Source organism: Dyadobacter sp. Leaf189, from assembly GCF_001424405.1.
Taxonomy (GTDB): Bacteria; Bacteroidota; Bacteroidia; order Cytophagales; family Spirosomataceae; genus Dyadobacter.
This window is the reverse complement of sequence record NZ_LMPS01000009.1, coordinates 115,343-217,954: the sequence shown is the minus strand read 5'-3', so window position 1 is coordinate 217,954 and position 102,612 is coordinate 115,343. Positions and strand designations below refer to the sequence as shown.

86 protein-coding genes, 1 tRNA gene and 1 riboswitch are annotated in these 102,612 nt (G+C 46.2%); of the genes, 38 read left to right on the top strand and 49 right to left on the bottom strand.

Annotated elements, in window-relative coordinates; all coding sequences use genetic code 11:
• Positions 1–142 precede the first annotated feature (142 nt).
• On the bottom strand, positions 143–385 hold the full coding sequence (locus ASG33_RS25315; RefSeq protein ID WP_056292306.1) for a hypothetical protein: 243 nt from the start codon (positions 383–385) through the stop codon (positions 143–145).
• Between the two features lie 165 nt (positions 386–550).
• Between ASG33_RS25315 and ASG33_RS25310 the strand changes: the two genes are divergently transcribed.
• The 12 genes from ASG33_RS25310 to ASG33_RS25255 all read left to right on the top strand — a co-directional run bounded on the left by ASG33_RS25310 (position 551) and on the right by ASG33_RS25255 (position 18,002).
• Complete coding sequence (locus ASG33_RS25310) at positions 551–853, top strand: hypothetical protein (protein WP_056292305.1); 303 nt, start codon at positions 551–553, stop codon at positions 851–853.
• 97 nt (positions 854–950) lie between these two features.
• The gene (locus tag ASG33_RS25305; protein ID WP_056292301.1) at positions 951–2,171 is read left to right on the top strand and encodes a Tm-1-like ATP-binding domain-containing protein; all 1,221 of its coding nucleotides are present in this window, start codon (positions 951–953) and stop codon (positions 2,169–2,171) included.
• A gap of 41 nt (positions 2,172–2,212) precedes the next feature.
• Positions 2,213–3,073: a phosphoenolpyruvate hydrolase family protein gene (locus ASG33_RS25300; RefSeq protein ID WP_056292298.1), complete on the top strand. Its 861-nt coding sequence runs from the start codon at positions 2,213–2,215 to the stop codon at positions 3,071–3,073.
• 135 nt (positions 3,074–3,208) lie between these two features.
• The gene (locus tag ASG33_RS25295) at positions 3,209–3,829 is read left to right on the top strand and encodes an RNA polymerase sigma factor (RefSeq protein ID WP_056292295.1); all 621 of its coding nucleotides are present in this window, start codon (positions 3,209–3,211) and stop codon (positions 3,827–3,829) included.
• Between the two features lie 91 nt (positions 3,830–3,920).
• On the top strand, positions 3,921–5,036 hold the full coding sequence (locus ASG33_RS25290) for a FecR family protein (RefSeq protein WP_056292293.1): 1,116 nt from the start codon (positions 3,921–3,923) through the stop codon (positions 5,034–5,036).
• Between the two features lie 259 nt (positions 5,037–5,295).
• Positions 5,296–8,754 (top strand): TonB-dependent receptor, encoded by a 3,459-nt coding sequence (locus ASG33_RS25285; RefSeq protein ID WP_229238860.1) that lies wholly within the window; start codon positions 5,296–5,298, stop codon positions 8,752–8,754.
• Positions 8,755–8,770: 16 nt separating this feature from the next.
• Positions 8,771–10,678 (top strand): RagB/SusD family nutrient uptake outer membrane protein, encoded by a 1,908-nt coding sequence (locus ASG33_RS25280; RefSeq protein WP_056292287.1) that lies wholly within the window; start codon positions 8,771–8,773, stop codon positions 10,676–10,678.
• A 21-nt stretch (positions 10,679–10,699) separates the two neighbouring features.
• The gene (locus ASG33_RS25275) at positions 10,700–11,401 is read left to right on the top strand and encodes a DUF3823 domain-containing protein (RefSeq protein WP_056292286.1); all 702 of its coding nucleotides are present in this window, start codon (positions 10,700–10,702) and stop codon (positions 11,399–11,401) included.
• A gap of 134 nt (positions 11,402–11,535) precedes the next feature.
• Positions 11,536–15,063 (top strand): PVC-type heme-binding CxxCH protein, encoded by a 3,528-nt coding sequence (locus ASG33_RS25270; RefSeq protein WP_056292283.1) that lies wholly within the window; start codon positions 11,536–11,538, stop codon positions 15,061–15,063.
• A gap of 34 nt (positions 15,064–15,097) precedes the next feature.
• Positions 15,098–15,877 (top strand): ThuA domain-containing protein, encoded by a 780-nt coding sequence (locus ASG33_RS25265; protein WP_056292279.1) that lies wholly within the window; start codon positions 15,098–15,100, stop codon positions 15,875–15,877.
• Positions 15,878–16,023: 146 nt separating this feature from the next.
• A complete protein-coding gene (locus ASG33_RS25260; RefSeq protein WP_056292276.1) occupies positions 16,024–17,142 on the top strand; it encodes a Gfo/Idh/MocA family protein in 1,119 nt (372 codons plus the stop codon).
• Between the two features lie 11 nt (positions 17,143–17,153).
• The gene (locus ASG33_RS25255; RefSeq protein ID WP_056292273.1) at positions 17,154–18,002 is read left to right on the top strand and encodes a sugar phosphate isomerase/epimerase; all 849 of its coding nucleotides are present in this window, start codon (positions 17,154–17,156) and stop codon (positions 18,000–18,002) included.
• 122 nt (positions 18,003–18,124) lie between these two features.
• Here the strand turns inward: ASG33_RS25255 and ASG33_RS25250 are convergent, their stop codons facing one another.
• The 9 genes from ASG33_RS25250 to ASG33_RS25210 all read right to left on the bottom strand — a co-directional run bounded on the left by ASG33_RS25250 (position 18,125) and on the right by ASG33_RS25210 (position 29,633).
• The gene (locus ASG33_RS25250) at positions 18,125–19,585 is read right to left on the bottom strand and encodes an MOP flippase family protein (RefSeq protein WP_056292271.1); all 1,461 of its coding nucleotides are present in this window, start codon (positions 19,583–19,585) and stop codon (positions 18,125–18,127) included.
• 9 nt (positions 19,586–19,594) lie between these two features.
• A complete protein-coding gene (locus tag ASG33_RS25245; RefSeq protein WP_082489404.1) occupies positions 19,595–20,761 on the bottom strand; it encodes a TDP-N-acetylfucosamine:lipid II N-acetylfucosaminyltransferase in 1,167 nt (388 codons plus the stop codon).
• Complete coding sequence (gene rffA / locus ASG33_RS25240) at positions 20,758–21,894, bottom strand: dTDP-4-amino-4,6-dideoxygalactose transaminase (RefSeq protein ID WP_056292265.1); 1,137 nt, start codon at positions 21,892–21,894, stop codon at positions 20,758–20,760. The genes ASG33_RS25245 and rffA overlap by 4 nt, the downstream gene beginning before the upstream one ends.
• 207 nt (positions 21,895–22,101) lie before the next feature.
• On the bottom strand, positions 22,102–22,542 hold the full coding sequence (locus tag ASG33_RS25235) for a GNAT family N-acetyltransferase (protein WP_056292260.1): 441 nt from the start codon (positions 22,540–22,542) through the stop codon (positions 22,102–22,104).
• A gap of 192 nt (positions 22,543–22,734) precedes the next feature.
• Positions 22,735–22,808 (bottom strand) — tRNA-Pro (locus tag ASG33_RS25230).
• Positions 22,809–22,928: 120 nt separating this feature from the next.
• A complete protein-coding gene (locus ASG33_RS25225; protein WP_056292257.1) occupies positions 22,929–26,360 on the bottom strand; it encodes an efflux RND transporter permease subunit in 3,432 nt (1,143 codons plus the stop codon).
• A gap of 105 nt (positions 26,361–26,465) precedes the next feature.
• Complete coding sequence (locus ASG33_RS25220) at positions 26,466–27,599, bottom strand: efflux RND transporter periplasmic adaptor subunit (RefSeq protein WP_056292356.1); 1,134 nt, start codon at positions 27,597–27,599, stop codon at positions 26,466–26,468.
• A gap of 50 nt (positions 27,600–27,649) precedes the next feature.
• On the bottom strand, positions 27,650–29,017 hold the full coding sequence (locus ASG33_RS25215) for a TolC family protein (RefSeq protein ID WP_056292254.1): 1,368 nt from the start codon (positions 29,015–29,017) through the stop codon (positions 27,650–27,652).
• Positions 29,007–29,633, bottom strand: a complete 627-nt coding sequence (locus tag ASG33_RS25210) for a TetR/AcrR family transcriptional regulator (protein ID WP_157474967.1) — start codon at positions 29,631–29,633, stop codon at positions 29,007–29,009. The genes ASG33_RS25215 and ASG33_RS25210 overlap by 11 nt, the downstream gene beginning before the upstream one ends.
• A gap of 542 nt (positions 29,634–30,175) precedes the next feature.
• Here ASG33_RS25210 and ASG33_RS25205 point away from each other — a divergent pair.
• Together ASG33_RS25205 and ASG33_RS26180 are read left to right on the top strand one after the other, a co-directional pair.
• Positions 30,176–31,675 (top strand): arginine decarboxylase, encoded by a 1,500-nt coding sequence (locus tag ASG33_RS25205; protein ID WP_056292250.1) that lies wholly within the window; start codon positions 30,176–30,178, stop codon positions 31,673–31,675.
• Positions 31,676–31,786: 111 nt separating this feature from the next.
• Entirely contained in the window at positions 31,787–31,915 is a 129-nt protein-coding gene (locus tag ASG33_RS26180) for a hypothetical protein (protein WP_255356560.1), read from the top strand.
• Here the strand turns inward: ASG33_RS26180 and ASG33_RS25200 are convergent.
• The 4 genes from ASG33_RS25200 to ASG33_RS25185 all read right to left on the bottom strand — a co-directional run bounded on the left by ASG33_RS25200 (position 31,912) and on the right by ASG33_RS25185 (position 36,703).
• Positions 31,912–32,442 carry an HAD-IIIA family hydrolase gene (locus tag ASG33_RS25200; RefSeq protein ID WP_056292247.1) on the bottom strand — a complete coding sequence of 177 codons (531 nt, stop codon included), beginning with the start codon at positions 32,440–32,442 and terminating at the stop codon, positions 31,912–31,914. The two genes, ASG33_RS26180 and ASG33_RS25200, sit on opposite strands and share 4 nt — an antisense overlap.
• Positions 32,442–33,470 carry a uroporphyrinogen decarboxylase gene (hemE, locus tag ASG33_RS25195; protein WP_056292244.1) on the bottom strand — a complete coding sequence of 343 codons (1,029 nt, stop codon included), beginning with the start codon at positions 33,468–33,470 and terminating at the stop codon, positions 32,442–32,444. The genes ASG33_RS25200 and hemE overlap by 1 nt, the downstream gene beginning before the upstream one ends.
• Before the next feature lie 27 nt (positions 33,471–33,497).
• Entirely contained in the window at positions 33,498–35,948 is a 2,451-nt protein-coding gene (locus tag ASG33_RS25190; RefSeq protein WP_056292241.1) for a TonB-dependent receptor, read from the bottom strand.
• A gap of 76 nt (positions 35,949–36,024) precedes the next feature.
• Positions 36,025–36,119: riboswitch (TPP riboswitch) on the bottom strand.
• A 350-nt stretch (positions 36,120–36,469) separates the two neighbouring features.
• Positions 36,470–36,703 carry a hypothetical protein gene (locus ASG33_RS25185; RefSeq protein WP_056292238.1) on the bottom strand — a complete coding sequence of 78 codons (234 nt, stop codon included), beginning with the start codon at positions 36,701–36,703 and terminating at the stop codon, positions 36,470–36,472.
• A gap of 115 nt (positions 36,704–36,818) precedes the next feature.
• Here ASG33_RS25185 and rocD point away from each other — a divergent pair, with 115 nt between their 5' ends.
• The 10 genes from rocD to ASG33_RS25135 all read left to right on the top strand — a co-directional run bounded on the left by rocD (position 36,819) and on the right by ASG33_RS25135 (position 49,365).
• Entirely contained in the window at positions 36,819–38,084 is a 1,266-nt protein-coding gene (rocD, locus tag ASG33_RS25180) for an ornithine--oxo-acid transaminase (RefSeq protein ID WP_056292235.1), read from the top strand.
• Positions 38,081–39,472, top strand: coding sequence for a S41 family peptidase (locus ASG33_RS25175; protein WP_056292232.1), 1,392 nt, complete (start codon positions 38,081–38,083; stop codon positions 39,470–39,472). The genes rocD and ASG33_RS25175 overlap by 4 nt, the downstream gene beginning before the upstream one ends.
• A 66-nt stretch (positions 39,473–39,538) precedes the next feature.
• Positions 39,539–39,793, top strand: a complete 255-nt coding sequence (locus ASG33_RS25170) for a GlsB/YeaQ/YmgE family stress response membrane protein (protein WP_056292229.1) — start codon at positions 39,539–39,541, stop codon at positions 39,791–39,793.
• Positions 39,794–39,902: 109 nt separating this feature from the next.
• The gene (locus tag ASG33_RS25165) at positions 39,903–41,420 is read left to right on the top strand and encodes a GH3 auxin-responsive promoter family protein (protein ID WP_056292226.1); all 1,518 of its coding nucleotides are present in this window, start codon (positions 39,903–39,905) and stop codon (positions 41,418–41,420) included.
• Between the two features lie 204 nt (positions 41,421–41,624).
• Positions 41,625–44,723: an SbcC/MukB-like Walker B domain-containing protein gene (locus ASG33_RS25160; protein WP_056292223.1), complete on the top strand. Its 3,099-nt coding sequence runs from the start codon at positions 41,625–41,627 to the stop codon at positions 44,721–44,723.
• A 44-nt stretch (positions 44,724–44,767) separates the two neighbouring features.
• Positions 44,768–45,967: a hypothetical protein gene (locus ASG33_RS25155; RefSeq protein WP_056292220.1), complete on the top strand. Its 1,200-nt coding sequence runs from the start codon at positions 44,768–44,770 to the stop codon at positions 45,965–45,967.
• A gap of 236 nt (positions 45,968–46,203) precedes the next feature.
• Positions 46,204–46,590 carry an FdtA/QdtA family cupin domain-containing protein gene (locus ASG33_RS25150; RefSeq protein ID WP_056292217.1) on the top strand — a complete coding sequence of 129 codons (387 nt, stop codon included), beginning with the start codon at positions 46,204–46,206 and terminating at the stop codon, positions 46,588–46,590.
• Complete coding sequence (locus ASG33_RS25145) at positions 46,587–47,684, top strand: DegT/DnrJ/EryC1/StrS aminotransferase family protein (RefSeq protein WP_056292214.1); 1,098 nt, start codon at positions 46,587–46,589, stop codon at positions 47,682–47,684. The genes ASG33_RS25150 and ASG33_RS25145 overlap by 4 nt, the downstream gene beginning before the upstream one ends.
• A complete protein-coding gene (locus ASG33_RS25140; protein ID WP_056292211.1) occupies positions 47,681–48,601 on the top strand; it encodes a glycosyltransferase family 2 protein in 921 nt (306 codons plus the stop codon). Before ASG33_RS25145 ends, ASG33_RS25140 begins: the two co-directional genes overlap by 4 nt.
• Positions 48,598–49,365, top strand: a complete 768-nt coding sequence (locus tag ASG33_RS25135; protein ID WP_056292208.1) for a bifunctional 2-polyprenyl-6-hydroxyphenol methylase/3-demethylubiquinol 3-O-methyltransferase UbiG — start codon at positions 48,598–48,600, stop codon at positions 49,363–49,365. Before ASG33_RS25140 ends, ASG33_RS25135 begins: the two co-directional genes overlap by 4 nt.
• Before the next feature lie 2 nt (positions 49,366–49,367).
• Here the strand turns inward: ASG33_RS25135 and ASG33_RS25130 are convergent, their stop codons facing one another.
• The gene (locus tag ASG33_RS25130; RefSeq protein ID WP_056292205.1) at positions 49,368–50,246 is read right to left on the bottom strand and encodes a PIG-L family deacetylase; all 879 of its coding nucleotides are present in this window, start codon (positions 50,244–50,246) and stop codon (positions 49,368–49,370) included.
• A 112-nt stretch (positions 50,247–50,358) separates the two neighbouring features.
• Between ASG33_RS25130 and ASG33_RS25125 the strand changes: the two genes are divergently transcribed.
• Positions 50,359–51,153 (top strand): SDR family NAD(P)-dependent oxidoreductase, encoded by a 795-nt coding sequence (locus ASG33_RS25125; protein WP_056292202.1) that lies wholly within the window; start codon positions 50,359–50,361, stop codon positions 51,151–51,153.
• On the opposite strand, the gene ASG33_RS25120 is transcribed toward ASG33_RS25125, so the two are convergent.
• From ASG33_RS25120 to ASG33_RS25060, 13 genes are all read right to left on the bottom strand, one after another.
• Positions 51,146–52,540 (bottom strand): sodium:solute symporter family protein, encoded by a 1,395-nt coding sequence (locus ASG33_RS25120; protein WP_056292199.1) that lies wholly within the window; start codon positions 52,538–52,540, stop codon positions 51,146–51,148. The genes ASG33_RS25125 and ASG33_RS25120 overlap by 8 nt on opposite strands.
• Entirely contained in the window at positions 52,540–53,523 is a 984-nt protein-coding gene (locus ASG33_RS25115) for a hypothetical protein (RefSeq protein WP_056292192.1), read from the bottom strand. Before ASG33_RS25115 ends, ASG33_RS25120 begins: the two co-directional genes overlap by 1 nt.
• A 37-nt stretch (positions 53,524–53,560) precedes the next feature.
• Positions 53,561–54,970 (bottom strand): MBOAT family protein, encoded by a 1,410-nt coding sequence (locus ASG33_RS25110; protein ID WP_056292188.1) that lies wholly within the window; start codon positions 54,968–54,970, stop codon positions 53,561–53,563.
• Positions 54,971–54,977: 7 nt separating this feature from the next.
• On the bottom strand, positions 54,978–56,171 hold the full coding sequence (locus ASG33_RS25105) for a cytochrome P450 (protein ID WP_082489403.1): 1,194 nt from the start codon (positions 56,169–56,171) through the stop codon (positions 54,978–54,980).
• Between the two features lie 50 nt (positions 56,172–56,221).
• Complete coding sequence (locus ASG33_RS25100; RefSeq protein WP_056292185.1) at positions 56,222–56,470, bottom strand: acyl carrier protein; 249 nt, start codon at positions 56,468–56,470, stop codon at positions 56,222–56,224.
• A gap of 17 nt (positions 56,471–56,487) precedes the next feature.
• Positions 56,488–58,131 (bottom strand): fatty acyl-AMP ligase, encoded by a 1,644-nt coding sequence (locus tag ASG33_RS25095; RefSeq protein ID WP_056292181.1) that lies wholly within the window; start codon positions 58,129–58,131, stop codon positions 56,488–56,490.
• A 77-nt stretch (positions 58,132–58,208) separates the two neighbouring features.
• The gene (locus ASG33_RS25865) at positions 58,209–58,508 is read right to left on the bottom strand and encodes a hypothetical protein (protein ID WP_157474964.1); all 300 of its coding nucleotides are present in this window, start codon (positions 58,506–58,508) and stop codon (positions 58,209–58,211) included.
• A gap of 212 nt (positions 58,509–58,720) precedes the next feature.
• Positions 58,721–59,020, bottom strand: coding sequence for a Dabb family protein (locus ASG33_RS25090; RefSeq protein WP_056292172.1), 300 nt, complete (start codon positions 59,018–59,020; stop codon positions 58,721–58,723).
• 26 nt (positions 59,021–59,046) lie between these two features.
• Positions 59,047–60,138, bottom strand: coding sequence for a cell wall metabolism sensor histidine kinase WalK (locus ASG33_RS25085; protein ID WP_056292168.1), 1,092 nt, complete (start codon positions 60,136–60,138; stop codon positions 59,047–59,049).
• Between the two features lie 235 nt (positions 60,139–60,373).
• Positions 60,374–61,648, bottom strand: a complete 1,275-nt coding sequence (locus ASG33_RS25080; RefSeq protein WP_056292163.1) for a Glu/Leu/Phe/Val dehydrogenase — start codon at positions 61,646–61,648, stop codon at positions 60,374–60,376.
• Positions 61,649–61,917: 269 nt separating this feature from the next.
• Entirely contained in the window at positions 61,918–63,594 is a 1,677-nt protein-coding gene (locus ASG33_RS25075; protein WP_157474961.1) for a hypothetical protein, read from the bottom strand.
• A gap of 186 nt (positions 63,595–63,780) precedes the next feature.
• Positions 63,781–64,497: a LytTR family DNA-binding domain-containing protein gene (locus ASG33_RS25065; protein ID WP_056292353.1), complete on the bottom strand. Its 717-nt coding sequence runs from the start codon at positions 64,495–64,497 to the stop codon at positions 63,781–63,783.
• Between the two features lies 1 nt (position 64,498).
• On the bottom strand, positions 64,499–65,539 hold the full coding sequence (locus ASG33_RS25060) for a sensor histidine kinase (RefSeq protein WP_056292153.1): 1,041 nt from the start codon (positions 65,537–65,539) through the stop codon (positions 64,499–64,501).
• A 235-nt stretch (positions 65,540–65,774) separates the two neighbouring features.
• On the opposite strand from ASG33_RS25060, the gene ASG33_RS25055 reads away from it, so the two are divergent.
• Entirely contained in the window at positions 65,775–68,219 is a 2,445-nt protein-coding gene (locus tag ASG33_RS25055) for an outer membrane beta-barrel family protein (protein ID WP_056292149.1), read from the top strand.
• A gap of 136 nt (positions 68,220–68,355) precedes the next feature.
• Positions 68,356–69,045 (top strand): hypothetical protein, encoded by a 690-nt coding sequence (locus ASG33_RS25050; RefSeq protein ID WP_056292146.1) that lies wholly within the window; start codon positions 68,356–68,358, stop codon positions 69,043–69,045.
• A gap of 446 nt (positions 69,046–69,491) precedes the next feature.
• Here the strand turns inward: ASG33_RS25050 and typA are convergent, their stop codons facing one another.
• The 3 genes from typA to ASG33_RS25030 form a co-directional block, all read right to left on the bottom strand.
• Positions 69,492–71,306, bottom strand: a complete 1,815-nt coding sequence (gene typA / locus ASG33_RS25040) for a translational GTPase TypA (protein ID WP_056292139.1) — start codon at positions 71,304–71,306, stop codon at positions 69,492–69,494.
• Between the two features lie 211 nt (positions 71,307–71,517).
• On the bottom strand, positions 71,518–71,787 hold the full coding sequence (locus ASG33_RS25035) for a DUF2442 domain-containing protein (protein ID WP_056292136.1): 270 nt from the start codon (positions 71,785–71,787) through the stop codon (positions 71,518–71,520).
• A 1-nt stretch (position 71,788) separates the two neighbouring features.
• Complete coding sequence (locus ASG33_RS25030; protein WP_056292351.1) at positions 71,789–72,052, bottom strand: DUF4160 domain-containing protein; 264 nt, start codon at positions 72,050–72,052, stop codon at positions 71,789–71,791.
• A gap of 123 nt (positions 72,053–72,175) precedes the next feature.
• On the opposite strand from ASG33_RS25030, the gene ASG33_RS25025 reads away from it, so the two are divergent.
• On the top strand, positions 72,176–73,768 hold the full coding sequence (locus tag ASG33_RS25025) for a M28 family peptidase (protein ID WP_056292348.1): 1,593 nt from the start codon (positions 72,176–72,178) through the stop codon (positions 73,766–73,768).
• 8 nt (positions 73,769–73,776) lie between these two features.
• Positions 73,777–74,736 carry a TraB/GumN family protein gene (locus tag ASG33_RS25020; RefSeq protein WP_229238858.1) on the top strand — a complete coding sequence of 320 codons (960 nt, stop codon included), beginning with the start codon at positions 73,777–73,779 and terminating at the stop codon, positions 74,734–74,736.
• A gap of 7 nt (positions 74,737–74,743) precedes the next feature.
• Here ASG33_RS25020 and ASG33_RS25015 read toward each other — a convergent pair whose 3' ends face one another.
• On the bottom strand, positions 74,744–76,201 hold the full coding sequence (locus ASG33_RS25015; protein ID WP_056292132.1) for an NADH-quinone oxidoreductase subunit N: 1,458 nt from the start codon (positions 76,199–76,201) through the stop codon (positions 74,744–74,746).
• 103 nt (positions 76,202–76,304) lie between these two features.
• Here ASG33_RS25015 and ASG33_RS25010 point away from each other — a divergent pair, with 103 nt between their 5' ends.
• Positions 76,305–76,967, top strand: coding sequence for a hypothetical protein (locus ASG33_RS25010; RefSeq protein WP_056292129.1), 663 nt, complete (start codon positions 76,305–76,307; stop codon positions 76,965–76,967).
• A 3-nt stretch (positions 76,968–76,970) separates the two neighbouring features.
• Here ASG33_RS25010 and ASG33_RS25005 read toward each other — a convergent pair whose 3' ends face one another.
• The 6 genes from ASG33_RS25005 to ASG33_RS24980 all read right to left on the bottom strand — a co-directional run bounded on the left by ASG33_RS25005 (position 76,971) and on the right by ASG33_RS24980 (position 82,715).
• The gene (locus ASG33_RS25005; protein ID WP_056292126.1) at positions 76,971–78,212 is read right to left on the bottom strand and encodes an alkaline phosphatase family protein; all 1,242 of its coding nucleotides are present in this window, start codon (positions 78,210–78,212) and stop codon (positions 76,971–76,973) included.
• Positions 78,213–78,295: 83 nt separating this feature from the next.
• The gene (locus ASG33_RS25000) at positions 78,296–78,796 is read right to left on the bottom strand and encodes a hypothetical protein (RefSeq protein ID WP_056292123.1); all 501 of its coding nucleotides are present in this window, start codon (positions 78,794–78,796) and stop codon (positions 78,296–78,298) included.
• Between the two features lie 2 nt (positions 78,797–78,798).
• The gene (gene ffh, locus ASG33_RS24995) at positions 78,799–80,121 is read right to left on the bottom strand and encodes a signal recognition particle protein (protein ID WP_031528253.1); all 1,323 of its coding nucleotides are present in this window, start codon (positions 80,119–80,121) and stop codon (positions 78,799–78,801) included.
• A gap of 120 nt (positions 80,122–80,241) precedes the next feature.
• Positions 80,242–80,577: a DUF6787 family protein gene (locus ASG33_RS24990; RefSeq protein WP_056292120.1), complete on the bottom strand. Its 336-nt coding sequence runs from the start codon at positions 80,575–80,577 to the stop codon at positions 80,242–80,244.
• 183 nt (positions 80,578–80,760) lie between these two features.
• Positions 80,761–81,882 (bottom strand): cytochrome-c peroxidase, encoded by a 1,122-nt coding sequence (locus ASG33_RS24985; protein ID WP_056292113.1) that lies wholly within the window; start codon positions 81,880–81,882, stop codon positions 80,761–80,763.
• 20 nt (positions 81,883–81,902) lie between these two features.
• Positions 81,903–82,715: an MbnP family protein gene (locus tag ASG33_RS24980; RefSeq protein WP_229238857.1), complete on the bottom strand. Its 813-nt coding sequence runs from the start codon at positions 82,713–82,715 to the stop codon at positions 81,903–81,905.
• A 271-nt stretch (positions 82,716–82,986) separates the two neighbouring features.
• Between ASG33_RS24980 and ASG33_RS24975 the strand changes: the two genes are divergently transcribed.
• Together ASG33_RS24975 and ASG33_RS24970 are read left to right on the top strand one after the other, a co-directional pair.
• Positions 82,987–83,667, top strand: a complete 681-nt coding sequence (locus ASG33_RS24975; RefSeq protein WP_056292109.1) for a MotA/TolQ/ExbB proton channel family protein — start codon at positions 82,987–82,989, stop codon at positions 83,665–83,667.
• 15 nt (positions 83,668–83,682) lie between these two features.
• A complete protein-coding gene (locus ASG33_RS24970; protein WP_056292104.1) occupies positions 83,683–84,075 on the top strand; it encodes a biopolymer transporter ExbD in 393 nt (130 codons plus the stop codon).
• Positions 84,076–84,249: 174 nt separating this feature from the next.
• Here ASG33_RS24970 and ASG33_RS24965 read toward each other — a convergent pair whose 3' ends face one another.
• The 9 genes from ASG33_RS24965 to ASG33_RS24925 all read right to left on the bottom strand — a co-directional run bounded on the left by ASG33_RS24965 (position 84,250) and on the right by ASG33_RS24925 (position 95,880).
• The gene (locus ASG33_RS24965; protein ID WP_056292339.1) at positions 84,250–85,275 is read right to left on the bottom strand and encodes a Gfo/Idh/MocA family protein; all 1,026 of its coding nucleotides are present in this window, start codon (positions 85,273–85,275) and stop codon (positions 84,250–84,252) included.
• Positions 85,276–85,349: 74 nt separating this feature from the next.
• On the bottom strand, positions 85,350–87,191 hold the full coding sequence (locus ASG33_RS24960; RefSeq protein WP_056292101.1) for a M56 family metallopeptidase: 1,842 nt from the start codon (positions 87,189–87,191) through the stop codon (positions 85,350–85,352).
• A gap of 10 nt (positions 87,192–87,201) precedes the next feature.
• Positions 87,202–88,941, bottom strand: coding sequence for a M56 family metallopeptidase (locus ASG33_RS24955; RefSeq protein WP_056292098.1), 1,740 nt, complete (start codon positions 88,939–88,941; stop codon positions 87,202–87,204).
• Between the two features lie 14 nt (positions 88,942–88,955).
• Positions 88,956–89,330, bottom strand: coding sequence for a BlaI/MecI/CopY family transcriptional regulator (locus ASG33_RS24950; RefSeq protein WP_031528244.1), 375 nt, complete (start codon positions 89,328–89,330; stop codon positions 88,956–88,958).
• 154 nt (positions 89,331–89,484) lie between these two features.
• Positions 89,485–91,476, bottom strand: a complete 1,992-nt coding sequence (locus tag ASG33_RS24945; RefSeq protein ID WP_056292095.1) for a response regulator — start codon at positions 91,474–91,476, stop codon at positions 89,485–89,487.
• Positions 91,477–91,503: 27 nt separating this feature from the next.
• A complete protein-coding gene (locus tag ASG33_RS24940) occupies positions 91,504–91,911 on the bottom strand; it encodes a response regulator (protein WP_229238855.1) in 408 nt (135 codons plus the stop codon).
• Between the two features lie 37 nt (positions 91,912–91,948).
• Positions 91,949–93,301, bottom strand: a complete 1,353-nt coding sequence (locus ASG33_RS24935) for an ATP-binding protein (RefSeq protein WP_056292089.1) — start codon at positions 93,299–93,301, stop codon at positions 91,949–91,951.
• Complete coding sequence (locus ASG33_RS24930) at positions 93,301–94,425, bottom strand: FIST signal transduction protein (protein WP_056292087.1); 1,125 nt, start codon at positions 94,423–94,425, stop codon at positions 93,301–93,303. Before ASG33_RS24930 ends, ASG33_RS24935 begins: the two co-directional genes overlap by 1 nt.
• 108 nt (positions 94,426–94,533) lie before the next feature.
• Positions 94,534–95,880 carry a deoxyguanosinetriphosphate triphosphohydrolase gene (locus ASG33_RS24925; protein WP_056292084.1) on the bottom strand — a complete coding sequence of 449 codons (1,347 nt, stop codon included), beginning with the start codon at positions 95,878–95,880 and terminating at the stop codon, positions 94,534–94,536.
• A 161-nt stretch (positions 95,881–96,041) separates the two neighbouring features.
• Here ASG33_RS24925 and ASG33_RS24920 point away from each other — a divergent pair, with 161 nt between their 5' ends.
• From ASG33_RS24920 to ASG33_RS24895, 6 genes are all read left to right on the top strand, one after another.
• Positions 96,042–97,112 carry a DUF3500 domain-containing protein gene (locus ASG33_RS24920; RefSeq protein ID WP_229238853.1) on the top strand — a complete coding sequence of 357 codons (1,071 nt, stop codon included), beginning with the start codon at positions 96,042–96,044 and terminating at the stop codon, positions 97,110–97,112.
• 82 nt (positions 97,113–97,194) lie between these two features.
• A complete protein-coding gene (locus ASG33_RS24915) occupies positions 97,195–97,434 on the top strand; it encodes a hypothetical protein (RefSeq protein WP_056292082.1) in 240 nt (79 codons plus the stop codon).
• Positions 97,419–97,718: a type II toxin-antitoxin system RelE/ParE family toxin gene (locus ASG33_RS24910; protein WP_056292080.1), complete on the top strand. Its 300-nt coding sequence runs from the start codon at positions 97,419–97,421 to the stop codon at positions 97,716–97,718. The genes ASG33_RS24915 and ASG33_RS24910 overlap by 16 nt, the downstream gene beginning before the upstream one ends.
• A gap of 11 nt (positions 97,719–97,729) precedes the next feature.
• Positions 97,730–98,395 (top strand): pseudouridine synthase, encoded by a 666-nt coding sequence (locus ASG33_RS24905; RefSeq protein ID WP_056292077.1) that lies wholly within the window; start codon positions 97,730–97,732, stop codon positions 98,393–98,395.
• A gap of 57 nt (positions 98,396–98,452) precedes the next feature.
• Positions 98,453–98,821 carry a YccF domain-containing protein gene (locus ASG33_RS24900; RefSeq protein WP_056292073.1) on the top strand — a complete coding sequence of 123 codons (369 nt, stop codon included), beginning with the start codon at positions 98,453–98,455 and terminating at the stop codon, positions 98,819–98,821.
• 19 nt (positions 98,822–98,840) lie between these two features.
• Positions 98,841–99,833 (top strand): NAD(P)H-quinone oxidoreductase, encoded by a 993-nt coding sequence (locus ASG33_RS24895; protein WP_056292070.1) that lies wholly within the window; start codon positions 98,841–98,843, stop codon positions 99,831–99,833.
• Here ASG33_RS24895 and ASG33_RS24890 read toward each other — a convergent pair whose 3' ends face one another.
• Both ASG33_RS24890 and ASG33_RS24885 read right to left on the bottom strand, forming a co-directional pair.
• Positions 99,834–100,592, bottom strand: coding sequence for an alpha/beta fold hydrolase (locus tag ASG33_RS24890; protein WP_056292069.1), 759 nt, complete (start codon positions 100,590–100,592; stop codon positions 99,834–99,836).
• 52 nt (positions 100,593–100,644) lie between these two features.
• A complete protein-coding gene (locus ASG33_RS24885) occupies positions 100,645–102,597 on the bottom strand; it encodes a TonB-dependent siderophore receptor (protein WP_056292066.1) in 1,953 nt (650 codons plus the stop codon).
• Positions 102,598–102,612 lie beyond the last annotated feature (15 nt).

Here is a 102,612-nt window from a genome sequence, read left to right as displayed (position 1 = left end):
AGCCTTTTAGCTTTTGATGAAGGATATCGACCGATAATTTTCTGCCCGAATAATTCAAACGAAAGAGGGTGCCACGGTTTTAAATTGAGACACCCTCTTTTTGTTTAAATCATAGTGTGTTTGATTCAAATGCATGATGTCATTAATCAGTTGGCGATGCCAGTTCCAGATCGTCTTGCCAAAAGGGTTGCGTTACCACCGTTTTGTTTTCATTCACCCACGTACACCACACTTTTCCGCTATAAGCCCGCCTGGCAACCGGAGTTGAATGACTTCCGTTTGCATGTTGTACCGTTTCCACGATCTGATATTCATCTACCCGCATTACCCTCGATCCATTCTTTTCTTTCACCCAATCGCCTTTAACAAAATTTAGCGTCACCATCAGTAGTTCTTTTTATAACGTAGTACGAGCCAGCTTCAAATCTCGTGCCATACGGGATATCAATTTTTCTAGCGATAAGTGTGAATAAACCTAGTTTGACTGTTATGTGTAGAACTATTTCAATATTCGTCACATTGCCGTAAACCGATCAAATCTACCTCACTCATGAAAAATCGTAAACGCGCTGTTATGTCGCTTAACAACGACACATTTAAGCATTACCTCCTGCTTCGCTATGTTAACAACTCCACAGATCCTAAATGGAAGCAGCTCACATTTGTCTCGCAGGACAACATCAGTGCCGAAGTATGGCTGCAATTATACAACTACGCAAAGGCGGATGTAGAAAGCCATGGCGGACACCTGACCGGCTACGAAGTGGTGAATGAACGCATTGTAAAACACGACGGTATCAGCACAGACTACTGGCCTGCAAACTGGATGTGGGTAATTTCAAAGCACAGCTGATGAAAGAGAAATTTTTACGATAATTTTAAAGGGCGGACTCGGTTCCGCCCTTTCTTTGTTTTAGCACAGGTTTATCTGCCGGAACCAGCAACATTTCATGACTGACAAATCCATCTTAATTATCGGTTGCTTCGACACCAAGGGTGAAGCTTTTTCTTACCTCAGAGAATGCATTATAAATCTGGGTGAAACGGTGATAACAATTGATACCGGAGTGCTTGCTGCATTGCCCGCTTTTCCGGTAGATTTTACAGCCGCCCAGGTCGTTGCCGAAGCAGGAGCAACCATTGAAGCGCTGCGTACAAGGCGCGACAGGGGTTATGCAATGGATGTAATGGGCCGGGGCGCAGCACGCGTCGTGCGCCAATTGGTTGAAAGTGGCCGGATCAAAGGTGCAATCGGAATGGGCGGCGGCGGCGGCACTTACATTACCCTGTCAGCCATGCAGGAAATCCCGCTCGGAATTCCCAAGTTGTGCCTCAGTACGCTGGCAACAAAAGACCTTACAAGGCAGATTGGTCATAAAGATATTACGCTGATGCCGTCCATTGTTGATGTGGCAGGCTTGAACAGCATACTCCGGCTGCTGATTACCCAGGCTGCGGGCGCTATCTGCGCCATGGCAGCTTCGGCGCAACTGGCCGGGGTGAGTGCGAGGGGAAGTATCGCGGTGAGCATGTTTGGGAACACAACGCCGTGCGTAGACCAATGTACGGCGCTGCTTCGGGAGAAAGGATATGAAGTTCTTGCTTTTCATGCCAATGGAGTGGGGGGAAAAGCAATGGAAGCTTTGATCCGGGAAGGCTGTTTTGAAGCGGTGCTCGACATTACTACTACCGAGCTGGCAGATAACCTCTGTGACGGAATATGCAGCGCAGGTCCTGCTCGTCTTACTGCTGCCAGTGAGCTGGGTATCCCGCAGATTGTAGTTCCGGGTTGCCTCGATATGGTTAATTTCGCACATTTGGATTCTGTTCCTGAAAAGTATCAGGACAGAAAGCTGTACAGCTGGGCGCCTGATGTAACGTTAATGCGGACCAATGCGAAAGAAAACGCACTGCTGGGGAAAGAAATCGCTGAGAAGATCAATGCAGCCGGCGGTCCGGTGCAGTTTGTATTTCCATTGCAAGGTATCTCGCAGGTAGATAGCGGAGGAGGCATTTTCCATGACCCGGAAGCAGATCTTGCCCTGCTTGAATCAGTGGAAAAACACATCGGCTCGAAAGAACAAATTATACAATGCGATATGCACATCAATGATGCGGCATTTGCCGAAGTATTGGTAACCCGGCTTTTGGCGCTGCTCAACCAGAAATAGCATACATACCGATTTTCATTTTTATAACTCATTATTATACTATGCCAAATCCGTGGACAGGTAAGGGAAATCCTTACACCAAACAGGAGGTCAACGAGCGCCTGCGGGCTACTGTCAACCAGAAAAAAGCCATTATCGCTGCCGGTGCCGGTACCGGGATCAGTGCGAAGTTTATTGAAAAAGGAGGTGCCGATCTGATCATTATCTATAACTCGGGCCGGTTCAGAATGGCAGGGCACGGCTCTACCGCCGGGTTAATGGCGTATGGTGATGCCAATGCAGTGGCAATGGAGATTGGCGAGTTTGAAGTACTGCCGGTAGTAGAGGAAGTGCCTGTCATTTGCGGCGTGCACGGTTCTGATCCGCGACGGAGAATGTGGCACCATTTGCTGAAAGTAAAGGAAATGGGATTTTCAGGTGTAAATAACTTTCCCACTCACTCGATTGTAGACGGGCATTTCAGGCAAGTGCTGGAAGAAACGGGAATGGGTTTCGAGAAAGAAGTCGAAATGATCCGGCTTGCTACCAAAATGGATCTTTTCTCCATTGTCTACGTAGCCAAGCCCGAAGAAGCCCGGCAAATGGCTGAGGCCGGCGCAGACGCGATTATCGCACACGTGGGGACAACCGTAGGAGGGTCGATTGGTGTGGTCAATGCATCAGTTTCAATGGACCAGGCTGTGGAAGCAACACAGGCGATCATGGAAGCGGGCAAAGAAGTAAACCCTGATTTGTTCTTTCTTGCCCACGGCGGACCGGTTAATACGCCCGAGGATGTGAGGGTAATCTTAGAGAAAACAGATGTCCACGGTTTCGTAGGTGCGTCGTCGCTGGAAAGAATGGGCGTGGAGCAGTCACTTACCGACCTGACGCGCAATTTTAAATCACTTACCCTGCGGTAAACAGCCTTAAACAGGCAGTCCGGAAGCAGTATTTTAAATGCAAGCTTCCGGATTTTATTTATGTAAATAGATTGATATTAAATAGTATTTATAGTATAATTTCGTTGCCTTAAACTTTGTCTAAAAAAGAACACGTTGGTCACAGAGGATACTTTTGGCAGGTGGGAAACCGAGCAGCAGCTCTGGCTCGCGCTCAGGCAAGGGGATGAGCAGGCGTTTACGTTTATCTTCGAAAAGTATCACCGTACACTTTATAACTACGGCTGCAAGCTGACCACGCACACTGCCGTAACCGAAGATGCTATTCAGGATATCTTTATTGATATCTGGCGTTTGAGGGCTAACCTCACAGAGCACATTTCTTCGATTAAATTTTATCTATACCGGACATTGCGCCGGCGCATTCACCAGACGCTCGACAAGTACCCCGCCACCGAAGAGATCACCGACCTCAGTGAGCCGGATATCATGCCGCTTTCATTCTCGGATTCCCAAACGTTACTGATCGAATCCGAATCCAACCTGATCCGTGCGCAGCGAATCCGGGAACTGCTCGCATTGCTCCCCGAGCGACAGCTGGAAGCGATAACACTCCGCTATTTCGACGAATTCAGCATTGAAGAAATCGGGCAGATTATGGGTGTAAATGAAAAGTCGGTCCGCAATTTTCTTTATAAAGCCCTCACTGCTTTCAGGCAGACGCAGAATTTTATCATCAACTTCCTCCTGATTATCTGCGCATTGCCCATTTTTTAAAATTTTTTGTAAAAATAATCTCATTTCAAAGAGGTCAAATCCGCACATCTCCGCTCTTTGTATTTGGAGGGCATTCAGCCTCTTTACCCAAATGAAATACACTCCTTATTCTCTGACGGACCTGATCAGGCACGATGCGTTCATTGCCTGGGTTTTGAATCCCGATGCAGAGAGCGATGCGTACTGGAAAGGCTTTCTGGAACAATATCCTGAAAAGACGAAAACTGTCGAATCAGCGAGGGAGTATATTTATTTGCTGGCAGAGGACACAGGCAGAAACAGGCCAACAGAGGCGCAGAGCAGCAAAATGTGGAAGGTAGTGGAAGACAGCATGTACGTGGAGGAACCTGTTGCAGCCGAAGAGGAAAAGCCCGTAGTGCACGCCTGGCGCTGGCTTAGGGTAGCAGCCTCGGTGGCATTGATCTGCGGGATAGGCGCAATGAGCTTCTGGTATTTCCTTCGACCAGGCGAAATGATTTCCCTGAGACAAAAAGTTGCGCCTGCTGGTAAAGGATCAATCGAGGTAGTTAATGCATCGGCGGCAAAACGCATTGTGTTACTGCCCGACGGTAGTTCCGTAGTGCTGGATCCGGGCTCGCAGCTCAGCTATCAGAAAATGCAAACCGGCCAGAAAAGGGAAGTTACCTTAGTTGGAAAAGGCTTTTTTGAAATTGTTAAAGATCCCGGAAAACCATTCCTGGTGTACTCACGGGGAATTGTGACGAAAGTATTAGGTACCAGTTTCAGTGTAGATGCGAGAGAAAAAACGGGTCAGGTGAAAGTGGAAGTGAAAACGGGGAAGGTTACCGTTTTTCCGGTAAGTACCGGCGCTACGGAAATGGAAGTAAGCAATGCAGAAAAGAAGGGTTTTATTCTTTATCCCGACCAGCGCATTGCATTGACAGCCGGCAGCGGAAAGGTGCTTAAACCTGTGGAAGCCAGCATCAGGGAGCTTGATCAGCAGGATATCTCGTCACAGCTTTTTGTTTTTGACGAAACCCCGGTGACCGAAGTTTTCAAGGCGCTGGAAGCAGCTTATAATGTGAAGATCATTTATAATGTCGATGCGCTGGAAAAATGTCCGCTAACTGCCACTTTGGTCGGACAACCTTTCAGCAAGAAATTGGCTGTGATATGCAATGCCATTGACGCTACTTACGAGATCAATGGGGATCAGGTCAGGATCACGGGCAATGGGTGCAAATAGCAAAATTAAATGAGTATTGCCGGAGTCAGTAAGTCCTATCACTCAAACCTAACATACAAATGACATAGAGCCATACTGTCGAAAAAAAATCAGCCATGCTGCCACATGACTGATTCGGATTCCCGAAAGTAACGCTAATTACTCGCAGCCACAGCAAGTGGCCGCCCGGGAAGATATTGTTGAATAAATCGCCTTAACCAACAAATCAATCAAAAATATGGAAAAAGTTCGACGAACCGATGACCTGCTCATAACTCTTATGCGTATAACCGTCTTGCAATGTTTTCTGGTGTGCCTGTTTGCCGGAGTGTCGTGGGCAGTTGACGGCAGGGCACAGTCGGCTCTCACCCAGAAGGTAACTCTTGATATTCAGAATCAGGATGTTAAAAAAGTTTTAAAAGAGCTCGAAAAGCAAACAAACATCAAGTTTGTATTCAGTTCCAGGCTGATCCAATCTGACAGGAAAGCGACCATTAAGGTAACCAACACGCAATTGGCTTCGGTGCTCGACCAGCTGCTGAAACCGCTGCAGCTTAGCTATAAGGTAAGTGAAGATCTGATTGTGATCAAGCCTGACAAGACGCCAGTGAAGGTATCTGACGTGGTGCAGCCCGAGGTAGTCCCGGACGTGGCACAAGCGGTGGATCGCACCCTTCGCGGGACAGTTAAAGATGAAGCCGGCGTTGCATTACCCGGTGTCAGCATTGTTTTAAAAGGTACACAAACGGGAACCTCTTCCGACGAAAAAGGCGCATTCTCACTTACTGTTCCGAATGGAGAAGCCACGCTGATCTTTTCGTTTGTAGGCTTTCTGTCGCGTGAAATCATTGTTAATGAGGGACAAACGGAAGTGGATGTGGCCCTGAAAGTAGATGATAAAGCACTGGAAGAAGTAGTTGTGGTAGGTTATGGTACCCAAAAGAAAGAATCACTTACCGGCGCTATTTCCACTGTGACGAGTAAGGATATCGAGCGTGTACATGGTGGTTCCACGGTAAGCTCGGGCCTGGCAGGTAAAATTCCGGGCGTTACATTCCGTATGCCCGACGGCCGTCCAGGCGCAAGTGCTAACGTGCAGATCCGGAATATGGGTAACCCGCTGTTTGTAATTGATGGTATACAGCAGGATGCTGGTCAGTTCAACAACATTTCTCCCAACGATATAGAAAGCATTTCGGTGCTGAAAGATGCTTCTGCGGCTATTTATGGTGTTCGTGCGGCAAATGGCGTTGTGGTGGTAACAACCAAACGTGGAAAGAACGGGACTAAAAATACCGTCAATATTGACGCATACACAGGCTGGCAAAATTGGTCGCGCTTCCCGAATGTGGTTAACGATTCGTACCAATGGATGCTCGGCCGGGCAGAGGCGGAAATGAACCAATACGGTAAGACGTCCATTACACCTGCCGAACTCGAAAAATACAAAGCTGGTACGGAGCCTGGTTACCAGACATTTAACTGGAAGGATTTTATCATTAAAAAGAATGCGCCGCTCTATTCATTGAACATGAACATGACCGGCGGTTCCGACAGGATCAGCTACTACATTTCTGCGACGCATTTGAAACAGTTTGCTGTTTTAGGACGAGAGTTTACATTTAAAAGAACCAACATTCAGAGTAATGTAGATGCGAAAATTACAGATCGGCTGAAACTGGGTGTGCAGATCAACGGTCGCATTGAAAACCGTGATCAGCCTGGTATCCCGGGTGGCGATGATTACTGGCTGCCCCGCTTTGCGATCCTGAGAAACCGTCCTTTCGAGCGGCCTTACGCCAACGATAATCCTAATTATCTGAATGATATCAAACACAATGAGACCAACTGGGCTTACAATAACAAAAAGTTGGGAGGTTACTGGACGGAGTACTGGCGTGTTTTGCAAACCAACTTTACGGGAGAGTACACCATTCCGGGCATTAAAGGACTGGTAGCGAAAGGAATGTACTCCTACTACATCGCCGACCGTGTGATGAACGGGCACGAGTATACCTACGAAGCCTACACCTACAATCCAACCGAAGATACCTACACCGTGACCGGCGGAAGTACAAACCCGTGGAGAGAGCGTGGTACCAGGAAGGTGATGCGGAATGTGTATCAGGGTCAGTTGAATTACAACAACACTTTTGGCAAACATACCGTAGGCGCAACTTTCGTGGCGGAGCGGCAGGAAGAGCAGGTACAGGATCAATGGGTACATGCAGTTCCCAAAACCAATGTGCTTCCTCTGATCTACTTCCCGACCATGGATACCTACAATGATTCGGAATCGGAGCTTGCGCGTATAGGGTATATCGGTAGAGTAAATTATGATTATGGCGGTAAGTATTATCTTGAACTTTCTGCCCGCCGCGACGCTTCATGGAAGTTTGCTCCGGATCGCCGGGTTGGTACATTCCCGTCTGCTTCTGTGGGTTGGAGAATTACCGAAGAGAAATTTATCAAGGACCTGCTGGGCTCGCGGAGCATTCTGGATGATCTTAAATTCAGGGCTTCTTACGGTATTCTGGGAGATGATAATATCCTCTTTAACAATGATCCGAACAACCCTCTAAGTCCCTATGCTTACCTGCCCGGCTACAACTACAACCAGGGAAATGTGATCCTGAGCGGCAATGCGGTTGTTACATCCAGGGATAAAGGTCAGATCATCAACAATATTTCGTGGTTTAAAAGCAAGATCACGGACATTGGGGCAGACTTCTCTTTACTGGGCACGAAAGTGACTGGTTCGGTGGATTATTTTTACAGACTGCGCACAGGTCTGCTCGGACGTAAGTACGACCTGCTCGTGCCAAGCGAGCTAGGGTATGCGCTGCCGGAAGAAAATGTAAACAGTGACTCGCAGCAAGGCTGGGAAGGTGCATTGACATACAATGGAAAATCTGGGGATATTAATTACTCGATTGGTGGTAATGTATCATTTTCAAGGACCAAGTTTGTGTCTTCTTACAAGCCGATCTTCAACAATGCACAGGATCAGTACCGTGCTTCGCGGGAGAATCGCTACGACAACATTTTCTGGGGTTATGAAACGGTTGGCCAGTTCCAGTCGCAGCAGCAGATCTCTGAATATCCGGTTAATATCGACGGACAGGGAAACCGCACTTTGCTTCCGGGAGATTTGATTTACAAGGATATAAATGGGGATAATGTGATCAATAACCTCGACGAAAGGCCGATTGGTTACACTACAAATGGCCAGCCTAACATCAACTTTGGTCTGAACCTGTCGGTAAGCTGGAAAGGATTTACGCTTGCAGCTGACTTTTCCGGGGGCGGAATGTACACCTGGAACCAGAACTGGGAACAACGCTGGGCTTATCAGAATGACGGCGCCCTCAACAGTATCTTCCTTGACAGGTGGCACCGCAAAGATCCTTTCGATCTGAACAGTGAATGGATCCCGGGCAAATATCCTGCATTGCGCTACAACGACGGCTCGCACAGCAACAACAATAAGAACTCCACTTTCTGGGTGCATAATGTGAAATACATCCGTGCGCGCACACTGGAACTGGGGTACTCGCTGCCGAAATCGGTTTTGGAAAAGCTCAAAATGCAAAGAGCCCGCTTCTATATCAATGGATATAACCTGTTTTCAATCGATAACCTGAAAGAGTTCGGTATAGACCCGGAAGTGGCTGACGAAAACGGACTTCAATATCCGCAAGCCAAGTTTGTGAATGTGGGTATCAATCTTTCAATCTAAAAACCGTCAGATTCAAATGAAAAGGAGATTTTATACTTTACTGATCGCTGTTTTAATGCTGGGCTGGAGTTGCGACGACGACGCATTCCTCAACCGCCCACCCACCAATATCCTGACTGACGAACAAATCTGGAACAGTGAAGAGCAGATACTCTCGGTGCTGGGGGATTTGTACAACCGTTATGTCGATATTTCAACTTTCAAAACGATCAACGATATCCCCGGCTGGATGACAGTGGGCGACTTCAATGAGGCATTCTGGTCGGAAGCAGGACGCTACAATGCTTTTCAGAACTCGGGCTGGGATGTTCGTTCCTGGGGCGCCTGGGATTATGGTTACATCAGGGAAATGAATTTGTTTATTCAAAAATGCGGCGCTTCCGAAAAGCTGGACGCAGGGGTAAAAGCCCGCTTTCTGGCAGAAGCGAGGTTTCTGCGTGCATCATATTATTTTGAGCTGGTGAAAAGAATGGGCGGTGTTCCATTGATTTTGGAACCGCTTACCTACGATTTCAGCGGCGATCCGACTTACCTGCAACGCCCACGTGCCAAAGAATCCGAGATCTATGATTTTGTAATCGCAGAGGCAGAAGCGATTAAGGGAGACTTGCCTTCAAATGCAGGTGAAAAATCGCGCGCTACCAAAGGCGCAGCACTTGCAATGGAGGCGCGCGCCGCATTGTATGCCGCTTCTATCGCCAAATACGGCGTGAATACACCTTCTGTGATGCTGTCAGGCGGCGAAGTTGGTATCCCTGCTTCCATGTCACAAGGTTATTATACCAAAGCGCTGGCAGCGGCAAAGGAAATCATAACCGGCTCGGCAGGTACTTATGCACTTTATACCAAAAAACCTGATCTGTCTGAAAACTTCGCGAGCATATTTTATGATAAGGCGAATAATCCGGAGGTGATTTTTGTGGAGGATTACAAGCTGCAAAGTGGCAAGGTGCATTACTTTACAGGCTGGAACCAGCCGAGGTATGGTGCCGAGGAAGAGGAAGGCGGCCGTATTAATCCTTCCCTGAATTTTGTTGAGGCTTTTGAGAAACTCGACAATACTTTTGCCCCAATCCCTACCACCAATGCAACAGGCGCACCTATTTACTACGATAACCAGGTAGATATCTTCGCAGGAAGAGATGCGCGTCTTGCCGGGACTGTAATGCTGCCCGGCACTACCTTCAAAGGAAGAGCCGTGGATATCTGGGCTGGTTTTCAGTTAGGGAATGGAACCATCGTAAGCGGCGACGACCGCGGTGCACAAAAAACATTGCCCGGCAAAACAGTACCCGAGCAGGTAGTCGGTTTTGACGGACCTATCGACGGTTTTGAATTCACTGCACAAACAGGTTTTTACCTGCGCAAATACCTAGATCCGGTTGTAGGTTCAGGTCAGCGCGGGGTTAACAGTGAGGTTTGGCTGGTAAGATACCGTTTCGCAGAAGTGCTTTTGAATGCAGCTGAGGCAGCATTTGAGCTAGGACAACCCGCAGTTGCAGCCGAGTACATGAATATGGTACGCGCACGTGCCGGGCTGGTCACGCCATTGAAATCTTCCGAGATCAATTTCGACCGCATTGTACATGAAAGACGCGTAGAGCTGGCTTTTGAAGGACATTATCTCTACGATATGAAAAGATGGCGCATTGCGCACCTGATCATGGACGGAAACGCGATTGCGCCTGCAGAACTTTCCAAGGATCTTGGCAAAGCTACCAAGCGCAATACCCAGCCTTACGGACTCTGGCCTTACAAAATCTACAATCCCGGCTCGCCTACGAATGGAAAATGGATTTACAAAGTAACTCGTTTGAGCCGCGTAACTGGTGCAGACAGGTTCCAGCTCGGGAATTATTATTCCTACATCAGCGACGATGTGATCAACAACAATCCGAAGATCGTCCGTAACCCTAATCATTAAGGCATTTTAAAATATCAGATCATGAAAGTAACAGTTCAGCTTCTAGCTATATTATTACTCGGACTGGGGGTAATGTCTTGTGACAAAGATAATTTCACGGCACCCAAGTCTACCTTATCCGGTCGCATTGTATATAATGGCGAACCCATTGGCGTGGAATTCAATCAGGTCCGGATGCAGCTCTGGCAGCCTGGCTTCGGTAAGCTCGCTCCCATCGACGCACCCATTGACCAGGAAGGCCGCTTCTCGGCGCTGCTTTTTAATGGAAACTATAAACTCGTTTTCCCTGCCGGCCGCGGCCCATTCCGGACCATTCAGCAGGATGCTGCGAAAAAGGATACGGTCTATGTTACGGTGAATGGAAACCAGACACTTGACGTGGAAGTGCAGCCTTACTTTATGATCCGCAATCCGTCCTTCAATGGAGGCGAAGGCAAAGTTTCAGCTTCATTAAAGCTGGAACAAATTGTAACCGGTGCGAATGCAAAAGCAGTAGAACAGGTGTCTTTGTATGTTAATAAAACAAACTTTGTTTCGCGGGCAACCAATATTGGCACAACCGATCTTGCATCTGCGAACATTAAAGACCTGAACAATATCACTATGTCGGTGAATGTACCGGCGCTTGTACCTGCTCAGGGTTATGTATTTGCAAGGATTGGTGTGAAAATCAAGGATGTGGAAGATATGATCTTCTCGCCCGTTCAAAAAATCGATTTATAGTCCTTTTCATGCAGGTCTGACTCGGTCACGCTGGCCGCGCCACGCTGGCCGCGCCACGCTGGCCGCGCCAGACCTGCATGACTTATTTCCCAAACCCGCGAGGGACAAGGGCCAAAACCCTGAATTCTTATCTGATGAAGAAAAACATTCTGATTACTATTGCCGCAATTATCATTGTATCCTGCGCCCGGAACCCTTCCGGAAACACAGGCAGCAATGCAGGTTCCGGATCGGCGCGACGTGCTGAGGTATTGTTCCTGGGACACAACAGCAAACACCACGATTCGGGTAAGTACGCGCCCTGGCTGGCGATCAAGCTGTTCAGGAGCGGGATCAATATGACCTATACCGCCGATCTCAGCGATATCACTGCCGAAAATCTTTCCAAATACGATGGTTTGATCATTTACGCAAACCATGATTCACTTCCTCCTGCCCAGGAAAGCGCTATGAAAGCTTTTGTTGAAAGCGGCAAAGGTTTAATCCCATTGCATTCAGCAACAGGCTGTTTCAGGAATTCGCAATGGTATATCAAAACAGTGGGCGGACAGTTTGCCTCACATAAGGTAGGTACTTTCAAAAACACCATTTTAAAACCCGAACATCCGGTAATAAAGGGTATTACGGACTTCGAGACCTGGGATGAAACCTATGTACACAAGAATCTGAACCCCGATAAAACAGTGTTGGCTGAAAGGGTTGAAGGCGATCACCACGAACCTTATACCTGGGTCAGAAATGAAGGAAAAGGCCGGGTATTTTATACCGCTTATGGGCACGAAGACAGTACCTGGACCAATCGTGGTTTTTTAGACCTGGTCAGAAACGGCGTACTCTGGGCGGTGGGGGACAATGTTCAAAAAAGCATTGCCGCATTGAAACTCCCTGACCCGGATATTTATGACGCCGACACGATCGCACATTATACCAAAAGACACGTAGTGCCCAAAATGCAGGAATCACTGCCGCCTGCCGAGTCGAACAAACTGACGCAGGTACCTGTTGGTTTTGAAATACAGCTTTTTGCCGCAGAACCTGACATTACCAATCCGATCGCGATGGCGTGGGACGAGCGTGGGAGATTGTGGGTGGTAGAGTCTGTGGATTATCCGAACACATTTAAGGAAACTGACGGAGCCGCCAATGACCGGATCAAGATCTGTGAGGATACAGACGGCGACGGTAAGGCAGACAAGTTTACTGTTTTCGCAGATAAGCTCAATATTCCCACCAGTATGGTCTTTTCAAATGGCGGAATCATCGTTTCCATGGCGCCTGATTTTGTTTTCCTGAAAGATACCAATGGAGATGATAAGGCCGATGTACGCGAGGTAATTATGACTGGCTGGGGAAAAAACGATACCCACGCCGGTCCGTCCAATCTGCAATATGGTTTTGACAACAAGATCTGGGGCGTAAACGGGTACTCGGGTTTTAAAGGTAATATCAATGGAAAAGCCTATAATTTCTCGCAGGGTGTTTACCATTTCAAACCCGACGGGAAAGACTTTGCATACCTTGGCAGTAGCAGCAACAACACCTGGGGGCTGGGGGTAACAGAAGACAACAACGTCTTTTTGTCAACCGCGAACAATACGCACAGCGCCTATTATTCCATGGCGGCCAAATACCTGCAGCGTTCCGTTGAAAGTGAGGAGCCGGGTATCCAGTCGGTACAGAAAATAGACGGGCATTATGATGCGCATTCGATGACGCCGAACCTGCGTCAGGTGGATGTGGTAGGGGGATATACTTCTGCTGCCGGTCACCATTTTTACACAGCGCGCGCATTTCCAAAAGAATACTGGAACCGCATTGCATTCGTAGCTGAACCTACGATCAGGCTGGTCCACAAAGCTATTATTGAAAAGGACGGCGCTGGTTTCAAGGAGAAAGACGGCTGGAATTTCATGGCCAGCTCCGATGAATGGTTTGGCCCGGTGCACGCCGAGGTTGGTCCGGACGGGGCTGTCTGGGTTTCGGACTGGTACAACTTCATTATCCAGCACAATGTATTCGTACCTGCGCAGTCGCCGGCGGAATTTATTATCCCATTCAAAGAGCAGCCGCACGGACAGGGTAATGCATTCAGCAGCCCGATGCGCGACCTCAATCACGGGCGCATTTACCGGGTTGTTTATAAAAACGGAAAGAAAGCTGCGCCGCTGAAACTCTCCAAAGACGATCTGCCAGGTTTGGTTGCGGCTTTGGAAAACGATAATATGTTCTGGAGAATGACAGCACAGCGACTGCTGGTTGAGTCAGGCAAGCGGTCGGTAGTACCTGATCTGTACAAAATTATTGAGAATCAGAAAGTGGACGAAATCGGATTGAACAGTCCGGCTGTACATGCATTGTGGACTTTGCACGGCCTGGGTGTAATGGACGGATCTGATCTGAAAAGTCTGGAAGTGGTGAATAAAGCACTTTCACATCCTGCGCCAGGTGTTCGCAAGGCAGCTGCGTCGGTACTTCCGAAGAACGAGCAGAGTTTTGAGCAATTACAAAAGCTGATGAAAGATCCTGATCTGAACACAAGATTGGCGGTTTTTATTGCTTTGATAGAAATGCCTGCTTCCGACAAAATCGGTGCTGCTGTTTACCAGGCTTCACTGGATGCGGAAAATGCAAAGGATAAGTGGTTATCAAAAGCATTACTGGCCGCGGGTATCCAGCACGAAAATGGCTTTATGGCTGCTTCGGCCGGGCAAACCGGTAAGTCTGCACTGGCGGACCAGATTGCGAGCGCATTAAAGAAAGAGGTTTATGTTTTGGGCAGAAGAGGAAGTCTTCAATTCCCGCCGGATGTAACCGGAAAGGAAATTACCATTAAGGCGAGTGTGGCGAAAGGAAAAGACCGCGCTTTGCAGGGATTTATCGCGGGACAGGGCGGCAAGGAAGGCGGATATGCACTTTATATTCAGGATGGAAAGCTGATTATGGCTGTAAAGCAGCATGGCATGTTATCCAAAGCTGTCACAAAGGAACCGCTTCCGGAGAAGTTTGATGTGGAAGCGGGCTTGAAAAAGGATGGGAAGATCTTCATTAACATTGACGGGAAACCTGCTGCCGAAGGAAAGGCGCACATGCTTTTTGCAATGCCGCTTGAAAATACGGTAAGAACAGGCGAGGATATGGAAGGGGAGAATAACATCGGCGAGTACGAGGGTAAGTTTGGCTTTGCAGGCAATTTTCAGAAAGCCAGCCTGGAATTCAACAAACCGGAAGAAGGAAAGTCAGAAGTCGCTGTTACTGAGACCAAGTCAGCCGGCACAAAGTCTGGCGCTACGGTCATTGAGATGAAAGTAGAGAAGGAGATCATGCAGTTTGACAAAAAGCTGATTAATGTAAAAGCCGGCCAGAAAGTGGTCATTAACCTTGAAAACCCCGACGGAATGCAGCACAATCTGTTGATCATCAAGCCGGGAACTTTGCAGAAAGTTGGAAAGGCGGCAGACGAAATGTTGCGTGATCCGCAGGCGGCTGAAAAGCAGTATGTGCCCAAAATTCCGGAGGTACTGCATTCAACCCGGCTCGTGAGCTCCGGTGAGACAGTTACTCTTGAATTTACCGTTCCAAATGAGCCTGGCGATTATCCCTATGTATGTACATTTCCGGGACACTGGCGCGGGATGAACGGAATTCTCCGGGTTACCAGATAACAAACAAGCATTTTGTAAACTTCAAATACGATTTATGTTCAGATCCATTCAAAAACTGGTGCTGCTGCTCGTCGCGGTTGTATTGTCAACAGGATATTTATTAGCAGAAAATGGAGGTTTGCCGCCTAAAAAGACCATCCGGGTTTTGATGGTCGGTGGCGGCTCCTCTCACGATTTTGACCGCTGGTACAAACAGGAAGATGTAGCTACCCTGGAAAAAGGCGGACTGGCGAAAGTGACTTACACCAGCGATCCTGCCAGTATTTTGTCGCAGCTTCCGGAAACGGATGTGCTGTTTTTGGCAAACAACCAGCCCATTGCCGATGAAGCTACCAGAAAAGCCATTTTCGCTTTTGCTGATGCTGGAAAAGGCATGATCCTGGCGCATCCTGCGATTTGGTACAACTGGAAAGACTGGCCTGAATACAATGCAAAACTGGTGGGCGGAGGTTCGCGCGGTCATGATAAGTACGGACCTTTCGATGTTACGATCACAAACAAAAAACATCCATTAACGAAAGGTATCCCGGCTACTTTCCATCTTGACGACGAGCTGTACTACTTCAAAACGGACCCGGCTGCAACTCCGATTGAGATACTGGCAACAGGGAAAGCAACCACTTCCGAGAATACCTATCCCAGTTTGTTCATCGTCAAATATCCAAAAGGCAGAATTGTAGGGATTGCATTGGGCCACGACGCAGCATCACACACCATCGAACCCTACAAAACCATGATCCGCAATGCCGTGCAATGGGCAGCCGGCGGCTCGGCGGGTGCGGGTGCGGGGGCGGGGGCTTCTTCCGTCGATTGAAATCGACGGAAATGGATGTGCATTGACCGCAGGTCAATGCAGAAATATGGCGAGGCGCAAAGCGCCGCTCCAATCCATTACCCCGGGCTTAAGCCCGGGGAATTCAGATAGAGATTTAGAATTTTTGAAAATTAATTTAGCATAGCATGAGTCAGAAACAGATCACAGTAGTTATTGTCGGAATGGGTTTTGGGAAGGAATTTATCCCTATTTACCAAAGTCATCCAAATATCAAAGCTGTCGGAATATGTACACGCAGCAAAGAGACGCGGGATGAACTGGCAGCGAAGTTCAACCTCGATAGCAACCTGGTATTTGAGCATTTCGAAGATGTTCCGAAGCGGGACGATGTAGATGCAATCCATATCGTAACACCAGTTCCTGAGCATGCACGCATGACGCTGGCTTCGCTCAATGCAGGAAAACATACAGCCTGCACAATCCCGATGGCCATGACGAAAGAGGACTGCGAAGCGATCGTAGCTGCTAAAAGGAAAGCCAAAAAAGTATATATGATGATGGAAACGGCGCTTTATACGCGTGAGTTTTTATATGGATTGAAACTGGCGGAGAGTGGCGATCTTGGACGTATTCAGTTTGTGCGCGGCTCGCACATTCAGGATATGAGCATGGAAGGCTGGGGTGAATACTGGAAAGGGTATCCCCCGATGCTGAATGGAACGCACGCCATTTCGCCATTATTAAAGATCAACAATACGATTGCTGAAACAGTAGTTTGCCACGGATCAGGCCGGCTTTCGGAAGACCTGGCGAGCAGATACGGATCTCCGTTTGCTGTTGAAACTGCCACTTTTACACTCAAAAATTCAGATGTTGTTGCAGAAGCGACGAGGTCACTTTTTGACGTGGTGCGCCAGTATCGCGAGAGTTACGATGTGTATGGCACTAAAATGTCCTTTGAATGGGAGCAGCTGCAGGATGAAAGCCATGTGATTTTTGATGGAGGCGAAAATGCAAAACGCATTGACGTACCCGACACTGACGAGCTTTTGATTGAACCGATCAAACATTTTACAAAGCGTGAAAAAATTGACGATCCGAATCACGTATCGTTTTTGCAGGGAGCGGGTCACGGGGGCTCACACCCGCATTTGGTACAGGAGTTTGTAGCCGCGATCATCGAAGAGCGCGATTCAGCTGTGGATGCGGCATTGGCTGCTAACTACACCTGCGCAGGAATATGCGCGCATGAGTCTGCAATGAATGGGGGTATCCGAGTGGATGTGCCAAGTTTTGAAGAATAAAATCAACTGAAATGCTTTTTGGCGCAAGTACATTTATCTGGTTCTCACCGTTTTACACGGCCAATATTCCTCTTTTTGAAAAGGTAAAAGGCTTTGGCTATGACATTGTTGAAATAGCTGTTGAAGACAAAACGCTTATTGACTGGAAGCTGGTGAAGCAAGCCTGCAGGGATCTTGATCTTAAAATCACGATCAGCGGCGCATTCGGACCGGAACGCGACATTTCAAGCACTGATCCTGCCAATCGAAAGATCGGGCGGGATTACATTACCGATTGCATTCGGATTGCTGCGGAGATGGAGAGCCCGGTTTTTGGCGGACCGCTTTATTCGGCCGTAGGGAAAACCAGGATTGTTTCCGAAGAACAAAAACGGCAGGAACGCGCCTGGTGCATTGAAACGCTGCACGAAGTAAGCGATATCGCCAAATCAGAAGGCGTGACGCTTGGACTCGAACCTTTGAACCGGTTTGAAACCGATATGGTCAATACGGTTGATCAGGCGCTCTCCATTGTTCGCGAAGTGTCGCATTCAAGTCTCAAAATCGTTCTGGATACCTTTCATTCCAACATCGAAGAAAAGGATATTCCCGCTTCAATACGGAAGATAGGAAAGGAGTTGCTTTGCCACGTGCAAGGCAACGAAAGTGACCGCGGAACACCTGGAACCGGGCATCTTGAATGGGAAGGTATCAGAGACGCATTGAAGGAAATCGGGTACGAAGGTGCTGTGGTAATAGAAACTTTCGGCCAACCTTCCAAAGAACTGGCCCGGGCAGCCTGCATCTGGCGCCCACTCGCAAACAGCGCCGACGAACTGGCGGAGGAAGGGTTGCGGTTTTATAAGGAGCTTTTTATGTAGGACTGGAATTCGCTTGCCAGCTTGGATGGCGTAGTACATCCAAGCAACTCGTTTTTGCATGCAGGCTCCGCATTTGAAGCCATTAAAATGAGAGTGGGCAACAAAAGTATGATCAGATCATTTTACGGGCCAGCTTTTCTATTGTTATTAAAATACAACATCAGGGATGCTCTTTCCTGCTTGTTTGTAGCCAGCATTCCAAGGATAGCATACACAGCTCCGAGTATTGCCAGCCCTATGCCCAGTGCAAGATAATTATTGGTCATGGATGGGGAAAGAAAATAGGCCACAACGGAACTGATTGCAGCAAGCAAGATAGGCTTGCCAATACTTCCGAAATATTCCAGAAACTTAGCCTTACAGAGGGGATATACAAATAAGCCCCACGCAGGAAGCATTACTGCAACCTTAAATAAGGTAAGTCCCCACGCAACACCTTCTAAACCCCAAAAACTGCCCATCCAAATACAAAGCGGCATAAACAGCAGCATACCCAGATTCCAGTAGAAACCCCAGTCAGCCCGACCTCTTGCCAGTAACAATGCCCCAACAGGATTGCCGATGCTGTTACAAAGAGCTGTTATGGCAAGAATTCTGAGAAAAGGTATCGATTCAGTCCAGGCCTCCCCAAAGAATAGGATAATCAGAGGCTTGGCAAAGATTATCATTGCTGCATAAACAGGTGCATTGGCATAAGTGAGTAAACGAAGGATCTGAAGATAAGCGCGTTTTAGCTTTTCGATATCATCCTGCATTTTTGCGAGAACGGGAAATGCGACCTTGGTCACAATCGGATTAATGATTTGATATGGTTTAAATGCAAGTGTCTTGGCAATGTTGTAGACTCCAAGAGCTTCCATGCCGAGGAGTTTTCCGATCAGGAGTGTGTCGAATTGAGAGTTAAAATAATTAACGGTTTTCTCACCCATTTGGAAGAGCCCAAATGAAAAGAAGCCTCCATCTTTTAAACTGTGCCAGTCAAAATCGAATTTTGGCTTAAAAACCTTCAAGCCATAGATTACAAGCAGCAAGGTAGATACCGACGCCTGGATAAAATTGGCGTACACGAGTGCATAAATGCCATAGTGCCAAAATGCCAGCAGAACAGACACCAAAAAGCCGCTTGTTTTTCCAATTACATCTCTGATGGACAACGATTTGAAGTTAAGCTCTTTTACCAGGAGAGTTTCGAATTGCTGACCAAAAGGGACAATCAGATAAGTAGCGGACGTCCACCGGATAATGCTCACAAGTTCAGGAGCCCGATAAAAATCAGCAATGAAAGGGGAGGAGATAAATAGTGTAATGTAAATGGATATACCCGAAAGGATATTAAGCCAGAACAAGGTGTTTAATTGGGCTTTCGTGACATCTTTTTTGTGAATAATTGCATTTGAAATTCCCATATCCATAAATATCTGGGAAAGTCCGATCACAAAAATGGCGATCGCCATCAAACCAAAATCTGCCTTGTCAATAAATCTCGACAGGATGACAATTTGTAACAGCTGCATCAGGGAAGTAGCGACGGCCGACAAAGACGTCCATTTTGCCGCTCCAAATGCTTTTTGTTTCAGTGACATGAAAAATTGTTATTCATAAATATTCCTGACCAGATTCGCATAATCCTGCGCTACTTTTTCAGCTGAGAATGCTTCCGTCAGGATTGCTCTGTTTGTGCTAATTTGTTTTTCAGTCAGCGGGCTCAGCCCGTAATTCTGAAAATCATGCTGTAGATCAAATACATGAACACCAATTCTTTTGAAAAACTGGAAGGCAGGATTCACTCCGGCCATATAAATGCGTGCCCCAAGCCATAGCATGGCAATGATGTTACCCATTGCCTGCTGTCTGTAATGGTAGAAGATACCAACGCCGCAGGTCAACAGTATCTCGACATACTCCTGCAAAGGCATAAAGCCTAGCAGCGGAAATGAGCGTGGGCCCCACACTTGTTCAGCACTTTTTGTTACCGCCTCTTTGTAGCTGCCGCCCTCCCCGTAGGAAAGGGGAATGTAAACCTTTGTTTCATTTTCCAAAGGCACTTTTTCGAAAAACTGAATAACATCCAAATGGTTAGACTCCGTGGAATTTGAATTGCCAATCAGTATGTTTTTCCCAACAATTCTCTTGTCCATAAAAGCTTGACCGACATATTGATTCAGATCAAAAAAGGCTGCGTTGAAGAATTTACATTTGGTATCGGGATATCTTTCTTTAAATAGCTCATAATCTTCCCGGATGTAGGTTACAAAATAGTCCACTTCCTTTTGTGTCGACTCCAGTAAGTTCAGGACATTCTTTTTCCCTCGGGCAGTGTAGAAAAGAAATCGGAGTGGTTTGTATTTTTTTATAGTCCAGAGAAGGCCTAACCGGGGCTTTTCCTTAGCTAAATAAGACAGGGTTTTCGGTGCGTATAATCCCGGCTGGATTCTCGGCATTTGATAGATATCGTAGCCCCAGACAATCCAGTAAATCTTAATTCTTTGTTGCAGTTGTGAAATAGCAGACGCTGTGAGCGCGCTTATGGAATGAGCTATGATGCCCCGGATTGCCGGCATAGCAGTAACATGATCATTTAAATTATCGTGTTCATAAAAATATTCACAGGTAAGCTCTGGCTGACTGATATGCCGAAAAATCCCTCTGTCTTTATCGGCTTTGAACACGAGATATTTATTATTGCCCGGATTTACTTTTTCAAAATTGTTGATGGTGTTATCACAAAATTTTTCGTCGTGCATTAAGTGTAGTATCATGCCGAAAAACGGTTGTGGTAGAATCCCAGTATCACGTCAGTAATTTTGAATATCTGTTCCGTTTCCAATTCATAGAATAGCGGCAGTCGAACCAGGCAATCTGCATAGCGGTCAGTTTCCGGAAGATCTCTCCCGTCATGTTTTTCCGAGTAAAATGTCGATTTGTGCAAAGATAAATAATGGAAAACAGACAGAATTCCATTGTCTCTCAGTAACTGGATCAAACTGGTTCTTTCGTCGATTGAGTTGCAGACCAGGTAAAACATATGCGCATTGTTGACTGCGTATTCAGGAAAGTAGGGTAGCTGCACCCCGTAAACTGAAAGTGGTCTCAGCTCTTTTTCGTAAAGATTCCAGATTTCCTTTCGTTTGCCCTGAATATCTTCCAGGTGTTCAAGCTGTGCAAACAGAAACGCTGCTATGATATCTGATGGTAAAAATGATGAGCCAATATCAACCCATGAGTATTTATCTACTTCTCCCCTGAAAAACTGCGACCGGTTTGTCCCTTTTTCCCGTATAATTTCCGCACGTTCTGTCATGCCGGAGTCATTGATCGCTAGCATTCCGCCTTCTCCGGAAATGATATTCTTTGTTTCATGAAATGAAAATCCGGCGAGGTGACCTATTGAACCAAGAGGTTTGCCATTAAAGTAAGAGTCGATGGCCTGAGCAGCGTCCTCTACAACAAAAAGACCGTATTTTGCTGCCAGGTCCATTATTCCAGCCATATCACAGGCAATTCCCGCATAATGGACAGGGATGATCACCTTTGTTTTCTTGGTAATCAGTGCTTCGATTTGTGACACGTCCATGTTGGGGTGATCGGGCAGGCAGTCTACAAAAACAATTTTGGCGCCTCTCAATACGAAAGCATTAACAGTAGAGACAAATGTGTATGAAGGCGCGATCACCTCATCACCTGGCTCGATATTCACCAGGATCGCGGCCATTTCCAGCGCGTCGGTACACGATGTTGTCAAAAGCGATTTCTGGAAGCCATAACGCTCTTCAAAGAAGGAATGACATTTTTTTGTAAAGATCCCGTCTCCGGAAATTTTGCCGGACAGCACAGCCTGATAAAGATAGTGGGCTTCTTTTCCTGTAAGATATGGTTTGTTAAATGGAATCATAATGATATGGACTTAAACCCGATAGGGTATTTCCTTTTAAATGGTGATTTGTTGAATTCACTTGCCTGGCAATAACGAAAGTGAGATGGCAACTATATACTTACGTCCAAATGGACGAAGGGTATGCCGACACAACATGGAAGATTCTCCGAAGAGCGCATAAATGTCAGAATTGTTCCGTTCGTCAGCATAAGTCCTACTTAAAACTCACAAATATCTTGACATTCCAAAATGAGTTTCCTTGAAATGAAGCTTATTATAAAACGGGACCGTTTCTTCATAGCAATCGAGAATTACTTTGTAGCATCCGGCCGTTTCGCAGTAACTGACAAGATGTGATATCAACAGCTCTCCGAACCCTTTTCGCCGATATTGGTGATCTACAACGATATCTTCAATATGGCCCGACCTTCCGCCCCGGATTTTATATTCAATGATTACACTCCCGTAGCAGGCGATCTTGTCGTCGGCAATTCCCACCACTCCGTAAATATTAGGATGTGCGGAAAAGTTGTTCCAGCTGTCTTCTAAATCAATTGCATCCACGCCGCCAGGAAATTCAGATAATTGTTCGAGTAGCAAACAAACGGAGTAGGTGTCTTCCTTGGTAATGGGACGAAAGACTAATTTGGGCGGGTCAAAGAGCATTATTAAGTGTGTTTAGTATCTAAATATTGCAATACAAGGCTGAAATCTATGATTTTGTCGGCAGAAGTCCAACTGTAACCACTTGAAATAGTCAGATTCAGATCTTCTGGCTCGTATTGCCAACAAAAACTCAATGAGCTGGTGTCAATTCACTCTAAAACCAAAAAAGCCCGGTCTTTCGACCAGGCCTTGTCGGGATGACAAGATTCGAACTTGCGACCCCTAGCACCCCATGCTAGTGCGCTACCGGGCTGCGCTACATCCCGAGATTACTTACTGAGTAACTCAGTTCCCGAACTCTTTGGGGTTGCAAATCTAGGAATTTTTGGAATACTGCCTATTCCAATTTGAAGAAAATTGAAACAGGCAGCATTTTTTTAAAATTTCTAAATCGTCTCATTCTGCCAGTTCGGGTTCACCACTTCCGGCTTCTCTTTTCTGAACCACTTTTCCCGTACTCTTTCATTGACATAATACATACAGGGTACAAGGATCAGTGTCAGTACCGTTGAGAATGTAAGACCGAAAATGATCGTCCACGCCAGGATGTTCCAGAAGATTGAGCTCGGTCCGCCGATAACCAGGTCGGGTTCCAGGTTGCGGAACAGACCAACAAAGTCGACCGTAATGCCCAATGCGAGCGGCACAAGCCCTAATACAGCGGCCGAAGCAGTAAGTAGTACCGGAGTCAGGCGGATTGCGCCACCCTCAATAATTGCTTCGCGCATCGGGTAACCCCTGCCACGCAGCTCTTCGATAAACTCGATCAGAAGGATACCATTTTTTACCACAATACCTGCCAATGCGATGATACCCACACCGGACATGATCACGGAGAAGTCTTTGTTGAAAATCACAAAACCCAGCAATACCCCAATCAGTGAAAGAACAATCGTGAAGAAGATAATGAATGGTTTGACAACCGAGTTAAACTGCGTCGCAAGGATCAGGTAAATGAGCAAGATCGCCGCCCCGAATGCAGTTCCAAGGAAAGCCATAGATTCAGCTTGCTCTTCCTGCTCTCCTCCCATTTTAATCGTATATCCGTTTGGTACCTCCATATCTTCGATAAGCGTCTGGATCTGCGCAACGATTTCATTGGCATTATACCCCGGCAAAACATCGGAGCCCAGGGTTACGATCCGCCGCTGGTCCTGGCGGTTGATCTGGCTGAACGTAGTCGAGTAGTGGATATTGGCAACCGAGGTAATCGGAACCTGACGCAATGCACCTCCCATATTCATATCCCGGTAAACCACATTCAGACTGAGCAGCTTCTCAATTTGTTCCCGATCGTCTTTGTTCAACCTTACCATGATTGGATATTCATCTTTATCGTCACGGAATTTCGAAACTTCCAGACCGAACAATGCGGTACGTACTGCCAGGGCGATCTGCTGCGAGCTGATACCTTCGCGCTGCGCTTTTTCACGATCGATATCAATTACAATTTCAGGCTTGTTGGTTACCAGGTCAGAACGGAGCTGGTCAATTCCTTCAATTCCCGATTGCTGAACGCGCTGCATCACGCTTTTTTCGAGTTTTTGCAGTTCGTCAAATTCATCTCCTGAAATTTCAATGGAGATCGGCTTACCGGTTGGCGGTCCTACTGCTTCCCGTTCCACCGAAATTTCGGCGCCCGGGATACCTGTAACTGCCTCACGGATTTTGCGAAGAATAGCTTCGGAAGATCTTCCGCCACGCTCGGTTCCGTAAACAAATGCAACGGTCACTTTCGATTTATGCGGCGTCGCAGCACGATCGGGGTTGTACGGATCACCGGCATTTTTACCAACGTTGGCAATGACCGAGTTAACCATATCCATTGCTTTCTCTTTCTCCAAAACATCAAAAACACGTTTTTCAATGATTTTGGTAACAGAGTCGGTTACCCGGGCGTCTGTTCCGATCGGCATTTTGTTATATACATATACATAATCCGGATCGCCGCTTGGGAAGAACAATACCTTAGGCTGCGCTATACCGGTGATGATGAATGTAGCCACCAGCATGACCAGCATCGTAACAATCGCAATGACAGGCCGCCAGCCGTGCAGCAGCCAGTCAATGAATTTGCGGTAATTGTTTTTCAATGCAGGTAGCAAACGGTCCTGGAATGGAACAAGCACTCTTGGTGTCAGAATGTAGTGGTTGAACATCCATAGCACCAGGATGAACACCAGGAAGTTACCAAGCCCGCGGTCAATGACGTAACCTATCGCTGCGGCTACTGCCAGAATGATCACAGGCCTGCGAATGGCTTTGAAGCTGGTATCGTGTGCCTCTTTCTCATCATCGTGGCGGCCCATGAATGATACCGCGAATACCGGGTTCATCACGTAAGCGACAAAAAGCGATGCGCCTAGCGTGATAATCAGCGTGAGCGGCATGAATTTCATGAATTCCCCGACTATACCTGTCCAGAAAAGCAGCGGGAAGAATGGCGCAATCGTAGTCAGCGTACCTGAAAGAACCGGGATAAATACCTCGCCTGCAGCCGCCTTCACAGCCTGCTGGATCGTCCAGTCTTTATGTTGATTAAAAAGGCGGTGCGTATTTTCAATTACCACAATTGCATCATCCACCACCAGACCGATCCCCAGCAAAAACGCGAACAGTACGATCGTGTTCAATGTAAATTCGGTACCTACCATCGGGCCGATAATCGGCATCATTACGAATGCAACGAGTGCGGAAAGCGGCACTGACAAGCCGACGAAAATCGCGTCGCGCACACCCATAAAGAACATCAAAACCATTACCACGAAAATAAACCCGAGTACAACGGTGTTGATCAGATCGTGCAGGTCAGCTCTTGTCTGAATGGACTGGTCAGCAGTAATATTGATATCCAATCCCTGCGGGAAGCGGTTTTCCTTATAGTCTGCGATTGTCGCTTCAATTTTGTCCGCTGCGTCCACCAGGTTTTCTCCTGACCGTTTGATCACGTTCAATGTAATTACAGACTTGTTGGCCAAACGTGCGAAATCCTGCTGTTCTTCAAAATCATCTTTCACATCGGCAACATCGCCCAGTCGGATCGTCGCGCCAGTTGCGGTACGAATGCGGATATTTGCCATATCGGCAACATTGGTGTACTCGCCTTTTACACGCAAAGTTCTTCTTACACCGTCAACATTCAGCTCACCGCCTGAAACGTTGATGTTTTCACCCTGAACAGCAGTTTGAATGTCGTAAAAGGTAAGTCCGGTTGACTTCATCCGGTCCAGGTTTACATTGATCTGAATCTCGCGGTTCAATGCGCCGAGGATATCCACGCGGGTAATTTCAGGCAGTGCTTCAATGCCATCTTGCAAATCTTCTGCGTATTGTTTAAGTTGTTTCAGCGAGTAGTTACCTGCAATGTTCACGTTCATGATCGGGAACTCTGAGAAGTTCACATCCTGAGCTGTGGGGCCTGAGTCGAGGTTTTGGGGTAAGTCGGTCTTCGCCTTATCCACCGCATCGCGGACTCTTTGCAAGGCAACTTCAACCGCAACATCCGGGGTAAATTCCACCAGGATTACGGATACGTCCTGCAATGCGTTGGACTTGATCTTTTTAACCCCGCTCAGCGATTTCAGCTGCTTTTCAATGGGTTTGTTGATCGTGTTTTCGATATCCGCAGGTGCAGTACCGAAGTAGACGGTGTTGATATAGATCTGGGGGATCTTGATATCCGGGAATTGTTCTTTGGGCAGGTTATTATAAACCATAAACCCGGCCAACGTAATAATGAACGTAAAGATGTAGATCGTAGTCCTGTTCTCTACGCACCAGTTGGTGAACCCAAGGGTTTTATATTCGCTAAATTTCATGTGATCAATTTTGAATGACTCAATGACTGAATGAGTGAATGACTGAATTGTGCACTTAATGACAATCCCTGACTACAAATGACCTAACGGCCGTCATTCTGCATTTTAGTAACTAATCGGCTGTCCGTCGGAAACCTCCTGGTAGCCCAATGTAATCAGCTGATCACCTGCGGAAAGTCCTGACAGGATTTCGATTTTCCCATTGTAGCTCAAACCGGTTTTAACCTCACGTGCTTTGGCAATCTTCTTGTTGCCCTCAGTTACCGCTACATACACAACGTTACCTTTTTCTGTGCTTTGCACGAAGTTCTGGTCAACCGCCAATGCATTTTTGCTGGTAGCATCGTTGATCTGTACATTGGCCATCATATTGGGTTTGATGCTTTTGTCAGAAGGCAGGTTTGCTTCGATCGTAAATGTTCTGGAAAGCGGGTCCACAGCAGTGCTCACAAATGAAACCTTGGCTTTGTATTCTTTATCCAGATCAGGAAATTTCACGATCACCTCGTCGCCTTTTTTTACACTGGCCGCGTAGGTATCAGATACTTTGGCAGATACTTTCAGGTTGCTCAGGTTAACAATGCGAACCACGCCCATTCCCGGAGAAGCCATTTCGCCAACCTTTACATTCACCATATCTACCACACCCGCCATTGGCGATACGATGTTGGTTTGTGACAGCTGTGCATTCAGCGTGCTCATTCTCCTTTCAAGGGATTCCTTGTTATTCTTCGCCTGCAGGTATTGCAGTTCGGTACCTATTTTTTGGTCCCAAAGGTTTCTTTGCTTTTCATAAAGCGTGTTGGCAAGGCTCAGTTGGGTTTTCAGCTCTTCCACCGATTCAAGCAGCAGGCTGTTGTCAACCTTGCCGATAATGCTTCCTGCTTTCACAAAATCGCCTTCTTTTACGTACATCGCAGTCACTGCGCCGCCCGATTTCGGGGTTACCATTACATTGTTTTTTGCATCAACAGTACCCTGCAGCTCTACGTAGTGACGGAAAGTTTCAGGCGTCAATGTGTCAATGGATACCGGCTTCACTTTTGGCTCTGCCGCTTTTTTCGGATCCAGTTTCGTGATCTCGCTTTCAAGCGCTTTGATCTTTTTCTCGTTCTCAACCTGCTCTGCTTTCAGCTTCGCAAGCTCTTCTTTCTTACCTTCCAGGCCTTCTTTCTTTTCGCCCCCGCATGCTGCCAGCAGGATTGTCATGGCTGTTATTAATAGAATATTTTTTTTCATGATATAGGTAAATAGCAGTTTCAAATTTTGTTTCGGTGTTAATGTGATGCTCATTTCTCTGTATAAAGTTCTCCTTTGGCTCTGCTCAGATCAACTTTGGCGATCATCAGATCGTAGAGTGCTGTGAAGTAATTGGTCTGCGCTTCTTTCAGCGAAGATTCTGCATTGATTACCTCTATATTTGAGCCTACGCCTTCTTTGTATTTGATTTTGGAAACGCGCACAATTTCCTCTGCAAGTGTCAGGTTGCGCTTCTGCGTTTCGAGCGTTGCAAATGCATTCTTGATGTTGATCCCCGCCTGGTTGTTTTCGAGATCAATCGATTGTTTCAGCAAAGTCTGGCTGTTCTTAACCTTGTCAATCGCGATCTTTTTCTGGTTGATCTGGTATCTTTTGGAAAAACCGTCGAAAATCGGGACGTTAAGGTTTACGGTTAACACCATATTGTTGAACCAGTTGCGGGAAAATAAATGTGCAAACTTGTCGTAACCCGCATTATATCCATAACCGAGCGAAGCCGACAAGCTTGGAAGGTACCCGCTGCGGACATTGCGCAGGTCGAGGCCGGCTAACTTTTCCTGAGTACTTAACAGCGAGTATTCAATGCGGTTTTCATAACTCAGGTCAGAACCCACAGTCGCTGTCCTGAGCGAGTCCACATTCACTGCATTGATATCATCTGTCAGGTTGATCGGCTCGTTGGCAGGCATTCCCATCTGGTATTTCAGGAGTGCGTAGCTGAGCTCGATAAGGTTCTGAACTTTCTGACGTTCGGTTTGCAGGTTGTTGATCTGCACTTCCAGCCTGTTTACATCCAGAAGCTCAACAAAGCCGCTTGCATTCATCGCCTTGGTTTCACGCATCAATGAATCAACACGCGAAATATTCAGGTCAAGCAGCTTCGCGCGCTCTTCGGCAACCTGCGCTGAGTAGTAAGCTTTTGTAACTGCTTCCGCTACCTGCACTTTCGACGAAGTCGTCGATTTCTGCGCCAGCTCGCGATAAGTTGCTGCTGCTTTCAGACCAATAAAGTAGGAACCGTTAAAAATGAGCTGGTTCAAATTGGCAGAGGCCGAACCTTGCCAGGGGATACCAAACTCAACCGCAGCCGGCGGCGCGTCGGCAGGAGCAGTGGGATCGAATGCATTTGCCGGAAGGAAAAACCTGGGGATAATAATGTTGTTTGTCACCGACACGGCCGCACTTACCTGAGGCAAACCTGCTGCCCTGATTTCACCAATGCGGGCTTCTGCGGAAGTCGCATCCAGTTGTGCATTCTTAATATTCAGGTTGTGCTTGATCGCATAGTCGACGGCCTGTTCGAGCGAGTAGCCGCCGTCTTGTGCGCGTATGGAGGCGAAACTTAGCAAAACGGCCAGCAGTGCGAGACTGCCACGTATTGTAATGTTATTTTTCATGGATGTTAATTTCAAGTGCTGATTTATCTTTTATGGTGTTGTAAAATTCAAATCCTTTTTCGGATAAAACCCCCCTCAGAAAGTGCAGCAGAAACTGCATCTGGATCTGCATCATATCGAATTTCCGGGGCGGGAAAATGGTCGGGTCGAAACCCATCACAACCTGTTCGACGCGCAACAATGCGAGGATATCCACGTCGATTTCCGGTCGGTACAATCCCAGCTCGATCCCTTTGAGCAGATTGTCGCGGAGGCTTTTGATGATATATTCATGTTTGTATGTTTGAAATAGGCCCCATGCATCAGGATAATACTTTTTAAGGTCGTACAGGAAGGTCGGGTTCATGTTCGCCATGGTCTCGCGCATTTGTACAGAAGAATAAATCAACTGTTCGATAGGATTTTCGGCCCGCTCATCGAGCTTTTCCAGCTCGCATTGCTGGGAGTTGAGCTCTTCCTGTATTACAAGGGCCAAAATCGCTTCCTTGTCCGAATAATGCTGGTAAATGGTCCTTTTCGAAATCCCCAGGTCTCTGGCAATATCATCCATTGTGACGCTCTTGATCCCATAGCGCCAGAACAGATTTAATGCTGATTTTATAATTCGATCTTTCACGGTTCAAATTTGAAATATTCGAATGATAAAAACTAAGGAAACTCCGGGTATTTTTAAAGTTTTCTAATTTTTTGCCTGATAATAGCCGGTTTTCCTGGAACAAGTTGCTCAACGATCTCCGCAATGCATCTGAAATCAGCTATTTAGCCAGTCTTCTTTTTTTTTAAGTGTTAAAAAACCTGGGCAACCTCCTGCACTCACGTTTTTGCCGGTGAAATCTTAACAATAATTTATTTGTACTATTTAAATAAATTCTATTGCGGATTGCGACAAGCCGGTGTAACTACGTGTGAAGGTTTGATCCTGTTTTGATCTTTCAACAGACTAAAAATAGGCACAGCAATGCAGCAGGATCAATTGAAAAATAATCAAGCGGGGTATTTGAAGGATGAACCGATTGAATCGACCGATAAATAGGTGAAGAAATGAATGATTTCAGCCCGTTCAATGTTTGCATATGAGATATATTCTGGCCAAATTTCGGGTCTTTTTGTTCCTTTTTTACTTACAATTCATTCATTACAACCGCGACAAAGCAAATAATGAAAAGCAGCTACATTGATCTTATTGAGCAGACGTTCGAGTTTCCGACCATGGAGTTCAACGTTGATAATAACGAATTGCTGTTCAACAATGTACCTCTGATGGATATCATCAGGGAGCACGGTACGCCTCTTAAAATAAATTATTTACCTAAAATCGGGGAGCATATCGAAAATGCGAATATGTTTTTCCGGAATGCTTTCAAGCGGCACAATTACAAAGGAACTTACACCTACTGCTATTGTACCAAGTCTTCACATTTCAGTTTTGTACTGGAAGAGGCTTTGAAACACAACATTCACATAGAAACTTCATCCGCTTTTGATATTCCCATTATCCGGGAATTGTACCGCCGCGGAAAGGTTACTAAAAGTACCTATATTCTCGCTAACGGTTACAAGCTACCGCGCTACACGCAGTATCTGAGCGAGCTTATCAATGAAGGCTTCAATGTGATCCCTATTCTGGATAACCTCAAAGAAATCGAATCTTATGAGCAGCAGGTTACTGCGGATGTTGTGAATTTCGGAATGCGCATTGCTACGGATGAAGAGCCAAATTTTGCATTCTATACTTCGCGTCTGGGTATCCGTTACCACGATGTGCAGCAGCTATATAAAGAGAAGATCGAGCCAAACCCACGGTTTAAGCTCAAAATGCTGCACTTCTTTATCAACACAGGTATCAAGGATAGTGCATACTACTGGAGTGAGCTTACCCGGTTTATGTTCAAATACTGCGAAATGCAGAAAATCTGCCCTGAGCTTGATTCTATCGATATCGGCGGCGGGTTACCTATTCAGACTTCCCTGCAATCCAACTACGATTATCAGCAGATGATCGACGAGATCATTGAAAACATCCAGTGGATCTGCAACAAGAACAACGTTCCCGTTCCGCATATATTTACGGAATTCGGAAGCTATACAGTAGGCGAGAGTGGCGCGGTGATTTATGAAATCATCGACAAAAAGCTGCAAAACGATAAAGAGCTTTGGTACATGATCAATGGATCATTCATCACTCAGCTACCAGATTCGTGGGGTATGAACCAGAAGTATATCATGCTCCCGATCAACAACTGGGACAGTCCGTACCAGAAGGTGAACCTCGGCGGACTGACTTGTGACTCGCAGGATTTCTACAACAGTGAAATGCACAGCGCCGATCTGTACATGCCGATTTTTGAAGAAGAAACCGAAAAACAATACATCGGATTTTTCCATACCGGCGCTTACCAGGAATCTCTGGGAGGCTACGGCGGAATCCAGCACTGCCTGATCCCGGCGCCAAAACACGTTTTGGTGGATAAGGATGAAGACGGCAAGATTACAACGCGTGTTTTCGCAGAAGAACAAAACAGCGATTCAATGCTTCGGATTCTGGGCTTTAAAGAAGAGCCTTTTACGAGCCAGATCAATAATAATGATGGCAAGGAAGATGCACCGGCAGCGCTGGCCGAAGTAGTAGAGGAAGAATTGGTTGAAACAAAAATTTAACCGCTTAATATAAAGTTCTTTGGATGGTTTCGTTATTAGTCAGATAGTAACGCTCGTTCAAAGAACTTTTTTTATATTTTTACGGTGACAAAATCTTATACGAACAGAAAAATGAAGAAGATACTGGTACTTTTCGCTATTTGCGGAACATTGGCAGCTTCTGCCTGCACCAAGCATGCTTGCCCGGCTTACGGCTCAATCCAGAAAGCGCCGCAAGCTGCTCCGATAGTAAAAGCCTAGTTTCCGGCTTTCAATATGATTTTGGCTGCTTCTAATAAATTAACAGCCGCATAATCACCCTCCGATCTTTCATTTTCAGGAACAATGTGAATTGTTCTCACTCCCGCATTTTTTCCAGCCTGCATATCCCTGTCACGGTCACCGATCATCCAGGATTGTTCAGGGTCAATGTTGTACTTACCAATTGCCTTTTCCAGCATCAGCGAGCCCGGCTTTCTCGATAGTGAAGCGCCGGAATATTGTGGGTGATAGGGAGAAAAGTACAGATCGTCCAGTACATTTCCGGAAGCCTGCTGCATCGCTTCGTGAATCGCATATACATGTTCAGGTCCGTACAGCCCTTTTGCGATTCCGGCCTGGTTTGTCACAACAATCAGCAGATAACCCGCATTTTTCAGCAGGTTCAAAGCTTCCGGTACACCTTCCGGAATCACCAGCTTGTCGAGATTGTACATATAGTCCGGACAATCTTCATTGAGCACGCCGTCTCGGTCAAGGAAAACGCATTTGGTTTTTGGTACTGTCATTACAGGCTTGAGTATTCTTTAACGGATTCAATGAAGCATCTTACCTTATCAGGATCAGTATCGGGATAAACGCCGTGGCCTAGGTTGGCAATGTATCTCTGTGTGCCAAACTGTTCCAGCATTTTCTTCACCTCAATCCTGATCTGATCGTACGAAGCATATAATACGCAGGGATCCAGATTTCCTTGCAGCGTTTTGTTCGGGATCAGTTCACGCGATTCACGGATATCCATATTCCAGTCGAGCCCCACCACATCGCAGCTCAGTTCGCTGATCTCTTTTCTTGCAAAGAATGCACCTTTGGCAAAAACAGTAACTGGTACTTCGTTAATCGCGTCGCAAATCTGCTTGATATAGGGAAGTGAGAAAATGCGGTACTGCTCGGGCGAAAGAATGCCCGCCCAGGAATCAAATAGCTGCACGAGATTGGCACCTGCTGCAACCTGCGCTTTCAGGTAAGCAATGGTGCTGTCTGTTATTTTTTGCAGTAAAGCGTGAGAGAATTCAGGATCTGCGTATAAATGCTTTTTGGCGACAGAAAACGTTTTGGAGCCTTTTCCTTCTGTCATATAACAGAAAATCGTAAATGGTGCTCCTGCGAAACCTATCAACGGAACCCGATTTTCCAGTCCCTGCTTGGTGATTTTGATAGCATCCAACACATATTTCAGATCTGTTTCAGGCTCGGCGATATGCAGCTTTGCAAGATCCTGCATGGAATGCACGGTTGCCGGGAAAACCGGTCCGCGCTGCTCGGCCATTTCATAAGGCAGCCCCATTGCTTCGGGGATTACGAGAATATCTGAAAATATAATAGCCGCATCGACGCCGAGTAAATCAACAGGTTGCAATGTTACTTCGGCTGCCAGTTCGGGTGTAGTAGCAAGCTTGATGAAGCTGCCGGCTTTTTCTCTAACCGCCCTGTATTCAGCCAAAATCCGGCCAGCCTGGCGCATCATCCAAACCGGCGTCCGCTCCGTTTTCTCGCCCCGCGCCGCACGGATTAAAAGGTCATTTTTGAGTTCCATGCGGCAAAGGTAGCCAGAAAGTCGAAATCAAAACCTAAAATTGACCCCTATCAGAAAGTTTCTGCCGGCTTGCGGGAAGTAGAAATTTTCTTGTGTTAATGCGCCTCCGGCGATGTAGCCGTAAGTATATCCATTGGATTCATATTGTTCAGCCAGGATGTTGTTGACCAGTAGGTTGAACGCAATTTCATTCGCCCATTTCGGTTTGATCGTCCAAGACAAACGCACATCATTCGTAAAATAGGCATCCAGTCTCCGGCTTTCTGTGGAGGTATTGTCGAGATATTGCTTCCCTACATACTTCGTCAGTAATGCAAGCTCCACGTTTTTGTAGATTGAATAAGTCAACTGACTTCCGGCAATTACATTGGGTGAGAAAGAAATGTCAGACTTTCCATGATTTACGGTTTGGTAGCCTCCATTATCATAATCAACCACATACTCGGTGAAATTATCGATTTTGTTCCGGCTGAAAGTTGCATTTACATTCCATTTCAAAAAGCGGTTGAAAGCCACTGCGCCTTCCAGCTCTATTCCTGTACGATAACTTTTGGGAACATTCACGCGGATTGAATTGCCAACGTCATTGATCTGCCCGGTGAGTACCAGCTGATTTTTGTAATGCATTAAATAATAATTCGCCGCAAAAGCCCATTTTCCCTGCTGTGTCCGGAAACCCGCTTCTACATTCTGCAGACTTTCATTTTTCGGAAATAAAACGGCGGTTGTGTTGGTAAGATCGTCCCGGTTTGGCTCGCGGTTACCAATACTGTAAGAGGCATAAACACTGCTCTGGTCTGCAATCTGGTAAGTAAGTCCTGCTTTTGGGTTGAAGAAAGAATACGATTGATCAACTGCTAATTGAACCTGGTCATTGTCTGTTCCATGAATGGCGTGACTTACAGTTCTGAATTGCAGATCTGCAAATGCATTGAGCTTGTCGGTAAACTGGTAGTACAGTTTTCCATAAACATTAAAATCTTTTTTGATTCCCTGACTGTAATAATACCGATGTTCATTTTCGATATTTCCCGCATTTCTCGCCCAGATAATCTGTCCGTAATGGTCACCATCGTATTTATTCCAGCCACCGCCGATGCTGGCAGTCAGCTTTTTGAAACTGTTATAATCCAGTGAAAAGGTAGTTCCGTAAAAGTAATTGTCAAGCCAGCGTCTGCGGATCAGATCGGTGCTTTCCAGCGTGTCCGGGCCGATTACTACATTGGGCAAGTTATAGTTCGCGTAATCATCGCCTTTCCGGTACTGTTCGTAATATCCCAAACCTCTTACCAGAAATGCATTCAGGTTGAAGTTCCATTTGTCGCTCAGGTTATGCGAGGAAACGATCTGATAATGGTCCTGGCGGTAGTTATCTACTTCGTTTTTGTAAGTATAAGAATTGTAGGTACGGTTGTCGGAATTAAGGAGGTTTTGCGCATCTGCTTCGTCCAACCCGTTTCTTTCGATATAGCCTAAGATTCCCTCGCGATCTCCGCGCAACTTAGCTTCCGGTACCCCGTTCCACGACTGGTAAGTCCGCTCTTTTCCCGAAAATACATTCACGCGTACAAAACTTTTCTTGCCAAAATAACCACCTGACAAATAATAGGAATGCAGCTCTGAAGCAGCGCGATCCACAAAACCGTCCGACGAAACACGGGAAAGCCGCGCGTCAAATGTGAATTTATCTTTGATCAAGCCGGTACCCACTTTCAATGTGTTTTTGAAAGTATTGAAAGATCCGTAAGCGTTGTTCAGCTCGGCATAAGCTTCTTTACGCAACGCATTGGTGTTGATATTGACGGTTGCACCAAAAGAAGCGGCTCCATTAGTAGAGGTACCTACGCCACGCTGGATCTGAATGCTGCTTACCGACGAGGCAAAGTCGGGCATATTCACCCAAAAAACGCCCTGGCTTTCGGCATCATTATAAGGTATTCCGTTGACGGTCACATTAATGCGCGTTGCATCAGAGCCGCGGATCCTGATTCCGGTGTAACCCACACCTGCGCCCGCGTCGCTTGTACTTACCAGCGAAGGAGTGAAGTTGAGCAATACCGGCAAGTCTTGTCCAAGATTTTGCTTATCGATAGCCGCGGCGCTCACATTCGTAAATGCCATGGCGCTTTTTTCATTCACGCGGGTTGCATTGATCACTACCTCATCGGCCTGGTAAGTGCTGCGGACCAGCTTGACTTCCAGCTGATTTTGTCCCGTTAACTGGATTTGAATACTTTGGTAGCCAATGTAAGAGACTTCGATCTGGCCGACGTTCTCCGAGATGTTGCGGAGGGAGAAGTTTCCGTTCTGGTCGGAGTTGGTACCTCTTATATCGGAAGCGACGATGGTCGCTCCGGGGAGCGGCTTGCCGTCTTCGGCGTCGGTAACGCGACCGGTAATAGTGCGTTGTGCAAAGATATTGGCACAAAAAGCCACGCTGAAAATCAGCATAAGCAGATAGGTAGTAACGTTTCGCATTGCGAGATAAATAGTTACAACAGGCAGGGGCCACCTATCTTGGTTTAAAACAATAAATGAAACTTAGAAGCAATGGATTATTCCAGCTTTCTCTTCCTACGCCGGCATTACCCGGATCAGGTTTATGGGTATGATCTCAGCCCGTCAGGTAGGGCACCCCTTTGAGATTATGGTTGCAAAAGTACTGAGTGAAGTTGACGTTTCAAGCGAAAACAGTGCTATTCTTTTCTGGATTCCAGTCTATCGAGATTCAGACTTGTATGAAAAATAGCGAAAGCGACGACGCTTTTTTTTTACTTCGTCAATCCTAAAATGTATGTTAAAGGGAAAGATTGGTATCCGAGCCACACGGGCATTTTTATATCGAATTTCATATAAGTAGGGATTGCTACCTATAAATTCGAGTTTTCTTTTGACCAAGTGTGTGAATCGCCTGCCCAAGCCGGGTTGCTGTTTATCATACCATTGTGCAGCTTCCCTGATATCACGCCGGGCAGAGCGTGGAATCTGAATTCTGTACATTAAAGATCCTTTTCAATCTCTCTCATGGCTTCTTCCAAATCCAGCGAATCTTCCAGTCCGGCATCAAATGCTTCCATTCTATTCAGGACGATCTTTTTTTGCCAGTCAGGAATTTGATATGCTCCTGCACTTTCAATGTCAGAAGGTTCGGACTTGAGGGAGTTCCATTCCTGTACGGGAATAAATATGCAAGTCAGGATGTTTTGATAATCTGGATTATAGTGCGCTTTCATGATCTTTGATTTTGTTATCTTTTACAAATATAAGATTATAAGGCTTACTGTAAAATCACTGATTCCCTCAATGCTTTTCTCTATTTTTACGTAAGATAGAAAAGACAATATAACGATGGAAAAAATCTCAGACTATACAGACACGATCAGCAGCTCACAGCAGGCAATAGAGCTCGAATACCGCTATGGCGCTCATAACTACAAACCAATGCCTGTCGTGCTGGAAAGAGGATCAGGCGTGCATGTCTGGGATGTGGAAGGCAGACAGTACCTCGATTTTCTCTCTGCGTATAGTGCCGTCAGCCAGGGGCATTGCCATTCGCATATCATCAATGCATTGATCTCGCAGGCACAGAAACTGACCCTTACTTCGCGTGCATTTTACAACGACCGTCTGGGAGAATGTGAAAAGTACCTGTGCGAGTACTTTGGGTATGATAAGGTTTTAATGATGAATTCGGGCGTGGAAGGCGGCGAAACCGCATTGAAACTTACCCGGAAATGGGCATATAAAGTAAAAGGAATCGAGCCTGGAAAAGCCAAAACAGTTTATGCTTCGGGTAACTTCTGGGGGAGGACACTGGCCGCTATTTCATCTTCAACCGATCCTTCCAGCACCGATGATTACGGGCCGTTTTTGCCGGGTTATGAAATCATTCCTTACGATGATCTGGATGCATTGGAATCTATTTTCAAAAGCGATCCTAATGTAGCCGGTTTTATGGTTGAGCCGATCCAGGGAGAAGCCGGCGTGGTAGTACCAAAAGCAGGTTATCTGAAAGGAGTGCGTGATTTGTGTACCCAATACAATGTGCTTTTCATAGCTGACGAAGTGCAAACCGGCATCGGGCGAACAGGGAAGCGACTTGCCTGTGACTGGGAAGGTGTAAAACCGGATATACTGGTTCTGGGAAAAGCGCTTTCAGGTGGTGTAATGCCGGTTTCAGCTGCATTTGCCGACGATGAAATTATGCTCACGATCGCGCCAGGCGAGCACGGCTCTACTTACGGCGGTAACCCGCTGGCTTGTGCTGTGACCATCGCTGCCATGGAAGTGGTAGAAAATGAAAACCTGGCTGAAAATGCGGACAGAATGGGTTCTCTTTTCAGAAGAAGAATGCAGGATTTACAACAACAATGTTCTCTGATTGAAAGCGTTAGAGGAAAGGGGCTTTTGAATGCGATCGTAATCCGCGACAGCGAAGAAGGTACTACCGGAATGGAACTTTGTTATAAAATGATGGAGAAAGGACTGCTCTGCAAACCTACCCACGGCAACAAAATTCGTTTTGCACCTCCGCTGGTGATCAATGAAGAACAAATGAACCAGGCTTGTGACATTATCAAAGAAGTTTTCCTCGCATTTAACAACGCATTATGAAAACTAAATACCTCCTGATCCTCCTGCTCACAGGTGCACTTTTTAATGGTTGTCGTGAAAAAAACGTTGATCCTGCTACGGAAACGCAGACTAACGAATGGATTTACGCCAATATGAAGTACTGGTATTACTGGAACGACCACATTACCGCTTCACCGGATTATACAAAAAAGCCGGACGATTTTTTCGAATCCTTATTGTACAGGTTTGATGCAAATGCGCGGCCTGACGGGGATCGTTTTTCGTGGATACAGGAAAGTGCAGATGAATTGCAGGCTTCGCTGGCAGGAGAATCCAAAACGACCGGAATGGAGTACAAGCTGGTGTATTTTCCAAGTGGCTCCACCAATGTAATCGGGATTGTATTGTACGTAATCCCCGATTCACCGGCCGACAAAGCCGGATTCGTGCGGGGGGATATTTTCAATAGTGTAAATGATCAGAAACTGACCGGGAGCAATTACAGTCAGCTACTGAATACCGAGGATAAAAAGACATTCAAACTGGCAAAAATTAATGGTACTGCACTGGAAGAAACAACGACCAGCAGGGAGCTTGCACCGATTGTTTTGCAGGAAGATCCCGTCTTTTTTGATACAATATTCACGTACGGGCCCAACAAAATAGGGTATGTAGTTTACCATCAGTTTATCCCGCAGCCTTACAAGACAAGCAACGGACAGTACGATAAAAAGCTGGATAATATCTTCACAACCTTTCAGCGGAATAATGTAAATGCATTGGTAGTCGATCTGAGGTATAATCCGGGTGGTTATGTCAGTTCTGCAACCAACCTGGCCAGTTTGATCGTGAAAGGTAGTTCGAATGACATTTTTTACTATAAAGAATACAACGATGAGGTGACGGAGACCAACCGTAAGAAGTTTGGCGACAGCTATTTTTACGATAAGTTTATTACCAAAACACAAAACATCGGCGGCAACCTGAACAATCTCGTATTCCTGGTTTCATCGCGTTCTGCTTCCGCCAGTGAGTTGCTGATCAACGGGTTAAAGCCTTACATGGATGTTACCCTTGTTGGTACCCGAACAGTCGGTAAAAACGTAGGCTCGGTGACATTGACGGGAGAGGATAAAGGTATTAAATGGGGCTTACAGCCGATTGTTTCCAAATCGCTGAACAGAGATAAAAAATCGGATTACCACACAGGCTTCGTTCCTGATATCCCCGCCAGCGAGGGCAATATCCTCTATCGCTACGGAGATCCGCGTGACCCTTTGCTTGGGGAAGCTTTGTTCAAAATCACAGGAAGCCGGGTAGTACGTCAGGGACGTGGCGTTCATACTTTACAGGAAGAAGAAAGTCAGGAAATTACTTCCTCGGTTGCAAAGAAAGCGGGCGGCAGCAATATGTTTTATGATAAATGATTCTGGTAGGGCATAGTTTTTGAGAATAGGGATGTAATCACATTCATCTAATCTAAACTAAGCATTATGGGAGTTTTAACGTGGATTATCGTCGGACTGGTTGCCGGTGCTATTGCAAAGGCACTTCACCCGGGAAAAGATCCGGGCGGTTTTATTGTTACCATATTGATTGGTATCGCAGGTGCCGTGATCGGGGGCTGGATTTCATCTATGCTGGGTTACGGGACTGTTGACGGATTTAATTTTGGAAGCCTTTTCATTGCCATCTTAGGTGCAATTCTGCTTCTTTTTATCTACCGGAAATTTAGCTCCAGATCATAAAATTCTTCGGAACAGAATGGTGGGAAACAGCTTCAAAAACTGTTCTCCCACCATTTTTTATTGTTATTTTTACGGTCTTGCATCTGGCACTTCAAACTGAGTAAATACAATGAAGCTGGTTAACGATATGACTGTCTGGTTCTTAAAGCGCCGCTTTGAGAGAATAGAGCAGTTTAGGAAATATCCCATTGAGACTCAGCAACGCATCTTTTCGGAGTTGATTGAAACCGCGCGATATACGGAGTGGGGAAGCAGGTTCAATTACAGTCAGATCAAAACAGTCAGGGAATTTCAGGAACAGGTGCCGGTATCTACTTACGAGGACCTTTATCCCTATATCGAGCGCGTACTCAAAGGCGAGCCGAATGTCATGTGGCCTTCACAGATCGAATGGTTTTCAAAATCGTCTGGTACCACCAATGCGAGAAGCAAATACCTCCCGGTATCACCGGAAGCGCTGGAAGAATGCCATTATGAGGGAGGGAAAGATATGATGACACTGCTCATCAACAACCGCCCGGATACGCGTGTTTTCGACGGTAAAGGTTTATCGATCGGCGGTACGCTGCACGCCAATCCATTCGATGACTATACCCAGGTCGGCGACGTTTCGGCGGTGATTATGCAAAATCTGCCTTCATGGGCAGAATTTATGCGTACTCCGCCGCTGGAAGTGGCATTGATGGATCATTGGGAAAACAAACTCGAAAAAATGGCTTCCATTTGCTCGCAGGAAAATGTGACGAGCATTCTTGGCGTACCTACCTGGACCATCGTGCTGCTGGATCAGATCCTTGAACTGACCGGCAAGAAGAATATGCTCGAAGTGTGGCCCGATTTTGAAGTTTTTGTACACGGCGCAGTCTCGTTCGAGCCTTATCGCGAGCTTTTTATGACTAAATACTTCCCGTCGGACCAGGTTTTATATCTTGAAACTTACAGTGCATCGGAAGGTTTTTTCGCTATCCAGGATGATGTGAATAGGGTAGGAGAAATGCTGCTGATGCTTGATTACGGTATTTTCTACGAATTCGTACCAGTTGAGGAAGTTGGTAAAAAGCATCCGAGAGCACTATTGCTCGACGAAGTGGAAGTAGGAAAGAATTATGCAATGGTGATCTCGACCAATGCAGGATTGTGGCGCTATTTGATTGGAGATACCGTCAAATTTACTTCCGTTTATCCGTTCCGGCTAAAAGTAAGCGGGCGTACCAAGCATTTTATCAATGCATTTGGAGAAGAAGTGATTGTTGAAAATGCAGATCATGCGATCAAAGTAGCGGCTCAGAAGTCGGATTGCCTGGTGGCGAACTATACCGCCGGCCCGGTGTATATGGGCGACGGTTCGCGCGGTAGCCACGAGTGGGTGATCGAATTCACCAAAGCGCCGGAAGATGAACAACTTTTCAGTGAGGCACTGGACAATGCATTGCGCGAAGTCAACTCCGATTATGATGCTAAAAGATACAAGGATATGGCGCTGCTGCCGCCTCTGATCCACTTCGTACCCGCAGGTACCTTCTACGCCTGGATGGGCAAGCGCCAGAAACTCGGCGGCCAGAACAAAGTGCCGAGATTAAGTAACACGAGGGAGTATTTGGATGACTTGCTGGAAGGGATTGGCTAGGCTGTCGGCTGTCGGCTATCGGCACTCGGCTATTGAGTTGTTTTTGACATCCGATGTCTGAATGCAAATGTATTTTGTTGACTGCCCCGCTTCAAATAAAAAAGCCGAAAGCTGACTGCCGAAAGCCGAAGTTTTCATTAACAAACATTTATATTTTAATAAAAAAAGCCGACGGCCGACAGCTGATGGCCGAAAGCCCCGAAAATGATCCCCAAATACCTTAAACTCAAAGGACTTTATTCTTACCAGAGCGAGCAGGAGATTGATTTCGATCCTTTGACCGATTCTTCCTTGTTCGGCATTTTTGGTGCGGTTGGTAGCGGTAAATCTTCCATCCTGGAAGCTATAACTTATGCATTGTACGGAGATACCGAGCGGCTCAACAAGTCGGGGGACGACCGGACTTACAATATGATGAACCTGCGTTCGGACGAGCTGCTGATTGATTTTGAATGCATTGCAGGGAAGAAAGGCGATCGTTACAGATTCACAGTCCGTGGAAAAAGAAATACGAAAAACTTTAAGGAAGTAAAGACTTTTGAAAGAAGGGCCTATATCTGGTCGGATGAAAACTGGGTACCATTGCCCGAAAATGAGTCCGCTGAGGATATAATAGGTCTGAGTTACGACAACTTCCGGCGCACGATCATCATTCCGCAGGGGCGTTTTCAGGAGTTTATCGAACTGCGGGACGCGGAGCGCACGCGGATGATGAAGGAGCTCTTTCAACTCGAAAAGTATGACCTGAGCCGGAACGTGGGTTCGCTGAGCAAGCAGAATGATATCGCATTGTCGAACCTGGACGGGCAGCTTACCGGGCTGGGGGAAGTAACTCAGGAAATGATCACAGAAGAGCAAAAAAAGCGTGAGCTGGTGCGGGAGGAAATCAGGAGGGTAAGCGCGGAATTATTGCTTCAAACCGAATTGGAAAGTCTTTTTCAAAGGTTGAAAGCGTCAGCTGAAAAGATTGATTTACTTCAGAAACAGAAAGCAGAACTCGAATTGCAAGCTCCGGGAATGCAGCTCCGGGAAGAAGCAATGCGCATTTACGAAATCTGCTCCCTCCATTTCAAATCGCTTTTTGACCAAAAAAGAAAGCTGACAGCAGATACTGAGCGCGACGAAAAGCAGTTTCTGAACAACCAGCTGAGAAGCGAAGCACTTGCTGTACTGATAAAAAAACAGAAGCAGACACTTAGTGAGCTGAAACCGCGCTACGAAACGCGGGAGGAACTGCTCGATACCGCCGAAGAGCTTGAAAAAGTAATCCGCATTCTGGAAAACGAAGCAGCAGTCGAGAAACGGAAGGAGGCACTTACGCGGGGAGAAGACCAGCTGAAAAGCAGGGAGAAATCCATTGAGCAGCTCAGGGATAAGATTGCGCAAAGCGAGCGCGAGAACGAGGTGCGGAAGGTACAGATTGCAGATATTCAGGAGTTAAGTCAGGTGAAGTCCTGGTTTGTGTCTGCGCAAAATCTGGCAGAAAACAGACAGGCTATCAAGAAAGAGGCCGACGATCTGAAGACGGAAATTGAAGCGCAGCAGGCTACCCTGAAAGCGCAAATGGAGCATGTAAGAACCGCATTCATCCCGGGCTTGCCGATTGAGACAAATATAGATGTGTTCCGGAATGCAGTTCAGGAATATTCGAACAATAACGAAGAAAGCAGGAAAGTACTTTCTGTCAAGCTGCTGAAAATTAATACCCAGCTTGCATTGCAGCAGTATGCAGGCGCTTTGGAGGATGGAGAACCTTGCCCCCTTTGCGGCTCGGCGCACCACCCCATGGTACTGCATGCCGATCAGTCGCTCCATGCAGACATTGAAGCGGTGGACAAAAGTACCAGGCAGCTGGAAGCAAATGACCGTGCGATCCGGAAGGTGCAGTTAACAGTCGAAAGGCTGTTTAATCAGATAGACCAGCTTGAAAAGCAAAAGTTATCCATTCGTGAACGCTGGCTGCTGGCGAAGAAAAAGACAGAGGAACACGACGCGCTTTTTGTTTGGGTAAAATTTGATAAGAATGATCGGGAGAGCTTCGAAAAGCATTTTGAAACCGTAACCCAAAGCCAGCAAGTTATCCGTGAAGCAGAAGCAGCTATTAAAAAGCTCGCATTGCAGCTTGAAACAGAAATTCAGGAGAAAAGCGAGAAAGTAGAAAAGCCGCTTCAAGCCTTGCGAGACGAGATTATCAGGCTGGAAAACACGATTTTGACATTATCCGAGCAGCTTGAAAAGGTGAAGCTGGCAGATTTTAAGACGCAGCCTGAATCAGCAATAGTTGAAAAGATAAATGCATTAAAGTCGGGTTACAAGGAAGTTACCACGCTATTTGAACAAACCGAAAAGCAGCTGGACGCACTTGAAACCGAGAACAATGTACTTGCCGGCAGTCAGGCGACTTTACAATCTGCATTGGATAGCTATCGAAATGATCTCAGAGAGACTCAGCAAAACATTGATTTACAGCTGGCCCGCTATGAATTTGATTCGGAGTTGCAGGTTGAAACCATATTGAAGAACCCGCTCCACATTGATGCTGAGCGAAAGGCGATCGAAACTTTCAGGTTTGCCCTGGAAAGCACCAGCCGCGATTTGCAGCAGCTTTTGCAGGAAAATACCGGTCAGCAATACAATAAAGAACAGCACGAAGCCGCGGTTCTTGCTAAACAAACATTAACCGCCAACCTGAATGCGCATCAAAAGGAAGAAGGCGGTCTCGACAGGTTGGTCAGGAAAATGGAAGAAGATCTGGCCAGAAAGCAGGTGCTGGAAAAGGAAAAGGCACGATTGAAGCTTAGAAAAGAACATTTGGATGATCTTGCAAAGCTCTTTCGTTCCAGCGGATTTGTGGACTATGCTTCCAGTATTTACCTGAAAAATCTGATACAAGCTGCCAATACGCGCTTTCACCAGATGACGCACCAGCAGCTGCATTTGGAACTCGGTGAAGGAAACAGCTTCTGGATCAGGGATTTATTGAATGGCGGACATTTGCGGCTGCTGAAAACGCTTTCCGGCGGACAGAAATTTCAGGCTGCACTCTCACTTGCGCTCGCACTGGCCGACCATATTCATATCCGGAATGAATCAACGCACAACTTTTTCTTTCTGGACGAAGGTTTCGGCTCACTCGACAAGAATGCATTGCAAACCGTTTTTGAGACCTTAAAGTCGCTTCGCAAGGAAAACCGCATTGTCGGCATCATCAGCCACGTGGAGGATTTGCAGCAGGAAATCCAGACTTATCTGAGGATCATTGAAAGTGAGGAGGGCAGCCGGATCGAGGCTAGTTGGAAGTGAGATTTCAATCAACGTATCTTTGAGCCGGTATACATTTAGCCTCAATGCTTTTAGAGAACTTCTACAAGTCGTTTTTTGCGTCGATTGAATTACGGCTATCGGGTAGTAGCTGGTTGTGGAAAGTCACATTTGCCTCTGTCGCATTGGCGCTGTTCCTGGCATTTCCGCCTTATACACTCCTGATTGATCATTTTCGTGACGGCGGGACCAAGCTCGACGCCTGGGTTTTTATCCACAACCAGGCGCAGGACCTGCTGCACCCGAAGGATATGGACTACGATGTGAGGCGCGAAAACATGATTTTCCGCTGGACTCTGCCACTGCTGTCGTTTCTGACAAACGGTAATATCCTCATCATACTGGTCATTCAGGCGGTACTCGGGGTTTTGTTCCTGAAAAGGATCGGAGACTATATCTACTCGGTTTGTGCAGACAAGGCACTTACCGCACTTTCCATTCTCGCCATCGCAAACACGTTCGTGAGTGTCTGGGCATTTGCCGATGTACACGGTTACGGCGACGGACTTGCCTATTTCTTCCTCCTTGCTGCATTGCTGAGCCGGAATCCTCTTGTCATTTTCATGAGTCTTCAGGCGGCATTCTTTACCGACGAGCGCGCAGTGGTGGCAGGCGGGTACCTGCTGCTCTTCTGGATGGTAATCCAGGCGTATCAATTGAATGATTTCAGCTTCTCCGGTCTTTTACGACGCGTATTTACAGGACAGAGTCTGGTTATGTGGGTTTCGTGGGCTGTGTATTTTGCGATCCGGTTTTATGTGCAGGCCGAATATTTCCCTAATCACAGCTACTCCACGATCGGCACGCCCGTGCTGTTTGCCAATGCACACAGGAATGGACTGGGCAGTAGTATTTGGGCTACTTTCGAAGGTACCTGGCTGATTATGCTGGCTGCATTGCTTGCATTGTGGCTGACGCGGCGCTACTGGCTGATCGCCGCATTGACGATCGGCATTGCAGTGCTTGTGGCTACCGGCATTTACGTACACGATCTGGACAGGGCATTGGCTTACGGATTTCCATTCGTGCTGCTGTCCTTTTTCATCCTGCATCAGACAGCTTCTGTACGCTCGCTGCGGGTGATTTTGTTCTTTGCGGCAGTTGTCTGTGTCACTCATCCTCAGGTGTTTTACATGGGTTACAACAGGATTCTTTGGCTGGAACCACTTCCTGTTAAAGTTTTAATGTACTTAGATCATGTGTTCGGCTGGAATTTTTTCAGGTAACCTTTCGTCTATTTTATTTTTGTAAATGTTTGATTAATAATTTGTTAAGAGTGTCCGATCTTTCACTATTTGTAACTTGAAACCAAATAGTTATAAAATAATCCATAAAGGCCGCTCGCTCACCGTCTTTTTTATGTCGGGAATATTTGTGTATTTTCAAGGGAGCATGAGCTTCGGTCCTGGTTTCAGCTATACAACTCAAATGGCGCAAGCCGCTTCCTAACAGGGTATTATATATGCCGCTATTAATTACTTTAGATACTTTCAATACCGATTCGGGTAATCTGACCGTGTTCGAGAAGATTATTCCCGGAACAATAAAGCGCGTGTTCTATATCTATGGTACAGGGGACTCGTCGCGTGGCGGGCACCGGCACCATAAAACCTGGAATGCATTGATCTGCATTCACGGAAGCTGCCGGGTGTATTCCAATAACGGCGAAACGGAGGAATATTTCACACTGGATAATCCTGCATCCTGCCTGATCCTGGAACCCCGCGACTGGCATACCATGGACACCTTTTCTGCTGATGCGATTCTGCTGGTACTTTCCAATGAGTATTACGACAAGGCGGATTATATCGACGAACCTTACGTTCTGAAACAGCTGCTCACGCAATGATCCCTTTCCTGGACTTAAACCTGGTCAATGCGCCGTATTTGAAGACAATTGAAGAAGCTTCCTTGCGCGTGATCAGGTCTGGCTGGTATATCCTGGGTAACGAACTCAAAGCATTTGAAGAAGCTTTCGCCGGCTATTGTGAAGCACAGCATTGTGTGGGCGTGGCGAATGGGCTGGATGCAATTACCCTGATTTTAAAAGCCTTGGATTTTCCACCTGGAAGTGAGGTGATCGTGCCTGCCAATACTTACATCGCGTCGGTACTGCCACTCAGTTATCTTCACCTGAAACCCGTTTTCGTAGAGCCCGACCGGAATACGATGTTGCTCGATCCTGCTTTGATAGAAGCGGCAATTACCTCGGAAACCAGGGCGATCATCACAGTTGATCTATACGGAAGAAGCTGTGAAATGGACCAGATTATGCAGCTGGCCGCGAAACATAATCTGAAAGTGATCACCGATGCCGCCCAGGCGCACGGCACTTATTATCAGCATAAAAAAACGGGCGGAATAGCGCATGCAACTGCATTCAGCTTTTATCCGACCAAGAATCTGGGTGCATTGGGCGACGCAGGCGCGGTGGTCACATCGGACGCGGAACTTGCTGAAAAGATCAGGTACTTGCGCAATTACGGCTCTTTGCAGCGCTATAAAAATGATTACCAGGGTGTCAACAGCAGGCTGGACGAAATACAGGCTGCGATCCTCAATGTGAAACTGCCTTATCTCGATGCAGAAAACACAACAAGGCGCCAGATTGCCAAAAGGTACCTCGAAGAGATCAATCTGGAAGCACTTACCCTGCCACCAGCCGACCGCATTCAGGAAGATTCCTGGCATTTGTTTGTCGTGCGGCATCCGCAGCGCGAGGAGTTGATTTCATATCTGGACTCAAAAAATATACAGACCAACGTTCATTATCCTTTACCGATCCACAAGCAGCAGGCTTATGCATCTTTGAACGACCTTAGTTTTCCCATTACCGAGCAAATTCATCGCGAGGTAGTCAGTCTGCCGCTTAATCCCGTTCTGAAAGAGGACGAGGTCACTTACATCATCGAAACCGTCAATCAATTCACTTTTCATTCATGAAATTGTCTGTTATTATTCCAGTGTACAACAGCGAGAAGACCCTGAGACCGCTGGTGGAAAAATTACAACAGGCACTATCTGATATCACTTTTGAAATTGTTTTGGTAAATGATTGCAGCCGCGACAATTCAGAGGCGGTCTGTTTGCAAATTGCTGATGCATTTACCAATGTGCGTTTCATTTCGCTTCGTCGTAATTACGGTGAATTCAATGCAGTAATGTGCGGTCTCAACTGGGCTTACGGTGAATATTGCGTCATGATCGACGACGACTTTCAGAACCCGCCGGAAGAAATCCTGAGATTGATAGAGGTAGCGGAAAACGGACGGCACGATGTCGTTTATACCTATTATTCCAAAAAACAACACTCCGTAAGCCGAAACCTGGGAAGCAGGTTTGTGAACTGGCTGACAAGCTACCTGCTCAACAAACCCAAGGATCTCTACCTGTCAAGCTTCAAGCTGATCCGGAGAGAAGTGGTGCGGGAAATCATCAAATACCAGGGACCCTATCCTTACATTGACGGGCTGATTTTCAGGATCACCAGAAACATTGGTACGGTACAAGTAGCGCATTTGAAGCGGGAGGAAGGAGTTTCCAATTACAATTGGCAGAAGCTGATTTCGCTTTTTCTGAATATCCTTTTCTGCTATTCTTCCCTGCCCATCCGCCTCTTTATGCCGATCGGAGTCGGGTTATTTGCATTAGGGTTCTTCCTTTTGTTATTTCTGACCATTCAATGGCTGATCGGGCCGGACCCGAAAGGCTGGCAGGTAGTAACCGCTACTTTCATCTTCATTGGCGGGATACAATGCACGCTGCTGAGTGTTTTGGGTGAATATATTGGTAAAAGTTTTATGGCACAAAGTGGCCAGCCGCAGTATGTGATCAAGTATAACAGCGAGGAGCCCGTATGATCGACAACCGCCTGGAATATCAGCGCATGTATGAAGTGGAAAGGCAGCTATGGTGGTATCAGAGCTTGCATGGGCGTGTTTTAAGTCAGGTTCAGAAGCATTTCGGGCAAAATAATAAATCAGTTCAAATACTTGATGCGGCTTGTGGTACCGGCGGACTGCTGTCCTTTTTGCAGGAAAATGGCTATCATAACCTAACCGGCTTTGACTACTCGCAACACGCGATCGACTTTGCAGGCGAGCGAAAGCTGAACGTCACTTTCGGCGATTTGCGCAATGTGCATTTGTTTCAGCCAGGCGAAATATTCGATGTGATATGCTGCAACGATGCGCTTTACTTTCTTACGGATGAAGAGATTGTCAATGCATTACAGCATTTCAACTCACGGCTGCGTGCTAATGGACTTTTATTAATCAATATCCACGCATTTGAGGCTTTCTCGGGCATTCACGATCTCGCAGTAGGAAGCCAGCGCAGATTTACGATTGCTGATTTTGACAAATACAGCAAAGCAGCGGGATTGAAAATTGCACATAATACCTACTGGCCTTTCCTGCTGTCGCTTCCCATTCTGGCAGTCCGCCAGTGGCAGAAGTACCAGATCAAATCGAAGGCAATCAATGTTGATGAAGTTGATTCCGACGTGAAATACCCCGGTAACTTCATTAATTCCGTCCTCAGAACAGTTACTAAAACCGAATCTGCATTGCTGCAGAAGGCTCCATTTGGCAGTTCCTTATTTATGGTAATGCAGAGCAGATAACGCTACTTTTTGGAATATCCTGCATTGTTGATTGCTTCAAAAAAGGCTTTTGTTTTTGAAATGCCTGCTTCTCCATTCAGCGAGAAATACCAGAATGTTTCCAGGTCGCCGCGGTGCATTGCCTGGTTCATATCGCCGCTCTGAGATTTGTGCGCCGCTTTCACCCAGTCAGCCACTATCATGTAGCTGTGTTTGTTATCCTCTCCAAAACCTGCCGACCTATCAAATTCAAACACAGGCGCATCGGAAGCAATATTAGTCTCGGGATAACCGGCCAGTCCTGAAAACTTGAAAGTGTATCCTTTGTTCTGCGCTTGTCCGCCCAGCACAACAGGCTTTTTTGCACCTTTAAATCGCTGAACTGCACGAATGGCACTGATGGATGCTGTTTTGTGGTGCGCGTGCTGCCCTTCGTGCGGGACCAGACAGAAAACAAAATCGTAGTTACCCTGAGCCAGAATCTGGTCGAGCTTCTTTTCAATGTACCTGATATCCCAGTTTTTACCTTCCAGATAAGGTTTTTCATTCAGGTTGTAGTAATCATCTCGCTGGTCAAAGAAGAAGAAATTGCCAATTCCCAGGATCTCTCCCGAAGCCATGATTTCCTTTTTTCGTATCAAAGGCAGATGTTTTCTCCCTGTTGTCGAATCAACCATATTTAATCCGTAATAACTCGAAGCCACAAGTCCGTTATAGCCGCCGGAAGCGTCGGTAATCAATGCAAGATCAGCAGAACCTTTCAGCTCGCGGGTGGTTTTGAAAACAGTTACCGGAAACATTGTTTCATCGTCGGGGTGGGCGGTAACGATCAAAATCCTGGGTCCCTGCGCGAAGGAAACGGTTTGGCAGAGCAAAAATGCAAAGAGATAAAGTGTTCTCATGCGTGGATGTTTTTAGGGTATAGCTTGTTATCCAATCGACTCCTTATATGAGCAGCCAAGTCAAAAAGGCGCTGGTCAGGAGTGAATTTTCTTTGAATAATATCAAAAAATTATGGATTTACAACTTAATGGGAAAACGGCGTTTGTAAGTGGTTCAACGCAGGGAATAGGATTGGCGATTGCCCGCAGTCTGGCGCAGGAAGGCGCCAGTGTGATTCTTAATGGAAGATCGGAAGGTAAAGTAAATGAAGCTGTTGCAAAGTTGCAGCAGGCAATTCCCGGCGCGGCTATCTCCGGCATTGCCGCTGATTTTTCCAAAGCAGAAGAAGTAAAAGGTTTGCTGGAAAAACTACCTGAAATTGACATCCTCGTGAATAATGCAGGGATTTTTGAACCAAAACCATTTACCGATATCACGGATGAAGAATGGTTCAAGTTTTTTGAAGTCAATGTAATGAGCGGCGTAAGACTCTCGCGCTATTTCCTGCCTAAAATGCTGGCCAAAAACTGGGGCCGTATCATTTTTATTTCGAGCGAATCGGCGGTGAATATCCCGGAAGAAATGATCCATTACGGAACCACAAAAACGGCGCAGCTGGGTGTAAGCCGCGGGCTCGCTGAGCTGACAAAAGGCACGGACGTGACTGTAAACACCGTCATGCCAGGACCAACGAAATCCGAAGGTGTAGCCGATTTTGTAAAGCAGCTTGGCGCAGCTAATAATCAGTCATTTGAGGAGGCGGAGAAAGATTTCTTTAAAACAGCCCGACCTACTTCTTTGCTGCAAAGGTTTGCGTCCGTTGAGGAGATTGCCAATCTCGTTACCTATGTAGCGAGCCCGCTTTCGTCCGGCACCAACGGGTCCGCGCTGAAAGTAGACGGCGGCGTGGCCAAGTTCATTATTTAGTACGCAGGCGAAGCTGATCCGGGTATAGTCTTTCCAGGATTATACCCAGGATCATTCCCAGCAAACTGGCGAGCAACCCGTATATCAACGCGGGATATTCGGTGCCCGCAAACTCACAGGCGATCCAGACGATCAATCCTGCCACCATTGCCAGCAGACAACCTATTTCGTTGGTGGCTTTCCAGTATACGCCCGCAGCCAGCGGAACAAACAGGCAAACCAGGCTAAAAGCAGAAGATTCAGCCACAAGCTCGAAGATACTTTCGCGGGTAACTGCCAGTACAATGCAAATGGAAGTGATCACGACAATACCCACGCGGATAATCCTCAGGAGCTTCTTGTCCGTAAGTTCCGGTCTGAAAAACTTGAAAATATTTTCTCCCAACACCACTGCCGGCGCCATGATCGCGCTGCTGGTCGTACTCAGGATAGCTGAGACCAATGCGCCAAAAAACACGATCTGCAAAGGAAGTCCCATGTGTTTCATGACCATTTTGGGGATTACCAGCTGATCATTTATATCGCCTCCGGGATAAAGATAGTTGCCGCATAAGCCGATAAACAGGGGGATTAATGCGACTGTGATGTACATAAACGAGGAAAGCAATGTAGCCTGCACCGAAATTTTTGCTGTTTTTGCGGACATAACCCTCTGAAATACATCTTGCTGAGGAATAGAACCCAGGCCGATCGTGATCCAGGCAGCGAAGTACTCGACGTAACCTTTGAAAGTAAACTGGGGATAAAACCGGAAAAAGTCCTCAGGAACTGCATTGATCAGCGGTCGAAAGCCGCCTACTTCCTGATAAAGCACCACTGCGACTGCGATCAGACCGAATATGATCATGATCGTTTGGAAGAAATCTGTGATGGACACGGACCACATTCCGCCCCAGATCGTATAAACGATCACGACGAAAGAGCTGCCGATAATGCAGGTGGTGAGAGGCCAGCCCAGCACTACATTCAGCACAAATCCCATTGCGAGCAACTGCGCGGCAATCCAGCTGAAATAGGAAGGAATGATCAAAACAGCAGACAACAGTTCAGCTTTCCGGCCGTAGCGGATTTTAAAAAAATCACAGAACGTGATAATGTTCATTTCATAGAATTTGCGGGCAAAGAACAGTCCGACCAGCAACAGGCAAAGTGCTGCGCCAAAGGGGTCTTCTATCACGCCGAGCAAACCGTGTTTCACAAATTCATTTGGCGCGCCCATGATTGTTTCGGAGCCAAACCAGGTGGCAAAAGTAGCGGAAGCCGCCAGGACCAGCGGGAGCCGCCTGCCTGCCAGTACAAAGTCCTGCGTGGTAGAAATGCGCCGCGAAGCCCAGAGGCCAATGCCGAGGTTCGCGAGCAGATAGGCAAGAATGGCGAAAACAAGCATCAGATATTATCGGTCAAAGGGTGTGATCTCTTTGAAAATTCCTCTTGCAGAAATCGCGTGTATATTTTCGCTCCCTGCTGGTTTAGATGATGTGCGTCAAAGGAATTACCTGGATCAAAAAGTGCTTCAAACCGCGAATCAGCGGGCAAACGGATCAGGTTATGCTCGGGAATATAGGGAGCTACCTGCGAAAGAATGAGGAATTCGGTATGCAAAAGGTTATTAGGAAAGCAAAACGTGATCTTCTTTTTACGTTTGCTTGCGCTCAGAATGAGGCCGTTAATCTGGTCAATGTAATACTGATTGGCTTCTTTGGTTTGCCTCGCCGCCATCATTTGCGCAGTCGATTTTTTGCTTCTGTGGATATATGCAGTCTGGTTAGTACCTCCCAGGTTGACGGGCTGGTGACCGTCGGGCCGCAACCATGGAGTGCCTTCGATCGGATCTGACGAGGTACGCATTGCTTTTTTTGCCAAAACAATCTGGGGCGCAATCGAAAGCATTTGATACAACGATGTATTTAGCCCGGCCAGGAAGCTTTCTATTTTATCCGAAACTTCGATAGTGGAACAGCCGGCCATAACCTTTGTCCTGAATACAAAATCGGGGAGAACACGGGTTGGACTTAAAAGTATGGTGTTGTAATCCAGGGCACTTAACTCTATAAAGATGTTTCTTACAGCGGTATCTCTTTCAATGATCCGCTCAGCGATATTGAACGCCTGGGAAGCAGGCAGGTTGAAAAGACCCATGTTGTAGGTTCGCGTTTCATTTCGGTTCAGGGAGTCAAATAACCGGGAATCCAATGCATACAGAGTCCGGCTGGTACCAATGAAAACGGCATTGGGATTGAACTTGCGGTACATTTCTTCTCTGACAGCGAGATCCCTTCTCGGATCGGGGGTGAATGGAATAGTGATTAAAACCACAATGAGTTTGATTCCAATAATTACCAGCAGCCATTTGATAATTGTACTAACCATTTTGCCCCGATATTTTGATCACGTTTTGCACTGCGAATCAGAATTGAATATAGTAAAAATTGGCTACGTAGGGTCTTCCAAATATTAGGATGATTTGGGTAAGTAAAAGCAGAGAAACCCTTCGTCTTGCAGTGGTTCTTTTCATTAAGTACGACGCGATGTCTTCTTTCTCGCCCATCTGATAATTGAAATAATCCATAATCAGAAATAAACTGAGGGTAAGCAGGAAAGCAGGACTTATCAGCGACATGGTACCGGAAGAAAACCCGAACATGCTTCCGTACAAACGCAACCCGGCACTTAGCTCCGCAGCGCGGAACCAGCCCATGATCAACGTGCCGGTTAATAGCCTGACAATGATGCGCCAGACATTGTGCGACGAAGAGCCGAGCTGAAATCCAAGCTTTGAATAAAACTTCTGCCAGAAATGTTTCGTCCGCATCTCGAAGTTAATGTAAGCCCATTGCAGCGCACCCCATATCACAAATGACCAGCTCGGCCCGTGCCACAAACCGGTGATAATAAAGGTTAACAGGCGGTTTAATTCCAGTCTTGCCGGGTTAGTAACGCCTTTGCTGATATTAAAAAAGACATAATCGCGAAACCAGGATGTCACAGAGATGTTCCAGAGATTCCAGGATTCGGTGCGGGAAGGGGTGAAGTAATAGCGATTGGCGAAATTCTTGCTTAGCCGAATCCCGAGCATCCTGGCAGAGCCCATTGCTATGTCGCAATAGCCGGAAAAATCGCAGTATAGCTGCACTGAAAACAACAGAATGGCGAGCATTACTGAGAAGCCGGTGAAATTTTCAGGCTTCGCGAAAACGGGATCAGTCAGTTCAGCTAGTCTCGCAGCCAGTACGATTTTCTTGAATAAACCCCAGACAATAAAGTAAATACCTGCTTTGATATTGTCGGGCTGGTAGCTGACCGGATTTCGGAGTTGCGGCAGCAATTGCCGCGCACGTTCCAGGGGGCCGGCCAGTATCGTCGGAAAAAAGCCCAGATACAATGCGAGGTAACCCCAGTGTTGCTCCGGTTTGATGTATCTCCTCTGAATATCAGTCAAATAACCGATGATCAGAAAAGTGTAGTAGGAGATGCCAATAGGCGCAAGCCAGTTGAGGGCAACCGCAGAATAAGAATTACTAACGGGAATCAGGTATTTGAAAAATAGCAAAGGCGAGAGGCAAACGATCACGGAAAAGGTTAAAACCGTTTTTCGGCGCTGTTTGGAATGCGCCTGGTTTGCCAGGTATTTTCCCGAAAAGTAGCAAATCGTAACAAGTACAATCCAGACAAGTACATACCAGCCACTCCAGCTGATATTGAAAAGGATACTCAATGCAAGCAGCAGGATCCATTTGCGGGTGTTGGGCGTCCAGTAATATGCAGGGACGATCAGCAGCAGGAATAGGAAGTATGAGAAGTCTGTAAACTTGATCATTATGCCACTATCTTAACAATACCGGCAAACTTTTGTACCCCCGGAAAAATACTTTGGAATCCCATTCACAGGGTTTCTCAGGGTGTAGCCGGATATTCGGAAAGGCCGACATAAATGCAGGAAGGAATTTTTGCATCTCAAATCGGGAGAGTCTGGCGCCGACGCAATGGTGTATGCCAAAGCCAAAGCCGATATGAGGATTGGGTTTGCGGGCAGGTATAAATGTATCCGGATCCTGAAAAACAGCAGGGTCACGATTGGCAGAGGCAATTCCGACGAGCACCGTTTTTCCCTTTTTCAATGCAAGACCTTCAAACTCCATGGATTGGTGAATTTGCCTGGGAATCCAGTTGACAGGGCTTACATAACGGATCAGTTCTTCTACTGCTATTGCACATTCGGTGTGTGAATTCCAGTTAATTGGCCTGTCTTTGTTGTCGATTAATGTGGCAATGCTTCTGGTCAGCAGGAGGGTGGTGGTTTCAGTGGCTGCATTCACCAGAAATTCCCAGGTACCAATCAGTTCATGGATGCGGGAAGTACCCATTATCTCATTCATTTCCACCAGAAGGCTGCGGGTTAGGTCTTTTTCCTGGCGGCTGAGTGTTTGGGAGAGATAGCTGCTGAACTGTCTCGACATACTGGCACATTCCAGTAAATCTTTCACAGAAAGCGTTTTTTCAAATATCAGTGTGATGACATAGGAGAATTTCTGAATAAAATCGTAATCAGAACTTTCAAGATTGATGATCTTGCTGATAATCAGAAAGCTGAATTTTCGTGCAACTTCAACCAGATCAGCTTCTTCCCTGTCCCGGTACGTGGTCAGTACATCGTGAATAGCGTCGTGTGTTATTTTCTCATAATCGGCCTCGTAAAACTTCTTATTTACGAAACGGCGGTGTTCAGCATGCCGGTCGCCGTTCATAAACAAAAGCCAGTATCGAAGGCTTTCTCCGAATTCCAGCAGGGCGGGATCATTGTTCGCAATAGCCGACACGATCTTGAATCGCTCGGTAAAGTCGAAATTCCTGAAATTTTCAGAGTCTGAGAATACCCGCTTGACATTCTTGTAATCCATGACGACCAGGTCCCCGAACATATTGAAATGAACCGGATTGGATTGTCGCATATTTCCGATCAGCTCAGAATAGTTTTGGCTAATCTCGTTTTGTGACGACCAGATAGTCGTTGCAGACATAGGTTACTGATTATGAACGATTGTAAGTAGATAAGAGGCAGCAATATAGACTAAACTTCTTGATTCTCTAATATCCAGTGGGTTGTAGCTGCGATCGTGCCCATTTCCCAGAATATGGATGGACTTAGCTCCATGCCGAGCCACTCTTCCAGGTCGGCTGTGATGTTGACCAAAATAAGGGAGTCCAGCCGGAAATTGACGATGTCCGCGTCTACCTGCACCTGCGTAGGATCCATTTCTGCATGGCGCGCAATGCTCTCAACGATCCAACCAGAGATTTCTGTAAATGTTTTATTCATTATAGTAATTCATTGTTTTAGTCAAAACTACCAAATAATTCCCTGGCATGCAGCCTCTGAATTTTCCCACTGGAAGTCTTCGGTAGCTTACCCGGAGGGATCAGCAGAATTTTGTGAGGAATCAATCCAAATGCAAGCCCGACACTGTGCGCGACCTTGTTCCTGATCTGATCCAAATCTTCATCTGTCTGTGCTATACGTCTTACTTCTGCTACAATCACGAGCGATTCGCCAATTTCGGTATTGACTGAGAAGGCGGCAGTTGCATTGGGTTGAACATCCACGTGGCTTTCGGCGACCACCTCTTCAATATCCTGCGGATAGTAATTCACGCCGCGGATGATAATCAGCTCTTTGGTGCGGCCGGTAATAAAGAGTTTCCCGTTTTCCATAAAGCCCAGATCCCCCGTTCTCAGATAAGGTCCGTCGCCATCACTGGTATATGCCCGAAAAGTAGCTTGCGTAGCTTCCGGGTTTTTCCAGTATCCCAATGCCACACCAGCGTTTTTGACCCATATCTCACCTGTTTCGGTCGGTGGTAATGCCTGCTTTGTCTCTGGCGAAACGATCGCAACTTCGGTAAACTCCACCGGCGGCCCGCAGGCGACTACCTCCTTGGAATGGTCAGCTGTTTTGTGGTAGACCATCGGCGTTCCATTCAAATGTAAGCTCACGGCCAGTGTAGCTTCGGCCAATCCATAGGCGGGTACCAGGCTGTTGCGCCGGAACCCGGTGACTTTCATGGTTTCAGCAAACCTTTCGAGGCTGGATATGCGTATCGGTTCCGCACCTACATATAGCACGCGCAAAGAACTCAGATCCAGTGTTTCGAGCTGTTCGCCGGATATTCTGGCAACACAATGATCAAGTCCGAAACCGGGACCTCCACAAAATCCTGCACGGTAGTTACTGATAGCCTGAAGGAACAAAAACGGTTTGGTAATGAATAAAAGAGGAGAAATGACAATCCCTGTTCCGCCCGTATACAAAGGAGATAAAAGTCCGTCTACCAGGCCCATATCATGGTAATGCGGCAGCCAGGTCAACGAAACATCATCGGCAGTTCTTCCAAAACAGTTGTTGATCGCACTCAGGTTAGCCACCAGATTGGCGTGACTGATCATCACTCCTTTAGGAAGGCTAGTCGAGCCGGAGGTATATTGCAGGTAAGCCGTTTGGTGAGGATCAATTTTCTGAACCGCATTGCTGACAGGCGCGGTATCAAATGCCATTTCATCGGTAAACAGCCACTCAACAGAACAATCCTTTAACGATTTTACGGCATCATTTTGCCTTTGGAAAAGCATTTTAAAGGTTTTTCTGTTGGTGATGATCGCTGCCGCTTCACAATTGCGGATAATATTCAGGATCCGGTGAATACCCGATTCGGAGTAACCAATCGGGCAAGGTACTGCAACTAGTTGTGCTTTCAGAGACGAAAGAAAGAAGCGGATAAAGGCTGCCTCCGCAGGCAGCAAAATCAGCACGCGCGAGCCTGGCTGATATCGATCGGAGAGCCCGGCCGAAATGACATTTACCTGCTGACTTAGCTCAGCGTAAAGTATCTGCTCGGTCAATTCGCCGTCTTTGCCTAAAAAGCCGTAAGCCAGTTTGCCCGGATACAACTCAGCATTTGATTCCAGTATATCGAGTATATGCATAGATAAAAGAACAGGCCGGAAAGCGAAGAGTTATCTCCGGCTTCCGGCCCGTTTAATTAAGGCTTAAAATGTTTACGTCATCTTGGTCCCCTGGTCCTGTTTCCATGACCATATCGGTTGCCCCGGTTATACTGACGTCTGTATACTTTATCATTTTGTCGGCTTGGTCTGTAGTGATCCGCATGTATTACCCGGCGGTGCGGCTTCACGACCACTACACGTGGCGGTGGAGCTGGTGCGCGGTAATAATACCGATGCCCGTGCCTGTAACCATAATCATAGCCAGGATTGTAGGAGGCCCGGTAGGTACAGGATGAAATGCTTATTGCTGTAATAATCGTTACGATCACCGACAACATGACTCTGTTTGTTCTCATGGCTTCGTTCGTTTTGTGCTTTCTATAAAACGATCCCATTCCGTGAATAGTGCCATCAGGCAGCTGGCAAACGTGTTGTCAAATAAGTTATCCACAGTGTAAATAACTCGTAAATGCAGGTTAACACGCTGTATTTGCGGTTAATGTGGATTTGTTAACAGGTTATCCACATACTGGTTGTGGATAACCTGTTAACAAATGTTTGCATTCGGTTATGCCTCTACGTCGTAGATCAGCACACGCTCCCAAAGGTGCGAGTTCTCTTCTACGAACTTTTTGTGAAGTGGGTGAACCTGGTACACGTCGTGTGCAGCCTCGTCGGCGAAGACCAGGATTTCGGCAAAGTCGTAAGTGGCGTCAATAACCGGGCGACGGGTTGCGGCTGGGGTGCCGATGTAAACGGATTCAATGGATTCGATCGCTTCCAGGGACTTGATACCTGCCAGAAGTTGCTCCCGCGCTGCAGCGTTGTCTTTTTCTTTGAGCCAGAAAAATACGTTATGTACAAACATGCTTAATGGTTTATGGATTTGAAATGTTAAGAATTCAACTGGGCTGTTATTTCTTCCTCCCCAGCCTCGGCGTGTGTGGTACCAAAGGCTTTTTCAAGTTTGAATGAGAAAGTCGTTCCTTTCTCGGGCTTTGACATCACTGCAATTTTGGTATTATGCGCATTCAGTATGTGCTTTACGATCGCCAATCCCAAACCGGTGCCGCCGATTTCCTTACTCCGGCTTTTGTCTACCCGATAGAAACGCTCAAATATACGGTTCAAATGTTCATGTGGGATACCCGGGCCGGTATCTCTCACAGCCACCTCCATGTATTTTTTGCCTTCACTAAACTGTACAACTACTTTTCCGCCTTCATTTCCGTATTTGATCGCATTCTCGATCAGGTTGAGCATTACCTGCTCCATCCGGTCGGCGTCGGCCATTACCCAGACTTCCGGCAGCTCGTCGGGTTTCACTTTCAGCACTACATTCTTGGATTTGGCGATATTTTCAAGCCGACCGAAAATGTTGACTGTCATTTGACGGATGTCCGTAGGCAGCAGGTTCATCTTAATGTCGCCGGTTTCCATCTGGGATAAAACCAGCAGGTCTTTAACCAGTACATCAAGACTATCAAGGTTATTGGCGGCCTTTCTAAGGAACCTTTCACGTACATTCTCGTCCTCCATGGCGCCATCAAGCAATGTGTGAATAAAGCCCTGAGCTGCGAAAATAGGTGTTTTGAATTCGTGCGAAACGTCGGCCAGGAACTCTCTTCTGAACAATTCCAGCTTTTTAAGCTCGTCGATCTCTTTCTGTTTTTTGGTTACATAAACAAAAATTTCATCGTTGATCGTTTTCAGGGGATTTGATTCCTGGATCAGCTTTTTGCGCGGCGCCATATTGAAATCGCGCATTTTCAGCTTGTGTATTGTACGGTACATTTTGTTCACCTCCCGGAAAACCAGGATGTCGACGGCATACAATACCAGGAAGAAGGATGAGATAAAGGAGGCAATCGCCACAACGAACAACATACCCTTTGAAACACCGTCTACAAATGCAAGAAATGTAGTGGTAATGAGCGAGATAAGGAAAGCGAGGATAAATGCGATAAAACGCGGACTTAATGACATACTGAGCTGCTTTGTTGCCTTAAAGTTAACATTTCTGTCTTTAAGAAGATGCAGCGGCGGGGTTTGTTAATGTAGGGGTAATGTTGAGGGAAAGGGGGTTATTGGTGGTCATTTAACAGTCATTTATAGTCATTATTGTTGTTAGTGTCGGAAGTGTGCTAGTTTGCCTAAACATCTACTACAACATAAATAACCTCAATGACCTCAATGACAATAAATGACCACCAATGACTTCCTAAAACCCGCCTCTAAACTTGTAGGTACTCGAAACCTTGTCGATCGCAACAATATATGCAGCGATGCGGAGTGATACTTTGTGTTTTTGTGAAATTTCGTAGACTTTATCGAATGAATCTTTCATGATCCGGTCGGTACGGCGATTGATCCGTTCGAGCGTCCATTTGTAGCCGATCCTGTTTTGAACCCATTCAAAATAAGAAACAGTCACGCCGCCAGCATTGGCTAGAATATCCGGCACAACCATAATTCCTTTTTCATTGATAATATCGTCGGCTTTGGAAGAAGTAGGCCCATTTGCGCCTTCGACGATCATTTTTGCCTGAATGCCCGACACGTTTTTCCGGGTAATTACATCTTCTTTGGCGGCTGGTACCAGTACGTCGACAGGTAATGTGAGCAGATCGTCACCTGGAATAAGTTCTGCGCCGGCAAAGCCTTCGAGCGAACCTTTATTGCCGTCGCGGTAAGCTACTGCGGCAGCAATATCAATTCCCTTGTCGTTGTAATACGCACCGGAAATATCACTGATCGCGTGAATAGCCACGCCACGGTCGCGGAGCAGCATAGCCGCGTGTGAGCCTACGTTACCAAAACCCTGCACAGCCGCAGTAGCGCGGTAAGGATTAATGCGCAGCTTCTCCATTCCGGCAAGTGCCGAAACCATTACGCCGCGGCCCGTTGCCTCCGTTCGGCCCAGTGACCCACCCAGGACGAGCGGCTTCCCTGTTACCACTGCGGGTACTGTCATTCCTTTCGATTTGGAGTATTCATCCATTAACCACGCCATTTCACGCGGGCCGGTTCCCATATCCGGTGCAGGAATATCCTGGTCGGGGCCGAAAACATCGAGCAATGCAGTGGTGTAAGCGCGCATCAAACGTTCGATCTCACCGGCAGACATTTCTCTTGGATTACAAGCAACGCCACCTTTTGCGCCTCCGTAAGGAATATCCACTACTGCGCATTTCCACGTCATCCACGCGGCAAGCGCGCGCACTTCGTCGAGATTTACATCCGGATCAAAACGGATACCGCCTTTGCTCGGGCCCAGGATGGTAGAGTGGATCACGCGGTAACCTTCAAAAGTCCGGATCTCGCCTGAGTCCATTGTGACTGGCAAACCGACAATTACCTGCTTGCGTGGTACTTTCAATATATGGTACATTTCTTCGGATATTCCTAGAATGTCCACTGCTTTATCAAAACGCTGCATCATTGACTCCAAAGGATTTTCTTTGTCCTTAATGGGAGCTGGTTCTATATATGACATTTTATAACTAATTGAAATAAAGTATGTTAATGAATAATGTGTATTTAACAACACAAACATACAGGATTTGTTCACATAAAAACAAAAAACTAAAAATTCTTGAAATAGTATAATAAGTGTTAGAAAATAGATTGTTTTATGGTAGTCATAATGTCAGAATAAATTGCTGGTATAGCGCAATTACTCCAAATTTGATGAATGCATTTTACTCAAAACTAAAATGCGAAAAAAGAGTTGACGGGGGCTGTTTGGCTCAGTATCTCCGGGGGTTATATACCCGTAATTTGGTGATTAATCAGCCTGAGCTTCTCCTTTTCTGTCGGACAGAACACGGCAAGTTTGTAGACCTTGCCCTTGCGCATCGCTCTATGGATGTCTTCTTCCAGGTAAAATCCAGGCTTGAAATAATTCCGCTGCCGCAGCATATTAAACCTCCCGTTTTTCAATGGATTTGCAGCAAAAAGAACGATATCTTCTTCATTGTACATAACCAAATACACTCCCTGCGACATATTGGGCGTGGTAGGAAATGCATTAGTGCCAACAGAAATACTGCTTATAAATCGGTTGGAAGAATGTTTGTTCTCAATAACCCGCACATCAAGCAAAGCAGGTGCTTTGCTGAGTGCTTCCCTACTAAGCTCGTGGAAAACAGGCTGGAAATGAAAAACCGGCTTAGGGTTGTTGCGGATACTATCGCAAATCAGCTTGCTTGCACCTTCAAAGTATGAGCCGTTGTATATGATCCATTGGCCACGGTTTGTATAATTAAAGAGGCCAGCTAAGCTGTGCGACTTATAGTTAACAAACTTTTCATAGTAAACAAAGTAATTAAATACGAGCAGAATTGCACTGGTAGTCGCAAAAATAATCCCGATAGTCCTTTGCTTTTTAAAAGAGATAAGGCACCACAGGTAAACCAGCAGAAAGGCAGTCATTGAGTAGATCTTGTACCTGCTGGAAACCACCGTCATTTGTGGTGCCGAGGTTCTGGAATAGGCAATTACCACAGAAGTAATGCCGATAAAAATAACAAATCCTATCCACGTAGCTTTGACAGCGAACATTCCGCGCTCATCGTGCGACCGAGTGGTAGCAATTTTAAACAGGCTCCAAGCTATAAAAACAGATATTGCGACACCACACAAAATGGCGGGAGTATTCTGTAAGGCAACTGGGCCATTGACATTCTCATAGTAGTTGAATATTCCTCCTACAAACGCGGAAAAATTGTAGAAAATGTATGCGGGATATCGGAAATGAACTGCCCAGTCAAATGCGCTCGTTGCACTGTGGGTTTTGAAACCACCAAAATATATTAGTGCAGCGGCCAGACCAACGAGCATCCACAGGCAGGCTGTCAGAGTTTTTTTCAGATACAGTAAAACGGCGCATCCAGCAAGAAAAGTAAACATCCCATTGCCAAAAGAATAGGTAGCTAATATTGCAGCAAACACTGCCGATACGAAAGCGATGCGCGAAGGAACGGTAAGTAAGTAAATAGATAACATGCCGGTAAAACATACCGGCATGTAAACCGTAGCTGCTCCTGCCCAGAGATTTCCTTCATACATAACCGGGCTGAAAAGTGTTAATACCACTGGTAACAGATAGGAAATCGATAAGCCAATTCTTTGCAGGAGTCTGTAAATAAGAAATGTGATGCCAAGCAGCGACGCATTGCCTATTATCATAATCGTTTTGAAATTCAGGGTGCCATGCAGCCAGTAGGAAGCCAGCGCAGTGAGTCGGGAGTAGATGATGCGATGCTCGACCCATTGTTCAAACAGCAACTGAAAACATTGTGTCCAGCTTTTGGCATCCCTGAAAGATTGGGTAAACAACAGCAGACAATAAAGGTCGTCACCCCTTGGGATGTTAACAGCATGCAGTATGATCAGGAAAAAGTAGGAGAAGATAATGCAGGTACATATCAGACGTGGCAATATTCGGGAACAATTCATTGATAGCAGACCTGATACAAGAGTTATAATAGATCGCATTGAAGTCAGGCAGATCTGTTAACAATGTATGAAGTACTGTATACGGCTTCTTTGCCGATGTGCTGTCGGCGGATATGACTTATTGACTGGTAAATAATGAGAACAACTTGCGGCTTAGTAAGAAGTTACTTATGAATTCAGCCCGAGCTCTTTCAATAAACCCTCGCGATAGCTCGTCCCGATCGGTAGCTCGGTTTGGTTGAGGAAAATGCGGTTGCCTTCGATGTGGCTGATCTTTGATTTGTTGACGATAAAGGAGCGGTGAATGCGGATAAAGGTGGCTTTCGGCAGCATGTCTTCGAAGTTCGAGAATGTCATCGCCGGGAGCAGCGTGCTGGTTGTAAGTACTATTTTAATGTAGTTACCACTGGCTTCCGCGTAAAGCAGTTCATTAAACAGTACTTTGAAAATTTTGCCGTCCGTTTTTATAAAAATAAAATCATCGGGCTTTTGAGCAGCAGTTTCGAAAGCCGGCGGGTTACCTGGCTGCAATCGTTCGACCGCTTTGTCAACTGCCACAACAAAGCGTTCCAACGAGAACGGTTTCAGTAAGTAATCACAAGCTGAAAGTTCGAATGCATCGAGCGCATATTCGCGGTAAGCAGTTGTGAAAATGACTTGCGGCGGATTTTTGAGTGTTTTCAAAAAGGTAACTCCGTCCATAACCGGCATATTGATATCCAGAAAAAGAATATCGACTTTTTGCTCATACAAAATTGGTTTGATTTCCAATGCGTTGCCAACTGAACCTGCCACATTCAGATAGGGAAAATGCGCGCAGTAAGTTTTGAGGATATCCCGCGCGATGGGCTCGTCGTCGACTATGAGGCAATTGATTTTCTGCATTTTAATGCGCATTAAGTCTCAAAATGACCTGGTAAGAATCCGCCTCCTCTTTGATCGTCAGCTCGTGTGCATTTGGATAAAGCAGTTCGAGGCGTTTTTTAACATTCGGCAATCCGAAACCGCTGTTTTTTTCAAAGATCTTCACTTCCTCTTTCGCCGGTCCGCGCGAGTTTTTGACAGAAAACAAGATCAGTCCATTCCAGGTTTTAATGGAGATATCGATGTAAATCTTCTCGTCGGTTGTGTTCTTTGAGTGTTTAAATGCATTTTCCACAAATACGATCAGCAGCATCGGTGCGATCTGAATTTGTGTATCGGCTATTTTTTCAATATCCGTAGTCAGTTGCAGCCGCTCGCCAATCCTGATTTTTTCGAAATCAATGTAGTTCTCAATATATGCCAGCTCATCTTTGAGCGGGACGAACATTTCGCTGGCGTCGTAAACGGAATAGCGCAGCAAATCAGCCAGTTTGAGCAACAGAGGCGGAATTTTCTCGTGCTGCGTAATGGATAGTCCGTACAGGTTATTCAATGTGTTAAACAAAAAATGCGGACTTAACTGCGATTGGAGCAAATGCAGCTCGCTCTTGCTATGCGCCGCCTGGCTCCGTGCCTCCTGTAATTCGTTGGAGCCAATTGCGCGCAAAAGTTTAACGACCATCCCCAGTGTAATACTGATAGTCATAAATAGTATCCAACCCAGCAGAACATTGAACGCGCGTGAGCTATCATCGGTAAATTCAAACTGCGCCATCAGTCCTATATTGCTGAGCACAAGGACCAAAAGTGTACCCAGCAATAATTTTTGTGGCTTCTTAATCCTCACTGTTGCCAGCTCAGCAAGGTACCTTCCGGTAAATACGCCACCCAGAAAAAATGCGGTTAAGGCAGCCGCTACTGCTTCGTCACCATTGATACCCAGCGTATTTGCGAAGAAATTCATCGCCACCCAGATCGGCCCGGCGGCGCAGGCAGAGAGGAAAATGTATTTATCCCGCGTTGAAAAACCGGTCTTTGTCCAGATATCCGTTTTCGTTTCCATTTCGACGTGTCATTTTATGAGATCACAAATGTGCATTTCGCGATCTGACATCTCAAATCTATCTGCCGGACGCACCGCAATTCCTGACAGAATGCAGAAATATCCCTTTCAATCATTTCGACCCGCTGTTTGCAGCGTCTGTCAGCCATTTGGAAAGTTACGACACTATTATTTTCTGTCGCCTGCGCTGCTGTGAATATTTGCTTCATCAGAACATTTTCAAATTGATGAAGCCATGAAAACGATAAGCAGTTTTTTAACCATTTTACTTTTTGTCGGCAGACTATATGCCCAAACAGCGCCGCATGCAATCTCGGGTACGGTGAAAGATGCCGGAAATGAGGTTTTGCCCGGAGTGACCGTACGCGTTTTGCAAATGCCTGATTCTGTTTTTGTAAAAGGCGCGATAACCGATCCCAGCGGCAGGTTTCAGATCAATGCACTGGAAAGCGGGACATTTTTGCTGGATTTATCCTCGCTTGGCCAAAAACGATTCATAAGCCTGCCGATGACACTCGACAGTGCGCATTCCTCTATCGTGCTGCCGGTAATTGTATTGCTTCCAGCTAAGAACATCGAGTTAAAAGAAGTAACCGTAAAAGCTAAAAAGCCGCTTATTGAGCAGGAAATTGACCGCACGATTGTGAATGTGGAATCGATGATCAGCAGTGCGACGAGCAATACGATGGAGGTTTTGGAAAAAACACCTGGCATATCGGTAAATGCAAATGGGGAAATTAGTTTGAATGGAAAAAGTGGCGTGCTGGTTTTAATTGATGGGAAAAGTACTTACATGTCGGGTGCAGATCTGGCTGCTTACCTGAAATCGCTGCCGGGCGGTTTGCTGGACAAGATAGAATTGATAGACAATCCTTCGGCGAAATACGATGCGGGCGGGAACGCAGTGATCGATATTCGCTTAAAGAAAAACAGGATAGGCGGTTTGACAGGCAGCTTCTCTGCGGGATTGAGCCAGGGTAAGTATGCAAGAACAAACAATGCATTGAACCTGAACTATAACTATAAAAAGTGGAATGCCTTTGCCAATCTGGGATATGGTTTTGAGAAAAATTACAGTGAAGATGTATTTGACAGAAGATTTTATACTGAATCAGGCGGGCTGGCTTCGCGGGTGGACCTGACGAATGAGCAGGTTTATAGAAACAATGGTGTCAATGCTAATGTAGGTATCGACTTTGCAGCGACGCCGAAAACCACGCTGGGCTTGATCCTGAATTTGAACAGAACCAAAAGAAACGGGAACTTCGATTACGACAGCAGGAATTACGATGCATCTAATCAACTGGCAGTAACCGGCTCCGGCGGAACAAGCGGCGGCGACACGCGGAACAATACAGGATTGAATTTTAATTTGTTGCACAAGTTTAATACAGCAGGGCGCGAGCTGGCCGTAGATGCTAATTACCTGCATTACGTAAATAATGGAAACCAGTTTTTACGGAACGTCGCATTCGAGCCTTCGGGTGAAATGATCAGGCGGGAGGATTTTATTTACCGCATTCCGGCCGATTTCAACATATATACAGCCAAAGCGGATTATGTGCATCCGTTTGCGAAAAAGAGAAAAATCGAGGCGGGTTTTAAGTCGAGTTTGATCAATACTGATAATGTATTTAACTACTACAATCTTGAAAATGGTCGTGAGAGCATCAACAACACACAATCCAATCATTTCAAGTACAAAGAAAACATCAATGCAGCTTATCTGAATGCACAAAAGAACTGGGGCAAAATGGGAGTGCAACTTGGGCTGCGGGTTGAAAACACAAATGTCGAGGGCGTTCAACTGGGTAATGAGGCAATTGCCGGCACCACTTTCAGGAAACAATACACAGGCTTGTTCCCAAGCGCTTTTGTAAGCTTCAAACCTGACAAAAAAGGCGATAATACCTTCGGTCTAATGCTGGTGCGGCGGATCAGCCGGCCAAATTACCAGCTGCTGAACCCATTCCTTTTTCAGCGCGATCAGTATACTTATAGCTCAGGGAATCCCGATCTGAACCCGCAGTACCAGAACCGTGCGGAGCTGAAATACCAGCGTAAGCAATGGTTGAATATGGGCCTGAGCTATAACAAGTTCAGCAGTACCATTTTCCCGACCACCCAAACGATCGATACGATCTTTATAAACCGGCCGGACAACATTGGCGGAGGTTTTATGGCGCTGCTCAACACCACAGTTTCTGCATCGATTACTAAATGGTGGTATACTAACACGACTTTGCGGCTTTCGAGAGTAGGGCTGAAAGGGAAGGTACTTACCGAAGAGCTTGATTTTAAAAGCAATATCGCCCGTTTTGAACTCAATAATTACTTCACGTTAAGCAAAACAATGACTGCCGAGCTGGGCGGCTACTACGCCAGCCGGGATTTTACAGGCCAAACTGTCACCAGCGGAATGTACCGCGCCAATGCTTCTGTTCAGAAGAAGATCTGGAATGGAAAAGCGAGTATCCGGCTTTCAGTAGAAGACATATTTCATTCCTGGGTTTACCACAACAGATCTATCAGCTTAATCCGGTCGGAATACTTCCAGACGAACAGAACAGATACCCGGCGGGTCGGAGCTGCATTCACCTATCGCTTCGGCAAGGAGACCTTTGCAAGAAAGCGGAGGCACAACAATAATGCGTCAGACGAGGAGAAGGAACGGTTGTAGAAAATTACCTTGATCATTGGCGCCAGCCGAAAAATAAACGGATTGGAGAAAAGAGGTTTTTGGGAGTTGATTAGTCCTGGTCTCAATCGAGATCTAATGTTAGTCAGTGATTAATCAACAACTAAAAAACAGTAAGATGAAAAAGCTATTCAAAGTATTCGTTTGCAGTTTGTTCGTCATTATTTCAACCTTATCGTGCAATAACGAGCGAGATGCGCTGCCTGCACGTGACAAAGCCCAGATTGGAAAGGCAAGTAGCGAGTTGAAGCTGCTAAGAGTCGATGCCAACAATCTTTCTCAAGAAACGGCAGCAGAAGCAGCAGCTGATCTTCTGCTATTCATCAATGCCAACTTGGTGTCTCCCGTCAAAAAGCGTAATCTTTCTAGTATAGAGATCTTAAAGCTTCAAAAAACAAAGTCGGAGCAAGATCTTCGGGAATTTGTAAATCAAGCGGGAGGAGACCCTGATCGTGTTTTCGAAGCTATTAGAGAATTTCAGAAGATAGCTCAGTATCTTGAAACAGAGAAGGTAAATACCAATAGCTTCGCGCATATGCTTGTTAAACAAATCTCGATAAAATCTCTCAATAAGCGGTTTGCAAACATGAAATTCCCAAATTGTCCGGGTATGTGTAGCCAACAGTTCAATATTGATATGGCATCTTGCGAAAACGAGCTTGTTTTGGAAATTGGAGGAAGTTTAGCAGCTGGAATAATTTCGGGAGGAATGGCCGGCGCGGCAGGTCTGATTGTCTCCGTTTCACTTTATTTTAATTGTGAAAATACCGCTTTTGATACGCTTGGTACTTGCTCTGCCGGATGCTGAATACATATCTGAACCATTATGTAGCTTATGAGCAATATAAAAACATTCAAAAGACCAGTATCCGGAATTATCATCTTGCTGGTAATTACCCGGGTAGCACTTTCATTCTTCCTTTATAGGGAACTCATGTTTAGATCACCTTTGCCTTTGATTTTGGATGCATCAATTCTGCTCTTCCTGGTACTATTAGGTCTTATAAAATACCAAGCTGGTGAAAGGCTGAGTTCAAATCCGATGAAAATTCTGGGCTTTGTGTTAGTTGGACTACTGATTTATATATTTCTCACAAGACAGACGCATCAGAAGCAAGTTGAGGCGCTCAACGAAATAATCAAAACTTCAAATTCTGAATAGCTGTCTAACAGCCGGAAATGTTATAGGTCAGAAAAAGAAAAACGAGGAAGCGCCAGCGCTTCCTCGTTTTTTAACAGCAAATAAGATCCGGCTTAAACCATCTCCAATTTAGAAGCATAACGCTTGCGGTCGTTTTCTTCCAGGTATATTTTACGCATTCTGATACTTTGAGGCGTAACTTCAAGATACTCGTCTTTCTGAATATATTCCATTGCTTCTTCCAGAGAGAAATTGATTTTCGGTGCGATTCTCAAACCATCATCTGTACCAGAAGCACGCATGTTGGTCAGTTTTTTCGCTTCCTGCAAGTTTACTACAATATCGTTCGGGCGGTTGTGCTCGCCGATAACCTGTCCACCGTAGATCTCGTCACCCGGCTCTACAAAGAAACGGCCGCGATCCTGCAATTTATCAATGGTGTAACCAGTTGCTGGTCCTGTGTTTTTAGAAATAATAGATCCGCTGATACGTCCAGGGATTGGTCCGCGGAATGTACCGAATTCTTTGAAACGGTGCGTCATTACAGCTTCACCCTGCGTTGCAGTCAATACGTTTGAGCGAAGACCGATCAAACCTCTTGAAGGAATCAGGAATTCAAGGTGTTGCAAATCACCTTTTGGCTCCATAATCAAAAGCTCGCCTTTACGCTGCGTTGCCAATTCGATTACCTTACCAGCTGTTGTTTCAGGAACGTCTACAACCAATGTTTCGATTGGTTCAAGGCGCTCGCCGTTTTCGTCTTCTTTGAAAAGAACCTGAGGCTGGCCCAGTTGCAATTCGTAACCTTCGCGACGCATTGTTTCGATCAATACCGACAAGTGAAGGATACCACGACCAAATACAAGGAATTTATCTTCTGTATCTGTTGGCTCAACGCGCAATGCGAGGTTCTTCTCAGTTTCTTTCAGCAAACGGTCACGCAAGTGGCGTGATGTCACAAACTTACCTTCTTTACCAAAGAATGGAGAGTTGTTGATCGTGAAGAGCATGTTCATAGTTGGCTCATCCACAGCGATACGTGCAATTGGCTCCGGATTCTCAAGATCAGCGAGGGTATCACCAATTTCGAAATCTTCAATCCCGGTTACTGCGCAAATATCTCCTGCTGTAACTTCTGATACTTTCACTCTTCCCAGACCTTCAAAAGTCTGCAATTCTTTCACTTTCACTTTTTTGATCACACCGTCCGCTTTGCAAAGTGACAATGTAGATCCTTCTTTGATTGTTCCGCGTTTTACACGTCCGATCGCGATACGACCTACGAATGCATTGTAGTCAAGCGAAGTGATCTGCATTTGCAAAGTACCTTCGTCGATCTTCGGCTCAGGGATCGATTCGATGATCGTATCCAGCAGGTAAGTAATGTTATCAGTTGGTTTCTGCCAATCCGGGCCCATCCAGCCTTGTTTCGACGAACCGTAAACAGTTACAAAGTCAAGCTGATCTTCTGTTGCACCAAGGTTGAACATCAGGTCAAATACATTTTCCTGAACTTCTTCCGGGCGGCAGTTTTCTTTATCTACTTTATTCACAACCACGATCGGCTTCAATCCCAGATCGATCGCTTTTCCTAATACGAAGCGCGTTTGCGGCATTGGGCCTTCGAATGCATCGACCAGCAACAATACGCCATCCGCCATTTTAAGTACGCGTTCCACTTCACCACCAAAGTCTGCGTGACCTGGTGTATCAATTACATTGATTTTAACATCTTTGTAACGCACCGATACGTTCTTAGAAACAATTGTAATTCCACGTTCGCGTTCCAGGTCATTGTTGTCAAGAATCAGGTCGTCGAACTCCTGATTGTCCCTGAAGAGCTTTGAAGCGTGGATGATTTTGTCAACCAATGTGGTTTTACCGTGGTCAACGTGCGCAATGATTGCGATGTTACGAATGGCTTGCATTGTTTTATAGATCAATTGTTTACGAAACCTGAATTGGATAGTTGGATGTTTTACCAGGCCCCGCTATGCTTGTTTTGACTGAAGTAGTGTCAAAATAAGGTGCAAATGTACTACATTTTCTGCTGAATAACAGTATTTTACAATTAAATAATTGTTGCCGGCTGAAAATGGGGCTTTATACTCGAAGAAGTGCAATATCTAATAGAAATTATCAGAATGTAGCTATTTCGGCTTCTGACATTTTATAGAGATTATCGGGGTCAAAATCAACACCATTATCCCAGGTTAATGTTCCGTAAGAATCCAGATTTACTGATTTAAAATAGTTAGGATCAGCCAGCCGGCTTACTAGTCCATCGTTGATCAGTTTATATCTTTCTATAACCTTTTCAAGATTGATAGCACGCACTTCACCGGTATTAAACAGGCACTTCACTGTATAATCTTCAATTGAAATGATCTTTTTGATATAGTAAAGCATCTTATTGAAGCGGATCTATTTTATTCCACGATTTATGATCTTCTCCCAGGCGGGTAAAATTGACTAACAATTCTGCTTCGTGAATAATTGCCCAGGCCTGTACTAATTTTAATTGTTTTGACGGAAGATATCCTTCAAGCAGCTCTGCATTCTTTATTCCGATGACGGCTTTAAAATCTTGAAATTCGGCATGGAAATGCGGAGGGTTGTGGTCGTCAAAAAACATGCGAATAACAATTCCCAGAAAGCGGCTTATTTCGGGCATAAAACAGTGTGTATAAGTGAAGTTCAAATTTACAACTATAATCCATTCGCAAATCACCGGCATTTTGCATTCGGCACGGGGTTTAGTTACTTTGTAACAATTGACATAACAATGAACATTACTATGAACAAAAACTTGCTGGCCGGGATACTTCTTTCCGCTGCAACGATTGCAAATGCGCAGGATGATGCTGTCAAATATGCAAACAGCATTACCCCGGAAGATCTTAAAAAGCACCTGGTAATTATCGCTTCTGACAGTTTGGAAGGTCGCGATACTGGTTCGCCGGGGCAGAAAAAAGCGGCTGAATATGTTTCAAAATACTATAAGCAATTCGGTTTGCAGCCTGCTGCAACTGCGGCCGATGGTTCCAAAAGCTATCTTCAGAAGTACACGCTCTATAAAAGAAGCTACGGCGATGTGTATGTAAAAGCAGGCGGTAAGAAGTTTGAGTTCAATAAGGACTTTTACCTCAATGGACTGCTGACAGTGCCGGAAGAGATCTCGGCCAATGTCGTACTTGCGGGATTTGGTATCGAGGACCAGGCTTATTCTGATTATAAGAACCTGGATGTTAAAGACAAGTCGGTGATCATTTTTGAAGGCGAGCCTAAAAGTGCGGACGGAAAATACCTCCTCAGCGGTACTACTGAAAAAAGTAAATGGGGCGCGACTGTCGGCTGGCAGAACAAAGTGAAGCTGGCCCGTGAAAAGGGAGCGAAATATGTATTTATCATTACTGACAAAACAGGGGACGATCTTGATAAGGAGATCCGCCAGCGTGCAGCAATGGCGCGCAGGTTCAGTGCTCCCACATTGAAACCGGTTCAGGAGAATCCGAATAACATTGCGGCATTTGGTGTGTCGCAGGATTTAGGCGCAAAAATCCTCAATACTTCAGTTGCGAAACTCGCTAAAAGCCGGGAGTCAATTGAGAAGTCGGGTAAAGCTTTAACCAAAAATCCGACAGGCTCAGTGTCGATGAAAGTGGAGCGGATCAGCGAGACGATTGACACCGAAAACGTTGCTGCATTTATGGAAGGTAGCGACAAGAAGGAGGAAGTACTGGTGATCAGCGCGCACCTTGACCATATCGGTATCTCGCCGAATGGAGAGATCAACAATGGAGCAGACGACGACGGATCGGGGACTGTGTCACTGCTTGAAATCGCGGAGGCTTTCAGTAAAGCCAAAGCCGAAGGAAAAGGACCAAGAAGAAGTATCCTGTTCCTGAATGTGACCGGCGAAGAAAAAGGGCTTTTTGGATCTGAATATTATTCCGAAAATCCGCTTTATCCATTGAAAAACACGATCGCCGATCTGAATATTGATATGATCGGGCGGGTTGACGAAGCGCACAAAAATGATCACAAGTATGTATATCTGATCGGCTCAGACAAGCTGTCTTCGAAGCTGCACGAGATCAGTGAAGAAGCAAATAAGAAGTACGTCAACTTCAAGCTTGATTACACATTCAACGATCCGAAAGATCCGAACCGGTTTTACTACCGCTCCGACCATTACAATTTTGCCAAAGTTGGCGTGCCGGTCATTTTCTATTTTACCGGCGTGCACGAAGATTATCACAAACCAGGTGACGATGTGGAAAAAATCCTGTTCGACAAACAATCATCGATCGTGAAGCTGGTTTTCCATACAGCCTGGGAGCTAGTTAACCGGGACGAGCGGATTTTGGTGGATAGCAATAAGGAGTAGTTTTTTTGATGGAGAAAAGGGAGGAGGGAGGAAAGGGAGGAAGGAGAATGAAACTTGTCAGTCTGAGCGCAGTCGAAGACAGACTGACAGGAATAAACACTTATTATATGAAGGTTTTGGTTTGGGTTTTTGCTTTTTTGATTTCTGCAGGTGCAGGCTTTGCCCAGGCACCTACTGAAAATGCATTGCTTTGGGAGATCACCAAACCAGGGCAACCCAAGCCTTCCTATCTCTTTGGTACCATTCATTTGATTTGCCCGGCTGATTTTGCGCTGAGTGATTCGGTTAAATCTGCACTATCAAAAACAGAGCAGGTGGCGCTGGAAATGGATATGGACGATCCGGGCATGATGATGAATATGATGAAGTCGATGAATATGCGGGACGGAAACGAGTTGAAAAAACTCGTTTCCGAATCGGAATACAACAAGCTCGATCAGTTTTACAAAGATTCTGTGGGAGTTGGGATTGGAATGTTTGCGAAGGCTAAACCCTTTGTACTAATGGGGCCGCTGTTTAATGCAGTGCTGAATTGTCAGCCGCAATCGTACGAAATGTCCCTCGTGGAACTTGCCAAAAAACAGCAATCAGAAGTGATAGGGATAGAATCGATGGACGAGCAAATGGCCGTTTTTGATTCAATACCTTACAAAGACCAGGTGAAAATGATCCTGGCGATGATCGATAATCTGCCAAAAGCGCGGAATGAGTTCAAAGAGCTTGTTGCGCTCTACAAAACGCAGAACATCAACGAGCTTTACAAACTGACGTTAAAAAGTGAGTTTGGCCTCGACGGAAACGAGGAAATTATGCTGTTTGACAGAAATAAAAAATGGATCTCGCGCATTGAGAAGATCGTTTCAGAAAAGCCGACGTTCATTGCAGTGGGAGCGGCCCACCTGGGCGGCGAACGTGGTGTAATCGCATTGCTCCGGAAACAGGGATACAAAATCCGGCCTGTTCTTTAAGCTCAGGTCAAAAAGAAGAAATCCAGGTGGTAAGCAGCTCGGGCGTAAAGAACAGCAACAGCACGGCGGCCAATAGCAAACCAGCCACAATCTTACCCGTAAAATCATTATTCCCGGTGTAAGGTTTGTTTCCCGCATTCTTGAAAAATAACAGGTAGGGAAGCTTCATATAATAAGCGAGTGCAACCGCCGCATTCAAAATACCGCCGATCAGTAACCATAGCATCCAGGGGAATTCCTGCTGATGGTAACTTTCCCAAAGTGCCGAAAACACCAGCAGCTTTGAAGTAAATCCACCGGTAGGCGGCAGTCCGGCCAGGGCGACCATTACAATCGTTAAAGCCGCCGAAATCCACACCGATTTTTTACCTAATCCCTCATAATCCGTGAATGCGGTCTCGGACCTGGGCTGGAGTAAATCAACCAGGAAGAATGCAGCCATGTTGATAATCAGGTAGGCTGCTGTGTAAAATACTGCCGATTCAAAGCCAAATCTGCTGTATGCTGCAATACCCACGAGTAGGTAACCGGCTTGCGAAATGGAAGAATAAGCGAGTAACCTACGTATATTGCTTTGCCAGAGTGCAGCCACATTCCCGACAGTAATGCTGATCAGCGCGATACCTCCCAAAATCGGAAAGTATTGTGCAGGCAGAATTCCCGCTAGTCGCATTAACACCAATATCACTGCAGCTTTTGGCGCTACGGAGAGGAATGAAACAAGTGGGGTAGGTGCGGCTTCGTAAACATCGGGTGTCCAGACGTGAAACGGAACAAGCGACAACTTGAACAGGAGCCCGGCGAGTGTCAGTACAATGGTTACCGTTACCACAAAATCCGGATTGTTGGTCAGCCCGATCGTCATCATTTCACTGGTAATGTCCATTGTTCCCGTAATTCCGTAAACCAGGGAAATCCCGTAAAGCATGACAGCTGAGCTGGCTGATCCAAAAAGCAGGTATTTGATCCCGCCTTCGGCTGCTTTCCGGTAAGGCGACAGCGCTACCAGCACGTAAGAGCTGATTGAGATCAGTTCGAGCGACAGGTAAATGGAGAGGAAATGTGTTGACATACTCAACAGGTTCATTCCTGCAACCGCCGCAATCAGCAATGCATTGAACTCGGGAGGGAAATCATATTTGAGTATCCGGACATGCAGCAATGTAAACAGCCACGCAAATGCGATCAGTAGTTTGAAAAAAACCGCCTGGCGATCCAAAAACAGCAACGGATGGAAGCGGAACGAAGGTTCTGCATTCCATTGCAAAAGCAGAAGCAAAATGACGATTACGCTGCCGGCGAGCGCAATGCTACTCAGGTAAGCGGCAGATTTTTTGGCATCAACCCGCTTCAAAAACAGCAGCTCAGCCAGCAGAATGAAACAAAAAAGAAAAGCCAGGAAAATTTCCGGAACGATGCCTGCTAAACTTTGGCGTATATGTATGAGCTGCTCGCTTATATTCAATGGAACGGGTACAATTTTTTTGGCAAAAGTACTTAAAGATGGCAGGGAAACCAGCCTGAGCGGCTACCCGACTTCGAACTTATCAAATTAACCAACTTAAATCATGAAATATCTTAGAAGATTTTTTCTCCTGACACCGATACTTCTGGCCCAGCTTGCAACTGCCCAGGACTCCACCGGCCTGGCAGGTACTCCCTATAATGAAGCTTCGGCAAGCAGCGACGGCTCGCATTATCTTTTCAAAGAATGGTACACCGGAAGTGTCCGCACCAGTGACGACCGCGTGCATGACGGGATCAAAATCCGGTACGATGTGAATAAAGACGAGCTGGAGTACAAAGCGGATTCTGGTATGTACCGGGTTTCGGGAGGGATCAAAGAATTCAATCTTCCAACTGGTACTGACTTATATACATTCAGAAGTGGCTACCCTGCTGTTGCCGATCAATCCGAGAAAAGCTTTTACCGCCTGATGTACGATGGAAATACAAAGCTTTTGAAAAAATACGTGAAGCCGATCAAGGTGGAAAAGGCGAGCGCTACCATGCAAATGGACCCCTCGGCAAAGCTTTACATTTTGAAGGACGGGAAAATGAACCTGGTAGATCTGAAAAATCGCAACAGCTTCCTGAAACTGCTTACGGATGAGAAGAATAAAATGCAATATGTGATCCGGGAACAGCAGCTGGACTTTGCCGGCGACGACGACCTGATGAAGTTACTGGAAGAATACGATTCCTATAAAGCAGGGCGCGGCGGAAACTGATCGCTACTTTTCGACAACCCAGCGGTTAACGCTGTTATATTTAGCTTCTAACACCACTTTGAAAAAGCCGGATGGATATTTACTGATATCTATTTCGGCTTTTCCATTTGTAACAGGTACCTCGGCCGCCAGGTGGTAAAGATCGCGCGAGCCTTTGGCAAAGTTGTTGGTAGTTGTCAGCCACACTTTCACATTTCCGTCCTTCTCCATTGCCTGCCAGGAAACCAGCAGCTTACCTTCCTCCTTTTTCACAACGGGGCTTGTTACCGACAATTTGCCCGTGAATGCAGTTCCGTCTACCTCAAATGCCTGGTCTTTTGGAATATTTATATCCATGTGGCGCGCTACTGTTGGCATGATATCCACGATACCAGGGTTGTTTTTGAAGTTTGCATTCAGATTTTTCGCATTGGTCACAATCCAGGTTCCCCGTTCCCTGTCCGACTGCCCACCATGTCCCTTACCTGTTTTGGCGTCGCGCCCGTGGTCGGTGGTAACAACGAGCAGCCAATCTTCATTAAAGGTTTTTTCACGATACTGGATCGATTTCCAAAGCCGACCCATTTGATCGTCCATCATGTGAATGGCCTTGTGAAACTGGTCACTGTCGCCAAAACGATGGCCCATATCATCAGTATATTCAAGATATACCCACGACATATCGGGTCCGTTGTTGTAAATGTAAGCCGCAGCATCGTCAACTACTTTCTCATCGATTTTGTGAATGTACTCTGCCTGCTTGTCGTGCGGGAAATGGATGGTATCCAGCTCGAAGCCATCGAAGGAATAGTCGAGCTGTAATTTGTTGGTCTGCTCCAAACCTTCACCTACCAGCTTGGTGCGGTTATCAAGCCAGGTTGAGAAAATGGCGGTCTTTTTGTAAGGGTACTGACTTTCCAGAAAGCGGAAAAGAGTCCAGTAGTGGTAATTCGGATCTTTAATATCGTTATCAGGTACATTGTGCTTGTTAAACCAGGTGCCGGTCAGAAGGCTGTTGTAACCCACAGCAGAGATTGTAGGTGTTTCTGAGTAAGTACCTTTGTCGCCGCCGACGTGTGCGCGGGTATAACCGCCCGTTTTTGCGACTGCGTCGAGGTTAGGTGTGGGGATTTTCTCTTTACTGTCACTTGAAATTCCGTCAACGATCACAAAAAGTGTCTTTTTGATTTTTGTTTGCGCGAGAATACTTTCGTTTTGACAAGTCAGCAGCACGCAGCTCAGGAGGATTAACCGTAGGAATTTCATTCGTGATAAAATAAAAATGCTCTCAAATTAACGGTGATTTTGCCGGATTTGAGAGCATTCAGGTACTAAGAAATTATTAAATGTCAGGGATTGACGGGCTGTTCAGGTACCGTCTCTGTCTTTTTCTTTTTACCAAAAACATAAACCAACCCAAAGTGGCTTTTCAATACCCCGCTGTCAAATTCATCTTTTACATACGGGTTCAGTTCGAGAGCGAGCTGAATGTTCCGGTTTTGAGGTAAAGGTGAAATCCGTACACCTACATTAAGCGAATATCCGTCGATGGTGATCAAATCTGCGTCCGCGTCTGCAATGCGGTAAAGCGGATTCAGGCGAAGTCCGCCGCCAATGTACCATTGTACCACTTCGCCTCTTTTCAGGTTGATCATCGGAAGCAGATCCACGCTCAAACTACTAAATAGTGAGTTGGTTTGAAACCGTGTATCGAGCCAAATGGCTTTCCGTGAATTGGTACTGATGGAAAGCAGGCTGCTCCACGGGTAATAACCCACCGAAGCCTGTGCTTGCAACGTTCCCGTACTTAATGTAAAAATAAAAATGAAGAGGCAGAGCAGTTTTTTCATTACTAGCGGCGCATTGCTTTACCCAGCTTTCCAGCTGCCTGCATCGTGTTCATTTTCTTCATCATTCTGCGCATTTCATCAAATTGCTTGATCAGGTTGTTGACCTGCAAAATAGTAGTTCCGCTACCCGCCGCAATTCTCTTTTTGCGGCTGCCGTCGATCATATCCGGATTTTCCCGCTCCTTTTTGGTCATTGATTGAATGATCGCCTCGATAGGTTTGAACGATTCATTGCTGATATCGAGATCTTTCATTGCGCTTCCCATTCCCGGGATCATGCCGATCAGGTCTTTGACATTACCCATTTTCTTGATCTGCTGTAACTGGCCAAGGAAATCGTCAAAGTCAAACTTATTCTGACGCATTTTGGCATTGATACGCTTCGCTTCGTCTTCGTCAAAAGCCTGCTGCGCGCGCTCAACAAGGGAGATTACGTCACCCATACCCAGGATCCTGCTCGCCATCCTGTCTGGATAGAAGGAGTCGAGGGCTTCCATTTTTTCGCCGGTACTGATGTATTTGATCGGCTTGTCGACAATCTGACGGATAGAAAGCGCCGCTCCACCACGTGCGTCACCGTCGAGTTTTGTTAAAACAACCCCGTCGAAATCAAGTCTTTCATTAAATGTTTTGGCTGTATTTACCGCATCCTGTCCGGTCATGGAATCCACAACGAAAAGGATTTCGGAGGGGCGCACCGCAGATTTGATATCTTCCACCTCTTTCATCATCACTTCATCTACAGCCAAACGGCCCGCAGTATCCACGATCACGATTTTCTTTCCGATTTTTCTCGCGTGAGCCACGGCGTTTTGCGCGATGTTCACTGCATTCTTGTTCTCAGGCTCCGAATACACTTCGACTCCAACCTGCTCGCCGAGCACTTTCAGCTGGTCTATCGCAGCCGGACGGTACACGTCGCAAGCGGTTAACAATACCTGGCGTCCCTGTTTTTTCAACAATGCAGCGAGCTTACCAGAGAATGTCGTTTTACCCGAACCCTGCAAACCTGCGATCAGGATCACGGCAGGATCTCCTTTGATATTGATCGCCTCTGCCTGGCCGCCCATCAATTCGGTCAGCTCTTCCTGCACGATTTTGACGAACATTTGTCCCGGCTCAACAGAGATCAATATCTTCCTGTCAAGCGCCTTGTCGCGGATCCGGTCTGTAATTTCTTTTGCAACCTTGAAGTTTACATCGGCGTCGACCAATGCTTTACGTACTTCCTTGGTAGTTGCGGCAACATTTATGTCGGATATCCTGTCCTTTCCTTTTAGTGTGCGAAAGGCATTGTTTAGCTTATCCTGTAAGTTCTCAAACATGGATTATAAAATATTATTCTGGATCTGAATTGAAATAATCACAAATGTATAAATAAAATAAGGAGTACAGGAAAGGGAATCCTGTACTCCTTGAAAATCAATGCGGGATATATCTTTGATTTATTTGTTGCCTTTAAACTTGGCTGCAACCCAGCGGAACATTTTCTTTTCTTTTTCCCAGAAAAACGAAAACTGACCCAGCAGAAACCCGTAAGCCAGCAACAGCGTCTGGTACATCGGGAATATAAAAATGATGTAGGTGATGGTTTTAAGCCACATCGGAGTAAGGTCGTCGTAGCCAAGGAGGTAAAAAAGTCCTTTTCTGAACCACACCACCGAAGAACCAGCCAAGCTAAAAACAGCCAGTACGATCAGAACTTGCCTGGTTGTTTCCAAACCCCATCTTTCCTGCATTTTGCCCAACCAGGGCTGTGCATTTTTTTCTCCGCTTTGCATATTTTACTTACCTGCTTTTTTGAATTCTCTGCAAAGAAACAATGCGCATCGCAATTTTCCTTGATTTTAATGAATGTTTAATCATGACCTTAGTCAGTGGATAAAGTATAACTTTTAATATTAAAAGTTAAAAAGTAAGCACCAAAGCTAAACGCCGAAAGCTCATCGCCGAAAGCCGATAGCCTAAAACGATGTCCCGACACCCGGATCTGAAAAGCGTTTGTCACTGATGAACTGCTGGTCATTTAATGTCCGCAAAAAGGCGATGATGGACTGCTTTTCAGCTGCATTAAGTTGTATGCCTGGCTTTGCGCCGGTTTTCAGAAGCGGATCAAGGGTAACCGATTCGTGGATGCTGGATTTTACATTGTCGTTGGCATAATGGTTTAAAACCTCCTCCAATGTATTAAAACGACCATCGTGCATGTACGGGGCAGTCAGCCCGATGTTGCGCAGGCTGGGTACTTTGAATTTTAACCTGTCATTTTCATTTAAAGTGATCGCGTACCTGCCCTGATCGTTGATCCGGTTGGGTGGCAGTCCGTTGTTTCTGAAACTATGATCGGTGAAAAGCTCCGTAGCGTGACAGGAACTGCATTTTTGTTTGAAAACAGACAATCCTTCCTTTTCCTGTGCATTCAATGCAGAAGCGTCGCCTTGTAAATAATAGTCGTAGCGCGAGGTAGCTGATACCATCGTCATCATAAACTGCGACAATGCTTTCATCATCTTATCCGCCGTGATTTCTTCTGTTCCAAAAGCTGCTTTAAACATTTTGGGATAATCAACCTGCTTGGCTGCACCTGCTACCGGCGTTTTTTTAAGCTTGTCAATCACATTGCCGGTACGTTCGCCCATTTCTACTTCATTTTGAATAGGTACCGGGGGAACTTCGTCCATAGCATGCACGCCGCCGTCCCAGAAAAATGAGGTACTCCAGGCCATATTCTGTACCGAGGGTGAATTCCGCGTGCCGATCAGATCGTCGACGCCGTGGCTGAGATCATGGCCATGGTGGGTGAAGGCAGCCTGCTGCTGGTGGCAGGTTCCGCATCCGATTTTATCTGTTCGTGACAAAATACCGTCGTAAAACAGAAACCGGCCCAGCTCGATTCCTTCTTCTGTCAATGGATTTTTCGACAGATCGTAAACAGGCTCCGGAAAATACGAGGGCTTTTTAAATTGTACGGATTTAGGACCCGTTGGCTCAGGCTCAGGCTTCGGATTTTCGGTTTCCTTTCCACAAGAAAATGCGACCAGCGCAAGCCAGGCGAGCATTACCAAAAATTTGAAAACGTTTTTCATACCAGACTACTGACTTGTAATCAGTTGGCTTGCACTTCCTTTACACTAAACATATTTGCATAGTTAGCCGCGATATTTGCCGAGAAAGGCATGAACATCACACCCGGGTTTTTCGCAATGCTCAATTGCGTCGGTCCACCAAAGATTTTGAGGATATCCGCTTTAATGTAGACCTGCGGCGACGTAGTGGTTGACACAGCTGCCGTTTGATTTCCAAAACTCAGTTTAACAGTTTTGATATTATTAAGCGTCTTCTCGGTTCGGCCGCCGAAACCACCAATGTGGTACTCGTATTTTCCATTAGCTGTGGTCGACACCTCTGATTTCCCTTCGAATTTCAGGAAAATATAACCCGGGTTCCAGTTCCAGTACATTGTTTCTTCATTGGTCGGGCCGGTATATATATCCAGAATCCCTTTTCTGTTCTCAGGCTCGTCGATACTTTTTAGGCTGTCTACCCCAATTACGTATTCTATTCCGGTGTAATTGCCCACCGGGATATCGTTGATCCTGACGGTTTGCGAGGGTACATTTCCTTCACGGATCAAAAAGTAGCTCGAATCTTTCGGTACCGTAAAGCTGCTGCCGTCGGCTTTGGTGAGCCTGATGTTTGATACATAATAATTTAGCCGCGTCACAGTGAAGTCTTCTCCGGCCACATTGATGTAATTGCCGCTGTTTAAAACCAGGTCTTCATTGCCGACCATATTGTCGAAATGCACGAGCATACTGCCTGATTCGACAGTCGGTTCATCATCGTTAGAGCAGGAAAGTTGAAAAAGCGCCAGTGCAAGGAAAGTAATGGCGACAGATACTGAGGAGTATTTTTTCATAAACTATCGGGAAACAGAACGAAGGTATTTACCTGAAGAATATAACAGAAAATAGGCGGTATTTATGCGAAATGAGGTTTTGTTTTCGTGCAATTGCCTCATTTATCTTTTATGTATCTACCTAAAAATGTGCATTACTGTTCCCATAGAGTAATTTTTCTATATTTGCCCTTTAAACAATATGGGAGGCCTGCCTCCGTTTATGTTCAAAGTCATTTTTCCAGGATTGACCTCTGTTCCATTCGCTTAAACTTTCACTATTATATTTAATATGATGCTTCTGCAAGCACTTACTGACTCTACGGTAGCCGCGCCTGTTGCTGACCAGGGACTTTCCATTATAGATCTTCTCGCAAAAGGGGGTTGGGTTATGTTACCGCTTGGATTGCTTTTCCTGGCAACTCTTTTTTTGATTATCGAACGCTTCTTAGGAATTAATGCGAACGGAAAGATCGAGCATCAGTTTGTTGATAATGTAAAAGATTTTATTCAGCAGGGAAACCTTAAATCTGCCGAGTCACTTTGCCGTAACCAGCGCAATGCTGCCGGGCGCATTCTGGAAAGAGCGATTGGCCGCATTGGTTATCCGATTAAGGATATTGAAACCACCATCGAAAACGCAAGTCAGATCGAAATCCAGCGCATGGAAGGGAATTTGCCTTACCTCGGTGTAATTGCCGGTATTGCGCCTATGCTTGGATTTGTGGGTACGATCTCTGGTATTATCCGGATTTTCTACGATATATCCATTTCAAACGACTTCAATATCAGCACAATCGCTGGGGGTATGTATGAAAAAATGATTACGTCCGGCTCAGGTCTGATCATTGGTTTGATCGCCTATGCGGGTTACCACTTGCTGAACATGAAAATCGACGGGTTTGCATTGCGTTTGCAAATGGCGGCTTCTGATTTTCTGGATGTATTACAAAAGCCGGTGGCTGCGAAGTAAAAAGACAATTTATTTATGAAAATACGTCGCAAGAGCCGGTTTGCCCCCGAGGTGTTCACACACTCGCTCAACGATATTATGTTTTTCCTGCTGCTGTTCTTTTTGATCATCTCCACGATGTCAAATCCGAACGTGATCAAGCTAATGCTTCCAAAAGCATCGGCAACGCAGCAGATGTACAAAAAGCAGATTACACTGTCTGTGGATGAAAATAAAGGCTATTTCATCGACAAAGAACCAATCCCATTCGACCGGCTGGAAGCTGAATTGCAAAGCATTTTCGCCAACGTAGAAGAGCGCACAGTCGTTTTAAGAGTAGACAAAAACCTCGCAGTACAAGACCTGGTAGACGTACTCGAACTAGGCGCCAAGAACGATATTAAAATGGTAATGGCTACTGCGAAGTAGCCATTATGGAGAATAGATAAAGGATTTGTCAGTCTGAGCGGAGTCGAAGACATTCTGCAGCTGTCTTCGACTCCGCTCAGACTGACAATACAAGATTGTAGCTTCCATCTTCTGTTTTTTACTTTCGATCTACTTTTTCGTTCCTCCCTTTCGTCCCTTTCCTCCATCCTCCCTTTAATTCCCAGCACTTTCATAAATCCTGCCAACTATTTCCTGTAAAATAGCTCCTTGTTGGGCGTTGCAGATATTGCTAGGCTTTCCGTCAATGGCATCCAGGAATGCAGTCGTGTTTTTGAGCTGGATATCTGTTTCTGCCAGGTGCGGGAAGTGGGTGTTTGCCAGTTCTCCGCCCGTTTCCGTAAAGAGCCCAAGCGGCTTGTACATTGCTCCTCCTTTTGTGCCGAATACTTCCAGGTTCACGTCTTTTTCTGCCTCCATATTCAATGCAAATGAGGCTGACAAAGTAATGCTGGCATTGTTCGGAAATGATAAGTGTGCAAAACAGGCATCTTCTACTTCAAAGCTGTCTGCATTCCATTCACCCATCAAACCTTTGCCGCCGGCTTTTCCGATAAAATCATAAGTGTTAGCCACCACTCTGTCTGGCAGTTGATAATCCATCATCTCCAACGCCAGATCAAGGATATGTACGCCCAGGTCCATTAAAGCGCCGCCGCCCTGCACAGATTTATTGGTAAAATTGCCCCAGCCCGGTATTCCGCGCCGTCTCAGGTAGCGTGCATTGATATGGTAAATCTGACCTAATGTTCCTTCCTGTCTGGCTTGTCGGATGAAGCCGAATTCAGGCGTTTGCCGGAGTTGCAGATTATAGGCGAGAACCTTGCCTTTGCTTTGGGCAAGATCTGCCATTTGCGCAGCTTCCGCGGCGGTTAATGCAGGTGGTTTTTCACAAAATACGTGACAGCCGTTTTCAAGTGCCTGCATGGCAAATGGATAATGCAGGTTGTTTGCAGTACAAATCACGACAAAGTCAGGCCGGCCTTCGCCTGCATACATTTCTTCGGCACTATCGTAAGCAAAGGGAATCTGGTGCTGGTCGGCGAGCGCACGGGCTTTTTCCTTAACCCTGCTGCAAATTGAAACAACTTCAACCCGGTCCGATAAGCGCTTTAATGCGGGAATGTGATTCTGGTCGGCTATGTGGCCGCCGCCGATAATAGCGGCTTTAAGAAGTGACATGCTGTTATCTCCAATGATGTTTGCCGTAAAATATGGAAACATTATCAGAAATAACAGCCTGGCTAGCTATCGCATTAATTGTCTTTCTTCAACTGTTGTTTTTGATACTTGTATTTTCCTGTTGTTTGAAGACTCATTGCAAAAGCGGGATGATTGGAACTCTGATAGTTCATAAACCGATAGCTGCTTGAATCGGCTTGATACCTGTACTGTGCTTTCGGCGGATCTACGGAGGGTTTAAATGTTTTTGGCTCAAAATAGGCAAGTGACGAGCTAAACAGATCTTCAACTTCTACTTTGGCTACCTGAAAAGCATTCGTAAATCCAGTCGTTTTTGGCAACTGAAATCCCTGCCGTTTATCACCTTTTGCAGCAGCCAGGTCAAACTTGATCTCAATGGTCTGCGTCATTTCCAGCGGCTCGCCATTCTGAATGCCGGGTTTCCATTTAGGCATACCTTTAACCAGGCGAACAGACTCTCCATCCAATCCGAAGCCTACACCTTTCACTATTAACACATTCTGCAGGCCGCCCTCTTTGTCAACTGTAAACCTAACAATAACGGTGCCTTCTACATTCGCTTTGAGTGCAGGAGCAGGATACTTGGTATTGCTTTTCAGATACTCGATCATGGCCGCCTGCCCGCCTGGGAACTCCGGTTTTTGCTCCGCTACTGTAAAAGTTTTGTTAGCAGGTTTCCCATTCGGCGCAGCGGCTTTGGGAGCAGCAGGCTCTGGTTTGTTCGGGGTAGCTGTAATCGTCGGACCTTTTAAAACGGTATCGTCTGGTTCTATGACAATGGCGTATGTAGATTTCCCTTTGGTAACAGCCACTTCCTTCGACTTGAACTGAATGTGGCTAACGACCAGCGACGCGCCCGCTGCTACATTTTCTAATTCAAAATTTCCATCCTTATCCGTCGCGGCGCCCTGTGTTTTGTTTTTAACGATCACAATTGCGCCTGGTATCGGCTTGCCATTTTTATCTGAAATTCTTCCCTTAATCATTGCATGATCGGTCAGTATCGCGGGACTTGCGGTTCGCGGCTGAGGGATATATTCGCGGGCTGCTGTTAAGAACACAGCGGTGACTGTAATAGGCAAGATCAGCAGATACTTGCTCAGGAGCCATTTGGATGTGCGGTTTTTGTAAATCATTTTGATGCGGTTTTTAAGTAACGAAGCATTTGAGAAATGATTGGTAAGTACCTGTCCGGGTACATTCAACGCGTAGGAAACAAGGAAATGCGCATAGGTGTCACGATTGGCAGCTTCCATATCTGCCAGGTATTCATGTAAAGTCTGCAATGATCTTTTGTAGAACCAAACCACCGGATTGGCCCAGAATAGAACTTTGAGAATTTCAATCAGTAAGATATCCAGACTATGCCACTGGCGGATATGCACATGTTCGTGCCGGAGAATGGTGTCAGGATTGTTCTCATAATCGGCCTGGTTGACAACCAGCCATTTGAAAAATGAAAATGAACCGGAGTTCGTCTTTTTAGCTTGTTTGTAGTCTAGAAAAATAAGGGTATACGCTTCCAGCTGAATGCGCTCGCCATTTTTGACCAAAACAAATAACTTTTGAAAAGACCGTAACAGCTTAGCCAGCATGAACATGCAACCCGACACATACACCCAAAACAAGATTTGCGACCAGCTAACCTGCTCTTCCGGTGCCGCGGGTGTTACCGCATTCGCTGCGACCTGCTGCATCATTTCTGTACTTTGCTCCGCAACCTCCACAGGTGTGTAAAACACGATAAGTGGGAGAAGGAACGAAGCTCCGATTGAACCCAGCAAGTAGATCCGGTTCCATTGAAAAAATGTATGTTGGCGAAAAAACAGCCAGTAGCAGCAATAGAAAAGGATCAGGTACAGGTTGGCTTTGGCCAGATAAATGAGCATTTCCATATAGTGGGAGCTATTTTTTTGTTGTGATCAGCACTACCCCATTTTTGCCTTCTTCTCCGTAGATCGTAGTGGCACCCGTCTCTTTGAGCACACTTATCGATTCTATCATATTCGGGTCCATCTTGCTCACGCCATCGCCATTTGCCAGCTTAACACCGTCTACAATGTATAAAGGAACCTTGGCAACAGACAGGTTAGGATTGGCTCTGATCTGTATTCCGGAACGCGGCTCCGGGTCTAATTGCTGCACTTTTGTAGTAGGCTGGTTGGTAGCTCCGGCAAGCGGCACGAATGCAGTGACAGTGGCCGTCTTGATCGTTTCAGTCGAATTTGGTTTGGTTGTAATCTCAATGACCCCATTCTTGCCTTTGTTTCCATAAATGGAAGTGGTTTTGAAATCCTTCCGCACATTCACTGAGGCGATTTGGTCTGGAGACAGCTTTCTGGCATCATCAGCGTTTTCAAGTTCTTTGCCGTCTACAACATACAGTGGCGCCTTTTCACCAGTTTGTATGTTCAGCTTAGCCTGGTTATCTGCTTCTTCCAACTGGAAATTAATGGGAAGTACATATTTAACGTTAACCTTTTGTCCGCTCTGCTCGCCGGGCTTCCAGTCAGGAAAGCTCCTTAAAACACGTACTGCCTCCTCGTCGCATCCGTAACCAATTCCTTTCAGTACATTAATGGTCTGTATCTTACCTGTTTCAGTCACTATAAATGAGAGGAACACCCTTCCCTGTACATTGGCCTTTACAGCGGCAGTGGGATATTTGATCTTTTGCGCTAAAAACCGATGCATTGCATCTGTACCTCCCGGGAATTCAGGCTGGGTTTCAACAACCGTAAAAACCTTCGCAGGCAATATTTCCTCTTCTGTTTTCGCTACCTCAGGCTCGCTGTAATCTTCCTTCTCGCAGCCAGCAACCAGCAATGCAGTGGCTCCTATCATTGTGGCAGCAAACAGGTAAGTGCTGAGCAGCCATTTCGGACTCCGGTTTTTGTAGATCATCTGGATTCGGGATTTAATTTGTGATGGTTTGAAAAAATGGTTTGTCAATGAAGCAATGGGCGCATTCAACGCATAACTCACCAGAAAGCGGGCGTAATTTTCGCGGTTTGAAGCTTTCGAGTCGGCGAGGAATTCGTGTACCTCCTGCAAATCTCTTTTGTAAAGCAGGAGAACGGGATTAAACCAGAAGAACACTTTCATGATCTCCACAAAGAGTATATCGGCGCTGTGCCACTGCTTTGCGTGTACCATTTCGTGGCAAAGAATGTCGTCAAAATGGCTTTCATAATCGTTTCTGTTGATCACGATCCATTTCAGAAAGGAAAATGAGCCGATCTGGTTGGAGTCGATCATCACGACGGTACAATCTTCCAGCTCGATCACTTCGCCTGCCATCAAAAACCTCCGCAGCTGATGTATATGCCTGAAAAGCAGATAACCCGAAATGAGCAGCCCGATCGCATACAAAATCCACGCGACCTGCACCCAGGTAATCAGCGGCTGCTCTTCCTGAACAGCCGAAATGGAAACTGCTGCTGTATTCACCTCGTAAATAACCGGCAGCGCAGGTGCGGTTTCGGGGTAGATTACAAATGGTAATGCAAATGCAACGGCAAGGGAGCCAAGCAGATAAAACCGGTTCAGCTGAAAAAAAGTGTGCTGCCGGAGCATCAGACGATAACAGGCAAAAAGCAGGATCCAATACAGGTTCACCTTGCCGAGATACAATAGCATTTCCATGGCTAACAGGGTTTTTATTGTTCGTTTTTGTGCTGATTGATCAGCTTCATGATTTCGTCCAGATCTTTCGTTTTCAGATCATTGTCCTTTACGAAAAATGAAACCAGGTTAGGCAATGAGTTATCAAAGTAATTGACCATCAATTGCTTCATCTCGTGGCGCTTATACTCCTCTTCGCTGATGAGCGGGTAATATTCGTGCGTTTTTCCATACGCTGTGTAGCCCACAACTTCTTTCTTTTCCAGGATCCGGATGATCGTCGAAACGGTGTTGTAAGCAGGTTTGGGTTCAGGCATTTCGGCCAGTATGTCTTTTACAAATGCCTTTTTAAGTTGCCATAGAATCCTCATTACCTCCTCCTCAGCGCGTGTCAATGTGCGTACTTCCATAATTTTGAGCTGTATTATTAAATTTTAACTTGGTATTATCTCAAAGTTAAGACTATTCATTTAGTTTCAAAACTATTTTATTAGTTATTTGAAATTATGTAAAAAAAAAGCCCGCATTCAATGCAGGCTAATACTTTCAAAATTGTTCAAACAACTAGTATCTGGCTACGGGAGCGGGTAGTTCTTTCAGGCTGCGGCTGATCACGCTGATCAGTTCATCGGCTTTGAACGGTTTTGTTACAAAGCTGCTGAACCTGACACCTTCCAGCTCCTTTTCAGCGAAAGTATCTGCCGTAAATGCAATCACCGGGACATTGATGAGGTGCGGATACGATCCCTGGATTGTTTTCATAGCTGTTATACCATCCATTACCGGCATTTGAATGTCCATCAGGATCAGGTCAAACTCTGCATGGTCGAGGTGTTCCAATAGTTCTTTTCCATTGTTGCAAATCACAAAATCAGCTTCCCACTTGGATAAAAGGTGTTTCAGCAGGATCTGATTGGCAATAATGTCCTCGGCAGCGAGGATACGGTAACCTTTGAGCGAGATATGTTCAACCGGATCAGCCTGTACTACATTCAGGTCTTTCTCTGCTTTGCCGAAATTAAGTATCACGCTGAATGTAGCGCCCTCGCCCAGTTTGCTTTGGGCTGTAATGCTTCCGTTCATCAGCTCCGCAATCTTACGCGTGATGCTCAATCCAAGCCCGGTACCGCCGAAATAGTGTTTCGCATTGTTCTTATGTGCCTGCGAAAAGCTTTCGAAAATGACGCTCAGCTTGTCTTCTGAGATACCTATCCCCGAGTCGACTACATCAATTTTCAGGTCTACGCTGCTTCCGAGATCTTTGTGAAGCGATACGATCACTTTTACAAAGCCGCCTTCTTCTGTGAATTTGATCGCATTCCCCACCAGGTTGACCAATATCTGATTCAACCGGTAAGCATCTCCTGTGAGCAGTGTCGGCGTGTTTTCATCAAATTGATAAGTCAGATCAATGGCCTTTTCTTTTGCTCTAACTTCAAAGGTTTTGATCAGGTAGCTCAGTTTCTCCCTCAGGTCGAAATCGAAGTTTTCCAGGCCAAACTTGCCAGCTTCTATCTTAGAGAAATCGAGTATGTCGTTCAGTATGACCATTAAATTATCTGCCGAATACTTGATCATCTGCAGATACTCGCGGTCTTCATCGGGAAAATCACGCGTCATTAAAAGGTCGGTGAAGCCGATAATCCCGTTCATGGGCGTACGGATCTCGTGGCTCATCGTGGAGAGGAAATCAGATTTGATCCGCGTCGCTTCTTCCGCGTCGCGTTTCGCCTTGATCAGTTCCTTTTCAACGTTTTTGCGACTGGTAATATCAATAGCAGTACCCAGCACTTCCTGCACAGTTCCGTTTGCATTGCGCTTGAAAGGTACTTCCCTGGTGATGATCCAAACTTCCGATCCGTCACGGTGCAGCAGCCTGAATTCTTTCTCCACCACATCCGAATCCTTCACCCAGTGCCGCATATAGTGGTAATGCCGGCGGAATGTAAGCTGGTCCTGGTCATTCACAATCCGCGAAAGGGCATTGCTGCTTTCCGGCAGAAGCTCATCGTCGGAGTAGCCCAGTATTTTCGATATCTGCTTATTCTGGAAGATATTCGTCCATTTTTCAATATCGATTACATAAATGATATTAGGGGAGAGTAATGCGATTTTGTTGATAAACTCCTCCTTTTCAGCCAGTTCCTGCTTGGCCTGCTCTCTTCCTTTCCCGGCTTCGAGCATTTGCCCCATTGTATGGAACGTCTTCGTCAGCTTCTCCGGCGTAACTTCCGACTTGGGAAAGTAATCCATTGCGCCCGCCTTCATCATTTCGACAGCAATACGCTCATCGCCCTGCGAAGTGAGTACAATAACCGGCAGGTTAGGAACAATGCGCTTAATCTTTTTCAGCAATTCCAGTCCATTCGTTTTTGGGAGCTGGTAATCGAGAAAAATGCAGGAAGGAATCCATACGTCGAGCATCTGCAGCGCCTCTTCCGCATATTTACAAATCCTGACCTCGCCAACATCCAGCAAAGACTTCTGCATTGCACGCATAAAGTACATCGCATCAATGTCGTCGTCTTCTACTAACAAGATATCGGGACTGATCATGATTTTTAAGAGATAACGCTGAGATTTTTATTCGGGAAATTCGCAAAGTGTCCAGTAGCTGTTCAATGTGGATACAGCGGCAATAAACCGGTCCATCGATAATGGTTTCAGGATATATCCGGCTACATTCAGGTTGAAAGCGTCGATCTTGTCGCTGTCTTCATTAGAGGTAGTCATCACAAATACAGAAAGCGAACTCAGGTCCGGGTCCTGACGGATTTCTTTCAGAAATTCGATCCCGCCCATTCTCGGCATATTGAGGTCCAGCAATACAATCTTTGGCCTTGCAAACTCATTTTCAGGATTGCGTAGCATAGCGAGGGCATCTATTCCGTTCGAAGCTACGACCAAACGGTTTGAAATATTGTTTTTTTTGAATGCCCGTTTGACATTCATAACATCTACTTCGTCATCCTCTACAAGAAGGATTGTCATAGGAACTGGATTGGAGAGTGACATTTAAATATTGCTGTTATTGAAATGGATTGTTTTTGAGAGAGGTTTCAGTATTTTTCAATTCATTCTTCGGCCAGGTAAAGAAGAACTTGGTCCCTTCACCCATTTGAGATTCTATCCGGATCACGCCGCCTTTTTCATCCAGTATTTTCTTCACAATTGCGAGCCCCACACCGGTGCTCTCAACTTCGTCACGCGCCTGTAAGGTCTGGAAAATCACAAATATTCTTTCATGAAATTCGGGGCTGATGCCAGGACCATTATCTCCTACGTAAAATTCGTACAGAGTGTCTTTCTCCCGCCAGCCGATCGTGATCTCTATCTCCGGCTTGTCGTTGTATTTGACGCCATTTGAAATCAGGTTCTGTAAAATCTGGGTCAATGTAATCTTCTCTGTTTCTAGTTCAAGACTTGCGTCACCGTCCAGTTTGAAGCGTACAGGTTTTTTGCTGCTGAAAGTTTCAGACAGATCGTCAACCAGCGCTTTCAATGCAAAACGTTCCTTGGAAGTTTTAATCCTGCCAGCCCTTGAATACGACAGGATCCCATTGATCAGACTTTCCATTCTATGCACGCGGCCGCGCAGCAGCTTAAACTGGTCGAGCGTATCTCCTTCCAGCAAATGGTTAATGTCTTCTTCAATCCATTCAGACAAGTTATTGATGGCGCGGAGCGGCGCTTTCAGGTCGTGGCTTACCACGTATGCAAACTGGTCAAGTTCTGCATTGATCCTTTCCAGATCGCGCATGTAGGATTTCAGTTTCCTTTCGGAATTAACCTTTTCGGTCACATCCGAAAGTGCGCCAATGTAACCTACGAGCTCGTCGCCGGCGTATTGTTTCGTAATCGATCCGCCGACCCATATCTCTTTTTTACCGGCCGTGTGGATTTTGATAATCGCATCCACCGCATTCTGCTCCGTATTCAGAACTTCATTGATCTGATCAGCCGATTCGGAGAAGAAATCCATCCAGTTACGGTTGAGCGTTTCGGCTACAGTATAGCCGGTAACAGTTTCCCATGCATTATTGAGATAGATGATGGTACCGTCACGATCAAGTTGCAAGAGTATCTCTGAAATGCTGCTGACAACCTGTTCCAGTCTTTTGCTGGTCAGCGCAGCTTCTTCGGTCTTCTCCTGCGCAACGCGGGTCAGTTCCCTGTTCGCCTTGAAAAGCTCGCCTGAGCTTTGTTCGAGAATATGTTCAACCCTCGTAAGATCGTCCTGGTATTCGGTATAAGCCAAATGGACTGATAAAAGGAAATCCTGTAAGCCAGGGTGTTCGGCCAGCTCCAAAGGCAATGATTTCCGGATCTGCCGTTTAAGCAGCCGGTGGTAATTGGTTTCCGTTATTTCAATAGCAGACATTACAGTTCCCTGAAAGTGGTAATGGTCATGGTTTGATTGTGGAGCTCGCACAAAGCATTGCGGTTAAAGGGTGCCAGCTCGCCATAAGAGTAAAAGCCAGCCATAAACGGAGCCGACAATACTTCCGAAACGCATTCCACTTCTTCTTCCACCATTTGTTTTAATACCAGCTTTCTTCCGACGCAGCTCACCAGGATTGCGAGCTCGGGATCATTTTTCAGGCCCTCGGCAGCCGCGTGCGCTGCTTCTTCCGCGCCTGTGATCAGGCGGTCGTTGTTTGCCTTCATTAACCTTACAAATGAACCCTCCGGAATGTCACCGGCGAAAGTGAGGCTTTTTTCGTCCTCATTAATGCCAAGAATGGTACGTACCACAGGGGCGCGGTCTTCGCTGTCGCGCATGCTCAATGGAAAAAGCAGGCCCGAGGCCGGGAGCTCTTTGGCTTTATCTCCCAAAAATGATTTATAAAGATCCAGCGCAGGCTGGTTATCGATCTCAAACAAAACGTTTTCTTTCGATTTGGTTACTACTCTGTCCAGTCCGAAACTGTCCCAGCCGCCTCTTGAACCAAAACCAATGGACAGAGTGTCCCCGTAAAATCCTACTGCCGCTACACTTTGTGTTGCCACAGCGCCGTCAGGCTCCACAATCACCGTCTTCACGAAATGGGAACCGTCGCCGGCAAGACCGCCGGTTAAGGTAACATCTGCCGGAAGGTGCTCCGTCATACCTTTTACCAGATCGGTACCATTCACTTTCAGACCGTCGGAAACAACAAAAACGTGCTGCAATCCTTCTTTTGGAAGCTGGTCTACCAGTTGCTTGCCAGCTTCAAAGCTGCTGAACTGGATATCTTCAAGACAAACCTTCGAGCTTTTTACACCCGTTTTATCAAAGCCGATCGCCGTGATTATAATGGTATTGTCCTTCACATTCACATCTGCAATTTCACCTGCTGTCGAGCATCCGGAAAAGATCGCCCCGGGATATTCGGCTGCCAGCTTTGTGGTCAGACTGCTACCCTCAAGTAGTTCGCGGTTTCCGAATATAAATAGGAGTTGTGGACTAAAACTAAATGTAACCTGAGAGGAAGATTCGGTATAAACTACCTGTTCAATTTGCATGGGTTTACGTATCTAAAAGGGCTGGATAATTCGGGAAAACAATTTACGTAAAACTTTTAATATTCGAATTAATATTACGCTTATTGCATTGTAAGTGCGGTATTTAGCCTAGGAAATAGATGGAAACGAAATGCCTTTTATCTTCCTGAACAGTTCCACTGCGTACAGGTCCGTCATCCCCGAAATAAAATCCAGCACGGTCTGGATCCGGGAATAGGTATCTGTGCGGGATGTGATGAATTGTTTGGGTATCAGGTCCACCAGCTTGCGGGTATAATGCGAAGTATTATTCAGGTAGGCTGGCACAAATTCTTCCAGCAGTCCGCCGATTACCTTGTACCCCGCTACTTCTATCTGAACCACGGATGAATAATTGTAAATTTTACTGATGGAAATGCGCTCAATTTCTTTCATCGCGCTCCGGTAAGGTTCCGCAATTCCGTCGATCAGGCTGCAGTTCAGATCGCCCGATAGAATCGTGGATTGTTCATCATAGAAAAGTTCGGAGCAGGCCCCGATGAGCGTGTTGATCGATTTAGCTCTCAGCAAACTGATCTTGGCATCGTCGTCGTCGATCTCCTGTAACCTTGCCGGCATTTTGGGGTCGTTACAAAGTTCCAGCAGCAAAGTTTCGACTTCCTTATAAGAAAGGATTTTGAGGCGGTGCGCATCTTCCAGGTCAATGATATTGTAACAAATATCGTCAGCCGCCTCCACCAGATAAACCAGCGGGTGACGTTTATAAACCAACGGCGAGTCGGTTACTTTATGCAGGTCGAGTTCATTGGCAATCTTTTGAAAGCCATCCTGCTCTGATTGGAAGAAGCCGTATTTCTTGGTGTGAATATTGGCCTTATTATGTCCTGCAATGGCTTCGCAGGGATACTTTGCAATGGCGGCTAATGTAGCGTAGGTCAGAGCGAAACTTCCGTAGCCTTTTCCGGCATAAGGGTGTGTCAGTATCCGGAATGCATTTGCATTTCCTTCAAAATGGATCAGATCAGCCCATTGTGCCTCACTTACAAGGGTTTTGTATTTAAATCCGTCACCGTGTGTAAAATAATGCGAGATAGCGGCTTCACCCGAGTGTCCGAATGCAGGGTTACCCAGATCGTGTGCGAGACAAGCGGCGGAAACGATGTTCCCTATCTCACTAACCAAAGGATATTTTGAGTCAATGTCAGCGTCGGCTGAACAGAGCTTATTGTAGAATATCCGGCCGAGAGACTTTCCCACACTAGCCACTTCCAGGCTGTGGGTTAGCCGGTTATGTACAAAAACACTTCCGGGTAATGGGAATACCTGTGTTTTATTTTGAAGTCTTCTGAAAGGAGAAGAAAAAATAAGCCTGTCGTAATCGCGTTGAAACTCAGACCGCGCTTCGGCCGGATTTGCATTGTATTTGTCTTCACTTCCCCAGCGTTTGGCGGAAAGCAGTTTGTCCCAATTCATCATGTTGATTTTCTTAATGCAGTAAAACTAGTCGGTTTCAGTCAATTCCTTTCCGCGCTTCAAAGAACATTCCGGCGATTGGCTGCATTGCAGTGGTAGTTTCATCCCGCCTGTTACTTTCCTTTTTTGCAAATGGAAATAGCCATTCTCAAACTACTGCGCTGATGAGAGATTTAGGAATTAGAATAACGGTGATTGCTTTTTTGCTGTTCGGGCTGCTGCCGGGCTGGCAGGCTGCTGACCTGACAGCCAAACCGGTACAGGACGAAAAGCTCGCCAGGCAAATGGCGGCGGCGGTAAATACATTCCTGAAAACCCTCGATGACACGCAGCGGAAAGAGGCCCAGCTTGATTATCAGGATCCGGCGCGGTTCGATTGGAATTTTACGCCACGTGCGCGTAAGGGTTTGTCACTCAAACAAATGAATGCAGCTCAGCGAAAAGCAGCTATGTCGCTGATCAGGGTTGTGCTGAGCCAGGAAGGATATAGTAAGGCAGAGCAGATTATTGATCTTGAAAATGTGCTGAGGGTAGTAGAAACCCGCCCGGCAAACGATACCTACCGGGATCCTGAAAATTATGCATTCCTGGTTTTTGGAACACCTGGCAGCGATCCGTGGGGCTGGCGTGTGGAAGGCCACCATTTATCACTTCATTTTTCATCCATCAAAAACCAGATTACCTACACGCCGAGTTTTATGGGAAGTAATCCGGGAAAAGTGCTTGCAGATGTACCACAGAAAGGGAAGGTTATATTGAAAGATGAGCAGGAAATTGCATTCAGGTTACTGCATAGTCTCACCGAAGCCCAGCAGAAAAAAGCGGATCTGGGCGGAAAAGCGCCAAACGAAATATTTACTTCCAATTCCCGCAAAGCTGTGCTGGACAAAATGGAAGGGGTTGCGATGGAAGAATTGAATGGGGAGCAAAAAGCGCTTTTTAAAAACCTGATCATGGCATATCTCCTGCGTTACCATATTACACTCAAAAACCAGCAATGGGCGCAACTGGAAAAAGCAGGCCTGGAAAAGATCCATTTTGCCTGGATGGGCGATCACGAACCGGTAATTGGTCAGGGGCACGGCCACTATTACCGGATCCACGGTCCTACATTCCTGATCGAGTTTGACAATACCCAAAACGGCGGCAACCACATCCATTCCGTGGTGCGGGATCTTACCAATGATTTCGGAGAAGATATGCTGCGGGCGCATTATGAAAGCCAACACCGGTGAATCGACCAGCGTGTTAATACAAACATTCGACTAGGTAACCATCGATATTCTGACTATTTTCGAATAACTAAAATCATTAATTATGATGTCGGGCACTGATTTAAAAGAAAGGTTGATAGGGAAGATTCAGGAAATTGATAACGACCATTTATTGGCGGAAGCCTATCGTTTGCTCGCGCTCGAAGTTGAAGGAGAAAAGGCTTTTAATCTCAGTAATGAACAAAGGCAGGCAATTACAGAAGCCAGGGAGCAAATTAGTGGGGGGCAAAGCCTTACAAATGAAGAGGCGGACAATGAGATTGACCAATGGTTAAAAAAGTAATCTGGTCCCAAAGAGCTCTTGAAGATAGAAAGGCAATTTTAGCTTATTGGATTGACAGGAATAAATCAAATAGTTACAGTAAAAAGCTGAATTTGCTTTTTAAAGAAGCGATTCAGCTGATAGCAGCTTTTCCGAAAATCGGCAAACATACAGATGAAGAAAATGTACGGATCAAAATCGTACGTGACTGTTTCATTATCTACGAAGAAACTGATCGTGAAATTTATATCCTGACGATCTGGAACAGCTATCAGGATCCCGCTCGCCTGAGCTGGGAATTCTAACAACTTCACAAATGACCGAACCGCGTCACCGTTATTTCATTATTAATAAGCCCGCTAATATGGTTTCCCAATTTATCAGCACACATCCGGTGGGGCTGTTGGGTGACCTTGATTTTGATTTTCCGGCAGGCACGCATGCGATAGGACGGCTGGACAGTCATTCCGAAGGCTTGCTGATACTTACTACAAACAAACGTGTCACCAGGCTGCTGTTTACAGGAGAAGAACCGCACCGGCGTACTTACTGGGTCAATGTTGGGCATCATGTAAGTGAGCAGACGCTGCAACTACTCCGCAATGGGATTGGGATAGAAGTAAAAGGAGGACAGGAATACATCACCGCACCCTGCGAGGTTGATATTATTGAAAGACCAGCAATCCTTTCAAAACACCCGAGCGAAAACTGGGAGAATGTGCCGAATACCTGGCTGAAAATAACATTACAGGAAGGTAAATTTCACCAGATCCGCAAAATGGTGCGTACCGCCGGCCACAGGTGCAAGCGTCTGGTCAGAGTAAGCATCGAAGATCTGGAACTGGGCGACCTGCCACCCGGTAAAGTGCGCGAAATTGAAGAAACTACATTCTTCAATTTACTTAAAATCAGAAACTGGCAATCAGCCGATATTTCCAGTGACTGGCGCACCCGACCGCCTGTAACAAACCCGGAACACTAAGCCGGGGCATTGTTAGTTTTATGCGACCTGAATCATCGTAAAACAAAACTTCTGGCTATGAACCTCATTGGAAACATCATCTGGCTTATTTTCGGCGGCTTTATTGTCTTCCTGGAATACATGATTTCTGGTTTTTTGCTGTGCCTCACCATCGTAGGTATCCCATTCGGAATACAATGCTTCAAGATCGGATTTCTAACACTATTTCCATTTGGCCAGCAAGTGCGCGAGGTGCCGGGAAATACGGGTTGCCTTTCTACCATATTCAATATTATCTGGATCGTCCTCGGCGGTGTCTGGATTGCTTTGACGCACCTGATTTTTGGAATAATTCTTGCCATTACCATTGTCGGACTTCCGTTCGCAAGGCAACATTTCAAGCTGATGAGCTTGTCTTTTACACCTTTCGGTAAGGAAATCTATTAATCAGCAATCGAAATCCAGCATGAAAGTAGTCGTGATCACGCAGCCCGGCGCTCCCGGAGTTTTGCAGATTGGCGAGCGGGAAACGCCGCAACCCCGGCCTACCGAAGTATTGATTAAAGTCTACGCAGCCGGTGTTAACCGTCCGGACGTGATGCAAAGGCAGGGTAAATACCCGCCGCCGCCAGGTGCCCCTGCGGACATTGCCGGTCTGGAAGTTGCCGGCGAAATCGTGGAAACGGGGGATGAAGTAACTGAATGGAAGCGGGGCGACAAGGTTTGTGCATTGCTTACTGGCGGCGGCTATGCCGAATATGCAGTAGCGCAAGCAGGGCATTGTCTTCCCATACCGGCAGGTTTTGATTATGCAGAAGCCGCTTCACTGCCCGAGACGGTCTTTACGGTTTGGCACAATGTATTCCAGAGAGGCAATCTCAAAACTGGCGAGCACTTGCTGGTTCACGGTGGCAGCAGCGGCATTGGCATTACCGCCATTCAGCTTGCAAAAGCTTTTGGCGCCAGTGTATTTACAACCGCTGGTTCAAAGGAAAAATGCCAGGCTTGTTCCAGGCTCGGTGCCGACATTTGCATTCCCTACAAAGAAGAAGACTTTGAAGAAATCCTGAAAGATAAAGGCGTAGATGTGATCCTGGATATGATTGGCGGTGATTACATTCCGAAGAATATCAGGTTACTACGGGAGGATGGCCGGCTCGTTTTTATCAACACCATGAAAGGTGGCAAGGTAAAGCCGGAAGCAGATCAGGTGGATTTTAGTCTCATTATGCGGAAGCGACTGGTCGTTACTGGCAGCACCTTACGGAACCGCGATGTTGCATTTAAAAATCAGCTAACAGCAGAAATTCGGGAGAAAGTCTGGCCAGTTATCGAAAAGGGCGCATTTAAGCCGGTTATCTTTCGCACGTTCCCGCTTCACGAAGCAGCAAAGGCACACGAGTTAATGGAAAGCAGCGGGCACATCGGAAAGATAATCCTGATCAATAATTGGGATTGATCATTTAGACAAAAGCTGCTTGTTCAAAATTTCAGAAATCTGGTCAGCCTGCGCGTAAACCATCAAATGTCCCGCTCCATTGATCACAACATCCGGTTTTACAAGATCAATCGGGATCAGCTTGTCGGCGCTGCCGTGAATGTGATATATATGATCAGCCCTCGTTTTCCGATCCCAGCTGCTCATTTTGATCAATGCCCATTTCAGGAATTTACTGTCTGTATCGTGCAAAATGTTCTTTAACAAAGCTTGCAGCTCAGGCGTATCTGCACCGAAATATCTGTAAGTATACTTGTTGGCCGATTTCAAAATCGGAGCGGCGAATGGTGAAAGCAGGAAGAACCGTATTAACCCGCGATTGAATGCAGAAACGGGAATACCTAGCGGTGTACTCGAAATAAGCACAATCTGTTCAGGCAGCGCGATCCGCGAAATCTCGCTGGCAATTACGCCACCAAAAGACAAGCCCACCAGCTTGAATGGTTTCGTCGTATCCATCTGCGCGACCAGGCGCCCGGCATAATGCGCGATCGTCTCCTTCCTTTGCGGCCTGATCCATTGAATATGGTTGACCTGTATAGCATCGTCCAGTTTCAGTTTGTCAAAAACACGCTTATCTGCACCAAGACCGCTGATAAAGTATACATTCATTTTAGACGGTTCAGGAGAGCCGGGGTTTTTGCCAGCAAACAGATTTTGGTCAAATGCATTTGCAAGGATCATAAAAAGAGAAAGCGCAATTCGTATTCCGGAAGTCATAGTCGATTGTTAACCTCCTGAATATACGAACTGCGCCTGAATAACGATTTTCCTACTTCACGAGATTAAATCGTACTCCCGCCAAAACCCAGCGGCCAGGCATTTTAGAGCCCAGTAAGTCGCTGTAATCTGCATCAAATGCATTGTCTGCCTGCGCGAAAACGGCTAGCATCCTGCCATCAAAGGCATATTCTGCGCGGGCATTCATTACGAAGTAGTTTTTTGAGATAGTTGCTTCAATCGCCGAAGCTTCGCGCGCGGCCCTTTGTTTGTACAATCCATTCAAACTGAACGAAAACCGCTTTAGCTGATAGATAGCAGAGAAATTGGCCAGGAATTTAGCATGTGAGGATACGTAAAACGAAGGTACCTGATTGCTGTTCCGGCTGTCCAGCCACGTTAATCCTGCATTCAGCAGCAGGCTCTGATCTTTGCCTAACTTGGTCGCCGACTGCACATCCAGCTCAAAACCGCTTGTATTCACCTCTGCAATATTCAGCGCCAGCCCAAAGTTGCCAGTGGGGGATAGATTGTCTTTTCGCGGCATTTGCGCATAAGGGGTAGTTACATAATCGATCAGGTCGTTTTGCAGCCTTTGAAAAAACGTACCCGAAAGTTTGAGCTGAGCGGTATTGTTGGTCGTCAAAAACCAGTCTGCACCCACTTCGTAGCTGAAAGAACGTTCCGCTTTCAAGTCAGGGTTACCTACATTACCACCGGTCACGAGGGCTTTGTTGTAGTTGTTAAAACGTTCGGTAAAATCGGCGTCGCGGATCGTTTTGCCTGCACTTCCGCGCAGCTGCCAGCTGTCTTTTTTGTATGATAAAGTGATTTGCGGGACAGCTTCCGTACCAATATTCTGCCGCCAGTCCAGCCGGATAGAAGGCGTCACGGTGAAATTTGTACCAAAACTTTGAACCAATGAAACAAAAGGCGCGAGCTGGTGAATGGAGTGGTTCCCACGGTCATTGGACGCGATATTCCGGTTCTGATAATTCAATCCGCCGATCAGGCTGGTAGCCGGTGAAAAAGCTTGCTGCCAGGTAGCAAGTCCCTGCCAAAGCCGCGATTTGCTGTTATTCGCAATTGCATGCGGGTTAAATGCGTACGTATCTTCCACAAACTTGTATCCTCCGTCAAATGCAAATGTGCTTTTGTTTTTGCGATAAGCGAGCCGCAGCTGGTTCCAGGAGGTTTTAACCTTTTCGCTTGCAGTATCGGATTTCAGAACGGTGTAAAAGTTCTGAGCAGCAAAATCGCGGTGATCGTACGAGCTGCGAACCGCTACATTCCACGCATCGGAAAGCCGGTAATTCAGCGAAAGTGAGGCAGTATTGTTGTGGAAAAATCCTTTGGTACCCCGCTGCTGAACGCCGGATGCATTATTGGATAAAATCCCGCCCGACACCGCCAGCTTGTTGACCTGGTAAAATGCCCCGGCACTTGCATTCAGCAGACCATATTGCCCCGCCGAGACACGCGCGTTGACATTCGTTTTCGTACCGGGCGCATCTTCATTCCCGTCCAATGTTCTGGCTGCAAAAGTCTTTGATATTACATGAACAACCCCGCCCACGGCATCAGAACCGTAAATAGCCGAAGAAGCGCCTTTCAAAACCTCGACCCGCTCGATCTCCGCAGGCGAAATGGGAATATAGCTGTTAAAATGTCCGGTATTCGGGTCATTGAGGCGGATTCCGTCGAGGATTACCAGCACCTGCTGAAAAGTACCTCCGCGCAGCACAATGTCGCTTTGCGATCCCATTGGTCCCCGTGCCTGTATTTCCACGCCTGGCACATACCTGAGCAGGTCGTCAATGCTATGTACAGGCAGGTTTTGAAATGATTCTCCTTTGATAACAGCAATATTCCGCCCCGTTTCCGACGCCCGCTTCTCCACAATCGAAGAAGTAACAGTAACCGGATCCAGCGAAACATCCTGCGCCTTAATCTGGATTGTGATAAAAGTAAAAAGCAGGCAAAGAACTAAGTAATGTCGGTTCATTTATTCAATTGTTAT

Bases quoted from the DNA above. Each gene is read 5' to 3' on its own strand.
- ASG33_RS25315 (WP_056292306.1), bottom strand. From the start codon at position 385: ATGGTGACGCTAAATTTTGTTAAAGGCGATTGGGTGAAAGAAAAGAAT.
- ASG33_RS25310 (WP_056292305.1), top strand. From the start codon at position 551: ATGAAAAATCGTAAACGCGCTGTTATGTCGCTTAACAACGACACATTT.
- ASG33_RS25305 (WP_056292301.1), top strand. From the start codon at position 951: ATGACTGACAAATCCATCTTAATTATCGGTTGCTTCGACACCAAGGGT.
- ASG33_RS25300 (WP_056292298.1), top strand. From the start codon at position 2,213: ATGCCAAATCCGTGGACAGGTAAGGGAAATCCTTACACCAAACAGGAG.
- ASG33_RS25290 (WP_056292293.1), top strand. From the start codon at position 3,921: ATGAAATACACTCCTTATTCTCTGACGGACCTGATCAGGCACGATGCG.
- ASG33_RS25285 (WP_229238860.1), top strand. From the start codon at position 5,296: ATGCGTATAACCGTCTTGCAATGTTTTCTGGTGTGCCTGTTTGCCGGA.
- ASG33_RS25280 (WP_056292287.1), top strand. From the start codon at position 8,771: ATGAAAAGGAGATTTTATACTTTACTGATCGCTGTTTTAATGCTGGGC.
- ASG33_RS25275 (WP_056292286.1), top strand. From the start codon at position 10,700: ATGAAAGTAACAGTTCAGCTTCTAGCTATATTATTACTCGGACTGGGG.
- ASG33_RS25270 (WP_056292283.1), top strand. From the start codon at position 11,536: ATGAAGAAAAACATTCTGATTACTATTGCCGCAATTATCATTGTATCC.
- ASG33_RS25265 (WP_056292279.1), top strand. From the start codon at position 15,098: ATGTTCAGATCCATTCAAAAACTGGTGCTGCTGCTCGTCGCGGTTGTA.
- ASG33_RS25260 (WP_056292276.1), top strand. From the start codon at position 16,024: ATGAGTCAGAAACAGATCACAGTAGTTATTGTCGGAATGGGTTTTGGG.
- ASG33_RS25255 (WP_056292273.1), top strand. From the start codon at position 17,154: ATGCTTTTTGGCGCAAGTACATTTATCTGGTTCTCACCGTTTTACACG.
- ASG33_RS25250 (WP_056292271.1), bottom strand. From the start codon at position 19,585: ATGTCACTGAAACAAAAAGCATTTGGAGCGGCAAAATGGACGTCTTTG.
- ASG33_RS25245 (WP_082489404.1), bottom strand. From the start codon at position 20,761: ATGATACTACACTTAATGCACGACGAAAAATTTTGTGATAACACCATC.
- rffA (WP_056292265.1), bottom strand. From the start codon at position 21,894: ATGATTCCATTTAACAAACCATATCTTACAGGAAAAGAAGCCCACTAT.
- ASG33_RS25235 (WP_056292260.1), bottom strand. From the start codon at position 22,542: ATGCTCTTTGACCCGCCCAAATTAGTCTTTCGTCCCATTACCAAGGAA.
- ASG33_RS25225 (WP_056292257.1), bottom strand. From the start codon at position 26,360: ATGAAATTTAGCGAATATAAAACCCTTGGGTTCACCAACTGGTGCGTA.
- ASG33_RS25220 (WP_056292356.1), bottom strand. From the start codon at position 27,599: ATGAAAAAAAATATTCTATTAATAACAGCCATGACAATCCTGCTGGCA.
- ASG33_RS25215 (WP_056292254.1), bottom strand. From the start codon at position 29,017: ATGAAAAATAACATTACAATACGTGGCAGTCTCGCACTGCTGGCCGTT.
- ASG33_RS25205 (WP_056292250.1), top strand. From the start codon at position 30,176: ATGAAAAGCAGCTACATTGATCTTATTGAGCAGACGTTCGAGTTTCCG.
- ASG33_RS26180 (WP_255356560.1), top strand. From the start codon at position 31,787: ATGAAGAAGATACTGGTACTTTTCGCTATTTGCGGAACATTGGCAGCT.
- ASG33_RS25200 (WP_056292247.1), bottom strand. From the start codon at position 32,442: ATGACAGTACCAAAAACCAAATGCGTTTTCCTTGACCGAGACGGCGTG.
- hemE (WP_056292244.1), bottom strand. From the start codon at position 33,470: ATGGAACTCAAAAATGACCTTTTAATCCGTGCGGCGCGGGGCGAGAAA.
- ASG33_RS25190 (WP_056292241.1), bottom strand. From the start codon at position 35,948: ATGCGAAACGTTACTACCTATCTGCTTATGCTGATTTTCAGCGTGGCT.
- ASG33_RS25185 (WP_056292238.1), bottom strand. From the start codon at position 36,703: ATGAAAGCGCACTATAATCCAGATTATCAAAACATCCTGACTTGCATA.
- rocD (WP_056292235.1), top strand. From the start codon at position 36,819: ATGGAAAAAATCTCAGACTATACAGACACGATCAGCAGCTCACAGCAG.
- ASG33_RS25175 (WP_056292232.1), top strand. From the start codon at position 38,081: ATGAAAACTAAATACCTCCTGATCCTCCTGCTCACAGGTGCACTTTTT.
- ASG33_RS25170 (WP_056292229.1), top strand. From the start codon at position 39,539: ATGGGAGTTTTAACGTGGATTATCGTCGGACTGGTTGCCGGTGCTATT.
- ASG33_RS25165 (WP_056292226.1), top strand. From the start codon at position 39,903: ATGAAGCTGGTTAACGATATGACTGTCTGGTTCTTAAAGCGCCGCTTT.
- ASG33_RS25160 (WP_056292223.1), top strand. From the start codon at position 41,625: ATGATCCCCAAATACCTTAAACTCAAAGGACTTTATTCTTACCAGAGC.
- ASG33_RS25155 (WP_056292220.1), top strand. From the start codon at position 44,768: ATGCTTTTAGAGAACTTCTACAAGTCGTTTTTTGCGTCGATTGAATTA.
- ASG33_RS25150 (WP_056292217.1), top strand. From the start codon at position 46,204: ATGCCGCTATTAATTACTTTAGATACTTTCAATACCGATTCGGGTAAT.
- ASG33_RS25145 (WP_056292214.1), top strand. From the start codon at position 46,587: ATGATCCCTTTCCTGGACTTAAACCTGGTCAATGCGCCGTATTTGAAG.
- ASG33_RS25140 (WP_056292211.1), top strand. From the start codon at position 47,681: ATGAAATTGTCTGTTATTATTCCAGTGTACAACAGCGAGAAGACCCTG.
- ASG33_RS25135 (WP_056292208.1), top strand. From the start codon at position 48,598: ATGATCGACAACCGCCTGGAATATCAGCGCATGTATGAAGTGGAAAGG.
- ASG33_RS25130 (WP_056292205.1), bottom strand. From the start codon at position 50,246: ATGAGAACACTTTATCTCTTTGCATTTTTGCTCTGCCAAACCGTTTCC.
- ASG33_RS25125 (WP_056292202.1), top strand. From the start codon at position 50,359: ATGGATTTACAACTTAATGGGAAAACGGCGTTTGTAAGTGGTTCAACG.
- ASG33_RS25120 (WP_056292199.1), bottom strand. From the start codon at position 52,540: ATGCTTGTTTTCGCCATTCTTGCCTATCTGCTCGCGAACCTCGGCATT.
- ASG33_RS25115 (WP_056292192.1), bottom strand. From the start codon at position 53,523: ATGGTTAGTACAATTATCAAATGGCTGCTGGTAATTATTGGAATCAAA.
- ASG33_RS25110 (WP_056292188.1), bottom strand. From the start codon at position 54,970: ATGATCAAGTTTACAGACTTCTCATACTTCCTATTCCTGCTGCTGATC.
- ASG33_RS25105 (WP_082489403.1), bottom strand. From the start codon at position 56,171: ATGTCTGCAACGACTATCTGGTCGTCACAAAACGAGATTAGCCAAAAC.
- ASG33_RS25100 (WP_056292185.1), bottom strand. From the start codon at position 56,470: ATGAATAAAACATTTACAGAAATCTCTGGTTGGATCGTTGAGAGCATT.
- ASG33_RS25095 (WP_056292181.1), bottom strand. From the start codon at position 58,131: ATGCATATACTCGATATACTGGAATCAAATGCTGAGTTGTATCCGGGC.
- ASG33_RS25865 (WP_157474964.1), bottom strand. From the start codon at position 58,508: ATGAGAACAAACAGAGTCATGTTGTCGGTGATCGTAACGATTATTACA.
- ASG33_RS25090 (WP_056292172.1), bottom strand. From the start codon at position 59,020: ATGTTTGTACATAACGTATTTTTCTGGCTCAAAGAAAAAGACAACGCT.
- ASG33_RS25085 (WP_056292168.1), bottom strand. From the start codon at position 60,138: ATGTCATTAAGTCCGCGTTTTATCGCATTTATCCTCGCTTTCCTTATC.
- ASG33_RS25080 (WP_056292163.1), bottom strand. From the start codon at position 61,648: ATGTCATATATAGAACCAGCTCCCATTAAGGACAAAGAAAATCCTTTG.
- ASG33_RS25065 (WP_056292353.1), bottom strand. From the start codon at position 64,497: ATGCAGAAAATCAATTGCCTCATAGTCGACGACGAGCCCATCGCGCGG.
- ASG33_RS25060 (WP_056292153.1), bottom strand. From the start codon at position 65,539: ATGGAAACGAAAACGGATATCTGGACAAAGACCGGTTTTTCAACGCGG.
- ASG33_RS25055 (WP_056292149.1), top strand. From the start codon at position 65,775: ATGAAAACGATAAGCAGTTTTTTAACCATTTTACTTTTTGTCGGCAGA.
- ASG33_RS25050 (WP_056292146.1), top strand. From the start codon at position 68,356: ATGAAAAAGCTATTCAAAGTATTCGTTTGCAGTTTGTTCGTCATTATT.
- typA (WP_056292139.1), bottom strand. From the start codon at position 71,306: ATGCAAGCCATTCGTAACATCGCAATCATTGCGCACGTTGACCACGGT.
- ASG33_RS25035 (WP_056292136.1), bottom strand. From the start codon at position 71,787: ATGCTTTACTATATCAAAAAGATCATTTCAATTGAAGATTATACAGTG.
- ASG33_RS25030 (WP_056292351.1), bottom strand. From the start codon at position 72,052: ATGCCCGAAATAAGCCGCTTTCTGGGAATTGTTATTCGCATGTTTTTT.
- ASG33_RS25025 (WP_056292348.1), top strand. From the start codon at position 72,176: ATGAACAAAAACTTGCTGGCCGGGATACTTCTTTCCGCTGCAACGATT.
- ASG33_RS25020 (WP_229238858.1), top strand. From the start codon at position 73,777: ATGGAGAAAAGGGAGGAGGGAGGAAAGGGAGGAAGGAGAATGAAACTT.
- ASG33_RS25010 (WP_056292129.1), top strand. From the start codon at position 76,305: ATGAAATATCTTAGAAGATTTTTTCTCCTGACACCGATACTTCTGGCC.
- ASG33_RS25005 (WP_056292126.1), bottom strand. From the start codon at position 78,212: ATGAAATTCCTACGGTTAATCCTCCTGAGCTGCGTGCTGCTGACTTGT.
- ASG33_RS25000 (WP_056292123.1), bottom strand. From the start codon at position 78,796: ATGAAAAAACTGCTCTGCCTCTTCATTTTTATTTTTACATTAAGTACG.
- ffh (WP_031528253.1), bottom strand. From the start codon at position 80,121: ATGTTTGAGAACTTACAGGATAAGCTAAACAATGCCTTTCGCACACTA.
- ASG33_RS24990 (WP_056292120.1), bottom strand. From the start codon at position 80,577: ATGCAAAGCGGAGAAAAAAATGCACAGCCCTGGTTGGGCAAAATGCAG.
- ASG33_RS24985 (WP_056292113.1), bottom strand. From the start codon at position 81,882: ATGAAAAACGTTTTCAAATTTTTGGTAATGCTCGCCTGGCTTGCGCTG.
- ASG33_RS24980 (WP_229238857.1), bottom strand. From the start codon at position 82,715: ATGAAAAAATACTCCTCAGTATCTGTCGCCATTACTTTCCTTGCACTG.
- ASG33_RS24975 (WP_056292109.1), top strand. From the start codon at position 82,987: ATGATGCTTCTGCAAGCACTTACTGACTCTACGGTAGCCGCGCCTGTT.
- ASG33_RS24970 (WP_056292104.1), top strand. From the start codon at position 83,683: ATGAAAATACGTCGCAAGAGCCGGTTTGCCCCCGAGGTGTTCACACAC.
- ASG33_RS24965 (WP_056292339.1), bottom strand. From the start codon at position 85,275: ATGTCACTTCTTAAAGCCGCTATTATCGGCGGCGGCCACATAGCCGAC.
- ASG33_RS24960 (WP_056292101.1), bottom strand. From the start codon at position 87,191: ATGGAAATGCTCATTTATCTGGCCAAAGCCAACCTGTACCTGATCCTT.
- ASG33_RS24955 (WP_056292098.1), bottom strand. From the start codon at position 88,941: ATGGAAATGCTATTGTATCTCGGCAAGGTGAACCTGTATTGGATCCTG.
- ASG33_RS24950 (WP_031528244.1), bottom strand. From the start codon at position 89,330: ATGGAAGTACGCACATTGACACGCGCTGAGGAGGAGGTAATGAGGATT.
- ASG33_RS24945 (WP_056292095.1), bottom strand. From the start codon at position 91,476: ATGATCAGTCCCGATATCTTGTTAGTAGAAGACGACGACATTGATGCG.
- ASG33_RS24940 (WP_229238855.1), bottom strand. From the start codon at position 91,911: ATGACAATCCTTCTTGTAGAGGATGACGAAGTAGATGTTATGAATGTC.
- ASG33_RS24935 (WP_056292089.1), bottom strand. From the start codon at position 93,301: ATGTCTGCTATTGAAATAACGGAAACCAATTACCACCGGCTGCTTAAA.
- ASG33_RS24930 (WP_056292087.1), bottom strand. From the start codon at position 94,425: ATGCAAATTGAACAGGTAGTTTATACCGAATCTTCCTCTCAGGTTACA.
- ASG33_RS24925 (WP_056292084.1), bottom strand. From the start codon at position 95,880: ATGATGAATTGGGACAAACTGCTTTCCGCCAAACGCTGGGGAAGTGAA.
- ASG33_RS24920 (WP_229238853.1), top strand. From the start codon at position 96,042: ATGAGAGATTTAGGAATTAGAATAACGGTGATTGCTTTTTTGCTGTTC.
- ASG33_RS24915 (WP_056292082.1), top strand. From the start codon at position 97,195: ATGATGTCGGGCACTGATTTAAAAGAAAGGTTGATAGGGAAGATTCAG.
- ASG33_RS24910 (WP_056292080.1), top strand. From the start codon at position 97,419: ATGGTTAAAAAAGTAATCTGGTCCCAAAGAGCTCTTGAAGATAGAAAG.
- ASG33_RS24905 (WP_056292077.1), top strand. From the start codon at position 97,730: ATGACCGAACCGCGTCACCGTTATTTCATTATTAATAAGCCCGCTAAT.
- ASG33_RS24900 (WP_056292073.1), top strand. From the start codon at position 98,453: ATGAACCTCATTGGAAACATCATCTGGCTTATTTTCGGCGGCTTTATT.
- ASG33_RS24895 (WP_056292070.1), top strand. From the start codon at position 98,841: ATGAAAGTAGTCGTGATCACGCAGCCCGGCGCTCCCGGAGTTTTGCAG.
- ASG33_RS24890 (WP_056292069.1), bottom strand. From the start codon at position 100,592: ATGACTTCCGGAATACGAATTGCGCTTTCTCTTTTTATGATCCTTGCA.
- ASG33_RS24885 (WP_056292066.1), bottom strand. From the start codon at position 102,597: ATGAACCGACATTACTTAGTTCTTTGCCTGCTTTTTACTTTTATCACA.